Origin of the sequence: Bacillus cereus group sp. MYBK79-1, assembly GCF_051915365.1 — a bacterium.
Taxonomy (GTDB): Bacteria; Bacillota; Bacilli; order Bacillales; family Bacillaceae_G; genus Bacillus_A.
Window position 1 is genome coordinate 57,672 of sequence record NZ_JBQAEO010000007.1, and the last position, 115,343, is coordinate 173,014.

Below are 115,343 nucleotides of genomic sequence, written 5' to 3' on the forward strand. Positions count from 1 at the left end.
GATTTACCAATTACAGGGAACTCTCCGTTCTCTGGAATATAATCTCCCCAGTTTAATGCTTTCGTTTTTTCAAACAGCTCATCAAATGTTGTCGCTTTGAATTCGCCAACTTTAATTTTCACACGGTCCGCAGTACGTAACCATAAGTTCGTGCGACAAATCGCCTTTTCATCTGCTTCAAATGTTACTTTGCTGTTTTCCACTTGGCATTCATAACCAAGATCACGAACTTCTCGGGCAACTAACGATTCAATACCCATTGCCGCTGTTGCAATTAAAGTAACTTTTCCCATTTGCATTCACCTCTTATGTATAGTTAAACAATAATTAATAGCAATTTGTCCTATTAACCATTACATTTTACGAAGAATTTTCTCATTAACCATTTTAACTCATAATTTATAACTTCATACAAATAAAAAGCCCTCCTCTAACAAAGGAGAGCTGAGTTATTTCATAGTTGGTTCATAACGTTCTGTAAGCCATGTTCTGTTCCTTTGTACTGCAAACGGCCCACGCCTCGTACTCCGGTGGCAATCATCTATCTACAGGTTATACAACCTGTCCTTTCCCATCGTTCATTTCCTTGGAAAAGATTCCCCTACCATTATTTGGGTTTCTCGCTCGTGGGGTTTACCTCGTTCCACTCCTATCATTTCTTCAAGGACTTCGTCACTGTGGCACTTTAAAGGTAGTCAAACCATATCCGAAAGGACTTAGGTTTTTTCCCTGCCGTTAAACCAGCCTTACAGCCAGAATACCCTAGCTTATGAATTGGCTAGGCACGAACACTACAGCCATCTCAGGCCGTGCGAGCATGGACTTTCCTCTACAACGTTGGCGTTGCAGCGATTACCCAAACGTTATGACATCCATTAGTATAGTGGAAACAAAAAGATTTTGCAATGTTTTTTTCTATGTAAAATGCTTTAACCTTTTTACCACTAGAAATTATTCGTATAACTTACTTCCAAATACAGCTTTTTCTAAATTAGATAGACGTTTTAAAATGTCCGTATTCGTGTTGTTATATACAGGTTGTGCAACTGGTGTTTGTACAACTGGTTGTTGTGGCACTTGCGTTGCTACTAATTTTTGTTCCTCTAATTCACGCTTTAAACGAGCATTTTGTTGCTTTAATTGATCAAACTCCTTGTGGAAAGCTTCATAGTCTTTAATGATCATATCAAGAAACTTGTCTACTTCTTCTTGTTGATAGCCTCTCATGCCTGTTTTAAATTCTTTTTCTAAAATATCTTTCGCCGTTAATTTAATTTTATCCGAAATCATTTTCTTCACCTCAAATTTTTGCCAAAACTTTCATTACCTAAATTTTTTCAGAAACAATGACTTTTGTCAATCATATATACGAGTACTATATTACATATTACTCAGCATTATTCCACTGTTCCTCTTCTATTATATCTTGTAAATCAGAAAAAAGAATGAAATAACTGTGATAATTTTCTATTTCTCCTTTTTTCTTTGCTGCTTCTACAATATATTTAGGACTCCCTGGTTTTTCTTCATCATATACAGCTAAAAGTGCATCACTTTTTTCAATAAAAAATTGATTTTTTAATTTAAATTGCTCTGGGCTTTCGTACTTCCGTTTCGTAATACTATCAATATGGTCTGCTTGAGAGAGAATAAATTCGTAATATTCACGGTTATCTTCCTTCCAGCTTTCTTCTTGTTCTAAAAACGGAGTAAATACCGCTAATTTTAAATCTGGATATTCTACTTGAATTTCAAAAACAACTTCAGCAGCCCATAATTCGACCCCTAACTGCCCACTTATTATCACCCATTCCAAACCTTCTTCTACAAAAGTAATTAATTTTCGGTGCAATGCCTTTTTTATACATTCCACCCCTGGATGATCATTTTTAAATATTCCAAGTTCAAATGGCTTATATCCCGTTACAGCAATAACTTTCATATCAACACTCCAATTACAAAAAAAGAACTAGCATTTCGCTAGTTCTAACATATCATTTACTTTTTAAATATTCCACCAACGTTAGGTCCAATATTCGGACCTACTGGTGATACATTGTTTGGTAAAAATGGTGATACATTTGGTCCTGGCCCAAATGGTGACACGTTTGGTCCTGGTCCAAATGGAGATACTTGATGACCGTGGTGATGATGGTGGCCATGACCACATGGTCCACAGCCGCCGCCAAATCCACCAACAGATCCTGGATCACCCGGGTCTACAACATTTACGTTCGAGTTTGTTTGTGGGAAGAAGTTTTGGTTTTTAATTTGTTGATGGTGTACATGTGTTGTATGGGTTGGGAAAATGTGTGGCACCACCGTTGTTGAAAAAGAATGTGTTACACACTGTTTCGTCGGATGAATGACAGGAGCAGTTGTACAAATAGGTCCTACAGGCTTATGCCCTCCAAAACAAGGATGACAATGATGCATAGTTTTTTCTCTCCTCTCTCGTTAAAAAAATCTGACTACACTTTACAATATGAGAAAAGAGGGAAAGCCGTTTGTTATATATACCCATTTATTACAAGGAAATTTGTCTAGTCTTCTGCTTTATGCGTAATGCTTTTATAGACAACCCCCTACGATTACTTACCAAAAAAACCTCCAACTTGCTTTACAATACCTGTCACTTGGTTCATCGCATTCATCATTTGTCCAGCTGTATTCATCATTTTATTTACATCATAGTTACCATCTGAGTTTTTAAATTGGGAAACAAAACTAGAAAATTGACTCGGTTGCTGTTGTTGTTTTTGTTTATTCTGCGTCGGGTACGGTTGTTTTGGTGGATAAAACATCGCTTGTTGATTTCCATAGGGAGATGGTGGTGGCATATAGTATTGTGAATTCATATAAGGTTGCTGTTGTTGATTTATATAGGGTTGTTGCTGTTGCTGTTGTTGATTTATATAAGGTTGCTGTTGCTGTTGATTCATAAACGACACTTCAAATGGCTGGTAATAATTTTGATTTCCATAATGAGGCTCGAAAGGATACATATTATACCGTAAATATGTATCCGTATTATATTGGTACATATTTTGCTGTGTATATGGATTAGCTTGCTGATATACGTTAGATTGTTGAAACATGCATTCTCTCCTCCTTCACATAAGTTTCTACATATATAATATGTACTTGTAAAATAATTTGTGTGACGGAGTATCTGTCTATTTTTGTCGGAAGTTTAAATTTTTAAAAAATTAAAAAAGAAAACCCTTCCATGCTATGATAATAAAGAAGAAGATTCTCATGGGGGAGGAATCAACATGGTATTAGGGGATTTAAAACAAGCGTTTTCTCAAAAAAAGGGGTATTACACAGAGAATGTAAATGAATTGTTAGACTTTGCGAGACATTGGTATCTCGAAGGAAAAATCTGCATTTCAGATTACCGAACATTAATAAAAGAATTAGAAATAAACGGTGCAACAAAGCCTACAACAATGACAGAAGCATAAAAAAACAAGAGGGTTTCCCCTCTTGTTACTTACATTGCTCAATTATATTTTGCAAAGTATACGAAATGGCTTGATGTGTTTCAAAGAATCGCTTACCTTTACCTTTATTTACAAAACATTGCAACACATTTGTCTGTAAATTATCGTACACTTGATCAATTTGCTGCACATGTATATACTTCGGTTTTTCTTCCTTAATCCATTTATAAGCTAATTCTTTCCACACTTTTAATTCCTCATCTACCATATCTACAAATGGTTTCATATCCTTATAAAAATCGTACTCAATCATTTCTCTTTTTTTCACATTCGCTTCATTATTATACTGCATGAGTTTTTCTGAAGATTGTATTAATGCTTCATACTTCATTTTATTCCCACCTTATTATGCACTCACTACGACGTTTTGAAATGCCTTCACCCAATTCCCTTTTTCTTCGTGATGCACTAATTTATTTTCCATATGCTCAATATGCATTTCTGTTATTTCTATCTTATTACATATTTTTTCACTCGTATCCTTCAATGCATGATTCATTCTAATCCCTATATTCATTTCCAGCAAATCGAGAGAACTTAACATTTGATCCATTGTTTTCATTACATCTTCTTTCTGAACCATCGCCATATACAAAACGCCCCCTTCTTTGCTTTTCCTTTGTCATGTAATTTCGCCGAATGACTCTTCACTCCTGCTCACATGACAAAACTAGTTGTTATTCGTCAAAGAAATCATTTTGTATGTCATTTATAGAAATGGTAACAATACAAAAAGGAGGTGTATGAAAATGGCAAAGAACAAAAACGAAAAAAAGAAAAAACAAAACAAACAAAATAAACCCGAAACTGGTAATCCAAAGTTAGATGGTCCAAACTTCCCTGCTACATAAAGTGAAACTTTAATCAGCGGGGATTTTGTTCATCCCCACTGATTATTAACCTTCACCAATCGGGCTTTTACGGGCAGTTGATCCCCACCTAAATTCTTTGCTTTCACTGAATTTTGAGACGTGGGTCTTACTACCCGGCAAATAGCGGGATAAAGTAAGACTTTAGCGCTTTTACAAAACGCTAATTTCTGAAGCATCCTTAATCTCTTATCTTCATTAAGTTTTGAGATTAAATTCTTAGCATACACGGCAGGATTACTTCACATTAAGAAGTCCCGTCTTCATTTATGAAGATGGGACTTCTTTTTTATTATATCACGAACTCATCCATCCTTTTAACAAAACGATTTACGATAGAAGCAACATAGATTTGCTCCCTCTTTCTTTTATACCATTCTGTTATATCAACTTCCCCCTTATACTCTTCCAGTAAAAACAGCTCATTTATTTCCGTATCTCTACAAAACCAATCTCTCATACTTATTTCCTTATGTGCAACGACAGGATAAACCTCTCTAAGGGCTGGCGTACAAGATTTTCTAGCTTCTCTTACATAACATTCATAATCTGTTCTTGATCCTGTGTGTATAGTTTGTAATGCAAACCTATGGAATAAACTTTTGTAATTCGGATGAAATAGTAACTCCGCTAATTTCTTTCCTAATTCTATACGCTTTTGTAATGTTTCAAATTGATAAACTGAAAAACCATACATACTCCCTTCAATGGTTGGAAAAATAACCGCGCTAACATGAAGTATTTCTTGCAATTTAAAAAGCGCTGTATGAAATACATGTTTTTTAAAATATGCATTCTCAATAATTGGTTTTTGAATTTTATTTTGTTCATTTATAATAAGCGCTGTCATGAGCCTATTTATATCTTTTTTCTCCCAAAAATATATCCATTCTTTTTCCATAAAAATTGACACGTTGAAATATTGTAACAAATAGAATAGTGGTACCTGCCTCCTCTTACTTTCTTCGTATAACAATAGCTGCGGAAAAGCATCTAAAAAAATAATCCAATTCGCTTGTTCATACGTCAAAAACAAATGTTTTTTTACTGTTTGAGGCAAAACAGGAGCATAATACCTCCCTTTTAAATCAGTCATATTCCATCCCGCATTTCTCGAGACCATACTCGCTAAAAAGGCCCACCTAACTTCACTATTTCTTTCATAGTAGTCTTGATAAGACTGTGTTCGAGAAATATTGTCCCTATTCGCTATTTTTATTTCCCTCTTCATGTTGTAGACGATTGTTTTTTCTTCGTCTGTACATTCCATATTTTTACGATATTGCTTAATTTCTCTATAATCATTCCATGTAAACATGTACAAGTCATCATACCTTTCTTCAAAAAGGTCACATCTTTTTTCATTTTTTTGTTATAATCACCTTTGTAAGTAATTCTTAGCAAGTTGGGAGTGGACAAAATATGACCATTCGTTACCCAAATGGAAAACGGTACAATCAAGCTTCACAACCTCATAAAACACCAATTAAAAAACATACTTATAGTAATAGAGGTATGTCCCTTGAAGAGGAATTAAATGAAACGAATGAATATTACTTAACCCATAATATTGCATGCGTACATAAAAAACCTACACCTCTTCAAATTGTAAAAGTAGATTACCCCGCTCGAAGTGCTGCAGTGGTAAAAGAAGCGTATTTTAAACAACCTTCTACAACAGATTACAACGGTGTATATAAAGGGAAATACATCGATTTTGAAGCGAAAGAGACAAAAAATAAAACCAGCTTTCCACTTCAAAACTTCCACCTTCATCAAATTGAACATATGAAGCAAGTAATCGCTCATAATGGAATTGCATTTGTTATTATTAAATTTACACTTTTTGATGAACTTTATTTATTAGATGCAAAACATATTATTGCATTTTGGAAGCGTCAAAATACTGGTGGACGAAAATCGATTACGAAAGAAGAAATAGAAGAGCATGGATCTTTATTATCATGCGGTTATCACCCTCGGATTGATTATATCCGTGTACTAGACACGGTTTATTTTTCGTGATAGAGTCATCACTAAGGCTCTTTTTTCGACTTTTGGGGAGAGAATGAAAGGTAGGAGAAAGTATAATGTCAGATAATTATCGTTCTCGTACAGAACGAAATCATGTAAAAAATCAAAAGCAAGAAACAAATACAGAGAAAAAACCAAAGAAAAAAGGCTCCTTTTTTAAAAAATTCCTTATAGGTTGTCTACTTCTTGGTATCGTTGGTCTTGTAGCTAGCGTTTCCGCTTTCTTTGTTATGGTAAAGGATGCTCCAAAATTAGACAAATCAAAACTTGTCAATCCTTTATCAACAAAGTTTCTTGATAAGAATGGGAACTTTTTCTATGAATACGGTGCTGAAAAACGAACCCACGTTACGTATGATCAAATTCCAAAAGTAGTTGAAAGTGCATTCCTTGCAACTGAGGATTCACGTTTCTATGATCATAATGGAATTGATTTTAAACGAACTACAAAAGCAGTTATGGAAAATGTCACTGGAGGTTTCGGATCTCAAGGTGGTAGTACGATTACACAACAAGTAGTCAAAAACTATTTTCTAACGATGGACAAAACTGCAAAGAGAAAAGTGCAAGAATGGTACCTATCTTACAAATTAGAGCAACAATATTCTAAACATGAGATTTTAGAAATGTACTTAAATAAGATTAACTTAGGTAACCGTTCGTACGGTATCGCAACAGCAGCCAAAAAATATTATGACAAAGATTTAAAAGACTTACAGTTACATGAAGCTGCAATGCTTGCAGGCTTACCCCAAGGTCCTAATATTTATGATCCAACAAAACAAGACAACGTTGAACGAGCTACACAACGTCGTAACGTCGTATTATCATTAATGAATCGACATGGTTATATAACAAAAGATGAAATGAATAACGCAATGAAAATCTCTGTAACTGAGGGCCTTCAGCCATCTTCAGAAGTAACAGAGATGAAGTATCAAGCATTTTTAGATGCGGTTGTAAAAGAAGTAGAAAAAGAATATCCTGATGTAAATATCGGTTCTGACGGTTTAACGATTCATACAACACTAGATCAAGATGCTCAAGATTATGCTGAAAAAATTATGGATGGCAATCTTATTAAGTATCCAAACGATCAATTCCAAGGATCATTCGTATTTATGGATACACAATCTGGAGAAGTTCGAGCAATTGGAGCTGGGCGTAAAGAAAGTAAGTCTACTTTCAAAGGTCATAATATGGCCACTGATTTAAAACGCCAAGTTGGTTCCACAATGAAACCAATTTTCGACTATGGTCCGGCAATTGAGAATTTACAATGGTCTACATACCATCAATTAAATGACTCAGAGTATACGTATTCCAATGGTAAGAAAATACGAAATGCAACAAATAGTTATAAAGGTGACGTTTCACTACGTGAAGCACTGAAAAAATCATTAAACATTCCAGCTTTAAAAACAGCTCAAGCGGTTGGTCTTCCTAAGTCACAAGCGTTTGCTGAAGGCTTGGGCATGACATTTAAAGACGGCAAAACATTTGAATCAACAGCAATTGGTAGTAACGATAGTTCTCCATTACAAGTAGCTGGGGCATATGCCGCATTTGGCAATGACGGTGTGTATAATAAGCCTCACTTCGTAAAAGAAGTCATCTTCCCAGATGGGAAAAAGAAAAACTTTAAACCGAAAGAACAACGTGCAATGCACGACTACACAGCTTACATGGTGACTGACGTTCTTCGTGACGTAGTAAAACCAGGTTCTGGTGGTACTGGTCCAACAGCATACGTTTCAGGTGTGGATGTTGCCGGTAAAACAGGAACACAAAACTTTGACGAAGACGTTATAAAAAAATATGGTATTCCAGCTGATGCAAACAGAGATAGCTGGTTCGCTGGATATACACCGCAATATACAATGGCAGTATGGAATGGTTACGAAAAAAATGGCCCAGAAAACTACATTAGTGATCGTTATACTAGAATTGCACAGCAAATGTTCCAAATAATGATGAGCAAATTCGCTACAGATAAATCTCGTTTCGAACGCCCTTCTTCTGTACAAGAACTAAATGGTGAATTGTACGTAAAAGGTGCTAAGAAAGATGCAATTAAACAAATTAAAGTAGATGCACCTAGTGGTCTTAATGTCACTTTCGATGGCGCTAGCACAGTTACACTAAACTGGTCTGGACCAGCAGCAGTTGATGCGTATGCAGCAAGCTATAAAGCGACTGACGGTTCAAGTGGTAGTTTATCAATAAAAGGTACAACAGCTACTCTTGGTGGTATTAAACCAGGCGTTACTTATAGTTTCTCCGTAGTAGCGAAAAAAGGTACTGGAACAAGCCCAGCAATTGGAGCATCCTTCACTGCACCAGGCGGAACTCCAGATGCGAAGAAAGCTGAAGAAGAGGCTGCCAAAAAGAAAGCCGAAGAAGAAGCTGCTAAAAAGAAAGCTGATGAGGACGCTCAGAAAAAAGCTAATGAAGATAAATTAAAACAAGAAGAAGCTCAGAAAAAGGCTGCTGAAGAACAACGTAAACAACAAGAGCAGCAACAAGAACAACAACGTAAACAACAAGAAGAAGCTCAGAAAAAGGCTGCTGAAGAAGAAGCTGCTAGAAAGAAAGCCGAAGAAGAAGCTGCTAGAAAGAAAGCTGAAGAAGAGGCTGCCAAAAAGAAAGCTGAAGAAGAACAACAAAAACAAGAGCAAGAGCAACAACAAAATACCGGAGGAGATACACCTCACGCAGATGGAAATGTTGTTACAACAGAATCTTAATACAAAAAAGAAGTCCTTTTCTCTTAACGAGAAAAGGACTTCTTTTTTGTTATCATTTTCTTTACATATAACTTTTCTATTTCAATATACAACTGTGCTAACTGAATATAAGAATGATAATTATTTGGTTTCTTTATAATGAACGAATATCGCTCCATAAAATTAACTGGTTGTACTTCCAATTTGCTCGTGTAATCTTCCATTTCATTCAAACTATGAACAGGTTGCTCATTTAGCCAATATACAATTGAAAGCAAATGTGCTGCAAAAAGAATCATTGGGCCTTCAGCTGCTTGCTTATTTCTGTTTCGAAATAGTGTAGCAATGTTTTCATGCTTACTTTTCCATACATTCAACAGTACTGGAATACTATTTTCAATTTCATTCCACGGCTCATATTGTCTTTCCATATCATATATAAAGTAAGTATTTTGTATGATTTCTTCAAAAGGCTGTTCTGTATAATATGCAACCGAATGTATACTTTCTTTAAAAAATGGTAAGCACCGAAATTCTTTCGGTATTTCTATAACTCGCTCCATCCTTTATTTCCCCTTCATTCGCTTCTTTCCTTCACGACATACTTCTAGTAGGCGACACTCTTCACATTGTGGTCGCTGTGCTTTACAGTGATAACGTCCAAAGAAAATCATACGGTGATGTGTAACGCTCCATTCATCCATCGGAATTTTCTTCATTAAAGTCTTTTCCACTTCTAACACCGAATCTTTCCATCTACAAATCGCTAACCGTTTACTCACTCTCTCTACATGTGTATCAACAGCAATTGCCGGAATACCATACGCTACCGAAACAACTACATTTGCTGTTTTTCTCCCTACTCCTGGTAATTTCGTCAGCTCGTCACGGTCTTCTGGAACTTTTCCGTTATAATCATCCAGCAACATCTGGCACAATTTTTGAATGTTTTTTGCTTTATTTCTATACAACCCAATAGAACGTATATCTTGTTGTAACTCTTCTAGGGAAACACTTAAATAATCTTCTGGTGTTTTATATTTTTGAAATAAATTTTTCGTCACTTTATTTACAAGTACATCTGTACATTGTGCAGATAATGCTACCGCGATTACTAGTTCAAACGGATTATCATGAATTAATTCACAATGTGCTTCTGGATACATATCCGCCATTGTGTCTAAACAATAGCGAATTTGCGTTTTATTTAACATATACTTCCTCCTACATTACTGCTCCAACCAATTATAAAAAGGCACTTTCCCGGTAAATTTCGTCTCTTGTTTTGTCGTTTGTTGCGTTCGTTGTTGATTTGCTCTAAATTTCCGTCCTTGGTTTTGGGCTTGATCTACTGTTTTAATACCATTCTTTTTCCACTCAAATAAAATACGGTCGATATATCGGAAATTAAGCTTACCACTCATTACAGCTTCCCTGAGGGCCGCTTGAATTAAATTCGGATGATGTTGATCTTGATCTTCCCACATTCCTAACGTCTCACATTCAAATGGAGAAAGTGGTCTTCCAAATTCTTTTTCAAATACTGTATATAAATTTACTTGCAGTTGTTTTATTTCTTTTTGTTCTTCCTCTATTGATTCATTCATTAAGAAATGCAATATTTTTTCCCAAAGCGGTTGTAAAGAATAACTTTCACACATCATCGCTTCTGATCTTTGTCCACCTTCTAGTGATAAAAAACCTTTTTGAATCAATGTCTGAATGACTTCCATACATTTCATTTCACTAATCGTCATCCGTTCTGAAATCTCTGACGGAGTCGGAAACGAATTGCCCGATTCTAAAAATGTGTGTACATGAAGTACAACCATAAATTCCGTTTCATTTAACCCTAATTTTTTATAATGCATCATAAGTAATTTTGGAATTGCAATGCTTCCCTGCTCAAACCACTGTAACATCATTTTCTTTTTCATCACCAAACACCTCGCTCTCTAGTATAACACACCTTTCGCTATTTCTTTTTGCCACAATTCGTCAAAAAAACCTCCCTATTATGTAGGAAGGTTTTTTGTATTGCGTTAATAAAATATACAATTAAGCTTGCACTTTACTTTTCATAAACGTATGAATGCGTTCTAACGCTTTCTCTACTTGTTCAAGAGATGTCGCATATGATAAGCGAACGTTATTCGGAGCACCAAATCCTGTACCTGGTACAAGAGCCACTTTTTCCTCTTCTAATAGAGCTTTTGCCCAATCATCAACGTTTTCGTATCCAGATAAAGCTACAGCTTCTTTTACATTAGGGAATAAGTAAAATGCACCTTGTGGTTTAATGCAAGTAAAGCCAGGGATTTGAATTAATTTATCATAAATAATGTTTAATCTCTCTTCAAATGCTTGACGCATTGTTTCTACAGGTTCTTGTGAGCCTGCATATGCCGCAATTGCGCCGTATTGAGCGATTGAAGTAGGGTTTGACGTACTATGACTCGCTAAGTTCGTCATCGCTTTAATAAGCTGCTTATTTCCTGCTGCATATCCAATACGCCATCCTGTCATAGAATGAGATTTAGATACACCATTAATAATAAGTGTTTGTTCTTTTAATGCATTAGAAAGCTGGGCAACCGAAGTATATTCTGCTCCACCATAAATTAACTTTTCATAAATTTCATCTGAAACGATTAAAATATCGTGTTCTAAACATACTTCTCCAAGCTGTTGTAATTCTTCTTTGCTGTAAATCATTCCTGTTGGATTGCTCGGTGAATTAATAATAACTGCTTTCGTTTTCTCAGTAATTGCCTCACGCAGCTGCTTCGCTGTAATTTTGTATTCATTGTCTTCAAGGCCTTCTACATAAATTGGCTTACCACCAGCAAGCTTTACTTGTTCCGGATAACTTACCCAGTAAGGCGTAGGGATGATAACTTCATCTCCTTCATCAAGTAACACTTGAAATAATGTATATAATGCATGCTTTGCACCGTTACATACAATAATTTCAGACGGATCATACGCAATTCCTTGATCGCGAGTAAATTTCTTCACAATTTCTTGTTTTAACGATTGTAATCCACCTGTTGGTGTATACTTCGTATGTCCTTCTAACATCGCTTTATGTGCAGCATTCATAATATGTTCTGGCGTATTAAAGTCAGGTTCTCCTGCTCCTAATCCAATTACATCATGACCTTCAGCTTTTAATGCTTGTGCCTTTGCTGTAATTTCTAAAGTTGCAGATGGTGTTAAAGCAGCTACTCGCTTTGCTAATTTCATTTGTAGTTCCCCCTACATCTATTTTTCAATGCTATATCGTTTTAAAAACTGACCATCTTGAAATGCAAGATTGTAGTAACTATAACGATTGTCATCATCAATATATGTAACTTCCCATAGTGGTATATTATTTTCAACGCCTAATTTTACTTTTAAAATTTCTTTAGGCTTACTTTTGGGCTCTTTACTGTCATCTCCGACTTGTTCAATCGTTCTTTGTAAAGCATCTTTTTCAGAAATACCTTCGCTCTTTTTCCTTACTATAGTTTCCCCTTTTTTCTCAGGCACCCAAACGATAAGTTGTTCTCCTTTTGCATCTGTACCTTGTACGACTGTATATGAAGATTCTCCGTTATAATAATCAACAGATTTTATCTTTGTAAGCTTTGCCTTTTCTTTCGCAATTTCTACAGATTTTGCCTCTTTAGGGATTTTCTTTTCCATTGCTTTATTGTAAACATACGCCCCATATATTCCGCTAGCAACGATTACGATAACGATTGCAAAGATCCACTTTTTCATTGTATCACTACGTTCTGTAAATCGTAAATACAGCTGTTTCTTTATCTTTTTCGTCTAATGCTAATCCGAACATGAGGTCCTGCTCTTTTAACGTACGATTCAAACTATCAACGACTTTATACAAGTCAGACGAATATTTAAGACGCGTCGTTGATAGGACTTCGATTTTCTTATCCATGAAAAAACTCCTCCGTTACACAAAAATTTCTAATTATAGAAGAACGCAATGCGGTTACAATAAGAGTACATTCTTTACAACCCCTGCTTCATCACCCATCTATTATAGCAGGACATGTACTGCAAAAAAAGGTTTCAAGTCGAAAACCAATACATTTTGTATACAAGAAGTAAGAAAAATAAAATTCCTCCTACCCACATTTTTTACGCCTGAAGTTTAAACGTACTTCAGGCGTATTTTTCCTTCCAATTTTATTCAGTTTGCTGTTCCTTTAATTGTTCTAACAATTCTTCTAGAGGGCCTTCATAGAGCGGGACAGTTGGGATTGATTGTAAAAATCGTTTTCCATAGGAAGCGCTCGTCAAACGACGATCTAATACAAATACTGTTCCGGTATCTGTACTTGTCCTAATAAGACGACCAAATCCTTGCTTGAAACGCAGTATTGCTTGCGGAAGTGCTAACTTAGCGAATACGTCCTCTCCTTGATTTTTTAACCACTCTCCTTTCGCTTCCATCATCGGTTGGTGAGGAGACGTAAAGGGCAGCCGGACGATAACAAGACAACTAAGCGCATCTCCAGGTATATCTATCCCTTCCCAAAAACTACTTGTTCCTAATAAAATTGATTTGTCGAACTCTTGAAATTTACGAATGAGACGACTTCGGCTCTTATTATTCACACTTTGCGTTAATAATAAATATCCTTCCAATTCATCATCGTTTTTCAAATTCGTATACGCTTCTTTCAACATTTCATATGAAGTGAATAAAACGAGCATTCTACCTTTTGTAGCTTTCGCTATTTTTGCAATATGTGCCGACACAGATTCAATATATTCTTCATTACTTGCTGCCTTAATAAAAGGCACATCCGTTGAAACCATTAATTTCATCTGTTCTTCAAAACGAAATGGTGACTGAACTTGTAATGTATTTGGAGCAAAATCATATAAACCTAGCTCTTCTTTTATATAGTCAAACGAATCATTTACTGTTAACGTTGCTGATGTGAAAATAACACTCTTTTTTTGTGTTAAAAATTCATCCGCAAATCTTTCACCAATATGAACAGGCTGCCCATATAAAACGGTTGAATGAATGGTTCCCTTCGTTTCAGTTTCCATCCATGTCACATATGAATTTTTTTCTAAAATGAGTAATTGTAAAGATTGTTCCATCTTTCTCAATAACTCAATTAAATGCATAAATTCACCTGTAACAACATGCATCTCCCATTCTAATTTACTTTGCAATATATCAACCTGCTTCTCAAGTGTCGTCAATAATTTTCTTACATCATATACAAAACGATTTGTTAACTCGGTAATGCTATCCCATAACTTACCTTTTTCCACTTCCGTGTTATATCGATAAATGAGTGGCATATTACTTATCCCTTGTTCCTGCTTTGTTTGTTTAAATATGAAAGCACGTAACATTTGGAATAGCTCATCTGCATCAAATTTCAATTCCTTCAAACTATGACTCACCATACGGAATGTCGAACGGGAGGCTTGCTCTGATTTTTTCATCATTTTATATACTTTAGAAAGTACATCATCGGTTTCTAGCGTACCAAGACGAGATAAAACTAGCTGGAAATACATACAGGAGAACTGTTCACCTAACGTTCTACTCGCCGCTTCCTCAATATGATGAGCCTCATCAAAAATAATATGTTCACATGAAGCAAATAGCGGTTCTTCACTTGAAAAATCTTGAAATAATAACGCATGATTTGTAATAACGATATCTGCAAATAACGCTTTATTCTTTGCTCGTTGATAAAAACAACGGCTATACCAATTGCTTTGCATCCCGCCCGGACTATGTACATCACTACAAATACGGTTCCAAAGTAACTTTCCGCCCTCGGGAATATTCAATTCATCCCGATCGCCCGTTTCCGTTTGCAATAACCACACTAAAATTTTTGCCTTTGTGAGCGCCATATCATAATTTTTCTCTTCCTCTTGCAAAGCATATTCAAATTTATGTAGACAAAGATAATGCTTTCTTCCTTTCAAAAGAGCTACTTCAAATGAAAATGGCATTATTTTCTGTAATAATGGAATTTCTTTTTCTAGTATTTGTTGTTGCAGTTGTACAGTTTGGGTACTAATGATGACAGGTTCTTCTTTTTTCTTTGCAAAATAAATACTGGGAAGTAAATATGCAAGAGTCTTCCCTGTTCCTGTTCCTGCTTCAATTAATGAAAATCTAGAATCTCTTAGCGCTGTATATATTTCCTTCATCATAATGTGTTGGCTTTCTCTTTTTTCAAACTTTGGCATATTCAATTCAAGTTTCTCAACTGTCTTATGCAAGAAAGCATCAAATTTTAATGAACAAGTTTCACTGAGGTTTAAAGAATAATTCCGTTTTCGAAGCGCAATGTTTCGATACACTTCATACCCCTCTGTCTCTTTTTTACCATGCATCATTTTCTTTAAAATATTTTCAGAAAGTACATCCGCTATATCACTTTGAAAAACATCGCTCAATTCATAAAGCGATTGCAAGGTGACAAGTGGTAACGTTTCAATTTCATTTAAAAATTGTAAAAACAATTCCGCTGTTGCAAGAGCATCGCTATCCGCACGATGCGGTTGATCATGCTCTAGTTCATGTTGTTTAGCTAAATCACGTAATTTATAACTATCAGCCGTCGGCAAAAGAATTTGCGCCAACTCGACTGTATCAACTTTCGGACAATGTACTTCTGTATATCCAGCCTGCCTTAATTCTTCCGTTAAAAAATTCCAATCAAAGTGAACATTATGTGCAACGAAAGCTGCACCTTGTAATAGCTCAACAACCATCGGGGCTACATCTTGAAATAACGGGGCTTGCTTCACCATACTCTCATCAATCCCTGTTAGTTCTGTAATAAATGGCGGAATCTCTCTCTTCGGATTAATAAAAGATGAAAAAATCTCTAATATCTCTCCATCTTCCACTACAACAGCTGCAATTTGGGTAATTTTATCCTTCCCATCCTTCCAGGAGTTCCCTGTCGTCTCTAAATCCACAACGACATAACGCTTACTCATATATGTAACACCTCAATTTCTTACCTATCAAACACAAAATTATATAATGTTACTATACCACGTTTTATCTCATCTTAATGAAAAGATGCACAAAAAAGCTATCTCCGTAATAGAGATAGCCTTCTTACTTATAATATCGTACCCGCTTTTTCAGCACCTAACATTTCAATAATTTGATTATCATCGTCTAATACTGCAATTTTCGGCTCTTGTTTATGAATATTTTCTTCTGCCACTAAACCGTAGCAAATAATAATAACTTTATCTCCTGGCTGTACAAGCCTTGCAGCTGCACCATTTAAACAAACAACACCGCTACCGCGTTCTCCCTTAATAACATATGTCTCTAAGCGAGCACCATTATTGTTATTTACAATTTGTACTTTTTCATTTTCTACAATATTTACTGCATCCATTAAATCTTCATCAATTGTAATACTACCTACATAATTTAAATTTGCCTCTGTTACTGTTGCGCGGTGTAACTTCGCTCTCATCATTGTGCGAAACATAGATGCTCCCCCTTATTCAACCGTTAATGTTATATTGTCAATTAATCGTACATTCTCAAATTTAACTGCGATTGCTAAAATAATTCGTCCTTCAATTTCATCTATTTCTTGTAGTGAAGGATAAGCATATAAATCAGCATAATCTACAGTGCCTTTCGTATACGTCTCAATATACTCTTTCACAAGAGTTGTAACGATTTCTGCATTACGTTCGCCTGCCTCAATTCTCTCTTTCGCTACACATAGACTGCGGTATAATTGAGGGGCCTCTTCACGCTCTTCTTGTGATAAATACACGTTACGAGAACTTTTCGCTAATCCATCTTCTTCCCTTACAATATCCACCGGTACGATCGTAACCGGAATATTAAAATCAGCGACAAATCCTTCAATGACAGCAACTTGCTGTGCATCTTTCATACCGAAATAAGCACGCGTTGGCAATGTAATATTAAACAGTTTCATTAGTACAGTCGCAACTCCAGCGAAATGACCAGGTCTTTGTTTGCCACATAATACATCGGTACGCTTCACAACTTCTACTGTTGTCGTTTGTTCTGCTGGATACATTTCTTCTACACTCGGATAAAATAAATAATCTACACCGTTTTCTTTTGCTACATTCTCATCTCGATCAATATCACGAGGGTATCGATCTAAATCTTCATTCGGTCCAAACTGTAGCGGATTAACAAACACGCTTAACACTACGATTTCATTTTCTTTTCTTGCCTGACGTAATAAAGTCGCATGCCCTTCATGTAAATAACCCATCGTTGGGACAAAACCAATACTTTTTCCACTTGTACGCAGTTCGTTTGTAATTTGCTGCATCTCTTGCACTGTTGTTACGATTTTCATTATTGTTTTCCTCCGTATAACGCTAAGCACTCTTCCTCTTTCATTGTGAATGAATGTTTTTCTTCTGGAAATTGCCCTGTCTTTACTTCAGTAACGTATTGTGAAATCCCTCGCACAATCTCCTCTTGAACAGACGTATATTGCTTCACGAATTTCGGAACACGATTTACGCCGTATGAGATAAGATCATGATAAACAAGTACTTGCCCATCTACTTTTTTCCCTGCTCCAATTCCAATCGTTGGAATTGTTAGTTGCTTCGAAATTAATTCCGCTAACTGCATTGGTACACATTCTAACACAAGCGCTATCGCACCAGCTTCCTCACATCTTTTCGCATCTTCTATTAATTTTTTTGCACTTTTAGCATCTTTCCCTTGTACTTTATACCCACCTAGTACTCCTACAGATTGAGGAGTTAAGCCTAAGTGCGCCACGACAGGAATTCCCGCATTCGTCAAGTAGTGAATGGTCGATATCACTTCTCCAGCACCTTCTACCTTCAGTGCATGAGCACCACTCTCTTGAACGATGCGACGTGCATTCACCATCGTATCTTGAGGCGACACATGATACGACATAAATGGCATATCAGTTACAATAAACGTCTCTTTCGCTCCTCGGCGTACAGCTTTCGTATGATGAATCATATCCTCTACTGTTACAGGTACTGTTGAATCGTAGCCGAGCACAACCATCCCAAGGGAATCTCCAACTAGAATCATATCAACTTCAGCTTCTTCTGCTAACTTAGCAGATGGATAATCATACGCCGTTAGCATTGTAATCGGCTCACCTTTCTCTTTCATCTTCAAAAAATCTGTTTTTGTTTTCAAAAACTACTCCTCCTTTATGCAGGAGAGAGGAGATGGCCGAAATCATATAAAAAACCCCTCTGGCCATAAAAGGGCAGAAGGGTTGTGTGTTAGTCGGCATTATTCATCCCTCTGTCCCAGTCCGTTATTGGATCAAGGCAGAATCCAAGTTATTATTTTTTCGTATTGCTTCGAATGATGGTGCAGTTCGCTCTGATACTGCCCATATTCGAACTAATTATAGCAAACTCCAAAAAGGAATTACTACATTTTTTTGAAAAAATAATTTTTTATTCTCATTACGGTATGTGAAATTTTCAAATCACTCCATTATAGAAAGATAAATAGCTTTGTTTGCAAGTATAACTCATTCTATAATGATGCAGGTTAATGGAGGAAACATAATTACAAAAGGAGAATGACGAATGTCTATGAACAAATGGTTATTTCGATTCACCAGTTTTCTTGTGATGATTGTAGGGGTGATAACTTTTAGCTCCCTCCATACATTTGCCTCAGTTAACGTCGGAACACAACCTGCCGATTCAACAAAAATAATTGAGGTCGAACTGAATGATGATTACTTTAACCCCAATATCATTACGATTCCAATTGAAGAATCAACAACATTACTATTGAAAAATAGAGGTAAAAACGAGCATACCTTTACAGTAAAAAAACTCGGAATTGATGTCGTAATTGAACCAGGAAAAGAAAAAAGTATTGCCGTGAACCCTAAAAATACTGGTACATATGAATTAATATGCCGGTACCATCTTCTTAAAGGGATGGAAGGAAAAGTAATCGTCAAATAAAAAGAAGTTCCAAAAAGGAACTTCTTTTACTTAATTTCAATATCCGCAGAATGAATGTGATGTACTTTACCTTCATGGTCCTCCAGAAGCAATACACCATCCTCTGTAATTCCTTTTGCTACCCCTGTAATTGTCTCTCTCATCGTTCGAGCGGTAATTTCTTTCCCGATGCTCACAGCGTAACTTTCCCAAAGAATTTTAATGACAGAGAAACCATTTTGTAAATACTCTTCATATAATTTTTCTAGTTGTAAAAAGATTTGTTGCATAAGCTCTGCACGAACAATTGGCTCACCAGATTCAATCGCTAAAGAAGTAGCAATATGCTGAATTTCCTCATCAAAATGTTCTTGCTTTTGATTCGCATTAATACCAATACCCATAATGACAGCATTAATTTTATCAGGATCTGCCTGCATTTCTGTTAATATACCTACAGCCTTTTTACCTTGAATTAAAATATCATTTGGCCATTTTATTCCTACGTTTACACCCGTGCACTTTTCAATTGCTTGTGCAACGCTAACAGCTGCTAATAAAGTAAGTTGTGGTGCATGGTGAACCGGGATTGAAGGACGTAAAATAATACTCATCCAAATTCCTGTTCCTTTTGGTGAATGCCATTTCCTGCTTAAACGACCTCTGCCGGCTGTTTGTTCTTCTGCCACAACAATCGTTCCTTCTTCCGCACCTTCATAAGCAAGTTTTGCTGCAATATGCTGCGTGGATTCAACAGTTTCTTCAAAATATACCGTTCTACCAATATGTTTCGTTTGTAACCCTAACTGAATTTCATTAGCAGTCACTTTGTCTGGCTTACTCGCAATTCGATAACCTAATCGACGCACAGCTTCAAGTTCATATCCCTCATTCCGAAGGTCCTCCATATGTTTCCACACAGCGGTTCTTGAACAACCAAGTTTATCACTAATCGTTTGGCCAGATACAAACGCGCCATCCGCTTCTGAAAAAACTTGTAATAACTGCTTTCTTATAGTAGATTGCATTCTTGCAGCCACTCCCTTATACACTCTTTCTCATTACCTACGTTTCCTTGTACGATTGCTTCTTCAATTTTTTGAATCATTTCAGCAACCCACGGACCGGGCTTTTTATTTGCCCAGTTTAATAAATCATTCCCAGTCACATTCATTTCTTGGCGACTCTTTATTGGCAATCCTTCAAACAACATTTGTACCCGTTTAACAGATGTATTATCATAGCTTTCAATCATCGCTTCATATACTCTTTCTGCCATTTCAGCGATATAAATTCCCGTTTTATAAAGAAGGACTGTATCCCAATCCTTCTCCTTTCTCGTACGGATTGTTAATAAAACTGCGACGATATCTTTTATTTTTTTATTCGAAAACTTCCATTGACGTAAAAAGACAGATGGATGCTCTTCCCCGATACAATATAAGAAAAATGCCCATGCCTCAATATCCGTTTCAAAAGAATCCCAGTTATACTGCGTAGCTTTTAATAATCTATCCTCTGACATTTGTAAATATGGCAGATGAGAAAATAGCTTCGTTTCTACTAATTCTTGCAAGCCATTCACGCAATATGTACCAGTTAACAGTTTCTCAAATTCCACTGTAATTCGCTCAATTGCAATATGTTCCAGTAAATGTCCATATGTTTCAATTGCTTGTTTCGTTTTCATTTCTAAAGAAAAACCTAACGTACTTACGAAACGAATACCACGCATCATTCGCAAGGCGTCTTCTTGAAAACGATCCGCAGCATTTCCAACTGTCACAATTTCTCTCTTTTGAATCGCTTCCTGTCCAGCAAATAAATCAACCATTTCGCCTTCTTCTGTCATCGCAATTGCATTCATTGTGAAATCACGACGTTTTAAATCTTCTTCTAGCGAACGAACAAATTGAACACTACTAGGTCTTCGAAAATCTTCATATTCGCTCTCTGTTCGAAAAGTGGTTACCTCATAAGGTTCACCATTTTCTACCACAATTACAGTTCCATGCTCAAGACCAACAGGAACATGTCTTGGAAATATAGCCATCACTTCTTCTGGTAAAGCAGATGTCGCAATATCAATATCTCCAATCGGCCTATCTATAATAAGATCTCGTACGCTTCCACCGACAAAGTAGGCCTCATGTCCTTGTTGCTTTAAAGTCTCGATAATAGAACTAGCTTTTTTAAATATTTCCATTTTTGTCATCCCTTAGTACATCATAGTAAATCGTTTCATATTGTGAGACGATTTTTTCAGAGCGGAACTGCTCGTAAACACTTGCTCTTGCTCGCTCTCCCATATTACGGTGAAGTTCTTCATCCTTTAATAGCTGAATGGCTTGATTTGCCACTCCTGTTGGATCACCAACTTCACATAAATATCCTGTTTCACCATGTTGAATGACTTCTGGAATACCCCCAACCCTTGTTCCGATACAAGGTACACCACACGCCATCGCTTCTAATAAAACAAGACCAAAACTCTCCTTCTCTGATAGAAGCAACATTAAATCACTCATCGCAAGTAGCTCTGCAACATTATCTTGCTTCCCTAAGAATAAGACGCGATCTTCAATATGTAGATTTTTCACTAACTGTAAAATCGTGCAAAATTCTGGTCCATCTCCTACAAGAAGCAACTTCGCATCTACTTCTGTAACAATTTTAGCAAATGCCTGAACAACATCTTGCACGCGTTTCACTTTACGGAAATTTGAAATGTGAATGAGTATCTTTTCACTCTCACTTATACCGTATTCTTTCTTTAATTGAGACATATCACGCTTGAAATATACACGTTCGTCTATAAAGTTATATACCGTTTGAATGTCTTTATTTGGTTTTACTAGCTCATGCGTTTCGTTAATTAATGAATGCGAGACAGCCGTCACAACATCAGATTGCTCAATACCAAAACGAATTAAATTATTTAACGAAGGGTCGGAACCTAACACAGTAATATCTGTTCCATGCAAGGTTGTAACAATTTTAATACGCTCTCCAATCATTTGCTTTGCTAAATAAGCACAAATTGCATGCGGTATTGCGTAATGCACATGTAAAATGTCTAGGTTTTCTCTTTGTGCAACCTCAGCCATTTTACTCGCTAGCGCTAAATCGTATGGTGGATATTGAAATACAGAGTATTGATTTACCGTCACTTCATGAAAATAAATGTTTGGATACACTTTATTTAACCGGAATGGTAAACCCGATGTAATAAAATGAATTTCATGCCCACGTTCCGCTAATTGCTTTCCTAATTCTGTTCCAACAACTCCAGAACCACCTACAGAAGGATAACATGTAATACCTATTTTTAATTTCATTTACATCCCCCTATTAAATCAGCATGTAATAAAACCGGTTTCTTACTCATAAATCCCTCGGCATATAAAACTCCAACTTCTTTTCCAAACATTTTCTCACGAGCAACCACAGTTTCAACGTAACCTTCTGTTAACGGCGTTTTCACACCATCACTTCCTGTTGAAAACTGACTTTCATACGCTTCTAACGCTTCCACTTTTATAGAAAGGCACTCACTTATATCTATACAAAAATTCGGTTTATGAAAACCATTAATCATATAATGATAAAAAGACTCCACACGATGTGGTGGAACCTCTGGCATATATTTACGAATTCCCGCTGAAAAAATAGCTTCTTCCACAAGTTTCGCACAATTTGCATGATCTGGATGACGATCTTCATAATACGGTGCAAAAACTAGTTTTGGTTTATATGTACGAATCACCTTTACAATTTCACGTATATACTCTTCTTTCATATACAAACCACGGTCTGGCATCGCTAAATTCAGTCTCGTTTTTACTCCCATTATACGAGCTGCCGCCTTTGCTTCTTCTTTTCTCAACTCTATCGTTCCATTAGAAGAAAGATCAGCTTCTGTTAAATCACAAATACCTACTTCATACCCTTGCTTCGTATATTTAGCAATGGTACCAGCCATGCCGATTTCAACATCATCGGCATGAGCACCAAACGCTAATATATGTAATCCACTCATAATTGTTCCCCTCATTTTCTAAACTTGCGGTAATCTAAATCTCCTCGCTCTAATGCGTGCATTAACATTTCAGCACTTGCCATATTCGTTGCAAGTGGAATCGCATACACATCACATAAACGAAGTAATGCATTTACATCTGGTTCATGCGGCTGAGCAGTTAGTGGATCCCGGAAAAAAATCACCATATCCATATCGTTTTTTGCAATCATGGCACCAATTTCTTGATCGCCACCAAGAGGACCCGATTGATATCTTGTTACAACTAAACCAGTTGCCTCCATAATACGAAGTCCTGTCGTTCCTGTTGCAAATAATTCATGTTGTTCAAAAATTGGTTTATATGCGTATGCAAACGAAACCATGTCATTTTTCTTTTTGTCATGTGCGATTAAGGCAATTTTCATCCGTTGTCTCCCCTTTAGTCGATAATGTTTTCTAAACCGTACACAAGATGATCTAGATTCATTACTGTCTCAATTGATAGTTTTACACCAGACATAAATGATGCACGATTGAATGAATCATGGCGAACCGTTAACATTTGTCCATCTCCACCAAACATTACTTCTTGGTGTGCGATAAGTCCTGGTAAACGTACACTATGAATGTGAATGCCGTCTACATTTGCACCACGAGCACCTTCTAGTTGCTCTACTTCATTTGGATGACCTTGCTGCTTTGATTCACGATTTTGACGAATTAATTCTACTGTTTTTACTGCTGTACCAGATGGTGCATCTAACTTTTGATCATGATGCAATTCAATTACTTCAACATCTTGGAAGTACTTCGCTGCCATTTGTGAGAATTTCATCATAAGAACTGCACCAATTGCAAAGTTTGGAGCGATAATAGTTCCTACTGCTTTTTCTTTTGCAGTCTCTGTTAATTGTTTTAGTTCTTCTTCTGTAAATCCAGTTGTACCAATAACAGAACGAAGTCCACGCTCAACTGCTAGTGTAACGTGTTGTTTCCCAACTTCTGGCGTTGTTAAATCTAACAACACATCAGCCTCTACTTCTTCTAAACAAGTATGTAAATCTGCGTAAACAGGTGCATTTAGCGCTGGCATACCTGGTAAATCAGAAATTTTCTCTCCGCCATGCTTATAGTCTACTGCTGCTACTAAATTAAAATGTTCCGTTCTTTCCATAAGAAGGACTGCTTCATGCCCCATACGTCCTCTTGGTCCAGCGATAATTACTTTAATTTCTTTCATTATTCTTTCTCTCCCTCATCAATACGTGTCCAGCGATCTTTATCGCGAGTATTAAATTTATTCATTACAATGTTATGTGCTGTTTCTAAATCAATATTTAAACTATTTGCCATACAAATCATAACAAATAATACATCTCCAAGCTCTTCTTCAATACTACGTTCTGTTTCAGTTGTTTTCTTCGGTTTCTCACCATAATAATGATTAACCTCTCTTGCAAGCTCCCCCATTTCTTCCGTTAAACGAGCCATCATTGCAAGTGGACTGAAATAACCTTCTTTAAACTGACCAATATATGCATCTACTTCTTTCTGCATATCCTTCATCGTTTTTGCTTCCATACAATTCACCTCTAATCCTTCCTCTTTCATGTTAGCCAATTCATCGCGATTTGACAAATATTATTCCCCGCCAAACACCTATTTGCGACCCTTTTTTGGATAGACTATAATAAAGTGAAACTTTCTTTTGCGTTTTTTGCAAAAGATTAGTTGAACCAATCGGGTTCTTACGGCTGGTTTGTCCTGCTTCAGAGCTTTATCTCCTACCAGCCGTTGGAACGGGGTAAAGTGAAACTTTCTTTTGCGTTTTTTGCAAAAGATTAGTTGAACCAATCAGTTTTTTACAGCCTGCACTATTTTTACTAACAACTAGAAATTACTTATCATTATGTTTTACCGTATCAGCGGAGCAATGCCATTTACATAATTAGGGGGATTTCTATATGACATCAAATTTGAAGATTCGAAATATCATTTTCATTTTAATCGGTTCCGCTATTTTTTCTTTCGGTATTGTGAATATCAATATTGAAAATCACCTTGCAGAAGGTGGATTTACCGGTATTACACTATTATTGTATTTTCTATTTAAGTTTGATCCCTCTTATTCAAACTTAATTTTAAATATCCCTATATTTTTTATTGGTTGGAAATTACTTGGAAGAACGACGTTTATCTATACGCTAATCGGCACATTTAGCGTATCTTTATTTCTATGGATTTTTCAACGTTACGAAGTTCTTAACTTACATTTAAACTTACAAAATGATATGACACTCGCAGCTTTATTCGCTGGGGCATTTATCGGTATTGGCCTTGGGATAATATTTAAATATGGCGGGACTACTGGCGGTGTAGATATTATCGCGAGACTCGCTCATAAATATGTTGGCTGGAGTATGGGGAAAACGATGTTTATGTTCGATGCTATCGTCATTATCGTCTCTATTCTTACCTATTTATCATATCGCGAGGGCATGTATACATTAGTTGCTGTTTTTATCGGGGCAAAAGTCATTGATTTTATGCAAGAAGGAGCCTATGCGGCAAAAGGAGCAACTATTATCTCAGATAAGAACGATGAAATTGCTGCCAAAATTTTATCTGAGATGGAGCGCGGAGCAACCTTTTTAAAAGCGGTTGGATCATATACAAAAGTGGAACGGAACGTATTGTATTGCGTTGTTGCTAAAAATGAAATCGTGAAATTAAAAAATATTATTACTTCTGTAGATCCTCATGCCTTTGTTGCTGTAAGCGATGTACATGATGTAGTTGGTGAAGGCTTTACATTAGATGAAAATAAAAATCCGTTACATACATAAACGCAACTAGAAAAGCCCTCTAGCTTTTCTAGTTTTTTATTACATATTTTTTAAGTTTCTCTAAATCCTCATAAATAAGCTCCAATAAACTCCGATTATAAAAAATGGAAGCAGGATGAAAGGTCGGGAAAATATGATATTCTTTCTCTGACGATGTAAACGCTGCACTTTGCATATTCTTTAACTTTTGAATGGGCTGTTTTAATAATTGTCCGTGTACATCTGTGATTTTTTTATTTTTTCCTGTTAAACGCTGAAGACCAATATTTCCTAGCGTGACGATAAGCTTCGGGTTTATTTTCTCTAATTCATAATCTAACAAAGGCGCATGAGCGAGTATTTCTCCTTGATTTGGCGTTCTATTATACTTTTTCTGTATGATTTCACCATTTCTTTCTTTTTTCTCTCGCCACTTATACGGTCTACTCCGAACAGCGCTCGTAATATATACTTCTTCCCTCGTAACATCAATCCGTTCTAAAAAACCCATTAATTGTTTTCCCGCTCTCCCGCTAAACGGAATTCCATTATGAATTTCTGTTTCACCAGGTGCTTCTCCTAGCAACATAAATTTTGGATTTTCAGGACCTTGTCCACTTAAAAAGCCTTCTAGCTGATAAGGAGCACTACGTTCTTTCACTTGTTTTACTAAATGGCTTGGATATTTCATTTCCCCCCACCGCCTTTCCGCATTACTTCTATTCTTTCTATTTGTAATACATTATATAATTCAATCCATAAAACAAAAAAGACTATCAAAATTGATAGTCTTTAGTCGTCGCTACGCTGCATACCAGTATACATTAATACGAGACGTAATAATTCAAATACCGCTACAGCTGCAGCTGCTACATATGTTAATGCTGCCGCATTTAATACTTTACGAGCTTGGCCATATTCATCTGTTGATACGATACCTAACGCTTCAATTTGTTGCATTGCACGCTTTGATGCATCAAACTCAACCGGTAATGTAACGAGTTGGAACACAACACCTGCTGCCATTAAGATGATACCTAATAACAATAAACCAGACATTTGTGCAAATACACCAATTAGGACAAAAACCCATGACATGTTGGAACCAAAATTGGCAACTGGCACTAACGAATGACGTACACGCATGAAGTTATAATCTTTTGCATCTTGAATTGCGTGTCCTACTTCGTGTGCTGCAACTGCTGTACCAGCAACTGAATGACCGTAATAGTTATCTGTTGATAATCGAACTGTTTTGGCAGTTGGATCATAATGGTCTGATAAATGACCTGGTGTTTCTTCTACAGCTACGTTGTATAATCCATTTTCATCTAAAATTTTTCGAGCCACTTCCGCTCCTGTCATACCTGATGTTGAATAAACTTGTGAATACTTGCTATAAGCACTACGTACTCTTGACTGTGCATACAACGGTATGATCATTATGATCGCGAAGTAAATTAAATAAAACATCATGAACCTCCATTGAAGTTTTAATTATAGTACTTCTCATTTTATTTTCTTCTACCACCATTGTCAATGAATAAACCTTACAATCCGTATCTTTATTTATTGCATTACCTATTCTTAGAGTGTACATTACCTTTTCTTTTTTCTCTCTCTCCTTTATACTTTCTCCATCCAACATAAGTTAATGTGAATAGAATAAGACCTCCAGTAATTGTCATAAACCAAATGAGTGAGGGTGCAATTTCATCTTTTTTTACTGTGTGAAATATTTTTTGCAAATCGCCTTTAATGATTCCTACTTGCATTTGTCCGCCTTTTGTTTTTAACATAACGTTACGAAATTCATCCAAATAAGATAAATGGGCGTTTACACGTTGCACTTCATTTTCTGGCAGGGCGATCATTAAGCTTGGATAAATAATGTTAAATTCATGTAAAAATGTGTTTAACGTTTGTTGAAACTGTCCCGTATCTTCTTTTGACATCGCTTTTTCCATTTGAGAAAAGGCATCCATTACTTTTCCTTCTCTTTCCATCCAAAGCGGTTGATACTTTGATACTTGTGCATCAACAGCGAGCTGCAGGGCTAACACATTATCAATTTTAACTTGTTTACTTGCAGATTCTTCCGCGAGAGATTGTTTCGCCCTGTCGTAAGCTAACGAGATAACTCTAACTTGGTCTGGCGTTACTTCTTGCTTCTTTTCATTCCCCTTTATGACAAACTGATCCGAGAAATGTTGTAATACTTGTACTGCTTTTTCATCTTCATTACGCTTCACTAATTGTAATGAGTCATCTAACAACCCTGTTAGTTCACTCCACTCTTCAGCATATATACGTAACGGAAACATTATAATTAGAAATGCTATCAATCCAATTAATGTTCTCTTCATCACGGTCCCCCCTATAACTACTAGTACAAAATATGTTAATTTGGACAAGAATAGAACAGAACTGGACTGAAAAATATATTATCGTTTTATAAACAAAAAAATTCTCTTTAAACAGAGAATTTTTCCTTTGAAATCCTTTTCTTTTTTACGAAATATCTATACAAGCTGTAACAAAGTATGCTGCCGCATAAAATAAATAATAAAATAGCACATGCAGCATGCATAAAGAATTCTTCTGGTAACATTAATATAATCGGATCCGTTTCAATATCAAACATCCAATAATCATTACTGAATAAAAGCTTATGGAATAATACAAAACTCTTTTCAAAATTAATAGCGATCGGTAACATAAGCGCTATCGGAAAGATAATTGTTAAAATTGATCCGTGTAGTAAAAACTTTTCATTTTTCTGTTTTAATAAATAAATGCCACCTACTATTGCAACCATAATGGTCGCATACATCACATATTGAATCTTTACTATAATATTTTTAACATCTACAAAATGAATACGTCCATTTGTAGACATATCTAATGTTGGCAACTGTAATGCTCCGTCATAAAACGGCGATAAATATGTGATAAGCACATCGTAATTTCTTTTAATATCAGCCTTCGTCATATCCGCTAAGTCTGGAATGTTTAAAAAATCAATTTCAAAATAATATAGCCATTTTCCGTATACAACCGCTGTTGTTGCGAGTGCAAATATAGAAAATGCTATGCTATATGAAACAACTATCGTAATCAATCGATCCAATATTTTTGTACCACTCTTATTCTTCTTCATTTTCTCCCCCTAAATGTTCATAAAGAAAACTGTTTTCGGTTCTCACGTAAGCAATAATAATATGTAACACAAAGCACTGCAATACTTAGCCAGAACGTAAAATAACCAATTTCTCCTACAAACAAATGCATAATTCCATATCTCGGCATTTGCCAAAATAAATAATCAATTGCATCATTATGTAATGTCCATATAGCCGCTACCGCAAAGTGCCATTTTTTTATACGGTAAAACGGCGCATATAGCACTGCTTGTACTGCCATGGCAAAATGCGAAAGCATTAACATATACCCGATAAGACCAATAGGACCTTTGACATAGATCATAATTGCATTTACAACAACAGCCCATATACCATATTTTATTAACGTAACAATCGCTAGCGCCTCTATTAATCCCCAATTTCTCTTTATAAAAAAAGCAATTAAAACAAAGACAAAAAAGAGACTCGCCATCGGGCTATCGGGTACAAACGGCCAAAATATAGGTGAAGTTTCTTTTAATTGATTTCCATACCATATAAATCCGTATATCGTACCTAATATGTTAACAACTAATAAAAATAATAATACAGAGCGTTGTCTTAACATTGCATACAAGTAAACCAAGCTGTCTGTCCAACACCTTTCAAACAAAGTCATTCTTTTCTCAAACTCTACTCTATTATATAGTAAACTTTCTTTCATCAAAATAAAAAGCTGACTACAATTTTCTTTGTAGTCAGCTTTTTATTATTTTTTATTATACTTTGCAACAAATTCCGAAAGCTTCTTCAGTTCCTCATCTGTACCTTTAAATATTCCTTTAGGCATTGAACCTTTTCCGTCTTTCGCAATTTTAGCAATTTCTTCTGGCTTTAAAGTTAAGTTTTGCAGTGCCGGTGCTGCTGCCCCGCCTTGTAAATTGTCACCATGACATGTTAAACAAGTATTTTTTTGCATTAATTTATAGCCATCATCATTTTTATCAACTGGTGCTGTTTTTACAATTGCTCCTTGTTTTTTTGCAGCTTCCCAGTCGTGGTGTGCTACAGATTCCCAAGTTAAAAAGATAATCGATGCAATTGCTAAAAGCATAAATCCAGTTGCTACAGGACGCTTCAATGGACGTCTTTCTGGGCCTCGATCAAGAAATGGAGCTAACAGTAATGCGCCAAACGCAATCCCTGGCATAATAAACGCTCCAATTACGGTAAATGAGCCAGAAGCATAAGAATACTTTAATAACTGATACAAGAATAAGAAATACCAATCTGGAAGTGGTATATACCCGGCATCAGTTGGATCCGCCATTCTCTCAAGCGGTGACGGATGCGCCACTGTTAAACATAAATAACCGATTAAAAAAACTGCACCAACCATCCATTCTTTTAACAAGAAGTTTGGCCAAAATGCTTCTGTTTTCCCTGGGTATTCAGAATAGTCTTTTGGAATATTTGGTTTCCGAGCTACCGGTACCCGAGAATCTCCTACAAACTTCATCCCTTTGCCGCGATGCATAATCTCCCTCCTTTAGTTCTTTCCCCTTTAATTTAGCAATCTCTTATAGCGGACCGGAAATACCTTGTTTGCGAATCATGATGAAGTGGAAGGCCATTAAACCTAGAAGTGCTGCTGGTAAGAAGAAGACGTGAATAGCAAAGAAGCGAGTTAATGTTTGAGCGCCAACAATTTCGGAATGACCAGCGAGTAATGTTTTAATATAAGGACCAATAAGCGGCGTTTGCTCTGCAATTTGAATCCCTACTTTCGTAGCAAATAACGCTTTCATATCCCACGGTAATAAATATCCGGTAAAACCAAGACCTAACATAACAAAGAAAATAAGAACACCAACAATCCAGTTTAGCTCACGAGGCTTTTTATATGCACCCTGGAAGAAAACTCTAAGTGTATGTAAAAACATCATTACAATGACGAGACTAGCACCCCAGTGGTGCATACCACGAACGATTTGTCCGTACGCAACTTCATTTTGTAAATAATAAACCGATTCCCAAGCATTTTTAATATCAGGCACATAATACATCGTTAAAAACATTCCAGACAAAATTTGAATTACAGTAACGAAAAAGGTAAGTCCGCCAAAGCAGTAGACGAATGCAGAAAAGTGATGCGCCGGGTTAACATGCTCAGGTACTTCATGATCGGCGATATCACGCCATATTGGTGTAATATCTAACCTTTCATCTACCCAATCATAAATTTTATTTAACATCTACTTTGCACCCCCTTTTGGCTTCGCTTTTCCTAGATACAGTGTTCCATCTTTCACTTTAGATTCATAAATATCAAGCGGAGCAAGGGGCGGCGTGCCTTTAACGTTCATCCCGTCTTTTGTGTAACGGCCCCCGTGACATGGACAAAAGAATTGATTTGGATGTGCTTTGTCCGAATTCCAGTTAACTGTACACCCTAAATGTTTACATACTGGAGAGAACGCAACAATGTCTCCGCTTTCATCTTTATGAACCCAAGCTGATTTTGGCTCTTCGGACTTGTACCAACCATCAACCTGTTTCACCTTAAAGTCGAAACGTTTCGGCTCTGTTGTAATGTCTTTTACTTGTGCAACAGCAACCATATCCGTTCCCGCTTCTTTTCTTAACACCGGATCAAGCGCAAATCGCGTCATCGGCATTAAAATACCCGCTGCCATAAAGCCTCCTACCCCTGTAAGGGTGTAATTTAAAAACTGTCTTCTTGATACACGATGTTCTTTCTCGCTCACGAAAATTTCCCCCCTCTATCAGAAATTGTCCCCTCGTGATAAATTATATAAAAAATAAAAACTAGGACACTATCATGATATAATACGCTCATGCACAGGTCAATATCATACTACTCATAATAATAAGAACTTTCTGTTTATTATTATTTTCCCCATTTTTCTTCTAACATCACCATTATATTTTTTATATGCGCATGAATAACTTCTCTTTTCGCTTGATCACTAAATTGTTCTAACGCTAATGAAGGAAACCAAAATAAATCTCCCTGCAATTCTTGCATATCTTCTTTCCATGAAAAATCACTTGTAACATAAGCAATATGCTTAAAACCTTGCTCTTGTAAATGATTTGTCCATTCTTGCAAACGACCTTTTTCATTTTTTTGACTTTCTACTAAATACGTAAATGCAGGTAATAAAAGTACTCTTCCTTTATATTCTCTTTCCAGCTCCATACTCAATAATTCGATAAATTCCCCTTGTTCTACTACCATTTTCATTTCTTTTGCTGCCGAAATTGATAAAAGCGGTATAACACCTGTATCTACATACTCTCTTGCTTTCTCAAACTGTTCCACATCTTTTACAATCCATTTCAAATTTCTTCCCTCCCCTCACCTACAAATGACAGAACTTTCACTTTATATATATTAAACCATACTAAAAGAGGTAAAAAAAGAAAAACTACCTATATTAAGGTAGTTTTTCTTAAAAAGTCTGAAATTTGTAGAATTTTATGAATCCAAATGAATTCTATAACATCTTTAACTCAGCTGTTAACCTATGAAACGCTTCCTGATCTTGCTTATCCAGCGCTTCATCAATTTGTTTCAAAAGGCGTTCTCTTCTAAAAGAAAATACACTTTCTTCTAAAAATCTTTCTGCAAGTAAACGATCTTTTTCATTTACTTCAATATGCTTCGGTAAATACGGGTTTTCTTCTAATACAGCTACATAATTGGCATTTTGAAACGATGATTTAAAATTGAGTTGAATATAAATATCCTCATCTCGATTTAAACGAATATCATGAAACGATTTTTCAGCATCCGTTGTCATAACATTTTGTTTAAAAAAGTGAAACGGTGTATCTTTTACACAATTCGCGGACATCACTAAGCCACGCGGACAATATTTTGCATGCTCTACGAAGTGGACTTTATGCATTAATTGGTCGTGACTCATTAAATAATTCAAAATCCATACACATTCACGCTGTTTCAGTTGGTAATTATTCAAAAACCATTTTACAAAATCCTTCTTCTCGTTTACAGAAACAGGGGTATTCATAGCAATTAAGTCCCTCCTCTGTCTTTCTCTTTTCTTTTTAGATTCAAGAAGCGGCATTCAGTTTCCTTCCAACTTATGAAAAATCCTCTAAATTATATAACAATTCTTCAATATGAATTTGTGTCGGGTCTAGTTGTATTAACTGAGTAAATACTTCTTTCGCCTCTTTTCGCATACCTTCTTCCAATAAGAAATAACCGTACTCTTCCAAGAAGTCTGGATGATTCTTAAAAGAAGTATATGCACTTTCATAGTGTTTTAATGCATCCGAATACATTTCTAATTGTTTTTTTGCAAACGCAAGGTCCCAAAGTAGTTGTGTATCTGGTTCTCCGCTGTCAATCGCACGCTCTACAACAGCAATTAGCTCTTCATATTTTTCTTGTTCCTTTAAAATATACGCATATTTTAATGTTGCACCTAAATGTCCTGGATCTAATTCAAGCGCTTTTTGAAGCACTTCCTCTGCTTCCGCTATTTTTCCTAATTTCGCCGCAATGTTCGCTAATTCTACATAAAATGGTACAGAAAGCTCATCTACTTTAATTCCTTCATGAAGTGTTTCATAGCTCTCTTGAAGCATTCCTTCTTTTTCATAGCTTTTCGCTAAATACATGTAAAGAGATGCATACTCAGGATCTAATTCTTTTAGCTCTTGCCAAGCACCAATTGCTCGTTGATATTCTTCACCTTGATATAACGTAAAGGCATATCCAAATAATGAGTGAATATCTTTTTGTTCCTCTAAACCTGCTTCGTAATAAGAAATCGCTTCTTCCCAATTTCCAATCGCACTTAACGTTTCTCCGAGGCGAAGTGCAATGACAACACCACCCATTACTTTATGTTCCGCTAATAGCGACTCATAATGAGTGATTGCCTTTTGTTCTTCCCCTTTACTACTATATAACTCTGCTAATCCAAACGTAATAACAGGCTCGTCAGGCATCATTTCTTTCGCCTTTAATAGTTTTTGTTCTGCTACATCATCGAATCCTTGCATTTGGAATAAATCCGCAACAAGTAATAACGATTGAACATATAAATCATCATTTTCCGGAATGTCATGAAGTACTTCAATCGCTTCATCTTCTTTATCTAGATCAATATATAATTCTGCTAAAAATACAGTGAATTCACTTTCTTCCGGATACAATAAACGTAAATCTTCTGTAATAGCTAACGCTTCATCTGTAAATCCAAGTGTATGATAATAGCGAGCGATATCATACTTCTCTTCATCATTCGCAATTTTTAATTGTTCTTTTAATAATTGTAATCCTTTTTCCGCTTCACCATTTTCAATATATGAAACAGCTTGTTCAAACTTTTGCATAAACGTCTCCTTTAATTATAAAGAATATTCTTTTCTGTTCATTTCACCCGCTATTTGCAGGCAGCCCGATTGGTGCAGGCTAATAATCAATGAGGGATGAATAGCCCCCATTGATTAAAGTTTCACTTTATCATAAGCAACTAGGTGTAACAACGCTACCTTTAGAAAGAGCATACTTCTTCTTGTACTTTCACTCATAACGATTCGAATATGACACCGATACCGCATTACTACTTTCTATTGTACCGTTTTCTTTCATTACCGTGCAAATAACTTCCCTTATTAATTATTGGCCCGCACGAACTCTTTGCAGTCCTTCTTCTTTATTTAAATAAAAAAGACTCCTATATTAGGAGCCTTCACAAACTCTTAAGAGTATGTTTCTTCTTTCTTTACTTGCTCGTTTACAATCTCTTTCAATAGTTCTATAATTTCATCATTTTCTTCTTTCAAACCGACAGTAATACGAATACCATCATGTATACCAAACGCAGCACCAGAACGAACAATATAGCCTTTCTTCATTAATCGTTCGAAAGCTTCATTACCAGGAATACCCAGCTTTAAGAAAATGAAATTTGTTTGGGATGGATAATAGAATACGTTATATTCCTTACAAAATGCGTAATATTGATTTAATCCTTCTTCATTCTTTTTTACACATTCTTGTAAAAATGCTTGATCTTCTAATGCAGCTAGTGCTACAGATTGCGCTACAGTCGATGTATTAAATGGTAGCCTTGCTACTTCTAGCTGCCCGATTAACTTCTCATTACCAACCGCATATCCAATACGGAAAGCAGCTAAACCATATGCTTTTGAAAACGTCCGTAAAACCATAAGATTTTCATACTTTTCAAGAAGTGATAATGTTTGCGGATAGTCTTCTGCCCCCGCATATTCATAATATGCTTCGTCCATAATAACGAGCGCTGACTTAGGAACCGATTCTAAAAATGAAAGTAATTTTTGTTTCTCTACATATGTACCTGTCGGATTATTCGGGTTACAAATCCATACAACCTTCGTTTTATCGTCTACTTGCTGTAACATTGCATCTAAATCGTGAATGCCATCTTTAAGTGGTACTTCGCGAACTTCTGCTCCTTCAATAACAGCATGGTGATGGTATTGCGAGAATGTTGGATTCGCCATTACAACATTTGTCCCTTCATGTAGTAATGCACGGCTAATCATTTGAATGACTTCATCTAATCCACTACCAAATAACAGTTGTTCCGCTTTAACACCTAAATGTTTTGCTACTTTTGTTCGAAGTTCAAAGGCATATCCATCTGGATAAAGAGCGTATTGACTCGCTAAAGAAGTTAATGCTTCTGTTACACGCGCTGAGCAACCGAATGGATTTTCGTTCGATGCTAATTTCACAATTTTTGATAATCCATATTCCCTTTTTACTTCTTCAATATTTTTTCCAGGTACATATGCTCTCAAAGTTAACAATTGCTCTTTCACTCTCATTTTTCTTCCCCCAGTCGTTTTATTCAATTCAATTATAATACGGCTATACTCCCATACTATAATCGTTTATCATAACCGTCATTACTGCGAAAACACTTCTAAATAAGCACTTCATAGCTGTTACCTATTTTTATACCATATCCTTTTGAAATGCCTCTAACGCAATATGAACAGTCTCATCTGAAATAGATACGACATTTACTACCCCATATTCCTGCATTAATACCATATGAATTGCTCCAGCATTTGCTTTCTTATCTTGTTTCATCAGTTGAACGAGGCGTTCTATATTTAAATCACTTGGCATTTTTGGATAGCCGTATTGTAAGAACCACTGCTTCATCTCTTCGTAAGCAAGATCAACCTTGTACACTTGCTCACTTAAGAATATAGCAAATAACATTCCAACCGCTACTCCGTCACCGTGAGTAATATTTCCATATCCTAGTTCTTTTTCAAGAGCGTGGCCTAGCGTATGTCCAAAGTTCAAATGAGCACGTACACCTTTTTCTGTTTCATCTTGCGATACAATATTTGCCTTTACAGGAATCGCCTTCGTTAATATATGAATTAACTTCTCATCACGAAGATCTGCTAATGTTTGCACTTCTTCTTTTAGCCAATGATACAGCTTTACATCACCAATAAGAGCATGCTTTATCACTTCTGCATAACCTGAACGCCATTCTTTTTCAGGAAGAGACTGTAAAAAGGGCGTATGATATACAACTGCTTCTGGTTGATGGAATGCCCCTATCATATTTTTACCTAACGGATGATTAATCGCTACTTTCCCACCTACTGCGCTATCGTGAGCTAATAAAGTTGTTGGAACTTGAATGAAGCGGATTCCACGCATAAACGACGCAGCAACAAAGCCAGCTAAATCTCCAATCATCCCGCCTCCAAGTGCAATAATTAAAGAATTTCTATCTAATTTGTTTTCAAGAGCTGACGTATGAGCCGCATAGAAGTTTTCAAAAGACTTCTCTTTTTCACCACTCGGTACAACGAATGAAAATACGTTTTGCTCTATTTGCAATGCATCTACAACTTCCTGTAAATGGAAAGATGCAACAGCTTCATCTGAAATGATCATAATGTTTGATACAGATGGCTGCATATTTTGAACGATTGTTGTCAAATGTGACAACGATTCTTTTCCTACATGTACATCATATTCTTTTGATTTCGTTTGAATATGTATGTTTCCCATTAAAATCCCCTCGCATATTCATTATGTTTCTCAATATTTTCACGAATAAGGTCCATACGATCTAATCCGAATTGTTCTATTAAAGCTGTCGCTAACTCCCAAGCTACAACCGCTTCTGCAACGACACTAGCTGCTGGAACAGCGCAACTGTCTGAACGTTCAATGCTCGCTGTAAAAGGCTCTTTCGTATCAATATCTACACTTTGAAGAGGTTTATATAGTGTAGGTATCGGTTTCATCACACCGCGCACAACAATTGGCATTCCAGTTGTCATACCGCCTTCTAATCCACCTGCATTATTTGTTCTTCGTGTATATCCATGCTCTTCATTCCACAGAATTTCATCATGAACTTCACTTCCCGGTCTATGCGCTGCTTCAAAACCAATTCCAATCTCGACACCTTTGAAGGCATTAATACTCATAATTGCAGCTGCTAATTTTGCATCCAGTTTTCGATCATAATGTACATAGCTACCAACCCCAATTGGCATTCCTTCCACAATTACTTCAACGATACCACCGATTGAATCACCATTTGCTTTCGCATCATCAATTGCTTTTATCATTTGGTTACCTGCTTCTTCATCTAAGCAACGTACAGGTGATGCTTCTGTAATACTTTTTAGTTCTTCAATTGAACTATACGAAATTTCCTTAGCCGCAACACCACCAATTTCAATTACATGGCCCGCCACTGTAATACCAAGTTCTGCTAACACTTTTTTCGCAACCGCACCAGCAGCAACACGCACTGTCGTTTCGCGTGCTGAAGAACGTTCCAGTACATTTCTCATATCTCTATGACCATATTTAATCGCACCATTTAAATCAGCATGTCCAGGTCTTGGTTTTGTTACTTTCCTTTTCATTTCTTTTTCTTCTTGTTCCGTTAAAGGCTCTGCGCCCATAATTTTTGTCCAATGTGTAAAATCACGATTTTCAACAACAAGTGCAATTGGAGAGCCTAATGTCTCTCCATGTCTAACACCACTTACAATTTGCGCTTGATCTGTTTCGATTTGCATGCGTCTACCACGCCCATATCCCTTTTGCCTTCTAGCTAACTCTTCATTTATATCAGCCGCAACTATTGGTAGACCTGCTGGTACACCTTCTATAATCGTTGTAAGTTGTGGACCATGAGATTCACCAGCTGTAATATATCGCATACGTTATTCCTCTTTTCGTATATGTATTTATCTCGCTATATTAAGCAATAATATTATCCTTCCTTACTCTAAAAATATGAAAGAAATTATATAATACATCAGCCATTCGCTTATTCTCCGATAGGCCTTTTACTTTACATATCAATATATCATAACAGCTCTAACTTCGTAACTAATTGAAATAAAAAAAGTGCAAGAAGAATACCCCTATTCTCCTTGCACTTTCTACTATTATCACAGTGATTAAAGCGTTTACAAATTATTTCAAAATAATTAGTAAATCCATTCATTCATTAATTTTGAGTAGTCAACTAATTCTTCTTCTTTAAAGAAAATAGCAATCTCGCGCTCTGCACTTTCTAACGAATCAGAACCATGGATAATGTTTTTCGCAACAGTTACACCGAAATCTCCACGAATTGTTCCAGGAGCTGCTTCATGTGGTCTTGTTTTACCCATCATGTTACGAGCTGTATCTACTACACCTTCACCTTGCCATACCATTGCGAATACAGGGCCAGATGTAATAAAGTCAACTAATTCACCAAAGAAAGGTTTTTCTGTGTGCTCAGCATAGTGTTGTCCAGCAATTTCCGGAGTGACTTGCATTAATTTTGCACCAACTAATTGAAAGCCTTTTTTCTCAAAACGAGCTACGATTTCCCCAATGAAGGCACGTTGTACACCGTCTGGTTTTACCATTAGAAATGTTTTTTCCATAAAAAATCTCTCCACTTCTGAATTATGTATGTAATTGTATATCCCCACACACATATTAACACCCTTATCACAATTGTGCAATAGTTTTGAAATAGAGAGATTATTTTATTTTTTAGAAAAAACACTAAAATTTTCGTTTTCCAATATACTTTGCTACATTTTGTAATGCATACTTCGCTTGTCCACGTGGGAGTGGTTTTATGATTTCTAATGCTTTATGTAAATAACGTTCACTAAACGCAAATGCTTGATCAATAGCGGCACTATTTTTTACAGCCTCAATAATTTCTTTCATTTCGTCCGCTGTTGTATTTTCATGTACAGATATGATTTTCTTACGAAGGATCGGATCTTCCATAGCGTATAGGGCAGGAAGCGTAATATTCCCTTGTAGTAAATCTCCGCCAGCAGGTTTTCCAAGCTTCTCTTCTGTGGAAACGAAGTCTAAAATATCATCAATAATTTGATACGACATTCCTACAAAATACCCATACCAAAATAGTCGATTTACCGTATCACGATTAGCACCAGCAGCAATTGCTCCTAATTGGCAACTCGCAGCAATTAATAATGCTGTTTTTCGCTTTATTCTTCTTAAATACGTTCTTAAATTTTGATCATAGTTATACTTATCTTTAATTTGTTCAATTTCACCTTTACACACTTCTAAAATGGTATGCGATAGCGCCTGATGCGCCTCCGGAATTTCGATATTTGTTATACATTCAAGAGACTTAGCGAATAGATAGTCCCCTGTATACATTGCAATACGATCTCCCCATTTCGCATTCACAGTTGCACTACCACGTCGTAAAAATGCAGCATCAATAACATCATCGTGAACAAGAGAAGCCATATGAATAAGTTCTAACGCAACAGCTACATGTTTAATTGCATCTAACTTATAATCTCCAAATTTTCCCGCAAGCAACACAAATACAGGACGAATTCGCTTCCCACCAGCTTCAATAAGTTGTAATGCCGCCTCTTCTACTAATGGCTGTTCAGAAGCAACTGTCTTTTTTAATTCTTTTTCTATCACATTAATATCCGATCGTAAAAAAGAGTACATAAGTTGTAACTTCATATTGTTCACCTTAACCTAAAACTTCTTTTTTCTTTTTTCTATTTTGATTCTGGTTTCATACCTAAATGCATCGCTGCTACCCCAAAAGTAAACGGCTTCACTTGTACATGTTCAAGTCCAGCTTTTTCAAACATATGAGCCAATTCTTTCATACCTGGGAATGTACTAGCAGATTCTTGCAGCCATGAATATTCTTTAAAACTTTTCGCAAATAACTTTCCAAATAACGGCATGATATATTTAAAGTATAAAAAATATCCTTGTCGAAAACCAATCATTGTTGGTTGAGATGTTTCTAAACAAATTACTTTTCCACCTGGTTTTACTACACGCGTCATTTCTTTTAATACGTGCATATAATCCGGTACGTTACGTAAACCAAATCCAATCGTTACATAATCAAATGTGTTATCTTCAAATGGAAGTTCCATTGCATTCCCGTGTAGAAGTTCTACTTGTTTTAATTGTAACGCCTCTACCTTTTGCTTACCGACAGATAACATATTTTCACTGAAGTCTAAACCAACAACCTTGCCCTGTTCACCTACCGCTCCAGCTAGCGCAATTGTCCAGTCCGCTGTCCCGCAGCATACATCAAGAGCCTTGTTACCTGGTTTTACATCCATAATGCGCATCGTCTCTTTACGCCAAGCTTTATGTCTTTGAAAACTAATGACAGAATTCATCACATCGTATTTATCAGAGATTTTCTCAAATACATCATGTACTCTTTCTTCTTTTGATTGTTGCATGCTCGTACCTTCTTCCAATGTAAAATTGCTTATGTCTTCGATTTATCTCTTAACACCGAGTTTATTTCTCTTATATCTGTGTGGTTTTCCAAATATTGATTTTCTTTCTTTCTGAGTTCCATCATCCATCCATAAATAACTGTTTCTGCCTCCGCTTGATCCTTCGCAATCCCTTGAACTGCTTGAAAAACTGGTGAATGTTGTTTATCAGCATGCAGTTCACATTCTTTTTGAAGACGGTTTTTTCCTAGTACATACGTTATAAACGGCTTCCAATGCGATAAATGAAAATGATCACATGTTTTTTGCAAGAGTGCAGACTCAATCGTTACTACACTTTCCATTATGTCATCCATCGTTTCATGCGCTTTTTGATATAACATTATTTTATGTTCATTAATTTCTTTAATTCCTTCAGCAAGCGCACGAATTAAAATAATATCACGATTCATAGACAATAAGTAATAATATAACCCGCTATAATAATCGCCTGCAAGTACTGTTAACTGGCGACGTTTATGCGATTCAACCGCTTCTTCCCCTGCTTTATTTGATACTCTTTCATGTGTATCAAGCGCAATTTGCACAAGCATAATCGTTACTACATAATGCTCGATTTGTTCTATATGTAAATTTTCACTTTTTAAAGCACCATATAACAATGCTATTTTTTCTTCATCAATAAATGGTTCTTCAATATAGTTTATAAAATAAGGATGGCATAATTTCTCCATCAATTTCTCTCTTATACCCGCATACCCTCCGTAGATGTCACACACAAAAATCACCCTTGTTTTCTAATTCATAAAACTTATTATAACACATACATTCTATTTTCTATAACCAAAACTTGGCTACTCTTTCCAAACTTCCACCGAATGAAATAACATCTTCCATTCTTTTTAGTAGTCTCTCTATTCTCACTCTGCCTTGCTAAAACTATATCATTTATTTACATAAAAAAAAAAAGAAAAGCAGTTTCCCACTCTTCTTTACTTCGTTTTAATAAAAGATAAAATTTCACTACGTGCTGCAGCATCATTTTCTAACACACCACGTACTGCTGTTGTTACTGTTTTCGCACCTGGCTTTTTCACACCGCGCATCGTCATGCACATATGTTCCGCTTCTACTACTACCATTACACCATGCGGCTCTAGTACTTCCATAATAGAGTTCGCTACTGTTGATGTAATACGTTCTTGCAGTTGTGGACGACGTGCAATTGTATCTACAGTACGAGCTAATTTACTTAACCCTGTCACTTTTCCGCCTTGCGGAATATATGCAACGTGAGCAACTCCATAGAATGGAACTAAATGATGCTCACACATAGAATAAAACGGTATATCTTTTACTAGTACAAGCTCCTCGTGATCTTCTCCGAACACTTTATGTAAATGTTCTTTCGGATCTTCATGCATACCTGAGAACACTTCTGCGTACATTTTTGCAACACGCTTTGGTGTATCAAGTACTCCCTCACGATTTGGGTCATCTCCGATTGCCTCTAAAATAAGGCGTACTGCATGCTCAATTTGTTCTAAATTAACTTTTGCCATCCGCTAGCCCTCCCGAAAACCTAAAAGTGATACGAACACATTCTAGCATATTTATGTTTTTAAAAGCAAAAAGAAGAGTTTCCAAAAAGGAAACTCTTCTTCCCTGTTAATATGTAAGGATTATTTAACCGCATCTTTTAACGCTTTACCAGGTTTGAATGCAGGTACTTTACTTGCAGCGATTTCAATCTCCTCACCTGTTTGTGGGTTACGACCTTTACGAGCCGCACGCTCACGAACTTCGAAGTTACCGAATCCGATCAGTTGTACTTTATCACCTTGTTTTAAAGCTTCTAAGATAGAATCAAAAACAGCGTCTACTGCTTTTGTTGCGTCCTTTTTAGAAAGGGAACTTGCTTCTGCAACAGCATTGATTAAATCTGTCTTGTTCATGCCATTCACCTCCTCCCAAAGATAAGACTGTATAATGATCATAAAATGAGTCTTACTTTCATTTGTAGGCAATTTTTGCAAATTCTATACTACAAAGATGTAGATAAATCATTATCAACGCCTATATTATACGATTCTCCTTTATAATTCAATATTTTTAAGGAAATTCTTACTCTTAAAATGTGAAAATCTGATGAAACTTGACAATTTACAACAATATATTAGATAATGACTGTTTATTTTTCTATTTCATACGCGAAAATCAAAAAAATCCCTCTACGATGAGAGGGATTTTTTCTTATAATATAATCGCAATTAATCCGCCAGATCCTTCATTAATAATTCTTTCTAGCGTTTCTTTTAATTTATATCTCGCATTTTCTGGCATTAAAGATAGTTTCGCCTGAATGCCTTCTCGAACAATAGAGCTAAGCGAACGTCCAAATATGTCAGAATTCCAAATTGATAATGGATCATCTTCAAAATCTTGCATTAAATAACGAACTAATTCTTCACTTTGCTTTTCAGTACCAATGATTGGCTCAAACGTAGACTCCACATCTACTTTAATCATATGAATAGACGGAGCTACAGCTTTTAATTTCACACCAAACCTTGAACCGTGACGAATAATTTCTGGCTCATCTAAGCTCATATCAGCTAAAGCAGGCGCCGCTACACCATATCCTGTTTGCTTTACCATACGCAGGGCATCCGCCACTTGATCGTATTCTATTTTCGCATGAGATAAATCGAGCATAAGCTTCAATAAATGATCTTTCCCTCGAATTTCCACTCCTACTACTTCTTTTAAAATTTGATCATATAATTCATCTGGTGCATATAAATCAATTTCCGCTACGCCTTGCCCCATATCAATGCCAGCTAGGCTCGCTCGATCAATAAATTCATACTGGCTAAACTGCCATACGACACGGTCCACATCACGAAGACGTTTTATATCCTTAACAGTCTCTTGAACAGCTTCTTGATAACTTTGGCGTAACCAATGCCCTTCATTTAACACCATTACCCAGCTCGGAAGGTTCACATTCACTTCTAAAACAGGGAACTCAAATAACGCCTCTCGAAGTACATTGTACACATCTGTTTCTCTTAAACTTTCGACACTCATCGCAATGACTGGGATATCATATTCTTCAGATAAACTTTGGCGCAATTGCTCTGTATCTGGATGATACGGCTGTACAGTGTTGATGATCATAATGAAAGGTTTTCCGACTTCTTTTAACTCATTTACGACGCGTTCTTCTGCCTCTATATAATCTCTTCTTGGAATTTCACCAATCGTTCCATCTGTTGTAATTACAACACCAATCGTTGAATGTTCTTGAATTACTTTACGTGTGCCGATTTCTGCAGCTTCATGGAATGGAATAGGTTCTTCATACCAAGGAGTATTAATCATGCGCGGGCCATTCTCATCTTCATAGCCTTTTGCTCCTGGAACTGTATATCCAACGCAATCTACCAATCGAATATTCACTTCAAGACCTTCATCTACTTCGATAGAAACCGCTTGGTTTGGAACAAACTTCGGTTCCGTCGTCATAATTGTACGACCAGCAGCACTTTGAGGCAGTTCATCCTGCGCCCTTTGACGGTCAGACTCATTCTCAATATTAGGAATAACTACAAGTTCCATAAATTTTTTAATGAATGTTGATTTCCCTGTTCGAACAGCTCCTACAACTCCAAAATAAATATCACCGCCTGTGCGTTCCGCAATATCTTTAAAAATATCTACCTTTTCCAAGTGATTCCCTCCCTCAATATTTTTGGGAATAATTCCACGTTTATAGTCAACTAATACCTTCTCTAACGTTGTCTATAATATCTGATATAATATAATGGTATTCTAGAAGTTCGGACAATATATCATATAATTTTGTCCAATTTCATATGACTATTAAAAAATACCTTTTGTTTGCATCGTAAGTTGTGTAACATAAAAAACCTTTCTTCTAGAACTTATTCACTAAAAGAAAGGTTCATGACTTATGATTTTAAAAAAATTGGTTCTCCATTCTTTACCGTATACGGTAAAGAATACGCAGGTACAAATGGAGAATCTTTCGAAAGTATATTCCGAATATCTTCTCCCTCCTTAAATTGCCCTTCATTTTTTTTCAACGCTTCATATAAATCGATTCTATAATCAACAAAAACTTCTCCCTTTTCATTGATTACAAATGGAAGCCCTTTACCAGAATACGGACTTGTCACTTGCGGTACATCTTTATATCCTAGTTTTTTGAAATCTAATTCATACACTCCATCTGAAATTATCTTTTTAAAAGGTGGATATTGATGTTCATCCCGATACATCCGAAGCTTTAATGATAACTGCTGAATTTGTTCAGCCATCCTAACATCAATTAACTTTACTGTCGGGTTTGTTTCAACGTCTATTAATACGTATTGATATACTCCTCCGCTTTCATACGCGTTCCCTGGCGCTTCTTGTATGTAACGCGGAGCAATCTTTTGAAAATCGATTGGATACTTTTGATAAATAGGCGTATTCATATCCCGCGTCTTAATTGGCAATATCCCACCATTTTGCTCCTTAAATGTCGCAACAGCTTTTTGAACGACCTGTAGCTGATCTTCATAAGGAACAGCATTTTGTTTCATATTTTCTTTCGGATACAGACATCCTGTTAAAAGGCTCATACAACAAAATATTAAAATAATATGGACTTTTTTCACTAGCAATCACCTTTCATACTAATATAACTTACTCCGTATGTAGCATTTTCGAGACCATTCCCTTTACTGCTGTACAGGTCCACTAAATACAACAAGAAAAATAACAATTCCTGACACAACCATAAGGGTGTAGGCTACCAAAGCTGTAATCCCTTTCAAAATTTTATTCTTTATTTTATATCTGCTTAGCAAAATAAAACTTACTGCAAAAAACATAAATCCAATTGCCCCTAAAGCAAACCACATTTTTATAAGCCCTTCCGACATATACACACCCCTTTTTATTAATCTATTTTTATACTATTTTAACAAATTAAAATCTTTAAACAAATACAAAAAGAACATTTTACTGCAAATTGCGAATATGTAACTGTAATCAATAGGTTTTTCAGTATTTTCCACTAGTCTCCATAAACATAAAAACCGAAGCGAGTGTATCCTCTCGCTTCGGTTGACCAAATATGCCCAAAACAGCTCTATTCCAATACTTTCATGGCTATCATATGCAATCTACAAACTCTTTGTTTCTCATATTTTATTTTTTAAACATTTTGCTTAACGAGCCAAAATCTGCCGGCATATTATTGTTAATAATCGCTTTTACAATTTGATCCTCTTGTTCTTTTGGCACTTCACGTCCTGCCATAAGAGCCACTTGATGAATCAATTGACGAAGCACAGTCTCATCACGTAAATTCGCATTTTGTACAGATGATGCTAATTTAAAAATATCTTCTTTATTCACTTTCGCTTCTTTTTCAATGTTATTAAAAATGTTATTATCCATTCTTTTCACCCTCTCCTCAAGTTACTCTTCATCCTATGCAAAAATAAAAAAATGGTGAAAAGACCCAAACAAATAAAAAGCGACAGAAGTACAATTGTACTTCTGTCGCTTTTCTTTAAAGTAAGTCAGGTATAGCTTCTACTTCGTGTTTTCGAACACGCCCCATTAATGAGCCTACTGCATCTTTTACATTATTCCCATTAAATAGCACGTCATATAAAGCAGCTGTAATCGGCATTTCCACTTCCATTTTCTCTGCCAATTCATGAGCAGCTTTCGTTGTTCTTACACCTTCCACAACCATACCCATGCTTTCTAACACTTCTTCTAAAGAGTGCCCTTTTCCAAGTAAATTACCCGCGCGCCAATTTCGGCTATGAACACTTGTACAAGTTACAATTAAGTCTCCCATACCAGTTAGACCAGCAAACGTTAACGGATTTCCGCCCATTTTTCTTCCTAAGCGAGCGATCTCTGTTAAACCACGTGTCATTAGTGCCGCTTTCGCATTATCACCTAATCCAAGACCATCAGTTATCCCAGCAGCTAACGCGATAATATTTTTTAACGCACCACCAAGTTCAACTCCAACGATATCTGGATTTGTGTATACACGGAAGTAACTATTCATAAACAAATCTTGTACTTCCTCAGCCGCTTCCATACGCTTTGCTGCAGACGTAACAGTTGTCGCTTGACGTAAACCAACTTCTTCAGCATGACTCGGTCCAGACAGTACAACAACATCTTTAATTAAGTCCTCTGGAATTTCTTCCTCAATCACTTCCGAAATACGTTTTGACGTACCAGGTTCAATTCCTTTACTTGCATGAATCCAAGTAGTCGGACCCGCTACATATCTCTTCATATCTTGTAATACTTCTCTATACGCTTTCGTTGGTACTACAAGAAGTACTACATTTACATCTACTAATGCTTCTTCTAAAGAAGAGTAGGCTACGATTGTGCTTGGCAATGTAATTCCTGGAAGGTATCGACTATTCTCATGTTTGGTATTAATCTCATCCATAAGTTCAGAACGATTTCCCCAAATACGTACATCATGTCCATTGTCAGCTAATACCATCGCTAACGCTGTTCCCCAGCTACCTGCTCCTATTACTGTGATTTTTGTCATAAAATCACATCCTCTCCATTAGTCTCTTGCTCTAGCGATAATGTGAATCGGCGTTCCTACAAAACCGAACGCTTCACGTAAACGATTCTTTAAGAAGCGCTCATATGAAAAGTGCATTAATTCTGTATCGTTTACAAATATAACAAATGTTGGTGGTTTTACCGCAACCTGTGTCGCATAGAAGATTTTCAGACGGCTACCATTATGAGTTGGTGTTGGATTCATCGCTACCGCATCCATAATTACATCATTTAATACGTTCGTTTGAATACGGATACTATGGCTTTCATTTACTTCATTAATAACTGGTAATAATGTTTGTGTACGTTTTTTCGTTTTCGCAGATAAGAATACAATCGGTGCGTACTCTAAAAATTGGAAATGAGCACGGATGTTTTCTTCAAATGCTTTCATTGTTTTTTCATCTTTTTTCACTGCATCCCATTTGTTTACGACGATAATAACAGCACGTCCTGAATCATGAGCATATCCAGCGATTTTTTTATCCTGTTCAATAATACCTTCTTCTCCGTCTAAAACAACTAAAACAACGTCAGAACGTTCAATCGCTCTAAGTGCACGAAGTACACTATACTTTTCTGTGCTTTCGTATACTTTCCCTTTTTTACGCATACCAGCTGTATCGATGATTACATAATCTTGACCATCTTTACTATATGGTGTATCAACAGCATCACGTGTCGTTCCCGCTATATTACTTACAATTACACGTTCTTGCCCAAGAAGTGCATTTACAAGTGATGATTTCCCTACATTTGGACGTCCAATTAAAGAGAAACGGATTGTTTCATCGTCATACGCTTCTTCTTCAATCTTTGGAAAATGATTTGCAGCTTCATCTAACAAATCACCAAGTCCTAAACCGTGTGTACCTGAAATCGGGAATGGCTCACCAAATCCTAATGCATAAAAATCATAAATATCACTACGCATTTCTGGATTATCAACCTTATTTACCGCAAGTACAATTGGTTTTTTAGAACGATATAAAATTTTAGCAACTTCTTCATCTGCTGCAGTTACACCATCGCGACCATTCGTCATAAAAATGATAACATCCGCTTCATCAATCGCTACTTCCGCTTGTTGACGAATTTGTGTCAAGAACGGCTCGTCTCCAATATCAATTCCACCTGTATCAATAATGTTAAACTCATGATTTAACCATTCTCCCGCACTATAAATACGGTCTCGCGTTATACCTGGTATATCTTCTACGATTGAAACTCTTTCTCCAACAATTCTATTGAAAATAGTAGATTTTCCTACGTTCGGGCGGCCTACTATTGCTATTACTGGTTTCGGCATATACTTTCATCCTTTCAACTTGCTTCTGTTTATTATGTAAAAAACCCTTCTTTGTGCAAGAAGGGATTTGCATTCCAGAATATTTCTCAGCGTATCAAAACACCTCACATTATACCACACGTTACTAATGTTTCACAATAATATATACATTCTCTTGTAAGCGATGCGCAATACCATCTAAAATTGCCTCTAAATTATTTGCAACAAATTCTAATTCATCTGTCGATTCACAAGTAAACAAAGGGGCACCACCAGCAAATTTATCCGGTGTTGTTGTAATAACCGCGAGAATTACACTTTCTAACATCATCTTTTATCTCCCCTTCCTTTCGGGGCTTCCGATGACATATGAACAGCACTTTCTAACGTCGGCACATTCCCTATGACACCTATCGCTTTTTCTGCATCTTGATCTTGTGGCAAGACAAAAATCCCAACCCTACCATCTTCTAAATCACGCTTTGCTAACGGCACAAGCGCTGGCGTACCAGAATCTCTATAAATCCCTAAAGCAACAGAAACATCATGTAAAATAGCTTGTCGTTGTCCTAAGTTTGAGATTGTCACCATCGCATCAATTGTTTTCGGCCTTAAAATAAAGCCCATTCCATATTTCATAATTTCCTCTTGCCTTGCTGGCAATCCAATATTCATAATGTAAATATTATCAATATACAGCCCCGCTCCTTCAAAACGAAGTGGAACATGCTCGATATCAACAAGATCATGTAACCTTTTGCCAGACATTAATTTTTTCGCGATAATAAATGCGATGATAGCCATAATTACTCCAGCAATCCATGAACGGAACCCTATATACGCAAACGTCGTTGCAAACGACGTTAACATCGCCAAATAGTTGCGACTTTCAAAAACTAATGCAATCCCTTCAATATATGTATTTCCACGCGGTACGAGCTCATATCCATCTAATTGTTGAAGGGTATTTCTTTCCATATTACGCACATCACGAAACTGTGTTGCTGCTAATGTAAGAAATGTAATAGCAGAAAAATCTTTTTTCAAAATCGACGGAATCGCAATCGCTCCTAAAGCCGCTGCAATTAACCCCATCGCAACGTGAATAATTTTCCCGTGGAGCCTCGTCGGATATTGACGCGTATCTGTCCGGAGCATTAGCACTCTCGTTACTGTACCCGCTATTACTCCGCATAAAATGGCCGGTGTATATTCAGTCATGTATTACCCTCGCCTTTCTTTTACGTGCTTTCCTCTTAAACTGTTCCATGTATACTGATGCTTTTGCAATCCAAAATAAAATTGCCATGAAAAATGTAGCAACGGCGACGATATCAAAAAACGCTAAACTTCCGTAATCATAAGGGAAATGTAGTTTTCGAAAAATAAGTGTCACTAACAATTCCCCCTGTAACATCCCTATATAAAGAGAACATAATCGTAATATGCGATCCTCATGCAATAAAACCGATGCATACAAAAGAGCAACACTTAACAAAAACAACCTGTCCACCACAATCCAAATCGGATCATATACTTCTAACAAATGAAAACTTGTATATAACATTGCAATAATAAGTGCCGAAAGTAAGCTATATAATTTTTTCCAAATGGAATAGAGCGTGGTTCCTATAAAAGCAACAATACAAAGCAACAGTGCATTTACTGATACCGTGAATGAAGCAATCGTTACATGTAACGGAGAGCAAATAATAAAAATCAATATACAAGCGCTTATCTTCCACCGAATAGAGTCCTTTTTCATAAAAAAAGTTACAATAATCCACCCTATCCAAGCTACAAAATAAAAAGTACTCCCTTCCATCATTTCACCTCCTATGTTTTCCATTATGGGAACTTTTTATGAAAGTTAATCCACTTTCTTCGCGCATAGTTTTTTCATATAACAGCAACACTTTTAATAAGGAGGTGCTATTCATTATGGGTAAAGATCGTCAAGAACGAAAACTAAGAGAATCACGACGCGTTGAATCTGACCGTGACCAATCACTACAATATCCGGGGGCTACTGGACTAGATACACCAGAGCAAGCTCGCAAGCAGAATCAGCACTAATGAATACAAAAAGACGGTTTCGATATTGTACGAAACCGTCTTTTACTTTTTTATTTATATCGAAATAATATTTCATGTATAAATCTTTCTAGGATTTATTTTTACCTCCACCTATTTTCTTTGACAAAATTAAACCCTTTCCAATAATTCATCAGTACAATATCTATATTTTTCAACCTCTATTTCAGTCGCAATTTTCACAAACTAATGTTTATATACATAATAATAATTTTATTTTTTACTTTGATAGAATATTAATTCATTCCTCCCTTTATATTACTAAAAAAGAACAGAAAACAAAAAAATCAACCCCACGGTTGATTTTTTATCTTCTACTATAATGCGTCGTATCAATACCACGCTGCGTTAACCAATGATACGTTTCGCCCTTTACAACAAGAGGTACAGCCTGTAACTCTTCTATCGTCTTTGCACCAAGAGCTGTCATAATAAATTTCAAATCTGTATGCAAAAGATCAATCTCATCCACTAACTTCTCGATACCATCTTGCATTAAAATACGTAAAAAGTATCCAGCAAACGCAGTTGTATTCGCCCCTAACGCGATTGCTTTCGCTACGTCAAGTGCTGTTTGTATACCCCCAGATGCAATAAAAGAGAGGTTATTATTTGTAGAGGTTGCTTCAATAATCGAGGTAGCTGTTTGTATGCCCCAGTTATTAAAATAAGAAAGCATTCGCTGTCTTCTTTCATTTTCAACAGCAGCAAAATTCGTACCGCCTTGTCCACCAATATCAATTGCCGTTACACCTACACTCGCTAACTGTTGCATTGTTTCCTTACTCATCCCAAATCCAACTTCTTTCACAATGACAGGAACTTTACTATTTAAAACAATTTTCTCAATGCGCTGAAGTACACCAGTAAAGTCACGGTCTCCTTCTGGCATCGTTAACTCTTGTATGACATTTAAATGGATTTGCAATGCATTTGCTTCAATCATATCAACAGCACGCTCTGCCTGTTCGATAGTTGCCTCACTACCTAAATTAGCAAAGAAAATACCATTCGGATTTACCTTTCTGATAATCTTATAAGAAGCAGCCTCACTTTCATCTTTTAACGCCGCCATTTGCGAACCTACAGCCATAGCAAGATTATGATGTTTCGCTACATATGCTAATTGCTCATTAATATGTAACGTTTTCTCTCCTCCACCACCAGTCATCGCATTGATAAAAATCGGCGAACTTAGTGAAAGTTCGCCGATTTTTGTTTCACATGTTATTGTGTCATAACTTGAATTTGGCAAACCTTGATGCACAAAATCAATATCATGAAAGCCATGCGTACGAGACTGACCAGTAGAAAGAGCGTATTCAATATGATCTAATTTACGTTTTGCCCTTACCACTTGTACCCCTCTTTATTTCTTTAATTTTTTCAGTTGTTCACCAATAATATCACTTAATTGGAAAGTAGCAGAATCAGCATTTGGCTCATACTGACTGTAATCTTCAATTACATTATTTTCCTCAAGCGCTTCTTTTATACTTAAAGAAATACGTTTCTCTGCTACATGGACTTCAAGTACTTTCACTTTTACTTCTTGTCCCATTTCCAATACTTCATTTGGATTTTTCACGTGACGATTTGCAATTTGAGATACGTGCACAAGACCTTCAACGCCAGGTAAAACTTCAACGAATGCACCGAATGTAACAAGACGTTTTACGACTCCTTCACGAATATCTCCAGCTTTTAGTTCGCCATCCACATTTTCCCAAGGTCCTGGTTGAGCTGCTTTAATTGATAAAGAAATACGTTGTGTATCAGCATCAACAGATAACACCTTAACCTTTACCTTTTGACCTTGCTCTAATACTTCAGAAGGTTGCTCTACTCGTTCGTGTGAAATTTGTGAAATATGAACTAAACCGTCCACACCACCAACGTTAACGAAAGCACCAAAATCCGTTAATCGTTGCACTGTTCCTTCAACAACGTCTCCTTCTTTTAATGAAGAAATCGCTTCTTTTTTCTTAGAATCTAGTTCTAATTCTACTACTGCTTTATGCGAAAGGATTACACGATTTTTTTCGCGGTCTAATTCAACAATTTTCACGGCTAATGTTTTGCCTTTATAGTCAGTAAAATCTTCTACATAATGTACTTCTACAAGTGAAGCCGGGATAAAACCACGAACACCAAGGTCCACAACTAATCCACCATTCACAATATCTTTTACAGTAACATCAAACACATGACCAGAAGTGAATTTCTCTTGTAATTCTACCCATGCTTTTTCTGCATCAACAGCACGTTTAGATAAGACAAGATCTTCTTCTTCTAATTTAATAACCTTTAATTCTAGCGTTTGATCTAATTCTACAACATCGCTTGCTTTTTCAATATGAACGTTAGCTAATTCACTAATTGGAATTACGCCATCTGTTTTGTATCCAACATTTACAAGCACTTGTTTCTCTTCAACTTTCGTTACAGAACCTGTAACAACGTCACCAACTTGTAATTCTTTTGAATCCATAACTTCTTCATTCATTTTCTCTACCATGGAAATACCTCCCTACAGAATTGACAAAGCATTTTTTATGTATATACGAAATGAAAACAATTGTTTTCATTTGCATGTTTAAGAATTTATCATCACATACTTGATTTTCATACATTTCACTAGAAAATATATTAAACCTATATAAATAGTATACAGCAAAATCATCTTGAAGAAAGTATGTTTTGAAATATAATAGCGAATATATTCTGAAAGTTTTATCTCTCTTTTACTAACTTCTTACAAATCTGATCATTTGTCAAGGAAAGAGACCCACAATTCACGTATCCTTTACATTTCTATACAAACAAAAAAAGAAAGAGGCTATCCCCTTTCTTTATTTCGCAAACACTCCTGAAACGATACTCATAATTTTTTGGACAACTTCTTCAATTGATAAAGAAGTTGTATCTAATTCCAATGCATCATCAGCCTTTTTGAGAGGAGAAACTTCGCGTTCTGAATCTAATTTATCACGCTGAGCAATTTCTTTTTTCAACTGCTCTAAATTAGAATCGAAACCTTTATTCATATTTTCTAAATGTCTTCTTTCTGCTCTTTCTTCAACAGAAGCAAGCATAAAGATCTTCACTTCAGCATCTGGTAACACGTGTGTACCAATATCACGGCCATCCATTACAACGCCGCCTTTTTCCGCTAACTCTTGTTGACGACGTACCATTTCTTCACGAACAAGGCGATGTTTCGCCACAATAGATACTCGATTCGTCACCTCAGGTGTACGAATTACTTCAGAAACATCTTGTCCATTTAAAAATACAAGTTGTGTATTTTCCCCTTGCTGAAAGTCAATATTTACATTCTTTACAACTTCCATTAACTTCTCTTCATTCTCAATGTCCACTTTTTGTTCAAGGGCTGCATATGTAATCGTGCGGTACATTGCGCCTGTATCAATATAAACGTATGAAAGTTTCTTTGCCACAACTTTTGCAACCGTACTTTTTCCAGCAGCTGCTGGACCATCTATAGCAATTGAAATTCGTTTATCCATTGTAACACCTCATTTTTTCACTTATAAAACAAAACGAAAAGCAGGTATTCTCCTGCTTCTTCTCATTTGCTTCACGTCATTAAATCCTCAATTATTGTAGCATACTCCTTCATAGAAGAAAATGAAAACTACCTATTCACCTGTAAGATTTCTGTTTTGTTTTTTACCACGACACCTTCATAATAAACAATTTTAGATAAATATTTCACTGATGACTTATGTATAAATAACAATTGCACAATACAAAGACAAATGAATTGTATTACTAATATACGAATAAAAATTTTCTCCATCTTTTTCAACGTAATTGATTCCTCCTATCCTATATTTACACATCGTACATATAGCAGTTAATTTTATTGTCATTTTCGAGGCATACTTTTATACATTTCCATTGTCGAATTTACTCAAAACATGTTATGTTCTAAATGTATTTTTCAACTTGAAAGGGGTATAAGCATTGAAAAGAATCCTAGTTTTACACACAGGTGGAACAATTGCAATGGAGGAAGATAAAGAAACTGGGGTCGTACAACCAGGTGAAAAAAATCCTCTTTTAAAATTTATTCCTGATTTAGAAGGCGATGTTGATTTAATCGTTGAAGATGTGTTCCATCTACCATCTCCTCATATGACACCGAGCGAAATGTTACAATTACAAGTCATCATTGATGAAAGAGTAAAACAAGACAACATTCATGGCGTAGTCATTACGCATGGTACGGATACATTAGAAGAAACAGCCTATTACTTAGATTTAACAGTGCAAGCAACTATTCCAATCGTTGTAACAGGCGCAATGCGTTCTAGTAATGAATTAGGTGCCGATGGTCTATATAACTTCTTATCGGCTGTAAAAGTCGCTAGCTGTAGTGAAGCTGCTGAAAAAGGTGTTTTAGTCGTATTAAACGACGAAATTCATTGCGCTACAAATGTAACGAAAACACATACAAGTAACGTGGCAACATTCCAGAGTCCACAGTATGGACCAATCGGTATGGTAACAAAGCGCGGCGTTGTATTCCATCATGCTTTAGTACATCACGAAACATATTCAGTAAATAAAGTTTCTAAAAACGTAGTCGTTCTAAAAGCATACGCTGGTATGGATGATACATTGTTAGCAGCAATTGAAAATCTTCCAGTAGACGGGATTGTTATTGAAGCACTTGGACAAGGTAATTTACCTCCAAGAACACTTCCTAGTCTAGAACGATTAATAAACAAAGGAATTCCTGTCGTATTAGTTTCTCGCTGTTTCAACGGCATCGTTCAAGATGTATATTCATATGAAGGTGGCGGCAAACAATTAAAAGATATGGGTATTGTATTCACATACGGCTTAAATGCTCAAAAAGCACGTATTAAATTATTAGTTGCATTAGAGAATACAACTTCTCATGAAACAATCCAAAATATGTTTATGCACAATTAAAAAAGAAGCTGTCGAAGTTTATTTCGACAGCTTCTTTTTATACTTCCCTTGACGCAATGATTTGCGCAATCGCATCCCCATGAAATCTACCGTTCTCGATAAATATTTCATTCGCATTATTTCCAGCAGCAATTACACCTGCAATGAAAATATTTTCAGCGTTCGTTTCCATCGTTTCCTCTGCATAAATCGGACGTCCTGTTTTGTCATCAATCCGAACACCCATCTTCGTTAAGAAACTATGATCAGGATGGTAACCAGTCATCGCAAATACAAAATCATTTTGGATTGTATATGCCTCATCATCAACTGTAAACGTTAATGTATGTTCAGTAATTTCTTTCACGTGAGCCCCAAAATGCATTTGAATTGTGCCGCTTCGTACTAACGCCTCAAACTCCGGCAAAATCCACGGCTTAATGCTTGGTGAATACTCACTTCCGCGATATAGCACCGTTACACGAGCACCGGCTTTAACAAGTTCTAACGCGGCATCTACACTCGAGTTTTTTCCACCTATAACTACTACATCTCGATCAAAATAAGGATGTCCCTCTTTAAAATAGTGAGCTACTTTCTTCAGTTCCTCACCTGGAACGTTCATATAATTTGGATTGTCATAATATCCAGTTGCTACAACAATATATTTCGCTATATATATTTCTATACTTCCGTCACGCTTTGTCGTCTCAACCTGAAAAACTTCTCCATCCTTTTGAACGTTCTCCACTCGTTCAAAAGCATTTACACGTACAGATTTACGCTTTACTACTTCACGATAATACGCAAGTGCTTGATTTCGAACTGGCTTACGATTTTCTGTAATAAAAGCTACATCACCAATTTCTAATTTTTCACTAGAAGAGAAAAATGTTTGATGAGTTGGATAATTATAAATCGCATTTACAATGTTTCCTTTTTCAATTACTAACGGATTTATTCCTACCTTTTGCAACGAAATTGCTGCTGCTAATCCGCACGGACCGCCTCCAATTATGATAGCTATTTCTTTCTGCATACTCAGCTCACTCCTAGTCTTCTACCAATACGCTATTTATAAAAACAAGAAAAAACCTACTTACAGCAGTAGGCACCTATCTTTATTGTATTCATTTTTCATATATTTGTCATCTAAACGAAACGTACATCCGATAGACATCTGCTAAAAACTGCTGAAATTTAATACCTTGTTTCCCTAATACATTTTCAGGATCAATCTTTCTAGCTGGATCAAGTGTTTTATGTGATACGATATCTTTCTTCGGATTCAAGCCGAAGTTTTGACATAAATACGCATGATACCACGTAAAACGAGTATATGCTTCCCAAAAGTTAACATCACCACCATAACAAAGTTCCACTCCAATAGCAGCCTTATTGGCATCATAACCATATAAGTCATTATCTGTCGGCACACCATATCGAACATGATAGGCGACTTCATTTATAGGAACAATTTCCAATATTGTTTTATCATCTATAAATGTATGTGCCGAGGCTTTCGGTTGTATCTCATTAAAATAATCCCGATTGCCTATCGCATTGCTACCAGGGTTCCCCGTATCATGACTTACAATAAACCTGACTTTAGAAAGAGGAATTCCCGGTCGTGAACTTCCATATCCAATATAGTTACGCTCTATAGGAAACATCACCATTACTACCAACTCCCGCTTCAGAAGATTACTTTACTTCCTTATATATGTATTCGGTAGCAATGTCCTTATAGCATATTTCTTACGCGAAGAGAAAATCGAAAATATTTGATGTGAATACCATAAATAGTAAAATACTTACAGCAACTCCATAAAAACCGTAAAACCAAACGCAATCTTCTTTCGTATCTAAACCGAAAAATGTATTTACTGATTGCAATAATGTGCCGCGCTTACTTTGTTTGTTTCTTAATACTTCCACTCGTTCTACAACATCTGCTGGCATCATAAATCTTTGGTCTACTGTCATTTTCATTATTTATCTCTCCTTAAAATCATTTCCGTTTTGTTTATCTAAGGAGAGTATAGCACGTTTGTTCGTGTAGAACAAGCGTTCTTTTTATTTTTTATTTTATTTTTCAGCAAACGAAGTAAGAATCGTGATTACAAAGGCGATAATCGGCCCTACTACAACTGCACCAAATATTAAAAACAGCAGTCCTTCCCCGAACACCCGAACGATACTTGTTTTTTCAGATTTCGTCGTTCTCGCGAGTTCCCCCTCTAACCTCTTAACTTTTTCTTCTAATTGTTCTACGCGTTCCATCATTTCATTGTTCATATACACCACCTCACTCTTATACTTCAACAAAAAAACGTGATTCCCTCGAAAGGAATCACGTTTTCTCACGCTATAATATTATACCCAACCTCTGAAGCGACTTGCTTCAGCCATTTTACGAACACCGACCATATACGCAGCTAAGCGCATGTTCACTTTACGAACTTGTGCTGTTTCATAAATAGAATCAAATGATCTTACCATTACTTTTTCTAAACGTTGTTCTACTTCTTCTTCAGTCCAGTAGTAACCTTGGTTATTTTGCACCCACTCAAAGTAAGATACTGTTACACCACCAGCACTTGCTAATACGTCTGGAACAAGTAAAATTCCGCGATCTGTTAAAATTTTAGTTGCTTCTAATGTTGTTGGACCATTTGCAGCTTCAACAACGATTTTTGCTTTAATATTATTAGCATTTTCTTCTGTAATTTGGTTCTCAATTGCAGCTGGAACTAAAATGTCGCAATCAAGTTCTAACAATTCTTTGTTTGAAATTGTATTATTAAATAGTTTTGTTACTGTACCGAAGCTATCACGACGGTCTAATAAATAATCAATATCTAATCCGTTTGGATCATGCAATGCACCGTAAGCATCCGAAATTGCAATAACTTTCGCGCCTGCATCATGCATAAATTTAGCTAAGAAGCTACCAGCATTACCGAATCCTTGAACAACAACACGTGCACCTTTAATATCAATGTCGCGTTTTTTTGCAGCTTCGCGAATACAAATTGTTACACCTTTCGCCGTTGCTGTTTCACGTCCATGTGATCCACCTAATACAAGTGGCTTACCTGTAATAAATCCTGGTGAATTAAATTCATCAATACGGCTATATTCATCCATCATCCATGCCATAATTTGAGAGTTTGTGAATACATCTGGAGCTGGAATATCTTTCGTCGGTCCTACGATTTGGCTAATTGCTCGTACATAACCGCGGCTTAATCTTTCTAACTCACGGAATGACATTTCACGTGGGTCACAGATAATTCCACCTTTACCTCCACCGTATGGTAAATCAACAATACCACATTTTAAACTCATCCAAATCGAAAGTGCTTTCACTTCATTTTCTGTTACATTCGGATGGAAGCGAATTCCACCTTTCGTTGGACCAACAGCATCATTATGTTGCGCACGATATCCTGTAAATATTTTAACAGTCCCGTCATCCATACGAACTGGTATTTTCACTGTCATCATACGAATTGGTTCTTTTAATAATTCATATACTTCGTTTGGATAACCCAATTTTTCTAATGCTTCACTAATAACAATTTGTGTCGAATTCAATAGTTCAAAATGTTGTTCCCTTTGTTGTTGTGTTTTTGTTTGAGTTCCCTTTTCGGCTACCATAGTAAGTAAACCCCCTGTAATTTCACTTGTTTAGTAAACCTTCATTGCCTAGTATACACCGTTAAATTTGGAATGCAATAGAAAACGCTAACAAATATATACAAACTATTTCCTGTTGCAAGCGTTTTCACTATCATTATAGTCCTTTTATTACTTTTAGAAAAGTAAAATACTTAAATATTTAAATATTTTTTATTTTACTTACATACAGCACCCGGAAAAGATATATGTAAGTATAATAAAGAATGCTCCAATATTTATGATTCCCGCTATATCATTAATCGTTTTGAAATTTTCAGACCGACATTTTAGGTTTTTCCAAATAAAAAACAAAACCTTAGCTATGTTATATTAGCTAAGGTTTTGTTTTTTCACAAAGTAATTGTGTATTTGTTCAATTGCTTGAGAAGCCATTAATTCTTTACCATACTCCATTAGACGATAAATAGTTGCTGTAGACGGATTACCATATTCCGCTAAAATCGCTATAAAATCTGCCTTCAGTAATTGAACTTGCTCCTCTTCTTCCATCCAAAGATAGAAACGACCATCCCACGTATATAGTTTTCCGCCAGTTACATCAAGGTTATATAAACGATTCGACAGGTTAATTACGTCGTCTAGTGTAGCAAACTCATAAAGTATATGCTCGCTTTCATCTAGAGTCACTTGCATTTCAATAAACTCGTCACGGAACTCATCATCTGTATCCACATCTTGATGTTCTTTCGTTACAATTACGACCATTCCTTGCGCTTGTAGAGAAAATACTTCAACCGCAATCGGACCATCCGCTTCAAATCCTAGTTCCTTATTTGCTTCTTGCATCATATCACGAAATAATTGCTGTACTTTTGGTGCATTTCTCCACAAATCTTCTTTCGTTAATCCTCGTTCAGATAAATCATCAAATGTTAAGAAAATTTTTATCTTATTGTAATTTAATCGTTCCAGCCTCATCTCATACCCTCCCTACGTAACCAATGAATATAATTCTTATTATATGAAATAGAAAATAGATGGTTCTTTTCGAACAACTATTCTAACATTTTTAACCAATCATCCCATTCTTCTTTCGTATCACCAATTAGGCATGTTTGAATGTTCAACTGATCTCGAGAACCTATTTCTCCTATAAACCCAACAGAAAGGCTCTCACTTTTTTCTTGCAACAAATTCATGTCGTTCATCGCGTTCTTAAGTTCTCGTCCGTCATCAAAAGAGACTACTACATATGTAGGTTGTATTTGCTCAACAGCTAACAAAATACCATCTTCCGCTAAGCTTGACCTAATATATATCACCTCATATCCTTTTAAGCGTAAATACGTTGAGAAAACAAACCCTTTCAACATATTATTTTCTAACACGACAACTTTGTGTATAGAAGAAAATGATGATGCATTATGATACACCATTCCTAGACGAGTTTGTAAAAATGATACGACATATTGGAATTGCACCAATGTAATTTCATTATTATTTTTTAACGTTAACAATTTATTTGACACTTGAAGAACAATACTTGCTATAACTTTTTCTGTTGCATAAATACTGAAAGCCTCGTTTAACAATGCAGAAATTGTAATTTCATCAAATTTTAACAAAGCTTGTAGTAAATCGTCCACTAAAACAACTTCTCTATCGTAATGTATTTCTTTTTGAACATTACGCTGCAAACGATTCCCTTCTAATAATTGAACCGCTTGTCCAATCATCATGCCGGAAGAAACCTTGTCCATTAACCATTTCAAAGTTTGAATATGCTCTTCTGTATATAATCGATGCCCCGCATGATTCCGCTTTGGGGCAATAATTTGATATCGTCTTTCCCATGCACGAAGCGTACTCGGCTGAATTCCAATTATATTCGAAACAGCTTTTATGTTATATTTTCCGTTTAGAGTTGGCATCATTTCCCTCCGCATAACGTAATAATATGTGTTTGAGCAGGTGCTCGGAAGCGAAGTGGAATCAACGTTGTTCCATACCCATTACTAACAAAAAGAGTCATATTTGAATGCTTATATACGCCACCTTTTAAATGTTTTTTAGATGGGAATAATCGAATCTGCCCTCCATGTGTATGTCCACTTAACACAAGTGAAATTTGTTCTTTTCCAGATATTTTATTTATTATATCAGGGTTGTGGCTAATTAATATGCGAAAACCATCTTCTTTGCAATCAGCCAACGCTAAATCTAAACGATCACGCTTCAAACCAACATCATCTACACCGAGTAAACAAATTTTTTCTCCTAGTTCAGACTCAAATACAACTCTTGTATTATCTAAAACTTTCACATTATTTTCTAATAACAAAGCATCTAATTCATGATATTCAATCTCATAATCATTATTTCCCCATACAAAATATACAGGAGCTATCGCTCTTAACTTTTGTATATTTGCAGAGATTTTCGATAAAGGGACGCCTCTTTCCGCTAAATCACCGCCAATAATTACAAGGTCTACTTTTCCTTTTACTTGTTCAATTAATGAACTTGAAATGACTCTTCTATGAATATCAGAAATAAAAAACACCTTTACTTTTTGAAAACTTTTCGGAAATTCTTCAAAAAGTAAAGTATGTTCTAACACAGTATTACGCATCGCTTCTGTATACATTACAAGAAGAAATATAATACCAATACATATGAGAGCACTTAATAAGATAATCCATATCATATATTTTTTACTCCCTTCCTCATAAAGATAATCCTCAGTTTTTATAGTAGGTATGTTACTAGCTATCCTGCTTTGCGGACTTTTCTTTTATCGGAATTTTTATTTCTTGACCTACATTCACTTCATCTTCTTGTAAATCATTATACTTTTTAATTACTTCAATTCCAGTTTCATCTGAAAAATATTGCTTCGCTATACTTTCTAAAGTTTCTCCCTCTTTCACCGTATGCGTTACTACTTTCTCAGATGTTGCCTCAGACTCAGATTTAGCTGAATCAAAGAAAATGACCTCAAACGCACTTTTCCCAGCGTTATTACCATCACTTGTCACCTGAATATATTTATCTGTATACCATAAAATACTAATTGGTAGTAATATGAATAGAAATGTTAAAACCCGGACGAAAATATGATTCATTTTAAACTTTTCTTTTTTCTCTTTATTTCTATGAATTTCACTACGCGGCGGTAAACCTTCTTTTTCTTCCACTCGCTCAACTTCTAATTCCTCTTCAAAATCAGGAATTCGTTTTCTCATGTTGTTCACCACCACCTTCCATTTATTTTCTTAATTGGAGTCCCATTATAAAATCAACAAGAAAGTGTGCAAAGATTGTTATAAACAAATTTCCTGTCCATTCAAATACGTAACCAAAGACAAAACTAATGAAACAGACGAAACAAAACAAAAATGGCTTTGTTATATACCGAATATGTAACACTGCAAATACTAAACTCGCTATCACAATTCCAAAGTGAGTCTGCACTACACCTCTAAATAAAAATTCTTCTGCAAAGCCGATAATGAACGTAATAACAAGTAGATGCATAACTGACATTCCTTGAAACATCCTATCGTTAATACCACCATCATCAAACCAAGACTCTGGAAATACTCGCATTGCAACATAATCTAATAACACAATACCAATCGCCAAAAAGCCACCTATTATAAGTATAGACACCGGTTCCCATTTCCACAGACTATACACCGATTTTATATCTCGGAATAATATATATGCTAGTAAACAACCGATACCGATAATAATGAACTGTGTGATATACAGATTCAGTCTTATTTCTTTCGGACTCATATCTTCAATATTATGCCTTTGAATGTCCATCATTCCCCCATCTTTTCTAGACCGAAAAGCTTTTGTAACTCTGTTTCCCAATTATAGTCGAAATCCGATTGTTGCGCTTGTCTTTTTTTATAATCTGTTTTTGTAATACCACAATAGTCACAGCAATTTTTTAACTCGTTCTCTTTTCTATAACTGAACTGTTGCAACAAATATTCACGTCTACATCCTTTCACTTGTATCCATGATTTCATGTTTTCTAGCTCACTATACTTATTACGTAGCCTTATTTCTACTTCAGCTATTAATCTGTTCATAATTTCATCTGACAAGCTCTCTAATTTTAATTTTCGCTGTTGTATGATTCCAAGCTGTTCGAGATGATAGCGGATGAAACGCCAATATTGTTCATTAAATCTTGCTGCATTATAACAAATTTCTTCTACCTCTTCTATTGGTAATTCTTTCGTTTGAAACATTCTTTCTTGTAGTAAAGAGAATAAAAATTGTATTTGCGACTGACTTGGCAATTCATCTTCAATTATTGAAATTGGTAAATCGTGATCTAACGGACTACATAGTAAGATAGCTATACTCGGTTCACCATTTCTTCCAGCTCTTCCGATTTCTTGTAAATAGGAAGCTATATTAGTCGGATAATGAAAATGAATAATATAGCTCGTATTCGACTTATTTACTCCCATACCAAAAGCACTTGTACATATTACAAGCTGCAACTGGTCATTCATAAACTGCTGTTGAATTAACATACGCTCTTCATGTTCCATACCCCCATGATAAAAAGCGACACCAGTCACGCCTTTTCCTCTTAAATATTCCGTTAAACGTTCTGTCCACGCTCTACTTGAACAATATACAATCCCTGGTCCTTGCAAATACATCACCTGGTCCAAAAGCGCCTCTTTCTTCTCTTCTATCGTCTCCACAAATTGTACTTCCATTGCAATATTCGGACGATCAATAGAGTATACATGCTGGGCGACATTCTTTAAACTCAAACTCTCTGCTATATCCCGGAGTACATCTTTCGTCGCTGTCGCCGTTAATGCTAGCACCGCAGGAGACCCGATATTCTCAATGACTACATTTAGTTTTTTATAGTCTGGTCTAAAATCATAACCCCATTGTGAAATACAATGAGCCTCATCCACAACAAATAATGAAATATGAACTTTCTTCAATTCTCTTATTAACACTTCCGACTGCAACATCTCTGGTGAAACAAAAATAAATTTATATGAAGCTAATTTTTTCATCGCTTCTCTTTTTTCGTGTAATGTCCGAAAACTATTAAATGCTATTACTCGGTTTTTCACTACATACTTTAATTGTGTAACCTGATCTTCCATCAAAGATAATAATGGTGATACAACAAGTACTGTTCCTTCTTGCATTAGCCCTGGAAGTTGATAGCACATAGACTTCCCTCTTCCAGTCGGGAGCATCGCTATAACATCTTTTCCTTCTAATAAATCTGTAATTACCCCTTTTTGCCCTGGACGAAATTCAGAATATCCAAACCATCTATATAAATATTCCTCAAGCTTCATTTATACCCTCCATCCGCGCCAATACAAGACGAACTTCAAAATAAGAGATACCCTCTCCAACCGCTTGTTTCAACTCACGCAACTTACGTGTTTGTAATGCCTCAATTACTTTTGTTACTCTATCTATTTTGTCTTTTTCCATAAACATCTCGATTGAAAACTCTTTTTCCCTCAAAGCAATTTCAACAAAATGATCTTCTATCGTTGCAACCTTTAAATTTCTAATTATCGCTATTTCATCTAAAGAGCGTCCTTGTCTCCAAAAATTATATGTTTTTTTCGTTGATAAACTAAATAATTCAGCTCTCTCATTTGGATAAGAGATAATCTCAGCTAATAGCGGAAATTCATTTTCTTTATCGCGAACTTCTTGTATAAAGAAGTGAATTGTACCCCAAAATAAAAAATACACCTGGAATATATCTTGTTTCGTAATTTCCGCTAATTGCTGCAATGTACAACCGATACGTTCATATCCTGTTAATCGATATGTTACAATCGTCGCTTCTACCACATCACCTTTTCCTAAAAGATTATGTATTTCTTTCCATAATCTTTTCGCCAATTCACTTCGCCTATATGGTACACCTGTTAAAAAGCGTTTTACCCACACCATTATTTCTGTATCTTGTTGAATAGGAATAAACTTCGTATTATTCTGTTGTAAATTAGATATAGTTTGAATAATTAATGATAATCGTTTCCAAAATGTTTCACCTAATTCACCATAGTGCAAACCATGTAAATGCGCGGGAAAAGCATACACTTCCTCCCATGTATGCAACTGCATTTTACCTTTAGATGTTAACAAATATGTATTTTCATGTATTTCTTGAATCAAATCTGCTTGCAACAACTTTGTAACTTCACGATCATAGTCTGTTCTATTTAACGATTTATATATTCCAAACAAAAATGAAATTCGGAACATATTCCCATCTTGTAACGTTTGCGAAGATCGTTTTCCTTTTAATAAATAATAAATAGAAGAAACGGTCCTTTCACCATTCAATTGTTTTAAACAATACAATAAAGTATATTGTAGTTGCATTACCGCTTCCACCTTTCAATCTAACTTAATTACTTTTTAGTATGATTGCACCATTCTACGTTACTCATTAAACTTATCATATCGGCACTATGTACTTGTATATAGTATATTGTACCAAACGAAATAACATTTACGTATTTTGAAAATCTTATGACATAATGCAAAAATTAGTTGACACTCTAATTGATAAGGATTATCATTATAATTTTATGTTGAAAAGTTTTAAAAACCGTTTTACAATAAGGTTATAATTTTTATGGCGAGCTTTTCACATACATATTATCAGGAGGGAAAAAAGATGGCAAAATATACAATCGTTGATAAAGATACTTGTATCGCATGTGGTGCTTGCGGCGCTGCTGCACCAGACATTTATGATTATGATGATGAAGGTATTGCGTTTGTAACATTAGACGATAACCAAGGTATCGTTGAAATTCCAGATGTATTAATTGAAGATATGATGGATGCATTCGAAGGTTGTCCAACTGACTCAATTAAAGTTGCTGATGAATCATTTGATGGCGACTCTTTAAAATTCGAATAGTCTTTTATTAACTTCAAAAAATATCCCTCATTAATATGAGGGATATTTTTTGTTTTCTATTTTCATTCTACTTAATAAAAAACCATTAGTAGTTCCATACTACTAATGGTTTTATTTTACATTTATGCATTTTTCATTTTTGCAAACACCCATACTTTCAGGCGTGAGAATAACGCTACAAATACAATTGTCACAACAATTCCTTTAATCAAATTAAATGGTAAGATTGCAGTTACAACCGTCGTTCTTATAGCTTCGCTAGACATAGCTGGTGAATTTAAAAACCAAGTGTAAGCTGGGAATATGATGATGTAATTTAATACACTCATAATGAGCGCCATTGTAATTGTCCCTAGCATTAATCCTGTCGTTAAACTTTTAACAGTACGATACTTCCTAAATAAGAAAGCTGCTGGTCCAATAAATAAACATCCTGCAATAAAGTTAGCTATTTCTCCAACTGGTACTCCCGTTAAACTCCCTTGAATCCCGTAATGTAAAATGTTCTTTATCGCCTCTACAATTATCCCTGCAACTGGCCCGAAAATAATCGCAGCAATTAAAGCTGGTACATCACTAAAATCAATCTTTAAAAATGGCGGAAGTCCAGGGAACGGGAAGTCCAACATCATCAGTAAATATGCAATACTACTTAGCATCGCTACACTCACCATCTGCAATACACTGTTTTTTTGTTTCATCTTTCTCTCTCCTTTTCCATCGATCTTCTCATGGAAAGTGGAAAGGTTCTGCTATGCCTACTTTTTCATAGAACGAAAAAACCCTTTGTGTTTTACACAAAGGGAGAATTTAAGGCACATCAAACAGACGTTCAAATCCATATCTTTTTTGAACGCTTGAACCTCCATCTTCTCCCATCCAGACTGTACTGTCGGCTTTGGAATCACACCAAATCCTGCCTTAACGGCTCGCGGGCTTAGAACAAAATCACATATAGTTCATCACCGCCGGTCGGGATTTTCACCCTGCCCCGAAGATAGACCGATATTCTATTTTCCATTTCATTATACAACAACATGATCGTATTGTGAACAAAAAAAGCGTAACTTATTAAAAATAAGTTATTAATTTTATATAACCAAAACTAGTCATTTTATTTTACAATACACCCCATATTTTTTAGTATTCGGCATTTCTCCTATGAATCCCCTAGTCATATATAATTAAAAGTGATAAGATGTTGAATTGTTAAGATAAGAACATTTTCTGGATTACGGAGGAAATGTCATGGAGAAAGAAAAGAGACACTCTATTCGAGAAGCAATGAAAAAAAACTTACGAAAAGAATACTTTTACTTAAAAAAAGAATTACTTTTCTACTGCCCAATTGATTTAGGCACATTCTCAAGCGAGACATACTATGCTGCTTTCGACGAGGATGGCATCAGTATTTATCAGTATGATAAAAAAACAGAAAGTAAATTAAAATTATGTGAGCGTCATCCGTGGAAGAGTTGGAATAAAGTGAAGGTGGATCATTATTTAACAACCTCTCAATTTATTTTCCAAGGGGAGCGAAACTGGATATTATCCATTTTCCAAAAAGGAAAAGAAGCTCAAAAAATAATTGAAGAGCATACATCTTTACAAACTGAAGTTGTGTCCCGCTCTTTCTTGAAAAAACTTCCAGGTTTTCGTTCTAATGCACCATTGAATAAGTACATCGGCAGCATTTGCTACACTGCACTTATTGCATTTTTATTAAAATGGATGATTCCATTTCAAGCACCACAAATCGCCCTGTACTCCATTTCAATCGGTTTTATGCTTCTTGGTTTACTTTGTTTAACAATCGGTTTAATTGAACCGACTATTGTACTGTTTCGAACAAATGAAAAAACAAGAACGAAAGTATTTTACTTATATAGCTACTTAGCTATTTCTGGATTTATATGTGTCTTTATTTTTTGGTAAAAAAAGAGCTAGTTAAACTAGCTCTTTTTTACTTTACGTATAATTGTTGATTTGGATAAATAAGCTCTTGCTGCAAGCCATTTTTTTCTTTTATTTCCTTAACTGACATACTAAATTTCCGTGCAATACTAACTAAAGTGTCCCCTTTTTGGACGACATATAATGATGAAGAAACGGCTTCATTTCTTTGTTCATGTAAAACAAGCAACGGATTCATCGCATTCTTTTTCGCCATCGTCCATCTTCCTTGATGAACTTCTAAATGCAAGTGCGCACCTCGCGATTCTCCTGTATTTCCTACTTCTCCAATTATTTTTCCTTTTGAAATATAATCCCCTTGAACTACATATCTCTTATTTAAATGTGCATATACAGCCTCATATTCTCCATGTTTAATAAATACAACGTTTCCGTAACTACTGGAATAATAAGACTTTGTTACCTTACCTTCTTGAATTGCTGCCACAGGCGCGCCGATCGGTGCCGCTATATCTATACCGTAGTGTTTTCCGTGCCTTGTCCCAAAATAATCACTTATCTGTCCTTCAACAGGCCATGTCCATTGATTTCCCTCAGCGTACACATGTAATTGAGATAAAAACAATACTGTCAATAACATGACGCCACATTTTAACACTTTCATATACATCCTCCGTTTTCTAATTACCACCATACCTTCTCTATTTTGGTATATTACAGAAAAAAGTATACAAAAAAAGAAAGTGGATCACTCCACTTCCTTCTCATTTTTATCCCGAAAAACGATTGCACTACGATTATACTCTACATCTTTTACTTGTAATCGAGCATTTATTACTCTAGCTACTGCAAACAAATAATCAGATAATCTATTTACATACTTTAGAATAACTTCATTGATTTCTCCTTCTTTTTGTAAAGACACTATACATCGTTCTGCTCGCCTTACAACTGTACGTGCCATATGAATAGCAGCAGCCGGTTCGCTTCCACCTGGTAAAATAAAGCGCTCTAGCGGCGGTGCTTCTTCTATATACAAATCAATCCTTCTTTCTAAGCTTTCGACCATTTCAATCGTCACTTTATAAGGGATTTTCCCTGCTACTATCGCCAAGTCTCCTCCACAATCAAATAATTCATGTTGAATATTTTCAAGTTCATTGTAAATATCTCCGAAAGACCCGCCTTGTAGCTTCTTCATCGCATACCCAATATGAGAATTCGCCTCATCTATTGTGCCATATGCTTCAACTCGGATATCATCTTTATCCACTCTGCCACCTATTACACTTGTTTTCCCTTTATCTCCTGTTTTTGTGTATAGTTTCATCGCTTTACGACACCCCTCTTATTATTCTTCATTCGACTAAGATAGAAAAAAGTTCTACTATTATTTATTTAATTGATTTACAAAAAAATAAAAACAGTAGAACTTTATTCATTATCAACTTTAAAAACGCATATCTAAATTATACGATTCGGTAAATATACAGAGAATGTAGTTCCCTCTCCAACAACACTTGAAACAGCAATTTTCCCCTCATGGCCTTGCACAATATTTTTTGCAATCGCAAGTCCGAGTCCTGTTCCACCTTTTTTCCCACGTGTTCTTGCTTTATCAGCTTTATAGAAACGATCAAATAAAAATGGAATATCTTCTTCGGGAATACCAGCGCCCGAATCTTGCACTTCAAAAATAAGTCCATTATTTTTCGTATCAATTACAAGCGTTACATGCCCGCCTGCATTCGTATGACGAATTGCGTTATCAATTAAATTCGTCAATACTTGTTCCATACGATCTGCATCAAACGGGTATTGCTCAATTGGATTTTGGAAATCAACCGTTAATTCGACTTCTTTATCCTTTGCAATCCCTTGGAATTTACGACCTATTTTTTCAACGAAAGGATGAATATCTACTTCACCGATATGTAACTCTACATTACCACTTTCCATACGCGCTAAATCTAACAATTCATTTACAAGTTTACCTAAACGAACGGATTCATCATAAATGATTTGAACAAACTCATTAATTTCTTCTTTCGTTTGCACAATATCATCTAAAATTGCTTCACTGTATCCTTGAAGCATTACCATCGGTGTACGAAGTTCATGTGATACGTTCGCAATAAAGTCTTGGCGCATCTTCTCAAGACGGCGTTCTTCCGTCATATCACGCAATACTGCTACAGCACCACGAATTTTTGTTTGATTGTAAAGCGGCGTCATAAGAACTACGTAGTTACCTTTTTGTAAATTAATTCCAACTACTTGTTGTTGTTCGCTTTCTACAACGAGATGGAATAGTTCAACAAGTTCAGAAGGTAGCTTTTTACTTAATTCTACTTCTTTTTCTTCTTGCCAAACTTGTAAGAAATGTTCAGCCGGCGGATTGATTACAACAACTTCGCCTTCCTGATTTAACGTAATAACCCCATCTGCCATACTACTTAAAATACTAGCTAACTGTTCTTTTTCTTGCTGCAGGGCATTCATATTAAACTTTAACTGTTTCCCCATTTGATTTAAGGCCGTTGCAAGCTCACCAATCTCGTCCTGAGAAACCATAGGTGCTTTCGCATCAAACTTCCCACGCGCAACCTCAAAAGCAACCTCACGCATTTTACGGAGTGGTGCTGTAATTCGAGTAGATAAGAAAAATGCAAAGAACGTTGTTAATATAATCGCAATCCCTGCTGATAAGAATATAAAATCAGTCGTTCTCTCCATACCTTGTATCGGTACTTGTAACGATTCGTATACGAACACTGCACTTTGATTTTTTGAATGCACTGGTTTTCCGACAATCATAATATCATTTTCAGTGTTTTTATTCTTTCTACTATTAGAGGCTTTTCTAATGTTATTCTTAATTTCTTTTTTGTCTGTAAAAACAGCCGATAATTCTTTATCTTCTTTCAAATCATCCATTGTAAGAGTGACTAACCCTTCTTGTTTAGGCGAAGAAGATATTTCTTTACCATCTTCTACAATAATGATTCTTGAAAGTTTATCAGAAAATTTGTACGCGATATTCTCAATCGTTTTTACATCGGCACCTTCTTCAAGTAACTCCGAAACACTTGTTGCAACTTTTTGAAGCCTATCTTGACTCATATCTACATAATATGTTCTAAAAAACTGCGAAAGTAAAATCGCAACAAATCCAAGCACAAACGAAACGAGAAGTAATATGGTCATCCATAACTTCCCTACTACACTTCTCCAAAGCATCAGTCGTTCACAACCTCAAACTTGTAACCTACGCCCCAAACGGTAACAATCATCTTCGCAGCATCTGGTGATTTTTTGCTTAACTTCTCACGTAAACGCTTTACATGCGTATCAACTGTACGTAAATCTCCGAAGAATTCATATTGCCATACTTCTTTTAACAATTGCTCACGATCAAACACTTTATCAGGCGCTTTCGCTAAGAATAATAGTAATTCGTACTCTTTCGGTGTTAGGTTCACCTCATTACCATCTGCTGTAACACGGTGTGCATCATTATCAATTGTTAAATGAGGGAACACAGTAACATCTTTTGTCGTTGTATCTTGTGTAAAGAATGTTGTTGGTACAGAACGGCGTAAGACCGCTTTCACACGAAGCACTACTTCACGTGGGCTAAATGGTTTCACAATATAATCATCTGTGCCTACCTCAAACCCTTGTACTCGGTTTACTTCTTCACCCTTTGCTGTCAACATAATAATTGGTGTCGCTTTCTTCTCACGAACCCCTTTACACACTTCAATACCATCTTTACCGGGCATCATAAGATCTAATAGGATTAAATCGTAATCATTTTGTAACGCCATTTCTAAAGCTGTATCACCATTGTCCGCTTCTTCAATTGTGTATTGTTCTCTTTCTAAATACATTTTCAACAAACGACGAATACGATCCTCATCATCTACAATTAAAATTCTTGATTCATTTTCCATTTCTACCCGTTGCGTACTTTACCACAACGGTTTACACCTACCCTTCTACACTAGTATGTTGCGCTATTCTCGTTTATTTAAGCAATCTTCTAAATGTTTCACTTCCCATATTATGCTTCACAAGAATAATAAAGTTTGTTCAATTTTTTTCCAAAACTATGTATTTTTTTTGAACAGTATATAATGTCCTCGACATCATTTTACAAAATCAACCGCTACTTTGTCATGTTTTTCTCAAAAAAGAAGAAAAGTTGACAAAAATAAAATAGGAAAGTGACATTCACTCTCCTATTTTATTTCTCTATGCGTATGAATGTAAACCCGCGATAATTAAGTTTACTACAATAAAGTTAAACATAATGATTGCAAAACCAATTACCGCTAACCACGCTGACTTCTCTCCGTGCCACCCTTTTGATAAGCGTAAATGTAATACCGCCGCATAAAAGAGCCAAGTAATAAGCGCCCAAACCTCTTTTGGATCCCAGCCCCAAAAACGCGTCCACGCTATTTGTGCCCAAATCATCGCAAAGACTAAAGCTCCTAATGTAAACACTGGGAATCCAATTGCAATAGATCGATATCCGATTTCATCTAGTAAATCACTATTTGTATTCTTTACTAACGGCTGAAGTGCTGCCGATACTCGTTTCCGTAAAACAAGTCTTAATACGATATATAGTAACGTTCCAACTAACACTGACCAAATTACAGTATTTAATTTTTTTGCATTTACAATCGCTGGAACTTCAACTGTCGGCTCTAATTTATTTTCTGTCAATAACTTTCCTTCGTGCGGTCCCACTAAAGCCGGAAGGTTGTACTTCATTTCCACTTGTTGTTCATTTTTATCAATCCATTGAAACTTCGCTTCATATTTCATACTAGAAAATACCGTTGTCACTCCAATAAAACCAACTGTACAAACAAGTGTGAACACGACCGTTTCTAGCCAAAATGTACGTTTGCTTCTCGTTGATTGATCTACATTTTTCAATAAATACATAACGCCCGTAATAAAACTAATTGCTAAAATTGCTTGTCCTGCTGCTGCAGTCGTCACGTGAATATGTAGCCAATTACTTTTTAAAGAAGGAATAAGCGGAGATATCTCCCTCGGAAACATACTTGCATAGGCAATTAATAAAAGCGCAACTGGTAATGCAAAGAGTCCAATTATACTTACGCGATACATAAAATACATGACAATAAATGCCCCGACAAGCATCATGCCGAAAAATGTACCGAATTCAAAAAAGTTACTAACTGGTGCATGTCCTGATGCAATCCATCTTGTAACAAAATATACTGTTTGTGCAATAAATCCTAAAATTGTAATCGTTATTCCTACATTTGCCCATTTATGACCCTTTTCTTTAATTGCTCCCCCGAAAAATAGAGTGGCAATTAAATATAAAATAAATGCGGTAAAGAGAAAGTTACTACTTATTTGCACCATATCGTTTCCCCACCTTAACTAATTTTTTTATCCACTATTTTATCGCTTGGTTGCGGAATTGCTGTACCTTCTAGTACTCTTTCAATATCTTTCTTTAAACCGAACCAATTTTTATTCGTATGTCCTGCAATCCACCATTCATCATTAACGCGTTGTATCCAAATACGGCGATGATTCCAATACATCCCTTGAATGACACCAACCATAAATATAAATCCTCCAATACCAAGAATCCAAAGCGTTAAATCTTTCCTTATAGTAAGTGCTGTTGCATTTTGCATTTCCACACCTGCAAATGACATTTTATATTTGTTATTCCCGTCTGGTTCTATATTTTGCTGAATACCAACAAAACTCACTTCACCGTCTGGTGTTTCAGGCGTAAACATTTTAAACACAAATGCAGGGTTGTTTGGCAATTTCGTTTTCGTATTTGGTCTTCCATTCTCGTCAAAATAAAAATCAGGGAAATAGCTTAATAGTTCTAAAGAATAACCATTTCCTAAATCGAATTTTTCTGTAGGATTCGTTAAATCAACTTTGATTGGTCCCCACTTTTGGTTATTTTCTTTATTTTGCAAATGGAATGACATACTTTTAAATTCACTTTCTTTGTAATCCACTTGATATACAGCAAATTGATCAAATTTCAGCGGTTCATTTACTCGAATTTCCGCTTCTTTTACTTTTTCTAATTTCGGCTTTTGTCCTGCTATATTTTCGCCGACCGCTTTATACAATACAGCATTGGTTTGGAAGTTTTTCGCAATCATTTTATCACCTACACGGTCAATTGCTTCATCAAAAACTTCCTTGTCCTTACTTTTATCATAAACTTCCTTTATAAATTTCTCGTTTTTTAAATAGTATTGACCATCCGTTCCTGGTATTTCTTTCGTTTCTCCATCACGTAACCAAAGTGCTTCGTCTACGTACATACTCGGTAAAAAACGGAGCATTGCACCGAATAAAAAGATAATGAGACCAATATGATTCACATATGGACCCCAGCGTGAAAACCGTCCCTTTTCAGCTAAAATGTTACCGTCTTCCACTTTCACATTATAGTTCGTTTTCTTTAAATTCATTTGGACTCTTTCCAAATCACCATCTTGCGGTGTACCAGTGCCGTATAACCTTTGTCTCTTTAAAAAGCTAGGGTGTCTTTTCACACCTTGCTTCTTTAAAGCTTTATAAAGCGGAATGACACGGTCTAAGCTACATATCACAAGTGAAATACCAATTGAAGCAATTAAAATCATATACCACCATGAACCATATAAATTATTAAATCCTAATTGATAGTATAATTGCCCTAAAAATCCGTATTCTTGCTTATAATATTCAGCGGGTGCAACCCCTGGAGTTATGTACATTTCTTGCGGAAAAATAGTTCCAATCGCCGATGCAGCTAAAGTAATTACAATGAGCCATACACCCACTTTTACAGAAGAGAAAAAGCTCCAAATTTTATCGACTATCGTTTTTGTTTGCGTGAGAGATCTTCGAGCACTCCCCTCATAGCGCATATCCAATAGTTTTATATTTTCATTGCTTTCAAACGGTTTCCCGCAAGCTTCACAAAAAACAGTTCCTATTGGATTCACATGTCCACATTCACACTTAATTTCTTTCAACACTCTCACCGCCTTGTATCTATGTGTACTATTGTATATTCTAACCTTAAGTTACCATAATACTCAGAATTTTTAAACCGAAGGTACTATAGGTAAGCACCTCCTATGTAAAGGCTTTCTTTATTAGGGAGTAATTTTCTTTAAATATCCTTCTAACTGTTCTTTCGTTTGTTCACCTATAATTTGTTCCACTACTATTCCATTTTTATCAATCAAGAAGCTTGTCGGTAATGGCCCTACCCCATATGTGCTTATGATTTTTGTTCCTTTATCAATGGCAACCGGGAATTTCAAATCATATTGTTTCACAAAGTTCTTAACAGCAATATCTGTTTCATCTGCATCTAACGCAATGATTTCTACGCCTTTTTCTTTATACTTTGGATATAATTCGTTCATATAAGGCATTTCTTTCTCACAAGGTTTACACCAAGTGCCCCAAAAGTTTAAAAATACACCTTTTCCCTTTAAATCTTTTAGTTCAATTTTCTTTCCTTCTAAATCTGTCACAACAAAGTTAGGTGCTTCTTTTCCAATTTGCATTTTCTCTTTATCAGCAAAGAATCCTTGATAAAGTGTAAATCCTACAGCACCGCTTAAAATGAGCAGAATAATAACGCGAAATAATAAGCGATTTTTTTTCATATTGTCTCCCCTCTCTTCGACGAGTGATAAATATATGTATTTTTAATAAATCACCAGCGGAGCATTCCACTGGTGAAAGTTTCACACTATCGATTAGCGCGGCTTTGTAGAAGCCAATGCACGTAATTGTTTCACCTCATGTGGTGACAATTCTCTCGCATCACCAGGTCGCAAGCTACCCACTTCTAAAAAGGCGTAGCGTTCACGCTTTAGTTTCACTACTTTACAATCTAACGCTTCAAACATGCGGCGTACTTGACGATTACGTCCTTCATGAATCGTTAATTGTACAATCGCCGTTTCTTTACGCTTGTCCCAAGAAATAATTTTCACTTGTGCTGGTGCTGTTTTCCCATCTTCTAATGCAACACCTCGTTCTAACATGCGAATTTTCTCACCTGTTAATGGCCCTTTAATTTTTGCAACATATGTTTTTTCAACTTTATATCTCGGATGCATTAATACATTTGCAAATTCCCCATCATTTGTCATCAATAATACGCCAGACGTATCATAATCTAAGCGTCCGATTGGGAATAAACGTTGTCTAATTTCAGGGAAAAAGTCTGTTACAACACTTCTTCCTTTATCATCTGATACACTTGAAATTACGCCAGTTGGTTTATATAGTAAAAAATAAACAGGTTCTTCTTTTTCAAGAGGGATGTTATTTACTTCTACTTTATCTTGAGGAGTTACTTTCGTTCCTAACTCCTTTACTATTTTTCCATTCACTTTTACTTTTCCTTGCTGAATTAATTCCTCAGCCTTTCTTCTCGATGCAATACCTGCTTGCGCAATCACTTTTTGTAATCGTTCCATTTCTTTTTTTCACCTCGAATTTATCTTACCTTACATTAGAAAGACTTGGCAACCGCATACACTTGACGGCTTTTCGCTTCATCTCACTTAAACAACATAGCGATGATAATAAACATATAAAGGTCAAATCATGTTTTTACCTTTTATTATTGTCCACCTTTTTCATATTTCTCACAATAAAAGTTCATCATTTTGTCAAAATTACCGCATAAAAAAACCACTATTAAGCAACAACTTAATAGTGGTCGTATACGTATTATAAGCAAAATAGCATAAAAAATGAATAGCATTACTGAAACAATAAAGAAACAAACACAATTGAACAAATAATTCCGATTAAATCGGCAAAAAGTCCTACTTTTAATGCATCTCCCATTTTTCTAATTCCAACGGCTCCGAAGTATACTGTTAAAATATAAAAAGTTGTATCTGTACTTCCTTGCATCGTAGAAGCTAGCCTTCCAATAAACGAGTCTGGCCCATATGTGGCAATTAAATCGGTCGTAATACTTAAACCAGCAGAGCCTGAGATAGGGCGTATAAGTGCTAGCGGAACAATTTCTGCTGGGACATGAATTAAATCTAACATCGGCTTCATTACTGATATCATTGCATCTAATGCACCTGAAGCTCGAAATATAGAAATAGATACGAGCATCCCAACCATAAACGGTAAAATGGAGATCGCAATTTGAATTCCTTCTTTTCCTCCCTCAACAAACGATTCATAGGTTGGCACTTTCTTGATCGTTCCATATAAAAGGATAAAACCAATTACACAAGGGATTACCCATAATGAAATTGTATTTACAATGCTCATTTTTTCCGCCCCTTCCTACTCCTTCTTCGGTAAAAATAGCGGTCAATCCAAATCGCTCCGATCATAGAGAGTACTTGTGCAATGAATGTTACCCCAACAATTTCAGTAGGATTTGCTGATTCATACGTCATTCGAATCGAAATCACGGTTGTAGGAATTAAAGTAATTGCTGATGTATTTAACGCGAGAAACGTCACCATAGAACGGCTTGCCGAATCCTTCCCTCCATTTAACTCTTTCAATTGTTCCATCGCTTTAATACCAAGAGGAGTCGCTGCATTACCTAATCCAAAAAAGTTCGCCATCATATTCGATAAAATAAATCCCATTGACGGATGATCTTTCGGTATTTCTGGAAACAACCTTTTTACTATTGGCATAAAAAATGACACTAACTTTTTTAACAACCCTGCTTCCTCTGCAATTTTCATTAAACCGAGCCAAAATACTAAAACACTAATGAGTCCTATACAAATTGTTACTGCATCTTTTGCCCCGTCAAATACAGCTTTATTTATTTCTTCCATCGTTCCGTTTATCATGGCATAAACAATCCCTATGACCGCCATCGCTACCCATACGAGATTAACCATCGCTCCCAACACCTATCATATGAGAAAAGATTTCTTTCACATTATTCCAATACATTCCCGTCGTAGCTACTAACTTTCGTTTACTATAAAATAAATTCCGTTCTCCAACTCTCTCATTGCCAACATAAATTTCTGTCTTCCCAACCTTTACCCCATCTTTAAGTTTTGCACTTTTATTGAGTTCAACTTTTAATACGACATCCTTTCTTTCCTGCTCAGTTAACGGCACCGCAAAACTATTTTTCGTATATACATGATTGGCATATTTCTTTTCAGTTATTTCAGCAAGAGCTCCTTGTCCTATAACGTTCGTTTGCTTGAAACGTTCAAAACCTTTATCAAATAAATTCATATGATCATCCCAATCACTAGAAGCGCTCAAAGTTACAACGATTAGATCTAGTCCATCTTTTGATGCTGTGGTAACAAGCGTCCGTCCTGCTTTCTTCGTAAAACCTGTTTTTCCTCCTGTTGCAAATTCATAATACGACGTCACGAGTTTATGTTTGTTTTTCCACGGATAATCCCACGAATCTGATTTATAAGTTTTTGTCCCAAAAATCTTCTTAAAGGTTTCGTTCCCCATTGCATACTTCGTTAAAAGTGCCATATCATAAGCAGACGAATAATGAGATCCATCTCCATCCAAGCCATGTGGGTTTGAAAAGTGCGTATCTTTCATTCCAATTTGTTTCGCCTTTTCATTCATTAAATATACGAACCCTTCTATACTCCCTCCTACATTTTCAGCAATTACTTGGGCTGCATCATTACCAGATCTAAGCATGAGTCCGTATACTAAATCCTCTAACTTCACTTTCTGTCCAGGCTTTAAATAAATTGCTGAACCTTCTACTCTTACTGCTTCATTACTAACCGATACCATTTCTTTCATTTTGCCTGATTCAGCAGCTAACAAGGCAGTCATAATTTTTGTTATACTAGCAATCTTTTGTGGCTCATGTTCTGCTTTTCCGTATAATACACGACCTGACTGTTGCTCCATTAATACAGCATTTCGAGCACTGACATTACTGTTCATCTTTGCATATGTAGGAATTGGCATAACACTTGCGTACATAATAAGAAGCGTGATTATTACACAAATTCGTCTCATATTTCCCCCCACGTCCTTTTGGCACTTTTTGTACAAGTGTATGCTTGGCCTTTTAAAATATGAACGAAATATCCCTCACATTCCAATAAAAAAGACGCAGAGAGCCTGCGTCTAATACGGTGTCCATTCAATTTGTTTCGCACTTTCAAATCTTTTTTCCACATCAGGCCAATTGACAACATTCCACCAGTTTTTAATATATTCATCTTTTCGATTTTGATATTGTAAATAATACGCATGTTCCCACACGTCTAGTACGAGGAGCGGTATCGTATCCCATTGTGTAAATAATTGATGAAGTGTACTCTGCAAAATTTCTAACCTTCCAGATCGTGGCACCCAAACGAGAATCGCCCATCCTGATCCTTCCACTTTAGAAGCTGCTTCTGTGAAATGTTTTTGAAAACGTAAAAAACTCCCAAAATCTTGTTCAATTTGTTGTGAAAGAGCCCCTCTTGGACTTCCGCCACCATCTTTTTTCATGTTATTCCAAAATATCGTGTGTAAGTAATGACCTGATCCATGAAACGCCGCTTCTCTTTCCCAATGCTTAATTAAATCAAATTGATTCGTTTTTCTCGCTTCTTCCATCATCTTTTCTGCTTTATTTAATCCTTCCACGTAACTACGATGATGTTTATCATGGTGTAACATCATAATTTCTCTAGAAATATACGGTTCTAACGCATTATACGGATAAGATAATGGTGGAAGTGTGTGTCCTCCAATTGGAACAGCTCGTTCACTATCCCCTCTTTCATATAGTTCATATTCCTCTTCTCCCTGCACGAACACTTCCTGCAAATGATGTTGAATATGCTCTACATCATCACTTATTTCATACATAAACTCTGCATCTGTATCATACTCATGCTCTTTCATACGGTCTAATAACGTTTGAATTTTATAAGCAAGCATATGGACATCATACACTTCCATTGCACGACTATCTAATACATGAAGAACACTTTCACACCAGCTTTCTACTTCATGAAAGTAATCTGTAAATACACCTTGCTGACTCATGTTACACCTCCTTAATGCTATCCCCTTAAATATATTCAAAGGAAATCCCTTATATAACTGTACAAAAGGAAAAGAAGCTAATTCCCCTTAGCTCCTTTTTCGCCATTAATATTTGTGTAACATCTTTGTTTGATAATCCGTCTCATAATATTCTAGTTCTTCACGCATCAATTGAAATTTACCTTCTAAACTCTTCATCACTTGCTCTATAGATGCAGGTGGCGTTTGTTGAAAAACGATGGAGTTTTTCCCTGTATAAGCAGATCGACTATTTTCGTACCAATGATCATTCTTTGGTGAAAAAAACTCAGCTATTACTTGATGATAAATTTTATATAGAATCTTTTCAGCTGCTGTTTTTCGAAATGGATGGCTATTTAACAAAACAAAACATGCATCATGTCCTTCTTCACAAAAAACGAGAAGACGTCTTATTGACGCTAATAACCCTTTATAATATTGTTCATTCCCTGCTGGTGTCTCTTCTAATAAAGAAGGCAACGTATGATAATTTACATAATTGGTTATCAAAGTAATAACATCTTCTAAAAACATAGAAACTTGTTCTGTTTGATTTTCAACCATTAGATTAGACATTTTTCCCTCTCCTTTGCCATTTCACGCTATTTCTACTCTTTTATTTTTATGTAATTCAGCCAATATTTCTTGTACTTTCACCACTGTTCCCGCATCAAAATATTGTTGGAATTCTTCTATATTATTTAAATACAAACGTTTTTGCATGCGAAGCTTATTCTCTTTCAGTAAACAACATATCGCTACAATATCCCGCAAATATATGTCTTGTTCTTCTACTTTACATACTGGATTTCCTTCAAAAGGAGTAATTTCTTGTAAAACTTCTTCAAAATACCGAACGTATAAAACGGAAAAGATTCTTTCTTTATCATTTAATATATATTTCACTTCAGATCTATTAAAAAAATCTTCTGATGTATTAGGTTTTGCTTTCTCTAGCTCATACCCCGCATAACCTATTATAATCATCTACTTCCCCTCTCTTCCTTCTTCCAATTCATTTTAACTTAATTTTCTGACAAACGAAATACTCTTTTAAATATAACCATCATAAAAAATAGCTTCCTTATACAGGAATTTACCTTTTTATTTTTCTTGAAGTTTGTCATAATAATATTATTGTCTCAGTTTTCTTATACAAGGAGAGTTGTATTTATGTCGTTTTCATGGAAACGTTTCTTACAAATCGGGAAAATTATCTTCCCATTTGTTGTATTAACAATTGTATTCTTTCAAGCAAAAAAAGAATTAGCAGGCATTTCTTTTTTAGAAGCAATCAATACAATTAAAAACATTCCAACCGGAGGAGTCTTTTTAGCAATTACACTTGGTGCATTTGCCGTATCAACAATGTTCTTTTATGACTATGTTATGCTTCGTTATTTAAAAGCTGATATACCCGTCCAAAAGATTTTCCGCATCTCATGGATTGCTAATACTTTAAATGGATTTATCGGATTTGGTGGTCTCGTTGGAGCTGGTGTACGCACAATGCTTTATCGTCCATACATAAAAGAAAATGGAAAACTTATTAAAAGTATCGCTTGGATGACAACCGCTTTTATTAACGGATTAGCTATTCTTTCATTCCTCGGACTTATCGGAATATTAGACACAAGTTTTATTTTGCATGAAAAACCGTGGCTATGGCCTGTTCTTATCTTTTTCGCTCTTTTCGTCCCTATATATATCGGCTTTTCTAAACTAAAAAATAGAAAAACAAAGCAAACCGAAGGACTAGAAGAAGGAGAAGAAGAGAAAAACCCAACTGTATTATACTCATTAGTTTCATTAGTCGAGTGGATATCTGCTGGTATTGTTATGTACGTCATATTAATATTATTTGGCATCGATATCGAATTTCAAAAGTTTTTAGGTGTGTATGTAATTGCTGCTTTAGCTGGTGTTGTTAGTCTTGTGCCTGGTGGACTTGGTTCATTTGATCTCGTCTTTTTAACTGGGCTCGGACAGTATGGCATTGATACAGGCGTATTACTACCTGCTATGTTACTATATCGCCTCGTCTATTACATTTTACCTTTCTGCCTTGGTCTTATTTTTGCAGCTTTTGAAATGACAGGCGTGGCCATTAAAAAGTTTGAAGATAAACCTTTTATTGCGCCTGCATTAGAAACGACTGGTGTTATATGGACTTTGCAGCGTGACTTTCTAGGAAAATTAGGTTCTTGGGCATCTGCTGCTTTAACAGTATTTGCTGGCTTAATGGTTATTTTATCGACCATTCTACCGACAAGTATAAACCGAGCACACGCCTTACATATTCTAGCTCCAAAACATCTTATTCAATTTTCTTTTAGCTTATCACTAACATTCGGTATTCTCCTCCTGATCCTTTCACGAGGCATATATTATGGAACAAAGCGTTCTTACTATATGACGATTATTTCTTTAATAGGAGCAGCCATCTTTAATACGCTAAAAGGGATTGATATTGAAGAGACGTTTATTTTATTAATCGTACTCGCTGTATTATATATGCTTCGTAAAAGATTTGTACGCGAGAAAATGGAAGTCTCCCTTTCTGATATGGTAAAAGTTTTTATATTCTTACTCATAACTTTATATTTATATAAAAACTTAGGTATTTTATTTGCAGGTGCAAAAGAAGCTTTTAAACCTGATTTTGTCGTTCGTAATATTACGCAAGTGAAACGAAGTGCATTAGCAGCTGCCTTTTTCGTTCCTACATTTTTACTGATTGGTTCACTCATTGCTAATCGTTATCGAAATGAATTTCCCGGGCAACCAGCTAATGATAAAAGATTGCAAAACTTTTTAGATGAACATGATGGAAATGTACTTAGTCATTTAGGATTTTTAGGAGATAAACAATTCTTCTTCAGTAGTGATGGGAAAGCGCTCCTTCTCTTCTCTATAACTGGAAAACGTCTCGTTGTACTAGGTGATCCAATTGGGGATCCTTCCTCCTATCGTACTGTGTTACAAGAATTTTTAGCTGAGGCTGATCGATTTGGCTACATTTGTGTATTCTACCAAATAGAAAGTAAATGGATGAGTTTATATCATGATTTTGGTTACAACTTCTTTAAGCTTGGCGAAGAAGCTGTCGTTGATTTGAATACATTTACAATAACGGGGAAAAAACGGGCCGGTATGCGAGCGACTTTCAACCGTTTTGAAAGAGAAGGCTATACATTCTCTATTCACCAGCCACCGTTCTCAAACGAGTTATTTGAAGAGTTAAGAAAAGTTTCAGATGCGTGGCTCGGCGGAAAAAAAGAGAAAGGTTTTTCACTCGGATACTTTGACCGTGAATATATTAGCCGCGCACCTATTGCTACATTATCTGATGCGGATGGAAAAATCATCGCATTTACAACTTTTATGCCCGTATATCAAGACGGATCGTTGTCTGTTGATTTAATGCGATATTATCCAGATGCACCTAGCGGCATTATGGATGCAATTTTCATCCACCTATTCCAGTGGGCAAAAGAAAATGAATACCATTCCTTTAATATTGGTATGGCACCACTTTCAAATGTAGGTTTATCGACACAGTCTTTCTGGTCTGAACGAGTTGCTGCTGCCATCTTTAATAATGTTCGTTATACGTATAGTTTCAGCGGGTTACGACATTTTAAAGAAAAATACAAACCAGCATGGAGCGGTAAATATTTAGCATTTAGAAAGAATCATTCTTTACCAATTACAATGCTCTCTGTAACAAAATTAATAGGAAAAAGAAAAAACGGCTAAACATTTAGCTGTTTTTTCTTTTTTGAACTTGTACAATAAATTCTTTTTCATATTTCTTACCATTTATATAGAAATCTCCCCATATTTTATACGTTCCTTCAGCAGGGAATGTAATGCGATATTGTAATTGCTCATCTGTATCAACAGGTATTGCGTATAAAAAATTTTCTCTCGTTTCGTCCACGATATAGAGCGCCTCCACTTCTCCTCTCTCTGAATGTAATTTCAATTTCTCACCCTTTTTCGCTTGGAATTGAAATGTTAACGTCGCTGGTTCATTCGGATGTAATGCACCAAATAAAAGAGAAACTTCATACTCCCCTATTTTTTTTGTAAGTACACTATCGATTGGAAATTTGACTTTCTTCTTATTTTTCTCCTCTACTTCTCTCCCAAAATCTTTCTTCGAAAATGATTTCACCGACTTGTTTTTGTCTTCATATAAAAACATTGTATATCTTTCATCTTTCGCTATTTTGGAAGATACTTTATATGATCCATTCCCTGCAAATGTAGGTTTCATTTGTTGTACATGCTTTAATTGTCCGTCCACAATAACTGCCCGAATTTGATCATTTACACCACGAACTTCGTTATTTTTATTATTTAGTAATTGAAACGAAATATCTACTTTCTCATTTCCTTTTCCATTTGACACATCCCATTTTACTTCCTGAACATCACCTACAGTCTCTGTAGTTTCTTGATACTTTTTTATGTAAAATCCACCTACTACAATAAATAACAAAGCAACAAGTCCAATGACGAGATTTTTCAAAACATCACCTACCATTTTTATTGTCTCTGTTCATACAAAACTTCTTACATATATATTCTAGATTGTGATTTATGAAATCCTCCTGTTTTGCACATATTACAAATAGTCAACTACCCCCACTGAGATAAAACATTTCAGTGGGGGCTTGAGTTAGAACACTAGGTCTTTTCATCTATCGCTAGACAGTTGACGCTCTAGCATCCATGCTACCTTATGGTAACACCCCAAGTATGTTTTTGGTTGGTACTGGCAACGAACTATCGTTTTCCCACTTGCACCACCCTTTCGAAAAAGAGCAGTTCTTCCTTATGAAAGAAGCCACCACTCAGATGAATCTGGCGTGTACTACAAGCCCCGACAAGTCGGGTACACATGGATGGTTGACACACCCACTAAGCTATGCGCGAAGCAACAGCCTTACGTTTTTGCACTTCTAATAGAATCGGCGTTTTTACTTTGAGATTGCCATCCAATTCTACAACTTGTGATTTTTGCAATGTATTCAGCGCACCATTAATATCCGCATGAATACATGTTCCTGCTTTACTTTGATACAGACCACGAGTGATTCGTTTGCCGCTAAAATAATATTGGGCTCTATTATCCTTAGACCAAACTGGAACCGGATCTTTGTCTAGGAAACTGGCTTTTGAAGTATAGCTTTCTTCTTGTTTGAAAAATCGGATACCTTCTTTTATACATTTATTCTCAATTGCTGCAATCAGTTTATGGAACGGGATTTGAACAAACTTTTGATTATTCTTTTTCCCCATATGAGAGTTTTGTTTCCAACCAACGTTATACCCTACAACAATCGTATCTATATCGAATTCTTTCACTTTTTTGAACAATAGGCCTACCGTTTGTGCAATGTAACCGTTTATTTGTCTTTCTCGTTTATGCCAAAGTGCGGCCATTCTATTCGTTACAATACGTTTTGAAATTCCATTGTCCATATTTTTCTGTTGGAGGTTACATATCATTTTGTTGAAGTATTGATTTATGGATTTTAGTTTTTTTCCATCAATTAAGAAGGCATCACCTGTATTGGTTACGCAACTTACTAATCTATCTACACCTAAATCGCAACTCAAAGCGTTACTCGTAGTCGTGGATTGTTGCTTCATTTGAGAAACGTGCATTTCATATGTATAATGCACCTCAAAGAACCGACCTTTTTGCTTCGGTACAATCTCAATGTAGGAGATTTTTTTATTTCTTACGTTTTTCGGCATACGTATTTTAATGGAACCGAATTTTTTTCTAAATGCGACATTCATCGGTATCGTCCAATACCCGTTCTCGTCCACTTTTGGAACTTGATAGATTTCAATGATTCGTTTGTCAGTGGAACGAGAATAATTCGGAAACTTAGGACGCCCTGTGAACTTCTCAGGATTTTTCTTCCACTGTTCCATTGCTTTAAAAAAGCTCTTCACTTCTGCATATAAGGCTCTACGAATCGCTTGAACAGAGTTGGATTGCATGCCCCAGTAATTCATATCGGTTTGCATGGCAGTGTCCACTTCTTTTACAGTAGCTATTTTATTATGGTTCAAGTAACTTTGTTTAATGGTATACAACCCAACATTTCGCAACGCTTTTGAACTATGTGACATGCGCTGAAGTAAACGAAATTCTTGTGCAGTCAGGCAAGCTCGTCCGATATTTTGCTTCTGCGTGAAACGTCGCAGCGTTTCTCTTTTCTTTTGTTTCCGTAATACTTTCACTGCTTTCTTTTTAGCCATTGTTTTCACCACCTTTCTTAAAGAATTAACTTATTCATTCCTTTTGGTGCAAGTAACAAAACGATTATAATTATCCAATTTCGTTATCTTAAGATATATTCCCTCCTTATTTCCGACATATTGTAAGACAAAAAGAAACAAACATTCCCCCTGGGAAAATTGTTATAAGCGAAACAAAAAAGTTCAGCCTTATTGACTGACGGCAATTCATCTCCACCTGAATTGTTGGGTTTCACCCGTAACACAAATCAGATGGAGTCTTCTTGCCGAAAAGGATAAAAAGATTTTAATTAAAAGGATTCGTAGTGTATAATGCAAATGATATTGATTTCTATCAATACATTATAAGGAGGACTTTTCATGAGTGTACATATTGAAGCAAAACAAGGCGAAATTGCTGAATCTATCCTATTACCTGGTGATCCATTACGTGCAAAATATATTGCGGAAACATTTCTAGAGGACGTTACGTGCTATAATAACGTGCGTGGTATGTTAGGTTTCACTGGAACTTATAAAGGAAAACGTGTATCTGTTCAAGGTACAGGTATGGGTGTTCCTTCTATTTCTATTTATGTAAACGAATTAATCCAAAGCTACGGAGTTAAAAATTTAATTCGCGTTGGAACTTGCGGTGCGATTCAAAAAGACGTAAAAGTACGTGACGTTATTATTGCAATGACAGCTTGTACAGATTCTAATATGAACCGTTTAACATTCCCAGGTTTCGATTTTGCACCAGCTGCAAACTTTGACCTTTTAAAGAAAGCTTACGATGCTGGAACTGAAAAAGGCTTACACGTTCGTGTTGGTAATGTTTTAACAGCAGATGTATTTTACCGCGAAAGCATGGACATGGTTAAAAAACTTGGAGAGTACGGTGTACTAGCAGTAGAAATGGAAACAACTGCTCTTTACACATTAGCAGCGAAATACGGTGTAAATGCGTTATCTGTATTAACAGTAAGCGATCACATCTTCACTGGTGAAGAAACAACATCTGAAGAGCGTCAAACTACATTTAACGAAATGATTGAAATCGCTTTAGATGCAGCAATTCAACAATAATACATTAAAGAACTCGTCATACGTCTGTCGAGTTCTTTTTATGTGACTTTTTATTAAAAACTACTTTCAGAAGAGACAGATTTTCCCCTCTACTTTTTTGTATCGTTTGTTATAATAAAGAAATCATTTACAGTATTTCTCACAAGAGGTGACGCAGTGAAAAACAGAAGTATCGTCTTTAAACTATTTTTATTAACATCGACATTATTTACAATCATATTCCTCCTTTTTTTCTTAGGACAATCTCTATTTTTAGAGAAATTTTATATTAATAAAAAAGTAAAAACAGTTCAAACTGCTTTTGAAAAATTCGTAGCTAATTATGAAAAAAGCGAAAAAGATCCTGAGGAAGTTAGAAAACTAAAACAAGAATTTCATGATAAAACAAATGCTGACATGCAATTTTTAAATACGAATGGCATTATTAAAAGCGACAACAATTACTACATTGATGTATTTAATCCTAAAAATCATGAAACATATTCCATTCCGCTTAATAATCTTTTAACACCCGAAGAATATAAGAAATTCGAAAACTTAGGATTGAAAAAAGACGATGTGATAAACGTCGTCGGTTTGCTACAAAACAAAACAATAACACCAATAAAATTGACAACAAATTATAATCGTTGGCAAAACGAATATACCAATTCAGATTTTTCATCTATTAATGGTAACCCTTCTAAAAATAGACTTACAAACCGATACAAAACTGTTACTCAAATTGAGTTTACTGGTACTATATCTAAGCTACAGCTTCCATCGAAAGCCGAGGTTCGTCTTGCAAATGATATTGAAACATTACAAGCCGTTCAATATTTTGCAGAGCTTATTAGAAATGGCACTGCTAACTCGCAGCAATTAAACACTTATATAATAGATAGCGGGGAGAATATAAAGAATAGTATCTTTGTAAAACCTATTATAAAAAATGGAGAGATTACAGAATATGCTTTTGCGATAGCATCCTTGCAACCTGTTAATGAAGCGATGCTCGTTTTGAAAGATTATTATGTTTATGCCTTAATCATCGTATTTCTCGTAATTATTTTGTTATCCTTCTACTACTCAAAAATCATTGTGAAACCATTAATTAAAATTAATCGCGTTACAAAGAAAATGGCCAATTTTGATTTTAGCGAGAAATTACCTGTAACAGCAGACGATGAAATTGGCGGACTTTCCGGTAGTATCAATACGTTATCTGTAAACTTAAAAGACCGAATCGATCGGTTAAATGTTGCAAACACAAAACTACAACAAGATATTGAACGTGAACGTCAATTAGAGAAAACGCGAAAAGAATTCATTTCTGGTGTATCACACGAATTAAAAACACCACTCAGTGTAATTAGAAGTTTCGCAGAAGGAATTAAAGATGGTGTTAGTAAAGATACGACGTATTACACAGATGTTATTTTAGAAGAAACAGAAAATATGAACAGACTTATTGTTGAAATGTTAGAATTAGCAAAATTAGAATCAGGTACGTACAAACTAGATATGACGACATTCTCCATCGGTGAATTAATTCAACAAGTCTATACAAAGTTATTATTTAGCATGGAAGAAAAGCATTTACAAGTGAACATAGATGTAGACTCGTCTATATTTGTAAAAGCGAATCGTAGTCGTATTGAGCAAGTGGTTGTGAACTTACTTAGCAATGCCATTCGCTATACGCCAGAAGGAGAAAAAATACAAGTTTCCGTTATAACAATGGAAGATACAGTAAAAATACAAATCGAAAACACAGGAAACCCTATCCCAGAAGAAAGTCTTGAAAAAATTTGGGATCGTTTCTACCGTTTAGATGCATCCCGTAGCCGTCATACTGGTGGTACTGGTCTCGGATTATCAATTGTAAAAAACATTTTAGACCTTCACCATGCGGAGTACGGTGTATATAACACAACTAATAGTGTTGTATTCTACTTTAATTTACAAAAAGTAAAAGAAGTCAAATAATTTGTCTTAATTTCACTAGGAGTTCACATGAAATTCACACTCTCCCTTTATAGTAAGAAACAAGTTAATCCTTTCCTTTACACATATAAAAGAGGAGAGTGCGTGAAATGAAACAAGCAGGACAACCTATTCAAAATGAAAAACAATTAGAAACTATCAAAAATATACTTTTACAATCTTCGAAACGTGATGGCTTATTATTCGTATTAGCTGTAAATTCTGGCTTAAAAGTAAGTGAAATCTTACAATTAAAAGTTAGTGATGTAATCGATGAAAATGAAAATGTTCGCCATTCCATTTTATTTTACAATGAAAAAGTAAAGAAACATAAATGGTTTGCTGTTAATGAAGACTTACAGCACGCAATCGAAGACTACATGAAAGAACGTAAAACTTGGAAACGTAATGAACCATTATTAAAGTCTCAAAAAGGAACAAAATCTATTACGAGACAACATGCATGGTACATTTTAAACAAAGCTGCAAAAGAAGTTGGATTAGAAGGGATTAGCTCACATACACTTCGAAAAACTTGGGGATATTGTGCATACAAATCAGGTGTTGACATCGCATTTTTACAACACTTCTTTGATCATAGTACTCCATCAAAAACTTTAAAGTATATCGGTATTGCTTAATAACTCTTATACATAAAAAAGGTTACCATTTTATAAATGGTAACCTTTTTTATGTTTCACATTCTCTTCCCTTGTCTCTCCTATATTGTAGTGGTACTCTAATAGTAAGGGGGAGAAATTATGAACACATTAACAATTGAATTACCGAAAGAAACGGCTGAAAAACTTGATTTATTAAAACAAGCTTATGAAAAGAAAACAGGTGCTTCTATTTCTGAGAGTACTCTAGTTCAAACACTTATCTCAAAAGAGTTTATCCAAGCGATAACTCCTTTTGATTTACAACAATTCGTCACTGGAAAAGAACAGCATTAATTGCTGTTCTTTTTTTGTACTTTATCAAAAGATCTCTGATAAAAACTTCCTCGCTTCATCCAAACCTTTTATTTCGAATCTCCCTACCGTTAATGTCTCATAAAAAGTTTTTTATTTATTTTCCGAAAAACCATTGACAATGATAATGATAACCATTATCATTTATTACGAAGCCAACAATTGATGAATCAACCAAACGCTCAGTAACATTGTTACCCCTCTTTTTCATATAGAAAGGCACTGTACATTCCCCCTGTTTGTACAGTGCCTTTCTTATTTATTATCATTCAAACAAATTTAATTGCTCAGGCTTCGGCTCACCATATGTAATGTTCATCATTTTCATAAGCTGTTTCGCATTATCCGCTGCATCTCCGCCTGAATTGTTGTTAAATAGTACATATATGTTCTTTGTCTTCTTTTTTAATTGCTCTAATCTTTCTACCCATTCTTCTAATTCTTTATTGTTGTAGCGATATAAGCAACGAACCGCTCTCCAATTTTCTCCTTTATCAAGCCAACCATGAACATTTCGGCCATGAAAACGTATTAACACCATATCTGCATTCGTTACTTCTAATACGAGCGGTACTGAACCTATTCCGGCCTGCGGCTCATCACAAATGGTATGAATCCATTTCTCTTGTTCCAAAAACTGTAGCGTCTTATCTCTCATTTCCGGATAAAACCATGTTTGGTTCCGAAATTCTATGGCACATGGCAAACCTTCCATTTTTTCTTTCGTATATCGAAGAAAATCTACATTTTTCTTTTTACAATCAAACCATGGTGGATATTGAAATAAAATCGTTTTTAATTTACTAGCTTCTATTAAAGGAAGAATGGATTGTTTATACACATCAAACATTTCATCAAACGTAGAAAAAGGAATTTCACCTTTCATATGTCCCGTCATCCCTTGATACGCTTTTACAACAAAAGAAAAATCATTCGGTGTCTCCATTGCCCATTTTGTATAATTTCGTGCAGGTTGCATCGCATAAAATGAACTATCCACTTCTACAATAGGAAAATGCTCACTATATGTTCGTAATTTATTTCTATTTTCATAGGGATCTATATATAAAGAATCATGATCTCCCCATCCTGTTACTCCAATGAAAAGCAAATATATCCCTCCCTTTTTCACTTCATCTTCTATTCATTCTACTCACTTCCTGAACACTTCGACTAATCAATTTCATTAAGTAGTCCCTTCTTTCAGAGTATCCGTATAAAAATATGATATACTATATGGAAGAATTTTTAAATTGAGGGGTTATTTATTTATGCTTCCAAACGATGATATTGTATCTCATGAAAAACGAATAGAAGAACTAGAAAATAAAGTACGTTTTTATGAAGAACTTGTAAAACAATTACCACATCATTTCACATACAAAAATCCACATATTGGTTTACAAATAAAGAAAACGAGAACGACTCATTCCATTCAAAACATACGAAAAGAAAATAAAGAGGATGATTTTCAACTTACTTGCGATTCATTATTTTTATTTGAACAACTTGAAACATACTTTGTTCATATTTTTGATGCTTTTTCACATCATGTAACCTTTGTTGATAGTAAAGGAAATATAACTTTATGTAATCAAGTTGCAGCAGATGATTTTGGTGTAGTACGAAATGATATAATTGGAAAACCAATTCAACAATTGCTACAATTACCAGAAGAAAAAATTAAAGCTCTTGAAACATTAAGAACGGGCATAGAAATATATAATGAAGAAGTTTTAGACAAAAACTATGGCATTATAAATAACCGCATTATTCGTGATTATAACGGAGAGATTTTTAGAGTTATTAGTGTCTTTCATTATTTAAACACAGAACGTGATGCAGAAAAATTTTCATTAGCAGGACGAATCGCAGCTGGTATTGCACATGAAGTACGTAATCCTCTTACAACCGTACGGGGTTATTTACAATTTTTACAAGAAAGTGTTTCTCCATCTAATAAAGAATTATTTAAAAACTTACTTATCCCTGAATTAGATCGTGCAAATAGTATTATTACAAAATTTTTATCTATTTCAAAAACACGTGAATTTACAAGGGAACCGTTTCCTATTAATACATTTTTACGGGAGTATATTCAACAGTTACTAGCTAGTGAAGTCTTTTTACACAACATTTCAATTGATTATAATTTTTCTACCGAATTAGATGATATATTAGTCCATATCGATCGTCACGAACTTGTGCAAGTTTTTTTAAACTTATTTCAGAACGCTGTCGATGCGCAAGGCGAAAAAAAACTTTCTATCCAAATCAGTAGTTATCGCCTAGATAATTTTGTCCGTATTACTTTCACTGATAATGGAATTGGTATTCCCACAGCCATTCAAGAATATATCTTTGATCCATTCTTCTCTACAAAAGATTCAGGCACAGGGCTGGGCTTGTCAGTAACGAAGAAAATCATGCAAAATCATAACGGGACATTAAAAATGACTAGTAATGAAAACGGGACAACTTTCACTATTTCAATTCCAATCTTACCTAAAACAGCCCTTGAAAAATTAAATCCATGCGAATAAAGGAATAACCCACGAACTGCATGCCAATTGTTCAACATTCTCAACAATTGGCATGCAGTTTTTTATGTTGCACTTTTTTTCTTTACATTATATAAAACCTTCTCTATATCTTACTTAGTTTTTTGCTAGGTGGGCCCATTTCTTATTTTTTTAGAAATGGTAGTTTGTCCATCACGAATTTAGTATAAATTTCATTTTAATATATAGTAATGACTATTGATTCTATGAAATAAAGGAAAAGTATTTTATGGGAATGATTGTTGTGAAGTCAGAGCTTGTAGTCATATTAACATTTCTAAGTCCGAACTTACAGAATTCATTAGACTTCTTCAAACTCTTGGCCAAGCTATTCAAGCTGTCTTTCAAAACCCTTCTCAAAATAATATCGATAACTTAATCACGGCCCTAAATAACTTACAAAAATTCCTCAATTGTTTAGATTTATCTCCAGCACAAAAACAAATTGGAAATTCTATTATTGCTAATCTATTAACTATTTTAAGAACAATACCCTTCTCATGCGGAGCATTGTACGTTGAGCTACAAAGCCTGCTCAATTATTTATTGTATATCGCTAAGTTATTCAAAGTAGATTGTTGTACAATCGACAAACTAGTTAAACTCATAACAGAAATCCAAACTATCCTAGTTCAATACGGATCAGGATGCCTTGGAGGAGGCGCAACAGAGGGGCTGCCTCAAGGTCCAGCGGATGCCCAAGGTGCTTACTGGACCTCAAGGACCAGCTGGCGCTCAAGGGGCTACGGGGGCTCAAGGTGCTACTGGCGCAACTGGACCAGCGGGTACTCCAATTCCTGTAACGATCGCTGCAATCGGAAACTCAAATCCACAAACTATATCCCCTGGAACAAACATCCAATTTAATCAAGTTTTTGAATTAACTAATATCTCTTTTAACGACACTTCAGATACTTTAACAATTTTAGAAACAGGCGTATATGATATTAGTTTCTCAGCTTCTACAACTTTCCCTGGATCTTCACCGTTTGGATTCGGAATTTCATTCAACGGTCAACCACCTACTCGTAATTTCTCAACTAAGGTTATCGGTAGTGCTGTTTCTTTCTCTACAATCGTTACTTTACAAGCTGGTACAACAATTTCTGTACAACCTACAGCAAATACTATTTCTATTCCTAACACAGGTGATACAACTGCAACACTATCAGTATTCCGAATTTACTAATTTCCACTCAATAAGCATATTTACAATAATATGTATCGTTTAACCGTGCATTAAATCTCTCTTTATATAGAAAGGAGCACTTATTTGGGAGGATAAGTGCTCCTTCTTTACGTTTCTTTACCTCAAATTTACTCTATCTTAATCCTCATTTTGTATGATAAATAGTGAAGTCAAAGATATGAAAGAGGGATGAAAATGAGAGTTATGTCACTAATACGCATTTGGTTTGCTCTTATGATATGCATTATTTTATGTGTAGGATTTTTTTTAACTCTAAAATATTCCACTATATCAAAAGCAGAGAGAAAAACCGTTCCATACAACCTTTTGTATACGAAACAAAATAACATCCCTTATTCCAATGCCACAAATAATGAAAAAAAAGTTATAAAAGGAATGCTCATTACGAAAGCTTCTAATTCCGAAGCATTACTTCAAATCGCTGAAACGATTAAAGATCAGTATACAAATAAAGAAATTGATGAAATTATACTCACTATCCACAATGAAAATAATGGTAATTACGAAGAAGAATTACCTTACGAACCTATTAGTAAAGGAAAGATAATCGTCACATATGATTCAAAATCCTTTGGCAGTACGAACATTATACTTAACGAGTAATAACTAGTAAGAGTAGAGGAAAATCTCCACCATTTAAAGTTTCATATTGTTTTTCATACGAAAAAGAGGCGAATTTCGTTATCCGCCTCTTTCTTTTACCAAAATGAAGGAATCCATTCTTTCACTTTATCAATCCACTCTTGTTGCTCTTGTTTTCGCTGTTGTTCCTCCTCTTTCCTTCTCTTCTCTTCTTCTTTTCTTCGTTTTTCCTCTTCTATTGTAGTCAATTGTTTTTTATAATCAGCCTCAGATATGAGCGATAACTGGAATGCTTTTTGAGCTGGATTGGCATTCGCTTTTTTCATAATATCCCGGAACATTGTCGTCGTAATTTGACTTCCCCCCGGAACATAATGATCACTATCTGTTTTATCATATCCTACCCAAATCGCACCTACTAAATCTGGTGTGTATCCAACAAACCATGAATCCTTTGCACCAGTGCTCGGTCCATTTACAATTTGAGTAGTTCCTGTCTTACCTGCCGTATCAACATTATAAACTTTCGCCTTTTCGCCCGTTCCCTTTTCAACAACACCTTTTAATAAATATGTCATCTTTTGAGCAATTTTCTCGCTCGTCACCCGTGTCTCTTTCTTATACCACTTTCCAATTGTTTCACCTTCAGCATTTTGTATCTCCCTAATCGCATGAGCTTCCACTTGAACACCGTCATTTGCAAATGTACTATACGCTTGAGCCATTACAAACGGAGAGGTTCCCACATGCATCCCGCCTAAAGCAATCGGATACGTACGATCTTCTGGCACTAATGGAATACCAAATCGCTCTAAAGATTTCAATCCTTTATCTAATCCGATTTGCTCCAATAGCCAAACTGCTGACACATTGTACGACTTTGCCACAGCTTCATACATTGTCACATCACCGTGAAAAGTATGATCACTATTTTGTGGTTTATATTCTTTAATATTAAATGGTTCATCTTTTAATATATCGTATACTTCATACCCTTCCTCTAACGCTGGTACATATACAGCCAGAGGCTTTAACGTTGAGCCCGGTTGTCTTTTTAATTGGGTTGCATGGTTAAACTGTAAAAACTGATACGGACCTCTACCTCCAACTAAAGCTGGTACACCACCTGTTTTTGGATTCATAAGAACTACACCCGTTTGCATAAGCTGTTCCGATCCATTATCTTTGAAATAGCTCTCATTATTCACAACGTCTTCCACAGCCTGTTGTTTTTTCGGATCAAGCTCTGTATAAATACGATAACCACCCGCTAAAATTTCATTTTGTGTTAATTCGTACTTGTCCATCGCTTCCCTAACAATATAGTCTACATATTGAGAGTATTTCCCCTTGTATTTATCATCCACACCACGTTTTAATACAAGGCCGCTCTCTTTTTCTTTATTATACTGTTCGTCAGAAATATATCCTTGCTCTTTCATTAAACTTAATACGACATTACGTCGTTCGATTGACTTATTAAAGTTTTTATAAGGCGAATACGCAGACGGCGCTTTAATCAAGCCTGCAATCGTTGCAGCTTCTGAAACTGTTAAATCTTTTACATCTTTATCAAAATAAGATTTAGCTGCCCTTTTTATCCCCCAAGCACCTTCACCAAAATAAATTTGATTCATATACATTTCAATAATTTCATCTTTCGTATACGTACGCTCTATTTTTTTTGTTAAAAAATATTCCTTTATTTTTCGAGAGTATGTGCGATCTTGTGTCAGAAATACATTTTTCGCAAGTTGTTGTGTAATTGTACTTCCCCCTGCTACAACTTCTCCTGCTGTAATATTTTTAAAAACTGCACTTATAATTCCACTATAGTAAATACCGTGATGGTTAAAAAATTCCTTATCTTCTACTGCAACAATTGCCTGTACCATAATATCAGGAATATCTTTCCTTTTAACACCTTCTGTTTTAGAAGAAGCTAATTTAGTCGCAACTTCATTATTTGCATCATAAATTAAGGTTGGTTGCGGAACAGCTTGTTTTAATTCAGATATGTCTTGAATAGAAATTATTATATTTATAGCAATAAATAGAGTAGCAAGTAAACTTCCTAATACAATTAATGAATTACGAAGTTTCTTCCTCTTGTTGAACCACTCCCGCATGTTTTTTAAGTGAGTGTTCTTCAATTTCATTCGTTCACTTCCTTCGTTTGTTTACACTCTTCTTTTCAAAAGGAAGAATATACCTCCTTTTAAATTTATTATAATAACGTAGTCTTTCCTGTAGTGTAAAGCTTTTCTTTCACATTCATACTTTTTGCAAGAAAAGGACATTCTACAAGTAAGATATTCAATATTGATTATTAATATTATTAATACAACAATAAGAGTTATGTTAAGTTTTTGTAAACTTTTCGATAAAATGTTTTAAAAAACGACAGTTTTTTGTTAGAATTGACTAGCCAATATATTTTACATATATTACTTTTGTGGGGGTAACTAATAATGGTCTTTAAATCAAAAAAAGATAAATTTTCTGAAATGTTAATGAACGTTTCTGAAAATTTAAAAGAAGGCGCGCAGTTTTTCGTGGAGTATAAAATTAAAAATGCTAGCGATTTAAAAGAGTTTTCTATGCGCATGAAAGAGTATGAGTCAAAAGGTGACTCATTTATTCACGAAATCATTATGGAGCTAAACAAAGCGTTTATTACTCCTATTGAACGTGAGGACATCCTACAACTTGCAATGAGTATGGATGATGTATTAGACGGATTAGATCATAGTGCTGGTCTATTCGAAATGTATTCTATTACAGAAGCTGATGAATACATGATTAAATTCGTTGAAGCAATTAATCAATGTGCGATTGAGATTGCAAATTCTGTTGAACTACTGTCTAAAAAGAAGTTAGTCGACATTCGTACGAACGCGATTAAAATTAAGGATTACGAATCACAATGTGATGATATTCGCCGTCATGCGATTAAGCACTTATTCTCTCGTGAGAAAGATCCGATTAAGATTATTCAATACAAAGAGATTTACGAAGAGCTTGAAGAAGTAGCGGATAGCTGCCAAAGCGTTGCAAACGTATTAGAAACAATTATTATGAAGAACGCGTAAGGAGTTTGATCATGGATACACTCTTGATACTGACCGTTTTAGTAGTCATTTGCGCCTTAGCTTTTGACTTTATCAATGGATTTCACGATACAGCAAACGCTATTGCAACGGCTGTTTCAACGAAAGCTCTAAAGCCTAGACATGCAATTATTATGGCAGCTATTATGAACTTTTTAGGTGCGATGACATTTACAGGTGTAGCAAAAACGATTACAAAAGATATCGTTGATCCATTTGCCTTGCAAAATGGTTCTCTTGTAATTTTAGCTGCTTTACTTGCGGCAATAGCTTGGAATTTAATTACTTGGTACTACGGTATTCCAAGTAGTTCTTCGCATGCAATCATTGGCTCAATCGCAGGTGCAGCTATCGCTGCTGCTGGTATTAGCTCTTTAAATCTTAAAGGGTTCATAAAAATTCTTGAAGCTTTAATCATTTCACCGATTATCGCTTTTGTTATTGGTTATATCGTATACAGTATTTTTAAAGTGGTCTTTAAAAACTTTAACTTAACGAAAACGAACAAAAACTTCCGTATATTCCAGATCTTCACTGCAGCATTACAAGCTTATACACATGGTACAAATGATGCACAAAAAGCAATGGGAATCATTACGATGGCTCTTATGGCCAATAACTATCATACTTCTGACGACATCCCGTTCTGGGTACAATTATCTTGTGCAATCGCAATGGGTCTTGGTACTTCTGTCGGCGGATGGAAAATTATTAAAACTGTCGGTGGACAAATTATGAAAATTCGTCCTGTAAATGGGGTAGCTGCTGATTTATCATCATCACTGGTTATTTTCGGCGCAACATTCATTCACTTACCAGTTAGTACAACGCACGTTATCTCTTCTTCTATTTTAGGGGTTGGTGCTTCACATCGTGTGAAAGGTGTAAAATGGGGAACTGCAAAACGCATGTTAATTACATGGGTTATTACACTTCCTATTTCAGCTTCGTTAGCTGCATTATTTTACTCTTTATTACACTTAATCTTTTAATTAAAAGTCGTCTTCCTTATTTTTCTAGGAAGACGACTTTTTTGTGAACAAACCTTTTTCTTATTAAAAAGCGTGTATAATAATTGGTGGATAAGTTATATAGAGGAGTTGGCAATTTTGGAATACATCATGTTACTTTTCATCGGGCTAATCGCCGGGACAGTCGGGAGTCTAGTCGGGCTTGGTGGCGGAATTATTATTGTTCCGTTATTAATCGGATTACACAGCCTATCACCACAACTTGCAGTAGGAACTTCAATGGTAACAGTCGTTTTTACAGGACTATCTTCCACCCTTACTTATATGAAACATAAACGAGTAGATTACAAAAGTGGACTTATTTTATTTATAGGGAGTGGCCCTGGTGGTATCATCGGCTCGTGGGCAAACAAATTTTTAAACCAAGATACATTTTCTTTATATTTTGGGATTTTCCTTATTTTCGTCTCCATTCTTCTTATGTTACGAGACAAATTAAACCCTCTTTCTTTATCAAATATGACAGTAATTAAGCGTTCTTTTACAGATAACGAAGGAAACACTGTACACTATCAATTCCCACCGCTTCTCGCTATATTTATCGCCTTTATAGTTGGTTTTATATCTGGGTTATTTGGAATTGGCGGCGGTGCCTTACTTGTTCCAGCAATGATGCTACTTTTTGCATTCCCAGCACATATTGCTGTAGCAACTTCGATGTTTATCGTATTTCTATCAGCCATTGTAAGTTCTGCAACTCACATCTCTCTTGGAAATGTCAGCTGGATTTATGCATTAATTCTTATTCCTGGTGCATGGATTGGCGGAAAAATCGGGGCTTATATTAATACAAAATTAAGTGGTAAGGCCGTAATTAATTTATTACGTATCACATTAATTATTCTCGGAACTAGATTAATCATTACTTCTTTTTTATAACGCGTTCTTTTTAGAATGCGTTTTTTCTTATACACATGAATATAAAAATCCTCCTAAGAGAACAAATAAAATTAAACAAACACTTAATAACATATAATTGGAAATATGTACTTTCTTCAAGTTGACCACTCCTATAACTGCGACTGTTATCTTTATGATAGCGAAAAAATAATTTACTTGCAGTTACAAAGTGCTAACAATGCAAAATCATTTATTACAAATTTTATCCTTATATTTCATTTCTTTGTATATTCTATCGGTTTAATAAAAAAGATGTCATATTGACATCTTTTTTAATGAAGAAGTGACCATCCCATAAAATCCTCATGTACTTGGCACGCCCTCTTATCGTTTCGATCATATAATTCAGCATAACTATCTGTTTCTTCATCATAAGCCATCGTATAAATAATTTGGCCGTCTACTTCAACGGATAACACGACTCCACCTTTCATCTCTTCTACATGAATGATAGCATTCGCCGGAATTCTCATATCCGTCATTTTTATCGCATCTAACAATATACTAAACCCCCTACAGCGTATTCATTGCTAGTACTATTACACACTAAATAGTATACTACTGTAATAGCATATATTTCGTCAATGAAATTGCTGTTTAAAAGCATATTGTCTTTATACATATACGCTAAAATAAAAGAAATAGAAATGTTTAAATGGGGGGCTAACATTGATTCTACACAAAGGAGATGTACTATTCCGTCAAGGCGAGGACGGTCCTTTATATTTTATAAAAACAGGTTTATTAAAAGTAGTACGGATAGAAGAAGATGGAACACCATTTCTATTCAACATTATCGTTCCAGGTGAAACGATACCTCATCATTCTTTAATTTCACCGAAGGAATATCACGGTACAGCAATCGCTTTAATGAAAACAGAAGTTGAACCTATAATTAGTAATGAATGGTACGATCAACTTCAGGCAAACCCTGCATCATATGCAAATATTGCTATGCAACTACAATCAAAATTAAGAATGATGCAACAGCGTATCGATCAATTGACAACCGTCTCTCCGAAAGAACGTCTACATCGTTTACAAGAGTGGTTCACACTATATTTAGGTGACATTCCTATATATGAAATATTAACACAAACTGAAATCGGTCAACTCATAGGTATACGCCGTGAAACAGTAAATCGGCTATTACGAGAACAAATAAAAAACGAGGTAAAATAATACCTCGTTTTTTGCTTATTTCAAACCTCATCTATTGTAAGCTTGCTGCTGGACCGAAAAACTCATAGTGAATATGCTCTTGTTTCACACCTAAATCAGTTAGTGCAGCATTTATATGCTTCATAAATGGTACAGGACCACAGAAATAAAATGCTGCTTCAGTTGTCGGAATAATCGTTTGTAACCATTCAGCTTCAATGAAACCTTCTTTATCAAAGTTCTTCATTTCCAAATCTTTTTCAGTTGGTGCAGAATAGCAAGTATACGCTTTAACTTGTTCGTATTCATTATCTACTGCCTCAACGTGTTCTTTCATTGCATGTGTATTACTATTTATCGCTGCATGGACAAAACATACATTACGTTTTGAATCTTGTTCAATTAAAGTATTTAGCATACTCATCATTGGTGTAATACCTACTCCACCACTAATTAATACAACTGGTAATGTTGAATCCATATTTAATATGAAATCTCCTGCTGGTGCACTTACTGGTAACATATCCCCTTCTTCCACATGATCATGTAAGTAATTAGATACTTTACCGTCCGGTGTATCTACACCTTTTTCTTTCTTTACACTAATACGATAATAGTCTTTTCCTGGAGCATCTGATAAGCTATATTGACGATTATGTGTATATGTTTCACCTTCTATATTTATTTGAATCGTTACATATTGTCCTGGGATGAATGAAGAAACTTTCCCGCCATCTTCAGGTTTTAAATAAAATGATGTAATAACGTCGCTTTCCTTCACTTTTTTAACAACCACAAAGTTACGGAAATCTTTCCATCCACCTTCTTTATGTGCTGCTTCTTCATACATCTCTGCTTCAATGCTAATGAATGCATCAGCAATGACACCATATGCTTCTCCCCATGCATTTAAAACTTCATCAGGTGCACCTGCGACCTCTTTAATTGCACGTAGTAAACATGTACCTACAATTGGGTAATGCTCCGCTTTAATACCTAAACTTCTATGCTTATGACCAATTTGTTTTACAACTGGAATAATAGCTTCTAAATTATCAATATACGTTGCCGCTGCATAAACAGCATTCGCTAACGCTTGTTGTTGTCTTCCCTTTTTCTGATTTGTATGGTTGAAAATATTCAATAACTCCGGATGTTCCGAAAATAAAATTTCATAAAATCTCGTTGTAATTTCAACGCCTTTTTCTTGTAATAATGGTACTGTTGACTTTACAATTTCAATTGTTTTTTCACTTAACATTGTATCCCACTCCTCTATTTCCTTAACTGTTTTTAGTTTAACTGAATTGTATAATACAGATTGTGATTTTAATCACTATTAACACGGTGTTTTTGTGAAAAATATATGAACATTGTACTTACAAAAGAAAATAAGCCAACTAGAATTCTAGCTAGCTTATTATTTGGACTGTATAGCTTGTTCAATTACCCTTATATCTTTCCCATCTCCAAATTCTGTATACCCCCAGATGTTCGTTTCACCTCTATATTTATTTACTATAATATCTAAGTCATGGTATACACGATGTGCATAAACTACATACTCAATATTTTGAAGTTCCACACCTTTTTTTACAATTTCATAGCTTCTATTTACATCACGTTTTATTTTTTCATTCTTTATTTCTTTATGTATATTTTTTAAAGACGATTCTTGTTGTTGAAACCATTGTTTCAATTGGTTCCAGTCCCCTTCTGTATAATTCTCTGCTTTACCATAATTTAAGAAATTATTATAACTTTCATGTGTCGTACGAATAAAATCAAGCACTTTTGTCTCTTCTTGTACATCTTCTACTTGAGCTATTGTATTTACCTCAGCAGGCTTATTCGCATAATGTAACAGTACTTTCATAAGGCTATAGCTCGCAATGATCATTACGATAATAATCCCGAATACCCTTAACAATTTCTTCATATACAGAACTCCTTCTCTACTAAAGATATTACAAAATATGACTATACTTGTAACATTCTCTCGTAAAAATATAATTCCTGTATAAACCATTCCTATCATTTCGACAATATTTTTCTATACATTTCTCCTTGGCAAATGTTCTTGTAAAACAATATATCCTTCATAAGCTGTGTAACCGAGTATAGCCATTAATCCGATATAACAAGCAAATACTGTCCATTTCGTTTTCGTATCCACTTTGTAATAGTTTTCCTGTTGTCTCTTTTCTGCATCCCATTCCTGTAATTTTTTTTCTGACATTTCAAATGCTTCTCTTATATGAATTGTATATGTTTCTTTTTCATCTTCATATGGGACGTAATCAAGTGGCTCAAACTTTGGTAAAAGATACTCTAACACTTCAATCCTTTGAAGTTCTCCTGTTTTTAATTCTTTCTCTCGTTCTTTTTGTCTTAATATATTTATTTCATGTTGCATCATATAAATATTCCGATGCACTGCACCTGTTTCTTTTAACTCCTCTTCAAGCCTTGCAACATATTCTTTCATTCCATCAATTCTATATCCTAATTCCTTAATTGGCTCATCTCTCTTTATTACTCTATATAATTCCATACAGCCGATAATAAAAATAAATCCTCCCAAAATACTTTTAAAGTAAATGGAATAACCGAGCAATACAATAAGGCCCGCTCCCCAAATCTTTGTACTTACAACTGAGATAATTCGTCCACCATCTAATGGAGAAACCGGAATCAAGTTAAAGAAGTTAATCATACTTCCAAGTAAAATAATTAATGCCCAAAATGGCTCTTTCGTTATTATATAAAGTGGAATCGCAGGTAAAAATGACAACAATCCGAAAAGAGGTCCCATGAAGGCGATGTAAGCCTCATCTTTTGCATTTTTCGGCATCTCTTTCATCCCAATAAGAGCGCCCATAAATGGAATAAATATTGCTGGCGATGTTGGTATCCCCTTTCTTTTCGCAGCCCATAAATGGCCCATTTCATGAATAAACAATAAATAAATGAGCGCTACCCCAAATTTCCAACCATATATAACTGCGTATGCACCAAGCGATAGAAACATACTAAATACCGTTGAAAACTTTGCTAATTTAAAAATTGCAAAGACCCACTTTAACTTAGAAAGTAAAAATAACCCTATTGCAACAATAATTCCCCATAACCCTTTTCTATTATTTTTCATATTCCTCTCCTTTATCTCTCATTAATGATTCATATTCATGAAAGCTTGTTCTTTTCTCTATTATGACATATTTTTTTCTATCGTTAGAAATAATGTTTATTTAATCCATTTTTAGCCAAAAATATAAATACAAGGAGGTGTATACAGATGAATTTGCAATCTCTCATAATAGGCGCTCTATCGTTTTTAGCTTCAACTCTTATTTTTTATACCGTTAGCTACGTATTATTATTAGATTTGTTGCCCAATCACGTATTTATTGCTCTTATCATCCTTTCCGCTCTTATGATTTCTTTTCTTATTACACGCAAATCAATGAATGAGCCATCTGCAAAAGCAAAGTAATAGAGAGGGGTGTTTTCCCCCTCTCTATTATCATTTCCTAGGAAAGGCCATATAGACTTTACAAATTATCTTCACTCCGATCCGTAAGGGCTGATTATAGTTTCACTTTATCTTTGTAAATTCATTTTTTCACCATACTCTTTAACAATTTGAATGATATTTTGAAAAACACCTATTTTTTCTTTTTTACTATTCAATATTTTCAAATCATAATTTTCATAATATGTTTCTAATGACTTTAGTTGTGATTCTGAAGCATCTTTTACCTGCACAGTAGCATGCAATTCATACTGTTTATACCCTTCCTTTACCTTTTCACCTGAAATTTTTTCACTCTCTTTTGTTCCAATTAATTTTTGAACTTTTTCCGGATAAATGACTTGCAAATAATATTCTCGTTCCTTCTCTAACTTGTTGTATAGTGATTGTGAAATCGTATACCGTACCGTATAATTCACTTTTTGATCGCCTGCTTTAATATGAAACGCGGTAATTTGCAAATCTTTTTTTGTTACTTCCGTTAAAGGGCCTACCTGCATCTCATCTTCTTTTTGTTCTGAAGCATTTGGAAATATAGCCAACAGCTTTTCCGTATCTTTTTTATCCAACATATACATATCTGTCTTATGTTGTACCCAACCTCGTCTGTCTTCTCCTCTTAGCCATGCATAATATGTTTCTTTTTTTCCATCTCTACTAATTTGTATTTCATATTCCGGTTCACCAAAACTACCTGTTACTTCTTGTTTTTCCGCTTTATCTATAATGTCTATTACTAACTTCGCGTCTAATTCCTGTAACTTTTTCTCTTTATGTTTTTTTTGTATAACGGTTACCCCTATTGTTTCTTTCACTTCATTCACCGTCTCTTCTACTTTTTCTGTTTCTTTTTTTGGCTCTGTTTGACTACAAGATGCTAGTAACATAGCAAATAACAACAATACATATTTCCTTTTCAACTTAATCCTCCCTTTACAATAAGAAATCCTTATAATCTTCATACAAAAAACAAAAACGTGACACACTATAAAATACGCTATACTAAGCATTGAAAGGAGGTCTTTTTCATGTCCATTAATTTTTATGATGCAAATAATAAATACACATACGCACAGAGAAACGCCCATATTTCTTGGGGAGAAATGATAAAAAGTATTACAAATATACAAAACAAACAAATAATTGATATCGGCTGTGGTGGCGGAATTTATACGAAAGAACTTGCTCTTATGGGAGCAAAAAGTGTTGTTGGACTGGATTTTTCCAAAGAAATATTACAAGCTGCAAAAGAAAATTGTAACGGCTTTTCAAACATTTCATTCATTAACGGCGATGCGCATAGCGTCCCATCTCCTAATGATACATTCGACATTGTTATTTCGCGCGCAGTGATTCATCATTTACACGACATTCCTACATTTCTACGTGAAGCTTCTCGTATATTAAAGAAAAACGGTGTACTTATTGTACAAGACCGAACCATCGAAGATTGCACAATTCCTGGAAGCCCCGAACACATCCGTGGATATTTTTTCTCTATCTTTCCAAAACTCATTGAAATTGAATCAAAAAGACGTCCAAAAACCGACACGATACAACAAGAATTACAAAAATATTTTCTTCACGTGTTCCCCACTCAAACACAATGGGAAGTACGAAAAATACATGATTCTGTAGAAGCATTGCTACAAGATTTATCACCTCGAACAGGTCGATCCATTCTATACGAATTAACAGATTATGAACTTTCTCAACTTCTACAACAAGTACAGACTGCCTTGCAAAACGTCTCTCCTATTATCGAAAGAGATCGGTGGACAATTTGGAGCGCTATGAAATTGTAAGGAAGGAAGCCTCACAAAATAATGTGAGGCTTCCTTCTTTCATAATCTAATTTTGCAACACTCTTGATATCCTCCACTTCTGGCCTGTGCACTTCCACACTTCGGACATACTAAATATCTAGACTGATTTGTCAACAAACTACCTTTTTGAAAGAGTAAAACTTCTGCTTGTTTAAACGAACGCGAATAATATAACCACATAAAACCAATTATAGCAATAATGCCAAATAATACTCCCATCGCAAGCATTTCAGTCACCTCTTTTGGTTTGTTCTTTCCAGCAAGTGGATTGTTGTATTATTCTCTGTAAATTCAAACAATACCTTCTTTACTCCTATAAATATCAACTTTCTCCACAAATTTTACAATTCTCTACAAAATTTTACTCCCATTTTACAATTCACCATTCCCTTTACCGCAACAAATATCTCATTCGATATTTCTGGATATAAATATATCTTTCAAAAAAATATTGACTTTCAAAAAAAAACATGCAACAATACTGTCAGAATACTTGAATAAAAATTCATTGACGAGAACGAGTACGTTATAGGACTGTCCCCCAGAGAGTTGGCGATTTGCTGAAAGCCAACGTTCAGTGCGTAGCCGAAAATCATCTCCGAGAAGTAGAACCGAATGTTACAGTAAGTTCTTACCGGCTGTCCCCCGTTACAAGGAACACGTATCATGTTGTACGTTGTAAAGCCGTATACATATAGACTAATTTCTACATGTATAAATTAGGGTGGTATCGCGGGTAAATATAACTCGTCCCTTTCTTTAGGGACGAGTTTTTTGTGTTCTTACAAATGAATTTAAAAAAGGAGGAAAAACAATGAACACTGTATCAAAAAAACATATTTTTTCCACAGGTCTTATGCTATTTTCTTTATTTTTTGGGGCAGGTAATTTAATTTTCCCTCCCATGCTTGGACAAAATGCAGGTGAAAACTTTTGGCCGGCAATGATTGGATTTTTACTAACAGGAGTCGGTTTACCATTATTAACTGTTATTGCAATTTCTTTATCAGGAAACGGCATGCAACAACTCGCAAGTCATGTTCACCCATTATTCGGAATTTTCTTTACTGTAGTTGTGTACATCGCAATCGGTCCTTCTATGGGAATTCCACGCGTTGCAAATGTCGCTTATGAAATGGGCGTGAGTTCTTTCTTACCCGAAACAATTCGCTCTAGTAACCTAGCACTATTTGTATACACGGTCATCTTCTTCACTATCGTATTTTGGCTTAGTTTAAATCCATCTAAACTTGTCGATCGCATCGGAAATATTTTAACACCTATTTTATTACTCTCTATTTTCTTATTATTTGTTAAAAGTGTATTTACACCGCTCGGGCAATCAGGACCAGCAATGCAAGAGTATCAAACTTCTCCAATCTTCAAAGGCTTTATGGAAGGATACTTAACGATGGATACCATTTCTGCGCTTGCATTTGGAATTATCGTTGTAAATGCCATTCGTTCTAAAGGTGTGAAGGATCGTAAATCCATTGCCATCGCGACAGCGAAAGCAGGACTTATTGCCGCTACCGGTCTCGTACTTGTATATGGTGCACTTGGCTGGCTCGGTGCAACTAGCGTCTCTCTCGGATATGCAAAAAATGGCGGACAATTACTTACTGTTATCGTACAGCAATTATTCGGTCCATATGGTCTACTTCTATTATCTCTAATCGTTACACTCGCTTGCTTAACAACATGTGTTGGACTTGTATCTGCATGTAGTCAATACTTCTCAACATTATTGACTAAATTTTCATATAAAACGTTCGCTAGCATCATTTGCGCATTAGGATTATTAGTTGCCAACTTAGGTTTAACAAAAATTATTGCTATCTCAGTTCCAATTCTACTTGTTGTATATCCAGTTGCAATTGTACTCGTTCTACTATCGTTACTTCATAAATATTTCGGTGGATATCGCTCTGTTTATGTAGGTGCTTTAATTGGAGCAGCAATCGTAAGCGTATTTGATGGATTAAAACAAGGTGGTATTTCAGTTTCATTTATCACACCATATTTTGAATTTATCCCTTTATATAAGGAAGGAATAGGCTGGTTAATACCAGCCTTAGCCGGAGCTCTCATCGGCCTTACAATCGCTAAACTAAGCGGTGCGAAAAAAGTGCCCTTACTAACCGAACCTCGTGAAGTAAAAGCATCCTAAAAAAACTCCCGCAAGGGAGTTTTTTTACATTTGATAAGCAGTATGATTAAAACTACTTATTTTATACGCTTTCGTATAATAGTCGATATTTGTATCCACTGTTTCTACTTTGACAACATCATAGCAATCTTCTTGCTTTACTAAAAATAAATAGTACTCTTCTGTCGCCTCAACAATTGCAATTTTATCTGTTTCAACATTATATTGTTCACAAAGCGCTTGTAATGCGTTCACATAATCCCCTAATTTTTTAGACTTATCCATACCAAATATAGTTTGAACTAACATATACATTCTCCCCTTTGTATGTACTGTTAACAACTTAATGATAACGCTTACATTTATTGACGTCAATAAAAAGATTTGGTGTGAACTAATAATCAGCAAGGGCGCTCTATCCCCTTGCTGATTTACGTTTTACTTTATTATTTTGTCAATTGGTGTCTAAATGCATAAATAACCGCCTGTGTCCGGTCACTTACATTTAGCTTATTTAATATATTACTCACATGTGTCTTTACTGTTTTGAGGGCAATAAACAATTCATCTGCAATCTCTTGATTACTTTTCCCCTCTGCAATTAATAACAAAATTTCAGACTCTCTTTCTGTTAACTCCTCATGCAAAGGTTGTTCTTTCTTCTGACGCATACGAGACATCATTTTACCAGTAACTTTTGGCTCTAATACCGTTTCTCCATCATAAGTAGCTCGTACAGCGTCTGCTATATCACTTGCTCTTGATGTTTTTAATAAATAACTTGTCGCTCCAGCCTCAATAACAGGGTACAATTTCTCATCATCTAAAAAGCTCGTTACAACTACAATTTTCGCTTCTGGCCATTCCTGAATAATAGCACGTGTTGCTTCAACCCCATCCATCTCGTCCATGACAAGATCCATCAAAATAATATCTGGTCTTAATTGCAGTGCTAACTCTGAACCTTTTCTTCCATTTTCAGCTTCTCCAACTACTTCTATATCTGGCTGCGTTGATAAATATGCTGATACACCCATTCGAACCATTTCATGATCATCGACAAGTAACACTTTTATCATGATTCTCCCCCTCTCTCAATCATAATCGGTACTTTTACTTCTATTTGCGTCCCTTTAGCCGGGAAACTAAGTACTTTTAATGTCCCACCAATCTCATGAACACGCTCTTGCATTGATCTTAAACCATATGAACCAGCCTTATTCACTCCGACTTCAAATCCAACGCCATCATCAATAATTTTTAGAATTGCATATTGATCAATTTTCCGAAGACGTACTTCCGTTTTCTTAGCTTTCGCATGTCGTAAAGTATTGGATAAAGCTTCTTGCACAATACGAAATAAATGATCTTCTACACCTTTTTTCAATTCTATTGGCTCGATTAGCCATTCAATTTTCATATGTTGCTTTCGCGATAATTCCGTTAATAATTCCTCTATACCTTGTGTCAGTTTCTTACCTTCTAATTGTACAGGCCGTAAATGAAGAAGCAATGCTCTCATTTCTGACTGCGCATTTACAACCATATTTTCAACGAGCTGCAACTGCTTTTTCGTCATTTCTGGAATTTCAGCTACTTGTTCATTAATAGCCGACATCATCATCGACATTGCAAAAAGCTGCTGACTTACAGAATCATGCAGCTCTCTCGCCAATCGATGCCTTTCCTGAGATATCGCTTCTTGTCTCATCTCTTCATTCCAATGAGCTCGTTCATTCGTTACTTTTTGAAAGAGTCCAGCTTGCTCCTCTAATCGACGAGCAAGACCGATTACTTTTCGTTCCACTTCATGAAATTCATCATCTGCAGTAAACGAAACATCACTCGGAAAATTCCCTCGCTCTACTTCAAATAGAAAAGTATTTAATCCTTGTATACGCTGCTCTATATAGTAACCGATTGCATACCCTACAATTCCCCCGATAAGTAAACTTGTAGTCATAATAAACAAGCCAATTGGAACAGAAGCGATGGATTCTTTCCATAATAAATCATAAACTTGTTGCTCACTTTTCCATACATATACAATTGTACAAATAAGCGCGATACTAACTGAGGACAACATAGAGTAACGAATATACATCCACGAAATATTTTTTTGTTTCTTCATTATACTTTCCTCACTTCCGTATCGCCTACGACAAGCGAAGAAATAATTTTTATACGACGAGGAGCTTCTTTATACTGCTCTGTTCTAAATGTAACATTGCGATTAAACCCCGTTTCCTCATGTCCTGGCAGGAGCACACGTCCGACAATAACAGAATGATTTAATGACAGTTCAATATCATACGGCACATATAAACGAATATTCCCTACTACACCTCTAATAACAATTACCGTTTCTCCTTCTGGAATCATGGCAGTTGTTAAATCTATTTCAACATCACAAGCACCATATTGAACATTAATATCCTCAAGTTCATAAATATGATCCATCATTCGTACATTACCTACAAACATATTTTTCAAGTATGGTTCTGTACGATATATTTGCTTCTCTTCATCTATAATCCCTTTTTCTTTAATTTCAACCTTCATTGCTTTTTGCTGGTGCCCTTGCTGAATCAATTGATAACCAATTAAAGCTAAACAAGCAAATACGACAAGAACAAATGCTGCTGATGAAAATAAGAAGAATAAAAATACGATACCACCAACAAATAAAAATACATTTCCCCGTACGTAACGATTCTTTTTACGATAATACCTTCCAAACATAAGCATAATAAATGCAAAAATGAGACCACCTGGTTCAAAATGTCCAAGTATCATATCAAGAAAAAGACCGAATCCAAATATGATGAGGAGCATCCCCATTAATTGTGTTTTTGAAAATTGTTTCTTCATTTCAGCTCCCCCCTTCTTGTTACATATACATAGAAGAAAAGGCATTGCTTTCCAACACCTTTTCTCCTATCACTATATCATAAGCCTGTTTTATAATATACTACTATTATTTTGTTAACTCTTTCGTTAACAATACATCATTCTTTTCTTTCATTTCACGCTCAAGCTTTGCAATCTTCATATCAAATGTATCACGTTCATGCTCCTCATTTATACGAGTTTCTAAGTCACGAATATGATCATCAATTTCTTCAAAACGTAAGAATGGATTGTTTTCATCCATTTTATGCATCGCTGTATTCATACGACGATTTGCATGTGCCATATTTTCACGTGCCATTAGTTCCATGCGCTTTGCGTGCATTTCTTTTAATTTGTTTTTCATTTCAGAAAGACGACGCTCTAATTCATCGATTTGCTCTACAACACCTGCATACATTTCTTCTAATCGAGTTACTTGCCCTTCATAATAAGCTACTTCTTCTAATGCACGTTCGTGTAACTGTAATTCGCCTGCTTCTTGAGCGATGATAGCTTGCTTTGATCTTTTATTAACGAAATAACGTGCTTGCTCAAGCTCACGAGCGAAATTAGATTTTAATGTTTTATGACGCTGAATTAACTTCTCAATTTTTGTTGTTTCACGCTCACTATCGCGTAAATATTGGTTTAACATAGCGATTGGATTTTTTCTTTCTTTCTCATCTAACACATTATGAAAATCTGCTAAAATTGCATCGCGTACACGTCCGAATAAAGATTGTTTCATTATAATCTTCCTCTCTTCTACTTTATAAATTTGATTTGGTTTTTATTAGTTTTTCATTAACTTGTTCCACTCATCTTCAAAGTTGCTATATGATTTAGAACTTTCTGGAGCAGAATCAACAACTACATCTTTTTCTTTTTTCCACTCACGGTATCCGTAGTATAAAACTACTAATGCTGCGATACCGATTAGTGCTGGGGAATGAGAAAGTGCAATGGATAAACCGATTAAACCAACAATACCCCAAGCTAACTTTCCAAAAAATGATTGTGCTCGCACAAATGATTTATAGCTCCAGTACACAACTCCTGCTCCGATTGCGAATCCTACAATACCAGCAAGACTACCAAGAGCAATTAAAGCCAAAATACCGGCCGCGATAAACGCTAGAAATTGTTTCATCTTGTGCTTGCCTCCCTTCGATTTGATACTCTTATCTTAACTATTTTTTCATCTTTCCATAACGAGCTTAAGAACCGTTTTCGACTCAGACTTAAGACCGAGTTGCATTCAGCCTTTTGTAAAAACATATGGTAGGAGTAGGAACATTCGCCCTTTTATCGCATATAAAAAGCCGTACAGAGAATATTCTCTGTACGGCTTTCGTTACGATTCATAAACTTCATTTTAATTACGCTGTTTTATGATACTCTTTCTTTCCCGCCACTTTAGAAAACCTCGGGAAACCAATTAATATAGAAATGATTCCACATACTCCAACTAAGATCGGATAAAACGCATATGGTAACAATTCAATCGGAGATAACGCCGCAAATCCTGCTGCTGTTAACATTTGCGCGCCGTACGGTATTAATCCTTGCACACAACATGAGAAAAGATCTAATACACTCGCTGATTTACGTGGATCAATTTCATACTGATCTGCAATGTTTTTCGCAAGTGGACCTGTAAAGATAATAGAAATCGTATTATTGGCTGTACACATATTCGTCATACCTACTAAACCAGCAATACCAAACTCTGCTCCTTTTTTAGAACGAATATTACGTGTTAAAATATTCATTAAATATTGGATGCCACCATTATATTGAATCAGTTCGACCATACCGCCAATTAAAATAGCCAGTAATACTAACTCCATCATACCGCCCATTCCAGTCGTTACACTTTTAAAGAAACTCTCTAACGTGTAACTGCCATCTAAAAGACCGATAACGCCAGATAGTACCGTTCCACCAGTTAATACAATAAGTACATTCCAGCCAAGTAACGCTGTAATCAGTACTCCTGCATACGGTAAAATCTTTATCCAGTCAAAGCTATGCGCTTTAACTTGCGTATCGCTTCCTAAAGTAAGTATTACTAACAGTACAATTGTAATAATAGCTGCTGGTAATACAATTAAAAAGTTCGTTTTAAACTTATCTTTCATTTCTGTTCCTTGTGAGCGTACTGCTGCGATTGTTGTATCTGAAATAAATGATAAATTATCACCAAACATCGCCCCGCCAACAACAGTAGCCATCGTAAGTGCAATGGAGATATCAGTTTGCCCACTAATCCCTACAGCAATTGGTGCTAATGCAGCTATTGTTCCCATTGAAGTTCCCATCGCTAATGAAATAAATGCACCTATAACAAAAATTCCAGCCACGATAAACCCTTGCGGTAAAATGGATAACGCTAAGTTAACTGTAGAATCAACGCCGCCCATCCCTTTTGCTGTTTCAGAAAACGCTCCTGCCAGTACAAAAATCAGAACCATAATCATAATATCTGGGTTCCCTGCACCTTTAGCAAATCGTTCTACTTTTACATTAAAGCTTTCTTTACGATTCATTGCTAAAGCGACTCCTACAGCAATTGAAATTGCTACAAGTATCGGCAATTTATAGAAATCACCTGTAATAATTCCAGAACCAATAAATAGCGCCAAAAATATCCCAAGTGGTAATAAAGCCAAACCATTTCCTCTCGTTTCTTTCAAAGTACCATCTCTCCCTAGTTTCAACCTTTTTCTAATAAATAACAAAAGACCTCTTCCAATGAGAAGAGGTCTTATACATGTATAAGAAACGCTCTTCTCATCTTTCAAGCACATGCTTGCTGGATTTGGCACAGCACTCTGAAATCGAGTCCGCTGCCGAGGCATCGTAGGGCCAGTCCCTCCGCCTCTCTTTATAAGAAGGTTTCATATTTATTTTTTAATAGTAATTTCTTCCCTAACTTTACTCGCTTACAAAACAAAAGTCAATTATTTTTTGTATAGATTTTTTTGGTAATTATGCAAAAATTTGAATACAACAATCATTTTAACTTTTTGATTTCTTCTTCCAATATTGAAATCCAATAAAATTCACTATTTTTTATTGCATCTATTATCCATTTCGTGGTGTACCAAGCTAACTCATACTCTTCTTTTGTAACATTGCCACTTTTATAAGCATCCTCTAGCTCATCTTCATCTAGTACATACACCTTACCGTTCGGTAATAATACTACATCTAAATATAAATCATCAAAATACGGTAAACCACGGTCGTCAATTTTATATTCTTTTGCCACATCGATGTAATATTGCACTAATTTTTTCTGATCATCTAACATAGCTGTAATCGCAAAGTTTTTCCCTTTTATGAAATATTGAATCCACGTATATTGATTCCCTGCAATACAAAGTTCTTTACCATCATATTCTTTACAACTAGGCTCTCTAACTTTTTTTATTTCCAGTATTCCTAGCATTCCTTCTTCTACTCGCTTAACCGTATAATCCTTCTCTAGTAGTCGCTTCCACGAAGAACCGTCACCATATTTACGTTTCATTACGTCCGCTCCCCTTCTATATAGAAAAGCCCCCACATATTATGTGAGAGCTTGTTCAAATTATAATTAAGCTGCTT

General features: G+C 35.6%; 128 protein-coding genes, 1 other RNA gene, 1 pseudogene, 2 riboswitches and 1 other annotated feature (2 of these 133 cut by a window edge). Of the genes and pseudogenes, 25 read left to right on the forward strand and 105 right to left on the reverse strand.

Going from position 1 to position 115,343, the window contains the following annotated elements; translation table 11 throughout:
• From ACTFOB_RS13590 to ACTFOB_RS13615, 6 genes are all read right to left on the reverse strand, one after another.
• A protein-coding gene (locus tag ACTFOB_RS13590; protein WP_000521238.1) for a THUMP domain-containing class I SAM-dependent RNA methyltransferase crosses the window boundary here: on the reverse strand, window positions 1-293 show its 5' end (the start). Its footprint begins 847 nt before the window's first position; only the first 293 of its 1,140 coding nucleotides appear in the window; its start codon is at window positions 291-293; its stop codon lies beyond the left edge, outside the window.
• 180 nt (window positions 294-473) lie between these two features.
• An RNA gene (gene rnpB / locus ACTFOB_RS13595) (RNase P RNA component class B) lies at window positions 474-864 on the reverse strand.
• A gap of 87 nt (window positions 865-951) precedes the next feature.
• Window positions 952-1,290, reverse strand: a complete 339-nt coding sequence (gpsB, locus tag ACTFOB_RS13600) for a cell division regulator GpsB (RefSeq protein WP_000622425.1) — start codon at window positions 1,288-1,290, stop codon at window positions 952-954.
• Between the two features lie 97 nt (window positions 1,291-1,387).
• Complete coding sequence (locus ACTFOB_RS13605) at window positions 1,388-1,942, reverse strand: DUF1273 domain-containing protein (protein WP_212956590.1); 555 nt, start codon at window positions 1,940-1,942, stop codon at window positions 1,388-1,390.
• A gap of 56 nt (window positions 1,943-1,998) precedes the next feature.
• Window positions 1,999-2,436 (reverse strand): CotD family spore coat protein, encoded by a 438-nt coding sequence (locus tag ACTFOB_RS13610; RefSeq protein ID WP_151631047.1) that lies wholly within the window; start codon window positions 2,434-2,436, stop codon window positions 1,999-2,001.
• A gap of 155 nt (window positions 2,437-2,591) precedes the next feature.
• Entirely contained in the window at window positions 2,592-3,098 is a 507-nt protein-coding gene (locus tag ACTFOB_RS13615; protein WP_440025151.1) for a YppG family protein, read from the reverse strand.
• Window positions 3,099-3,275: 177 nt separating this feature from the next.
• Here ACTFOB_RS13615 and ACTFOB_RS13620 point away from each other — a divergent pair, with 177 nt between their 5' ends.
• Window positions 3,276-3,467 carry a YppF family protein gene (locus ACTFOB_RS13620; protein ID WP_000242661.1) on the forward strand — a complete coding sequence of 64 codons (192 nt, stop codon included), beginning with the start codon at window positions 3,276-3,278 and terminating at the stop codon, window positions 3,465-3,467.
• A 25-nt stretch (window positions 3,468-3,492) separates the two neighbouring features.
• Here the strand turns inward: ACTFOB_RS13620 and ACTFOB_RS13625 are convergent, their stop codons facing one another.
• Both ACTFOB_RS13625 and ACTFOB_RS13630 read right to left on the reverse strand, forming a co-directional pair.
• Window positions 3,493-3,837 carry a YppE family protein gene (locus ACTFOB_RS13625; RefSeq protein WP_000872967.1) on the reverse strand — a complete coding sequence of 115 codons (345 nt, stop codon included), beginning with the start codon at window positions 3,835-3,837 and terminating at the stop codon, window positions 3,493-3,495.
• A gap of 15 nt (window positions 3,838-3,852) precedes the next feature.
• The gene (locus ACTFOB_RS13630) at window positions 3,853-4,095 is read right to left on the reverse strand and encodes a hypothetical protein (RefSeq protein ID WP_001252042.1); all 243 of its coding nucleotides are present in this window, start codon (window positions 4,093-4,095) and stop codon (window positions 3,853-3,855) included.
• 85 nt (window positions 4,096-4,180) lie between these two features.
• Between ACTFOB_RS13630 and ACTFOB_RS13635 the strand changes: the two genes are divergently transcribed.
• On the forward strand, window positions 4,181-4,357 hold the full coding sequence (locus ACTFOB_RS13635) for a hypothetical protein (protein ID WP_001982922.1): 177 nt from the start codon (window positions 4,181-4,183) through the stop codon (window positions 4,355-4,357).
• A 310-nt stretch (window positions 4,358-4,667) separates the two neighbouring features.
• On the opposite strand, the gene ACTFOB_RS13640 is transcribed toward ACTFOB_RS13635, so the two are convergent.
• Entirely contained in the window at window positions 4,668-5,693 is a 1,026-nt protein-coding gene (locus ACTFOB_RS13640; protein WP_440025152.1) for a DUF2515 domain-containing protein, read from the reverse strand.
• Window positions 5,694-5,797: 104 nt separating this feature from the next.
• Between ACTFOB_RS13640 and recU the strand changes: the two genes are divergently transcribed.
• Both recU and ACTFOB_RS13650 read left to right on the forward strand, forming a co-directional pair.
• Entirely contained in the window at window positions 5,798-6,400 is a 603-nt protein-coding gene (recU, locus tag ACTFOB_RS13645; protein WP_270606207.1) for a Holliday junction resolvase RecU, read from the forward strand.
• A gap of 65 nt (window positions 6,401-6,465) precedes the next feature.
• Window positions 6,466-9,156, forward strand: a complete 2,691-nt coding sequence (locus ACTFOB_RS13650; protein ID WP_440025154.1) for a PBP1A family penicillin-binding protein — start codon at window positions 6,466-6,468, stop codon at window positions 9,154-9,156.
• Window positions 9,157-9,179: 23 nt separating this feature from the next.
• Here ACTFOB_RS13650 and ACTFOB_RS13655 read toward each other — a convergent pair whose 3' ends face one another.
• The 10 genes from ACTFOB_RS13655 to panB form a co-directional block, all read right to left on the reverse strand.
• A complete protein-coding gene (locus ACTFOB_RS13655) occupies window positions 9,180-9,698 on the reverse strand; it encodes a YpoC family protein (RefSeq protein WP_440025155.1) in 519 nt (172 codons plus the stop codon).
• A 3-nt stretch (window positions 9,699-9,701) separates the two neighbouring features.
• Window positions 9,702-10,349, reverse strand: coding sequence for an endonuclease III (gene nth, locus ACTFOB_RS13660; RefSeq protein WP_151631052.1), 648 nt, complete (start codon window positions 10,347-10,349; stop codon window positions 9,702-9,704).
• A gap of 15 nt (window positions 10,350-10,364) precedes the next feature.
• Window positions 10,365-11,072, reverse strand: a complete 708-nt coding sequence (dnaD, locus tag ACTFOB_RS13665) for a DNA replication protein DnaD (protein WP_071757493.1) — start codon at window positions 11,070-11,072, stop codon at window positions 10,365-10,367.
• Between the two features lie 121 nt (window positions 11,073-11,193).
• Complete coding sequence (gene aspB, locus ACTFOB_RS13670) at window positions 11,194-12,381, reverse strand: aspartate transaminase AspB (protein ID WP_440025157.1); 1,188 nt, start codon at window positions 12,379-12,381, stop codon at window positions 11,194-11,196.
• Between the two features lie 18 nt (window positions 12,382-12,399).
• On the reverse strand, window positions 12,400-12,903 hold the full coding sequence (locus tag ACTFOB_RS13675) for a cell wall elongation regulator TseB-like domain-containing protein (protein ID WP_440025158.1): 504 nt from the start codon (window positions 12,901-12,903) through the stop codon (window positions 12,400-12,402).
• A 7-nt stretch (window positions 12,904-12,910) separates the two neighbouring features.
• Window positions 12,911-13,081: a YpmA family protein gene (locus ACTFOB_RS13680; protein ID WP_061679511.1), complete on the reverse strand. Its 171-nt coding sequence runs from the start codon at window positions 13,079-13,081 to the stop codon at window positions 12,911-12,913.
• Window positions 13,082-13,332: 251 nt separating this feature from the next.
• Entirely contained in the window at window positions 13,333-16,137 is a 2,805-nt protein-coding gene (dinG, locus tag ACTFOB_RS13685; RefSeq protein WP_440025159.1) for an ATP-dependent DNA helicase DinG, read from the reverse strand.
• A gap of 128 nt (window positions 16,138-16,265) precedes the next feature.
• Window positions 16,266-16,649 carry an aspartate 1-decarboxylase gene (gene panD, locus ACTFOB_RS13690; protein WP_000490176.1) on the reverse strand — a complete coding sequence of 128 codons (384 nt, stop codon included), beginning with the start codon at window positions 16,647-16,649 and terminating at the stop codon, window positions 16,266-16,268.
• Window positions 16,650-16,661: 12 nt separating this feature from the next.
• On the reverse strand, window positions 16,662-17,510 hold the full coding sequence (panC, locus tag ACTFOB_RS13695) for a pantoate--beta-alanine ligase (protein ID WP_440025161.1): 849 nt from the start codon (window positions 17,508-17,510) through the stop codon (window positions 16,662-16,664).
• Complete coding sequence (gene panB, locus ACTFOB_RS13700; RefSeq protein ID WP_440025163.1) at window positions 17,510-18,346, reverse strand: 3-methyl-2-oxobutanoate hydroxymethyltransferase; 837 nt, start codon at window positions 18,344-18,346, stop codon at window positions 17,510-17,512. Before panB ends, panC begins: the two co-directional genes overlap by 1 nt.
• A gap of 404 nt (window positions 18,347-18,750) precedes the next feature.
• On the opposite strand from panB, the gene ACTFOB_RS13705 reads away from it, so the two are divergent.
• Window positions 18,751-19,140 (forward strand): cupredoxin domain-containing protein, encoded by a 390-nt coding sequence (locus tag ACTFOB_RS13705; protein ID WP_440025164.1) that lies wholly within the window; start codon window positions 18,751-18,753, stop codon window positions 19,138-19,140.
• A gap of 26 nt (window positions 19,141-19,166) precedes the next feature.
• Here the strand turns inward: ACTFOB_RS13705 and ACTFOB_RS13710 are convergent, their stop codons facing one another.
• From ACTFOB_RS13710 to ACTFOB_RS13740, 7 genes are read right to left on the reverse strand one after another with little or no spacing between them, the layout of a single operon-like run.
• Window positions 19,167-20,147: a biotin--[acetyl-CoA-carboxylase] ligase gene (locus ACTFOB_RS13710; protein WP_151631058.1), complete on the reverse strand. Its 981-nt coding sequence runs from the start codon at window positions 20,145-20,147 to the stop codon at window positions 19,167-19,169.
• Window positions 20,132-21,325 carry a CCA tRNA nucleotidyltransferase gene (locus ACTFOB_RS13715; RefSeq protein ID WP_440025166.1) on the reverse strand — a complete coding sequence of 398 codons (1,194 nt, stop codon included), beginning with the start codon at window positions 21,323-21,325 and terminating at the stop codon, window positions 20,132-20,134. The genes ACTFOB_RS13710 and ACTFOB_RS13715 overlap by 16 nt, the downstream gene beginning before the upstream one ends.
• The gene (gene bshA / locus ACTFOB_RS13720) at window positions 21,312-22,457 is read right to left on the reverse strand and encodes an N-acetyl-alpha-D-glucosaminyl L-malate synthase BshA (RefSeq protein ID WP_440025167.1); all 1,146 of its coding nucleotides are present in this window, start codon (window positions 22,455-22,457) and stop codon (window positions 21,312-21,314) included. The genes ACTFOB_RS13715 and bshA overlap by 14 nt, the downstream gene beginning before the upstream one ends.
• Window positions 22,454-23,158, reverse strand: a complete 705-nt coding sequence (gene bshB1, locus ACTFOB_RS13725; RefSeq protein ID WP_144610605.1) for a bacillithiol biosynthesis deacetylase BshB1 — start codon at window positions 23,156-23,158, stop codon at window positions 22,454-22,456. Before bshB1 ends, bshA begins: the two co-directional genes overlap by 4 nt.
• An 11-nt stretch (window positions 23,159-23,169) precedes the next feature.
• Window positions 23,170-23,565, reverse strand: a complete 396-nt coding sequence (gene mgsA, locus ACTFOB_RS13730) for a methylglyoxal synthase (protein WP_000684766.1) — start codon at window positions 23,563-23,565, stop codon at window positions 23,170-23,172.
• Window positions 23,566-23,579: 14 nt separating this feature from the next.
• Window positions 23,580-24,380, reverse strand: a complete 801-nt coding sequence (gene dapB, locus ACTFOB_RS13735; protein ID WP_098345136.1) for a dihydrodipicolinate reductase — start codon at window positions 24,378-24,380, stop codon at window positions 23,580-23,582.
• Entirely contained in the window at window positions 24,380-24,721 is a 342-nt protein-coding gene (locus ACTFOB_RS13740) for a nucleotide pyrophosphohydrolase (RefSeq protein WP_001992677.1), read from the reverse strand. The genes dapB and ACTFOB_RS13740 overlap by 1 nt, the downstream gene beginning before the upstream one ends.
• Window positions 24,722-25,104: 383 nt before the next feature.
• On the opposite strand from ACTFOB_RS13740, the gene ACTFOB_RS13745 reads away from it, so the two are divergent.
• Window positions 25,105-25,986: a YitT family protein gene (locus ACTFOB_RS13745; RefSeq protein ID WP_000203305.1), complete on the forward strand. Its 882-nt coding sequence runs from the start codon at window positions 25,105-25,107 to the stop codon at window positions 25,984-25,986.
• A 28-nt stretch (window positions 25,987-26,014) separates the two neighbouring features.
• Here the strand turns inward: ACTFOB_RS13745 and ACTFOB_RS13750 are convergent, their stop codons facing one another.
• The 29 genes from ACTFOB_RS13750 to ACTFOB_RS13890 form a co-directional block, all read right to left on the reverse strand.
• Window positions 26,015-26,656, reverse strand: a complete 642-nt coding sequence (locus ACTFOB_RS13750) for a uracil-DNA glycosylase (protein ID WP_440025169.1) — start codon at window positions 26,654-26,656, stop codon at window positions 26,015-26,017.
• A gap of 101 nt (window positions 26,657-26,757) precedes the next feature.
• Window positions 26,758-27,441, reverse strand: coding sequence for a zinc metallopeptidase (locus tag ACTFOB_RS13755; RefSeq protein ID WP_440025170.1), 684 nt, complete (start codon window positions 27,439-27,441; stop codon window positions 26,758-26,760).
• A gap of 101 nt (window positions 27,442-27,542) precedes the next feature.
• The gene (gene ypjB / locus ACTFOB_RS13760) at window positions 27,543-28,331 is read right to left on the reverse strand and encodes a sporulation protein YpjB (protein WP_440025171.1); all 789 of its coding nucleotides are present in this window, start codon (window positions 28,329-28,331) and stop codon (window positions 27,543-27,545) included.
• A gap of 107 nt (window positions 28,332-28,438) precedes the next feature.
• Window positions 28,439-29,125: a lipoprotein intramolecular transacylase Lit gene (gene lit, locus ACTFOB_RS13765; RefSeq protein WP_440025172.1), complete on the reverse strand. Its 687-nt coding sequence runs from the start codon at window positions 29,123-29,125 to the stop codon at window positions 28,439-28,441.
• A gap of 17 nt (window positions 29,126-29,142) precedes the next feature.
• A complete protein-coding gene (locus tag ACTFOB_RS13770) occupies window positions 29,143-29,733 on the reverse strand; it encodes a DUF1405 domain-containing protein (protein WP_440025173.1) in 591 nt (196 codons plus the stop codon).
• 123 nt (window positions 29,734-29,856) lie between these two features.
• The gene (qcrC, locus tag ACTFOB_RS13775; RefSeq protein ID WP_098345131.1) at window positions 29,857-30,624 is read right to left on the reverse strand and encodes a menaquinol-cytochrome c reductase cytochrome b/c subunit; all 768 of its coding nucleotides are present in this window, start codon (window positions 30,622-30,624) and stop codon (window positions 29,857-29,859) included.
• Window positions 30,625-30,667: 43 nt separating this feature from the next.
• Window positions 30,668-31,342, reverse strand: a complete 675-nt coding sequence (gene qcrB / locus ACTFOB_RS13780) for a menaquinol-cytochrome c reductase cytochrome b subunit (protein WP_000932700.1) — start codon at window positions 31,340-31,342, stop codon at window positions 30,668-30,670.
• The gene (gene qcrA, locus ACTFOB_RS13785; RefSeq protein ID WP_048527045.1) at window positions 31,343-31,855 is read right to left on the reverse strand and encodes a menaquinol-cytochrome c reductase iron-sulfur subunit; all 513 of its coding nucleotides are present in this window, start codon (window positions 31,853-31,855) and stop codon (window positions 31,343-31,345) included.
• A gap of 143 nt (window positions 31,856-31,998) precedes the next feature.
• Window positions 31,999-32,454, reverse strand: coding sequence for a YpiF family protein (locus ACTFOB_RS13790; protein WP_440025174.1), 456 nt, complete (start codon window positions 32,452-32,454; stop codon window positions 31,999-32,001).
• A 154-nt stretch (window positions 32,455-32,608) separates the two neighbouring features.
• Window positions 32,609-33,145: a ReoY family proteolytic degradation factor gene (locus ACTFOB_RS13795; RefSeq protein WP_001095929.1), complete on the reverse strand. Its 537-nt coding sequence runs from the start codon at window positions 33,143-33,145 to the stop codon at window positions 32,609-32,611.
• 73 nt (window positions 33,146-33,218) lie between these two features.
• Window positions 33,219-34,481, reverse strand: coding sequence for a tetratricopeptide repeat protein (locus ACTFOB_RS13800; RefSeq protein ID WP_071723338.1), 1,263 nt, complete (start codon window positions 34,479-34,481; stop codon window positions 33,219-33,221).
• A gap of 369 nt (window positions 34,482-34,850) precedes the next feature.
• The gene (hisC, locus tag ACTFOB_RS13805) at window positions 34,851-35,963 is read right to left on the reverse strand and encodes a histidinol-phosphate transaminase (protein ID WP_440025175.1); all 1,113 of its coding nucleotides are present in this window, start codon (window positions 35,961-35,963) and stop codon (window positions 34,851-34,853) included.
• Between the two features lie 130 nt (window positions 35,964-36,093).
• On the reverse strand, window positions 36,094-37,179 hold the full coding sequence (gene aroB / locus ACTFOB_RS13810) for a 3-dehydroquinate synthase (RefSeq protein ID WP_440025176.1): 1,086 nt from the start codon (window positions 37,177-37,179) through the stop codon (window positions 36,094-36,096).
• Window positions 37,179-38,351 carry a chorismate synthase gene (aroC, locus tag ACTFOB_RS13815; RefSeq protein ID WP_440025178.1) on the reverse strand — a complete coding sequence of 391 codons (1,173 nt, stop codon included), beginning with the start codon at window positions 38,349-38,351 and terminating at the stop codon, window positions 37,179-37,181. Before aroC ends, aroB begins: the two co-directional genes overlap by 1 nt.
• 273 nt (window positions 38,352-38,624) lie before the next feature.
• On the reverse strand, window positions 38,625-39,071 hold the full coding sequence (gene ndk, locus ACTFOB_RS13820) for a nucleoside-diphosphate kinase (protein ID WP_000415885.1): 447 nt from the start codon (window positions 39,069-39,071) through the stop codon (window positions 38,625-38,627).
• 124 nt (window positions 39,072-39,195) lie between these two features.
• The gene (hepT, locus tag ACTFOB_RS13825) at window positions 39,196-40,158 is read right to left on the reverse strand and encodes a heptaprenyl diphosphate synthase component II (RefSeq protein ID WP_098273458.1); all 963 of its coding nucleotides are present in this window, start codon (window positions 40,156-40,158) and stop codon (window positions 39,196-39,198) included.
• 38 nt (window positions 40,159-40,196) lie between these two features.
• On the reverse strand, window positions 40,197-40,910 hold the full coding sequence (menG, locus tag ACTFOB_RS13830; RefSeq protein WP_076536331.1) for a 2-heptaprenyl-1,4-naphthoquinone methyltransferase: 714 nt from the start codon (window positions 40,908-40,910) through the stop codon (window positions 40,197-40,199).
• 29 nt (window positions 40,911-40,939) lie between these two features.
• Window positions 40,940-41,689, reverse strand: coding sequence for a heptaprenyl diphosphate synthase component 1 (locus tag ACTFOB_RS13835; RefSeq protein WP_440025180.1), 750 nt, complete (start codon window positions 41,687-41,689; stop codon window positions 40,940-40,942).
• 213 nt (window positions 41,690-41,902) lie between these two features.
• Entirely contained in the window at window positions 41,903-42,472 is a 570-nt protein-coding gene (folE, locus tag ACTFOB_RS13840; protein WP_001151482.1) for a GTP cyclohydrolase I FolE, read from the reverse strand.
• 120 nt (window positions 42,473-42,592) lie between these two features.
• A complete protein-coding gene (locus ACTFOB_RS13845; protein ID WP_001043860.1) occupies window positions 42,593-42,865 on the reverse strand; it encodes an HU family DNA-binding protein in 273 nt (90 codons plus the stop codon).
• 298 nt (window positions 42,866-43,163) lie between these two features.
• Entirely contained in the window at window positions 43,164-44,642 is a 1,479-nt protein-coding gene (gene spoIVA, locus ACTFOB_RS13850) for a stage IV sporulation protein A (RefSeq protein ID WP_000416519.1), read from the reverse strand.
• 242 nt (window positions 44,643-44,884) lie between these two features.
• Window positions 44,885-45,598, reverse strand: coding sequence for a hypothetical protein (locus tag ACTFOB_RS13855; RefSeq protein ID WP_151631074.1), 714 nt, complete (start codon window positions 45,596-45,598; stop codon window positions 44,885-44,887).
• A gap of 63 nt (window positions 45,599-45,661) precedes the next feature.
• Window positions 45,662-45,865, reverse strand: a complete 204-nt coding sequence (locus tag ACTFOB_RS13860) for a DUF2768 domain-containing protein (RefSeq protein ID WP_001288997.1) — start codon at window positions 45,863-45,865, stop codon at window positions 45,662-45,664.
• A gap of 268 nt (window positions 45,866-46,133) precedes the next feature.
• Window positions 46,134-46,385 carry a stage VI sporulation protein F gene (locus tag ACTFOB_RS13865; RefSeq protein ID WP_000369753.1) on the reverse strand — a complete coding sequence of 84 codons (252 nt, stop codon included), beginning with the start codon at window positions 46,383-46,385 and terminating at the stop codon, window positions 46,134-46,136.
• Window positions 46,386-46,500: 115 nt separating this feature from the next.
• Window positions 46,501-47,523: an NAD(P)H-dependent glycerol-3-phosphate dehydrogenase gene (locus tag ACTFOB_RS13870; RefSeq protein WP_440025181.1), complete on the reverse strand. Its 1,023-nt coding sequence runs from the start codon at window positions 47,521-47,523 to the stop codon at window positions 46,501-46,503.
• A gap of 18 nt (window positions 47,524-47,541) precedes the next feature.
• A complete protein-coding gene (gene der / locus ACTFOB_RS13875; RefSeq protein ID WP_001125888.1) occupies window positions 47,542-48,852 on the reverse strand; it encodes a ribosome biogenesis GTPase Der in 1,311 nt (436 codons plus the stop codon).
• A gap of 124 nt (window positions 48,853-48,976) precedes the next feature.
• Window positions 48,977-49,162 (reverse strand): capping complex subunit for YIEGIA, encoded by a 186-nt coding sequence (locus ACTFOB_RS13880; RefSeq protein WP_151631076.1) that lies wholly within the window; start codon window positions 49,160-49,162, stop codon window positions 48,977-48,979.
• Window positions 49,159-50,052, reverse strand: coding sequence for a YIEGIA family protein (locus ACTFOB_RS13885; protein ID WP_151631077.1), 894 nt, complete (start codon window positions 50,050-50,052; stop codon window positions 49,159-49,161). The genes ACTFOB_RS13880 and ACTFOB_RS13885 overlap by 4 nt, the downstream gene beginning before the upstream one ends.
• The gene (locus tag ACTFOB_RS13890; protein ID WP_440025182.1) at window positions 50,045-50,656 is read right to left on the reverse strand and encodes a YphA family membrane protein; all 612 of its coding nucleotides are present in this window, start codon (window positions 50,654-50,656) and stop codon (window positions 50,045-50,047) included. The genes ACTFOB_RS13885 and ACTFOB_RS13890 overlap by 8 nt, the downstream gene beginning before the upstream one ends.
• 116 nt (window positions 50,657-50,772) lie before the next feature.
• Between ACTFOB_RS13890 and ACTFOB_RS13895 the strand changes: the two genes are divergently transcribed.
• Window positions 50,773-50,907 carry a YpzI family protein gene (locus ACTFOB_RS13895; RefSeq protein WP_000513900.1) on the forward strand — a complete coding sequence of 45 codons (135 nt, stop codon included), beginning with the start codon at window positions 50,773-50,775 and terminating at the stop codon, window positions 50,905-50,907.
• A gap of 325 nt (window positions 50,908-51,232) precedes the next feature.
• Here the strand turns inward: ACTFOB_RS13895 and ACTFOB_RS13900 are convergent, their stop codons facing one another.
• The 4 genes from ACTFOB_RS13900 to ACTFOB_RS13915 form a co-directional block, all read right to left on the reverse strand.
• Window positions 51,233-52,282: a type 2 isopentenyl-diphosphate Delta-isomerase gene (locus tag ACTFOB_RS13900; RefSeq protein WP_440025184.1), complete on the reverse strand. Its 1,050-nt coding sequence runs from the start codon at window positions 52,280-52,282 to the stop codon at window positions 51,233-51,235.
• A gap of 12 nt (window positions 52,283-52,294) precedes the next feature.
• Complete coding sequence (gene rpsA, locus ACTFOB_RS13905) at window positions 52,295-53,443, reverse strand: 30S ribosomal protein S1 (RefSeq protein WP_440025185.1); 1,149 nt, start codon at window positions 53,441-53,443, stop codon at window positions 52,295-52,297.
• 334 nt (window positions 53,444-53,777) lie between these two features.
• Window positions 53,778-54,455: a (d)CMP kinase gene (gene cmk, locus ACTFOB_RS13910; protein WP_151631080.1), complete on the reverse strand. Its 678-nt coding sequence runs from the start codon at window positions 54,453-54,455 to the stop codon at window positions 53,778-53,780.
• Between the two features lie 128 nt (window positions 54,456-54,583).
• Window positions 54,584-54,757 (reverse strand): YpfB family protein, encoded by a 174-nt coding sequence (locus ACTFOB_RS13915; RefSeq protein ID WP_192797639.1) that lies wholly within the window; start codon window positions 54,755-54,757, stop codon window positions 54,584-54,586.
• Between the two features lie 158 nt (window positions 54,758-54,915).
• On the opposite strand from ACTFOB_RS13915, the gene ansA reads away from it, so the two are divergent.
• Entirely contained in the window at window positions 54,916-55,890 is a 975-nt protein-coding gene (gene ansA, locus ACTFOB_RS13920) for an asparaginase (protein WP_440025186.1), read from the forward strand.
• Between the two features lie 37 nt (window positions 55,891-55,927).
• On the opposite strand, the gene ACTFOB_RS13925 is transcribed toward ansA, so the two are convergent.
• From ACTFOB_RS13925 to ACTFOB_RS13980, 12 genes are all read right to left on the reverse strand, one after another.
• Window positions 55,928-56,908, reverse strand: coding sequence for a YpdA family putative bacillithiol disulfide reductase (locus ACTFOB_RS13925; protein WP_440025187.1), 981 nt, complete (start codon window positions 56,906-56,908; stop codon window positions 55,928-55,930).
• A 109-nt stretch (window positions 56,909-57,017) separates the two neighbouring features.
• The gene (locus ACTFOB_RS13930; RefSeq protein ID WP_098585663.1) at window positions 57,018-57,548 is read right to left on the reverse strand and encodes a peptidoglycan recognition protein family protein; all 531 of its coding nucleotides are present in this window, start codon (window positions 57,546-57,548) and stop codon (window positions 57,018-57,020) included.
• Between the two features lie 79 nt (window positions 57,549-57,627).
• A complete protein-coding gene (locus tag ACTFOB_RS13935) occupies window positions 57,628-57,864 on the reverse strand; it encodes a DUF3961 domain-containing protein (RefSeq protein ID WP_098385274.1) in 237 nt (78 codons plus the stop codon).
• Window positions 57,865-57,957: 93 nt separating this feature from the next.
• A complete protein-coding gene (locus tag ACTFOB_RS13940) occupies window positions 57,958-58,167 on the reverse strand; it encodes a hypothetical protein (RefSeq protein WP_440025188.1) in 210 nt (69 codons plus the stop codon).
• Between the two features lie 78 nt (window positions 58,168-58,245).
• Window positions 58,246-59,532 carry an NAD-specific glutamate dehydrogenase gene (gudB, locus tag ACTFOB_RS13945; RefSeq protein ID WP_000225171.1) on the reverse strand — a complete coding sequence of 429 codons (1,287 nt, stop codon included), beginning with the start codon at window positions 59,530-59,532 and terminating at the stop codon, window positions 58,246-58,248.
• 351 nt (window positions 59,533-59,883) lie between these two features.
• Window positions 59,884-60,492: a genetic competence negative regulator gene (locus ACTFOB_RS13950; RefSeq protein WP_001235391.1), complete on the reverse strand. Its 609-nt coding sequence runs from the start codon at window positions 60,490-60,492 to the stop codon at window positions 59,884-59,886.
• Between the two features lie 77 nt (window positions 60,493-60,569).
• Complete coding sequence (locus ACTFOB_RS13955) at window positions 60,570-61,445, reverse strand: MerR family transcriptional regulator (protein ID WP_440025190.1); 876 nt, start codon at window positions 61,443-61,445, stop codon at window positions 60,570-60,572.
• A complete protein-coding gene (locus tag ACTFOB_RS13960; RefSeq protein ID WP_440025191.1) occupies window positions 61,445-62,221 on the reverse strand; it encodes a metallophosphoesterase in 777 nt (258 codons plus the stop codon). Before ACTFOB_RS13960 ends, ACTFOB_RS13955 begins: the two co-directional genes overlap by 1 nt.
• A gap of 58 nt (window positions 62,222-62,279) precedes the next feature.
• The gene (locus tag ACTFOB_RS13965) at window positions 62,280-62,759 is read right to left on the reverse strand and encodes a LysM peptidoglycan-binding domain-containing protein (RefSeq protein WP_440025192.1); all 480 of its coding nucleotides are present in this window, start codon (window positions 62,757-62,759) and stop codon (window positions 62,280-62,282) included.
• A gap of 22 nt (window positions 62,760-62,781) precedes the next feature.
• Entirely contained in the window at window positions 62,782-63,345 is a 564-nt protein-coding gene (locus ACTFOB_RS13970) for a lysostaphin resistance A-like protein (RefSeq protein WP_440025194.1), read from the reverse strand.
• Entirely contained in the window at window positions 63,345-64,874 is a 1,530-nt protein-coding gene (locus ACTFOB_RS13975; protein ID WP_440025195.1) for a RecQ family ATP-dependent DNA helicase, read from the reverse strand. The genes ACTFOB_RS13970 and ACTFOB_RS13975 overlap by 1 nt, the downstream gene beginning before the upstream one ends.
• A complete protein-coding gene (locus ACTFOB_RS13980; protein WP_440025196.1) occupies window positions 64,864-65,925 on the reverse strand; it encodes a helix-turn-helix domain-containing protein in 1,062 nt (353 codons plus the stop codon). The genes ACTFOB_RS13975 and ACTFOB_RS13980 overlap by 11 nt, the downstream gene beginning before the upstream one ends.
• A gap of 298 nt (window positions 65,926-66,223) precedes the next feature.
• Here ACTFOB_RS13980 and ACTFOB_RS13985 point away from each other — a divergent pair, with 298 nt between their 5' ends.
• Window positions 66,224-66,472: a ferredoxin gene (locus ACTFOB_RS13985; protein ID WP_001151994.1), complete on the forward strand. Its 249-nt coding sequence runs from the start codon at window positions 66,224-66,226 to the stop codon at window positions 66,470-66,472.
• 122 nt (window positions 66,473-66,594) lie between these two features.
• Here ACTFOB_RS13985 and ACTFOB_RS13990 read toward each other — a convergent pair whose 3' ends face one another.
• Entirely contained in the window at window positions 66,595-67,173 is a 579-nt protein-coding gene (locus ACTFOB_RS13990) for an ECF transporter S component (protein WP_151631089.1), read from the reverse strand.
• 162 nt (window positions 67,174-67,335) lie between these two features.
• A riboswitch (FMN riboswitch) is annotated at window positions 67,336-67,475 on the reverse strand.
• A gap of 245 nt (window positions 67,476-67,720) precedes the next feature.
• On the opposite strand from ACTFOB_RS13990, the gene ACTFOB_RS13995 reads away from it, so the two are divergent.
• Entirely contained in the window at window positions 67,721-68,407 is a 687-nt protein-coding gene (locus tag ACTFOB_RS13995; RefSeq protein ID WP_151631090.1) for a hypothetical protein, read from the forward strand.
• A gap of 28 nt (window positions 68,408-68,435) precedes the next feature.
• On the opposite strand, the gene ACTFOB_RS14000 is transcribed toward ACTFOB_RS13995, so the two are convergent.
• From ACTFOB_RS14000 to ACTFOB_RS14065, 14 genes are all read right to left on the reverse strand, one after another.
• Window positions 68,436-69,050 carry a peptidoglycan DD-metalloendopeptidase family protein gene (locus tag ACTFOB_RS14000; RefSeq protein WP_440025198.1) on the reverse strand — a complete coding sequence of 205 codons (615 nt, stop codon included), beginning with the start codon at window positions 69,048-69,050 and terminating at the stop codon, window positions 68,436-68,438.
• Between the two features lie 84 nt (window positions 69,051-69,134).
• Window positions 69,135-69,716: a cob(I)yrinic acid a,c-diamide adenosyltransferase gene (locus ACTFOB_RS14005; protein WP_440025199.1), complete on the reverse strand. Its 582-nt coding sequence runs from the start codon at window positions 69,714-69,716 to the stop codon at window positions 69,135-69,137.
• 134 nt (window positions 69,717-69,850) lie between these two features.
• The gene (gene resE / locus ACTFOB_RS14010) at window positions 69,851-71,626 is read right to left on the reverse strand and encodes a sensor histidine kinase ResE (protein ID WP_440025201.1); all 1,776 of its coding nucleotides are present in this window, start codon (window positions 71,624-71,626) and stop codon (window positions 69,851-69,853) included.
• Complete coding sequence (gene resD / locus ACTFOB_RS14015) at window positions 71,626-72,342, reverse strand: DNA-binding response regulator ResD (protein ID WP_000426862.1); 717 nt, start codon at window positions 72,340-72,342, stop codon at window positions 71,626-71,628. The genes resE and resD overlap by 1 nt, the downstream gene beginning before the upstream one ends.
• Window positions 72,343-72,643: 301 nt before the next feature.
• Window positions 72,644-73,801, reverse strand: a complete 1,158-nt coding sequence (gene resC / locus ACTFOB_RS14020; protein ID WP_151631094.1) for a cytochrome c biogenesis protein ResC — start codon at window positions 73,799-73,801, stop codon at window positions 72,644-72,646.
• Between the two features lie 14 nt (window positions 73,802-73,815).
• Window positions 73,816-75,441: a cytochrome c biogenesis protein ResB gene (gene resB, locus ACTFOB_RS14025; protein ID WP_440025202.1), complete on the reverse strand. Its 1,626-nt coding sequence runs from the start codon at window positions 75,439-75,441 to the stop codon at window positions 73,816-73,818.
• Between the two features lie 120 nt (window positions 75,442-75,561).
• Window positions 75,562-76,083 carry a thiol-disulfide oxidoreductase ResA gene (gene resA / locus ACTFOB_RS14030; RefSeq protein WP_151631096.1) on the reverse strand — a complete coding sequence of 174 codons (522 nt, stop codon included), beginning with the start codon at window positions 76,081-76,083 and terminating at the stop codon, window positions 75,562-75,564.
• Window positions 76,084-76,176: 93 nt separating this feature from the next.
• Complete coding sequence (rluB, locus tag ACTFOB_RS14035; RefSeq protein WP_000440552.1) at window positions 76,177-76,905, reverse strand: 23S rRNA pseudouridine(2605) synthase RluB; 729 nt, start codon at window positions 76,903-76,905, stop codon at window positions 76,177-76,179.
• A 289-nt stretch (window positions 76,906-77,194) separates the two neighbouring features.
• Window positions 77,195-77,725 carry a spore maturation protein SpmB gene (gene spmB / locus ACTFOB_RS14040; RefSeq protein WP_000029510.1) on the reverse strand — a complete coding sequence of 177 codons (531 nt, stop codon included), beginning with the start codon at window positions 77,723-77,725 and terminating at the stop codon, window positions 77,195-77,197.
• Window positions 77,722-78,318 carry a spore maturation protein SpmA gene (gene spmA, locus ACTFOB_RS14045; RefSeq protein WP_151631097.1) on the reverse strand — a complete coding sequence of 199 codons (597 nt, stop codon included), beginning with the start codon at window positions 78,316-78,318 and terminating at the stop codon, window positions 77,722-77,724. The genes spmB and spmA overlap by 4 nt, the downstream gene beginning before the upstream one ends.
• Window positions 78,311-79,435 carry a D-alanyl-D-alanine carboxypeptidase DacB gene (dacB, locus tag ACTFOB_RS14050; protein ID WP_440025204.1) on the reverse strand — a complete coding sequence of 375 codons (1,125 nt, stop codon included), beginning with the start codon at window positions 79,433-79,435 and terminating at the stop codon, window positions 78,311-78,313. Before dacB ends, spmA begins: the two co-directional genes overlap by 8 nt.
• Before the next feature lie 111 nt (window positions 79,436-79,546).
• Window positions 79,547-80,461, reverse strand: coding sequence for a superoxide dismutase (locus ACTFOB_RS14055; RefSeq protein WP_151631099.1), 915 nt, complete (start codon window positions 80,459-80,461; stop codon window positions 79,547-79,549).
• Between the two features lie 105 nt (window positions 80,462-80,566).
• A complete protein-coding gene (locus ACTFOB_RS14060; protein ID WP_440025206.1) occupies window positions 80,567-81,058 on the reverse strand; it encodes a YpuI family protein in 492 nt (163 codons plus the stop codon).
• Between the two features lie 21 nt (window positions 81,059-81,079).
• Window positions 81,080-81,469, reverse strand: a complete 390-nt coding sequence (locus tag ACTFOB_RS14065) for a hypothetical protein (protein WP_440025207.1) — start codon at window positions 81,467-81,469, stop codon at window positions 81,080-81,082.
• Window positions 81,470-81,655: 186 nt separating this feature from the next.
• Here ACTFOB_RS14065 and mprF point away from each other — a divergent pair, with 186 nt between their 5' ends.
• A complete protein-coding gene (mprF, locus tag ACTFOB_RS14070) occupies window positions 81,656-84,241 on the forward strand; it encodes a bifunctional lysylphosphatidylglycerol flippase/synthetase MprF (RefSeq protein WP_440025208.1) in 2,586 nt (861 codons plus the stop codon).
• Between the two features lie 4 nt (window positions 84,242-84,245).
• Here mprF and ACTFOB_RS14075 read toward each other — a convergent pair whose 3' ends face one another.
• Both ACTFOB_RS14075 and ACTFOB_RS14080 read right to left on the reverse strand, forming a co-directional pair.
• Window positions 84,246-85,034 (reverse strand): hypothetical protein, encoded by a 789-nt coding sequence (locus ACTFOB_RS14075; RefSeq protein ID WP_440025210.1) that lies wholly within the window; start codon window positions 85,032-85,034, stop codon window positions 84,246-84,248.
• Between the two features lie 377 nt (window positions 85,035-85,411).
• Window positions 85,412-86,767, reverse strand: a complete 1,356-nt coding sequence (locus ACTFOB_RS14080) for an RNA-guided endonuclease TnpB family protein (RefSeq protein ID WP_440025212.1) — start codon at window positions 86,765-86,767, stop codon at window positions 85,412-85,414.
• Window positions 86,768-87,127: 360 nt separating this feature from the next.
• Here ACTFOB_RS14080 and deoD point away from each other — a divergent pair, with 360 nt between their 5' ends.
• From deoD to ACTFOB_RS14100, 4 genes are all read left to right on the forward strand, one after another.
• Window positions 87,128-87,835 carry a purine-nucleoside phosphorylase gene (gene deoD, locus ACTFOB_RS14085; protein ID WP_000110708.1) on the forward strand — a complete coding sequence of 236 codons (708 nt, stop codon included), beginning with the start codon at window positions 87,128-87,130 and terminating at the stop codon, window positions 87,833-87,835.
• Between the two features lie 156 nt (window positions 87,836-87,991).
• The gene (locus tag ACTFOB_RS14090) at window positions 87,992-89,803 is read left to right on the forward strand and encodes an ATP-binding protein (protein WP_440025213.1); all 1,812 of its coding nucleotides are present in this window, start codon (window positions 87,992-87,994) and stop codon (window positions 89,801-89,803) included.
• Window positions 89,804-89,910: 107 nt separating this feature from the next.
• Window positions 89,911-90,441, forward strand: a complete 531-nt coding sequence (locus tag ACTFOB_RS14095; protein ID WP_000806236.1) for a tyrosine-type recombinase/integrase — start codon at window positions 89,911-89,913, stop codon at window positions 90,439-90,441.
• A gap of 120 nt (window positions 90,442-90,561) precedes the next feature.
• A complete protein-coding gene (locus ACTFOB_RS14100) occupies window positions 90,562-90,756 on the forward strand; it encodes a DUF3924 domain-containing protein (RefSeq protein WP_001094861.1) in 195 nt (64 codons plus the stop codon).
• Window positions 90,757-91,039: 283 nt separating this feature from the next.
• Here the strand turns inward: ACTFOB_RS14100 and ACTFOB_RS14105 are convergent, their stop codons facing one another.
• On the reverse strand, window positions 91,040-91,885 hold the full coding sequence (locus tag ACTFOB_RS14105) for a DUF72 domain-containing protein (RefSeq protein ID WP_440025215.1): 846 nt from the start codon (window positions 91,883-91,885) through the stop codon (window positions 91,040-91,042).
• A gap of 160 nt (window positions 91,886-92,045) precedes the next feature.
• On the opposite strand from ACTFOB_RS14105, the gene ACTFOB_RS14110 reads away from it, so the two are divergent.
• From ACTFOB_RS14110 to ACTFOB_RS14120, 3 genes and pseudogenes are all read left to right on the forward strand, one after another.
• Window positions 92,046-93,317: an ATP-binding protein gene (locus tag ACTFOB_RS14110; RefSeq protein ID WP_440025216.1), complete on the forward strand. Its 1,272-nt coding sequence runs from the start codon at window positions 92,046-92,048 to the stop codon at window positions 93,315-93,317.
• A gap of 228 nt (window positions 93,318-93,545) precedes the next feature.
• Window positions 93,546-94,524: pseudogene (locus ACTFOB_RS14115) on the forward strand (Gly-Xaa-Xaa repeat protein); the annotation flags it as partial.
• Window positions 94,525-94,719: 195 nt separating this feature from the next.
• Window positions 94,720-95,148, forward strand: coding sequence for a hypothetical protein (locus ACTFOB_RS14120; protein ID WP_440025217.1), 429 nt, complete (start codon window positions 94,720-94,722; stop codon window positions 95,146-95,148).
• Window positions 95,149-95,243: 95 nt separating this feature from the next.
• Here ACTFOB_RS14120 and ACTFOB_RS14125 read toward each other — a convergent pair whose 3' ends face one another.
• Window positions 95,244-97,286, reverse strand: coding sequence for a transglycosylase domain-containing protein (locus ACTFOB_RS14125; RefSeq protein WP_440025218.1), 2,043 nt, complete (start codon window positions 97,284-97,286; stop codon window positions 95,244-95,246).
• A gap of 312 nt (window positions 97,287-97,598) precedes the next feature.
• Here ACTFOB_RS14125 and ACTFOB_RS14130 point away from each other — a divergent pair, with 312 nt between their 5' ends.
• The 3 genes from ACTFOB_RS14130 (at window position 97,599) to ACTFOB_RS14140 (ending at window position 100,147) form a co-directional block, all read left to right on the forward strand.
• Window positions 97,599-98,219: a DUF47 domain-containing protein gene (locus tag ACTFOB_RS14130; RefSeq protein WP_000231446.1), complete on the forward strand. Its 621-nt coding sequence runs from the start codon at window positions 97,599-97,601 to the stop codon at window positions 98,217-98,219.
• An 11-nt stretch (window positions 98,220-98,230) separates the two neighbouring features.
• A complete protein-coding gene (locus tag ACTFOB_RS14135) occupies window positions 98,231-99,229 on the forward strand; it encodes an inorganic phosphate transporter (RefSeq protein WP_151631111.1) in 999 nt (332 codons plus the stop codon).
• Window positions 99,230-99,346: 117 nt separating this feature from the next.
• Window positions 99,347-100,147, forward strand: coding sequence for a sulfite exporter TauE/SafE family protein (locus tag ACTFOB_RS14140; RefSeq protein ID WP_000455763.1), 801 nt, complete (start codon window positions 99,347-99,349; stop codon window positions 100,145-100,147).
• Between the two features lie 293 nt (window positions 100,148-100,440).
• Here the strand turns inward: ACTFOB_RS14140 and ACTFOB_RS14145 are convergent, their stop codons facing one another.
• On the reverse strand, window positions 100,441-100,668 hold the full coding sequence (locus ACTFOB_RS14145) for a hypothetical protein (protein ID WP_000882907.1): 228 nt from the start codon (window positions 100,666-100,668) through the stop codon (window positions 100,441-100,443).
• A gap of 169 nt (window positions 100,669-100,837) precedes the next feature.
• Here ACTFOB_RS14145 and ACTFOB_RS14150 point away from each other — a divergent pair, with 169 nt between their 5' ends.
• Entirely contained in the window at window positions 100,838-101,350 is a 513-nt protein-coding gene (locus ACTFOB_RS14150) for a Crp/Fnr family transcriptional regulator (RefSeq protein WP_000600574.1), read from the forward strand.
• A 31-nt stretch (window positions 101,351-101,381) separates the two neighbouring features.
• Here ACTFOB_RS14150 and hmpA read toward each other — a convergent pair whose 3' ends face one another.
• The 3 genes from hmpA to ACTFOB_RS14165 form a co-directional block, all read right to left on the reverse strand.
• Entirely contained in the window at window positions 101,382-102,590 is a 1,209-nt protein-coding gene (gene hmpA, locus ACTFOB_RS14155) for an NO-inducible flavohemoprotein (protein WP_440025220.1), read from the reverse strand.
• A 159-nt stretch (window positions 102,591-102,749) separates the two neighbouring features.
• Window positions 102,750-103,268, reverse strand: a complete 519-nt coding sequence (locus ACTFOB_RS14160) for a hypothetical protein (protein ID WP_440025221.1) — start codon at window positions 103,266-103,268, stop codon at window positions 102,750-102,752.
• 114 nt (window positions 103,269-103,382) lie between these two features.
• Window positions 103,383-104,480 (reverse strand): site-2 protease family protein, encoded by a 1,098-nt coding sequence (locus ACTFOB_RS14165; RefSeq protein WP_440025222.1) that lies wholly within the window; start codon window positions 104,478-104,480, stop codon window positions 103,383-103,385.
• A 147-nt stretch (window positions 104,481-104,627) separates the two neighbouring features.
• Between ACTFOB_RS14165 and ACTFOB_RS14170 the strand changes: the two genes are divergently transcribed.
• A complete protein-coding gene (locus ACTFOB_RS14170) occupies window positions 104,628-104,825 on the forward strand; it encodes a hypothetical protein (protein WP_001053353.1) in 198 nt (65 codons plus the stop codon).
• 107 nt (window positions 104,826-104,932) lie between these two features.
• Here the strand turns inward: ACTFOB_RS14170 and ACTFOB_RS14175 are convergent, their stop codons facing one another.
• Window positions 104,933-105,784 (reverse strand): hypothetical protein, encoded by an 852-nt coding sequence (locus ACTFOB_RS14175; protein WP_440025223.1) that lies wholly within the window; start codon window positions 105,782-105,784, stop codon window positions 104,933-104,935.
• Between the two features lie 108 nt (window positions 105,785-105,892).
• Here ACTFOB_RS14175 and ACTFOB_RS14180 point away from each other — a divergent pair, with 108 nt between their 5' ends.
• Entirely contained in the window at window positions 105,893-106,669 is a 777-nt protein-coding gene (locus ACTFOB_RS14180; protein ID WP_440025224.1) for a class I SAM-dependent methyltransferase, read from the forward strand.
• A gap of 39 nt (window positions 106,670-106,708) precedes the next feature.
• Here ACTFOB_RS14180 and ACTFOB_RS14185 read toward each other — a convergent pair whose 3' ends face one another.
• The gene (locus ACTFOB_RS14185; RefSeq protein ID WP_000880630.1) at window positions 106,709-106,918 is read right to left on the reverse strand and encodes a hypothetical protein; all 210 of its coding nucleotides are present in this window, start codon (window positions 106,916-106,918) and stop codon (window positions 106,709-106,711) included.
• A gap of 271 nt (window positions 106,919-107,189) precedes the next feature.
• Window positions 107,190-107,448, forward strand: a binding site (T-box leader).
• A 56-nt stretch (window positions 107,449-107,504) separates the two neighbouring features.
• Here ACTFOB_RS14185 and brnQ3 point away from each other — a divergent pair.
• Complete coding sequence (gene brnQ3 / locus ACTFOB_RS14190; protein WP_440025225.1) at window positions 107,505-108,860, forward strand: branched-chain amino acid transport system II carrier protein BrnQ3; 1,356 nt, start codon at window positions 107,505-107,507, stop codon at window positions 108,858-108,860.
• Between the two features lie 24 nt (window positions 108,861-108,884).
• Here the strand turns inward: brnQ3 and ACTFOB_RS14195 are convergent, their stop codons facing one another.
• The 9 genes from ACTFOB_RS14195 to gltP all read right to left on the reverse strand — a co-directional run.
• A complete protein-coding gene (locus ACTFOB_RS14195) occupies window positions 108,885-109,223 on the reverse strand; it encodes a DUF3922 domain-containing protein (protein WP_151631118.1) in 339 nt (112 codons plus the stop codon).
• 62 nt (window positions 109,224-109,285) lie between these two features.
• The gene (locus ACTFOB_RS14200; protein ID WP_000598709.1) at window positions 109,286-109,918 is read right to left on the reverse strand and encodes a response regulator; all 633 of its coding nucleotides are present in this window, start codon (window positions 109,916-109,918) and stop codon (window positions 109,286-109,288) included.
• Window positions 109,915-110,970, reverse strand: coding sequence for a histidine kinase (locus tag ACTFOB_RS14205; RefSeq protein WP_440025226.1), 1,056 nt, complete (start codon window positions 110,968-110,970; stop codon window positions 109,915-109,917). Before ACTFOB_RS14205 ends, ACTFOB_RS14200 begins: the two co-directional genes overlap by 4 nt.
• Window positions 110,970-111,710 carry a cell wall-active antibiotics response protein LiaF gene (gene liaF / locus ACTFOB_RS14210; RefSeq protein WP_440025227.1) on the reverse strand — a complete coding sequence of 247 codons (741 nt, stop codon included), beginning with the start codon at window positions 111,708-111,710 and terminating at the stop codon, window positions 110,970-110,972. Before liaF ends, ACTFOB_RS14205 begins: the two co-directional genes overlap by 1 nt.
• A 106-nt stretch (window positions 111,711-111,816) precedes the next feature.
• On the reverse strand, window positions 111,817-112,479 hold the full coding sequence (locus ACTFOB_RS14215; protein ID WP_440025228.1) for a PspA/IM30 family protein: 663 nt from the start codon (window positions 112,477-112,479) through the stop codon (window positions 111,817-111,819).
• 45 nt (window positions 112,480-112,524) lie between these two features.
• Window positions 112,525-112,881 (reverse strand): lmo0954 family membrane protein, encoded by a 357-nt coding sequence (locus tag ACTFOB_RS14220; RefSeq protein ID WP_440025230.1) that lies wholly within the window; start codon window positions 112,879-112,881, stop codon window positions 112,525-112,527.
• A 229-nt stretch (window positions 112,882-113,110) separates the two neighbouring features.
• Window positions 113,111-114,427, reverse strand: coding sequence for a Na+/H+ antiporter NhaC family protein (locus tag ACTFOB_RS14225; protein WP_440025231.1), 1,317 nt, complete (start codon window positions 114,425-114,427; stop codon window positions 113,111-113,113).
• Window positions 114,428-114,521: 94 nt separating this feature from the next.
• A riboswitch (SAM riboswitch) is annotated at window positions 114,522-114,627 on the reverse strand.
• 120 nt (window positions 114,628-114,747) lie between these two features.
• Window positions 114,748-115,266: a DUF402 domain-containing protein gene (locus tag ACTFOB_RS14230; RefSeq protein WP_440025232.1), complete on the reverse strand. Its 519-nt coding sequence runs from the start codon at window positions 115,264-115,266 to the stop codon at window positions 114,748-114,750.
• A 66-nt stretch (window positions 115,267-115,332) separates the two neighbouring features.
• On the reverse strand, window positions 115,333-115,343 hold the final stretch of the coding sequence (gene gltP / locus ACTFOB_RS14235; RefSeq protein WP_440025234.1) for a glutamate/aspartate:proton symporter GltP. It continues 1,261 nt past the right edge of the window; 11 of the gene's 1,272 nt are visible here — the last part of the coding sequence; its start codon lies off the right edge, out of view — the gene reads right to left on this strand; its stop codon occupies window positions 115,333-115,335.

What these genes read in the sequence shown, in the direction of transcription:
- ACTFOB_RS13950 (WP_001235391.1), bottom strand. Translation starts at nt 60,492, where the DNA reads ATGAGGCTGGAACGATTAAATTACAATAAGATAAAAATTTTCTTAACA.
- lit (WP_440025172.1), bottom strand. Translation starts at nt 29,125, where the DNA reads ATGAAGAAGAATAAGAGTGGTACAAAAATATTGGATCGATTGATTACG.
- cmk (WP_151631080.1), bottom strand. Translation starts at nt 54,455, where the DNA reads ATGGATAAACGAATTTCAATTGCTATAGATGGTCCAGCAGCTGCTGGA.
- ACTFOB_RS14060 (WP_440025206.1), bottom strand. Translation starts at nt 81,058, where the DNA reads ATGTCTAATCTAATGGTTGAAAATCAAACAGAACAAGTTTCTATGTTT.
- ACTFOB_RS13870 (WP_440025181.1), bottom strand. Translation starts at nt 47,523, where the DNA reads ATGACAAAAATCACAGTAATAGGAGCAGGTAGCTGGGGAACAGCGTTA.
- bshB1 (WP_144610605.1), bottom strand. Translation starts at nt 23,158, where the DNA reads ATGAGTGGATTACATATATTAGCGTTTGGTGCTCATGCCGATGATGTT.
- ACTFOB_RS13845 (WP_001043860.1), bottom strand. Translation starts at nt 42,865, where the DNA reads ATGAACAAGACAGATTTAATCAATGCTGTTGCAGAAGCAAGTTCCCTT.
- ACTFOB_RS14120 (WP_440025217.1), top strand. Translation starts at nt 94,720, where the DNA reads ATGAGAGTTATGTCACTAATACGCATTTGGTTTGCTCTTATGATATGC.
- ACTFOB_RS13970 (WP_440025194.1), bottom strand. Translation starts at nt 63,345, where the DNA reads ATGGACATTCAAAGGCATAATATTGAAGATATGAGTCCGAAAGAAATA.
- ACTFOB_RS13650 (WP_440025154.1), top strand. Translation starts at nt 6,466, where the DNA reads ATGTCAGATAATTATCGTTCTCGTACAGAACGAAATCATGTAAAAAAT.
- qcrC (WP_098345131.1), bottom strand. Translation starts at nt 30,624, where the DNA reads ATGCATCGCGGCAAAGGGATGAAGTTTGTAGGAGATTCTCGGGTACCG.
- hepT (WP_098273458.1), bottom strand. Translation starts at nt 40,158, where the DNA reads ATGAAGTTACAACTTATGTACTCTTTTTTACGATCGGATATTAATGTG.
- panD (WP_000490176.1), bottom strand. Translation starts at nt 16,649, where the DNA reads ATGTTTCGCACAATGATGAGAGCGAAGTTACACCGCGCAACAGTAACA.
- ACTFOB_RS14080 (WP_440025212.1), bottom strand. Translation starts at nt 86,767, where the DNA reads ATGGCTAAAAAGAAAGCAGTGAAAGTATTACGGAAACAAAAGAAAAGA.
- ACTFOB_RS13740 (WP_001992677.1), bottom strand. Translation starts at nt 24,721, where the DNA reads ATGGAAGCAAAAACGATGAAGGATATGCAGAAAGAAGTAGATGCATAT.
- dnaD (WP_071757493.1), bottom strand. Translation starts at nt 11,072, where the DNA reads ATGAAAAAGAAAATGATGTTACAGTGGTTTGAGCAGGGAAGCATTGCA.
- spmB (WP_000029510.1), bottom strand. Translation starts at nt 77,725, where the DNA reads ATGAGCATTGTAAATACAATTTCATTATGGGTAATCCCTTGTGTAATT.
- hisC (WP_440025175.1), bottom strand. Translation starts at nt 35,963, where the DNA reads ATGAGAGTGAAAGAGCAATTGTTAACTTTGAGAGCATATGTACCTGGA.
- ACTFOB_RS14000 (WP_440025198.1), bottom strand. Translation starts at nt 69,050, where the DNA reads ATGAAAGTGTTAAAATGTGGCGTCATGTTATTGACAGTATTGTTTTTA.
- resC (WP_151631094.1), bottom strand. Translation starts at nt 73,801, where the DNA reads ATGGTGCAAATAAGTAGTAACTTTCTCTTTACCGCATTTATTTTATAT.
- ACTFOB_RS13980 (WP_440025196.1), bottom strand. Translation starts at nt 65,925, where the DNA reads ATGCAACTACAATATACTTTATTGTATTGTTTAAAACAATTGAATGGT.
- brnQ3 (WP_440025225.1), top strand. Translation starts at nt 107,505, where the DNA reads ATGAACACTGTATCAAAAAAACATATTTTTTCCACAGGTCTTATGCTA.
- ACTFOB_RS13985 (WP_001151994.1), top strand. Translation starts at nt 66,224, where the DNA reads ATGGCAAAATATACAATCGTTGATAAAGATACTTGTATCGCATGTGGT.
- ACTFOB_RS13965 (WP_440025192.1), bottom strand. Translation starts at nt 62,759, where the DNA reads ATGAGAAAACGAATTCCTGATTTTGAAGAGGAATTAGAAGTTGAGCGA.
- ACTFOB_RS14075 (WP_440025210.1), bottom strand. Translation starts at nt 85,034, where the DNA reads ATGGTAGGTGATGTTTTGAAAAATCTCGTCATTGGACTTGTTGCTTTG.
- dacB (WP_440025204.1), bottom strand. Translation starts at nt 79,435, where the DNA reads ATGAGACGAATTTGTGTAATAATCACGCTTCTTATTATGTACGCAAGT.
- ACTFOB_RS13885 (WP_151631077.1), bottom strand. Translation starts at nt 50,052, where the DNA reads ATGACTGAATATACACCGGCCATTTTATGCGGAGTAATAGCGGGTACA.
- ACTFOB_RS13675 (WP_440025158.1), bottom strand. Translation starts at nt 12,903, where the DNA reads ATGAAAAAGTGGATCTTTGCAATCGTTATCGTAATCGTTGCTAGCGGA.
- ACTFOB_RS13925 (WP_440025187.1), bottom strand. Translation starts at nt 56,908, where the DNA reads ATGCAGAAAGAAATAGCTATCATAATTGGAGGCGGTCCGTGCGGATTA.
- ACTFOB_RS14110 (WP_440025216.1), top strand. Translation starts at nt 92,046, where the DNA reads ATGCTTCCAAACGATGATATTGTATCTCATGAAAAACGAATAGAAGAA.
- ACTFOB_RS14205 (WP_440025226.1), bottom strand. Translation starts at nt 110,970, where the DNA reads ATGAAGAAACAAAAAAATATTTCGTGGATGTATATTCGTTACTCTATG.
- dapB (WP_098345136.1), bottom strand. Translation starts at nt 24,380, where the DNA reads ATGAAAGAAATTAAAGTAATTATCGCTGGACCAAGAGGACGTATGGGG.
- ACTFOB_RS13605 (WP_212956590.1), bottom strand. Translation starts at nt 1,942, where the DNA reads ATGAAAGTTATTGCTGTAACGGGATATAAGCCATTTGAACTTGGAATA.
- resA (WP_151631096.1), bottom strand. Translation starts at nt 76,083, where the DNA reads ATGAAAAAAAATCGCTTATTATTTCGCGTTATTATTCTGCTCATTTTA.
- ACTFOB_RS14100 (WP_001094861.1), top strand. Translation starts at nt 90,562, where the DNA reads ATGAACACATTAACAATTGAATTACCGAAAGAAACGGCTGAAAAACTT.
- liaF (WP_440025227.1), bottom strand. Translation starts at nt 111,710, where the DNA reads ATGAAGAAACAATTTTCAAAAACACAATTAATGGGGATGCTCCTCATC.
- ACTFOB_RS13865 (WP_000369753.1), bottom strand. Translation starts at nt 46,385, where the DNA reads ATGGATAATAACATTTTTAATAACATTGAAAAAGAAGCGAAAGTGAAT.
- ACTFOB_RS14170 (WP_001053353.1), top strand. Translation starts at nt 104,628, where the DNA reads ATGAATTTGCAATCTCTCATAATAGGCGCTCTATCGTTTTTAGCTTCA.
- recU (WP_270606207.1), top strand. Translation starts at nt 5,798, where the DNA reads ATGACCATTCGTTACCCAAATGGAAAACGGTACAATCAAGCTTCACAA.
- ACTFOB_RS14160 (WP_440025221.1), bottom strand. Translation starts at nt 103,268, where the DNA reads ATGAAGAAATTGTTAAGGGTATTCGGGATTATTATCGTAATGATCATT.
- resD (WP_000426862.1), bottom strand. Translation starts at nt 72,342, where the DNA reads ATGGAAAATGAATCAAGAATTTTAATTGTAGATGATGAGGATCGTATT.
- ACTFOB_RS14130 (WP_000231446.1), top strand. Translation starts at nt 97,599, where the DNA reads ATGGTCTTTAAATCAAAAAAAGATAAATTTTCTGAAATGTTAATGAAC.
- aroC (WP_440025178.1), bottom strand. Translation starts at nt 38,351, where the DNA reads ATGCGATATATTACAGCTGGTGAATCTCATGGTCCACAACTTACAACG.
- der (WP_001125888.1), bottom strand. Translation starts at nt 48,852, where the DNA reads ATGCCGAAACCAGTAATAGCAATAGTAGGCCGCCCGAACGTAGGAAAA.
- rluB (WP_000440552.1), bottom strand. Translation starts at nt 76,905, where the DNA reads ATGGAACGATTACAAAAAGTGATTGCGCAAGCAGGTATTGCATCGAGA.
- menG (WP_076536331.1), bottom strand. Translation starts at nt 40,910, where the DNA reads ATGCAACAATCAAAAGAAGAAAGAGTACATGATGTATTTGAGAAAATC.
- ACTFOB_RS13745 (WP_000203305.1), top strand. Translation starts at nt 25,105, where the DNA reads ATGACATCAAATTTGAAGATTCGAAATATCATTTTCATTTTAATCGGT.
- ACTFOB_RS13800 (WP_071723338.1), bottom strand. Translation starts at nt 34,481, where the DNA reads ATGCAAAAGTTTGAACAAGCTGTTTCATATATTGAAAATGGTGAAGCG.
- ACTFOB_RS14180 (WP_440025224.1), top strand. Translation starts at nt 105,893, where the DNA reads ATGTCCATTAATTTTTATGATGCAAATAATAAATACACATACGCACAG.
- ACTFOB_RS14095 (WP_000806236.1), top strand. Translation starts at nt 89,911, where the DNA reads ATGAAACAAGCAGGACAACCTATTCAAAATGAAAAACAATTAGAAACT.
- ACTFOB_RS14165 (WP_440025222.1), bottom strand. Translation starts at nt 104,480, where the DNA reads ATGAAAAATAATAGAAAAGGGTTATGGGGAATTATTGTTGCAATAGGG.
- ACTFOB_RS13750 (WP_440025169.1), bottom strand. Translation starts at nt 26,656, where the DNA reads ATGAAATATCCAAGCCATTTAGTAAAACAAGTGAAAGAACGTAGTGCT.
- ACTFOB_RS14125 (WP_440025218.1), bottom strand. Translation starts at nt 97,286, where the DNA reads ATGAAATTGAAGAACACTCACTTAAAAAACATGCGGGAGTGGTTCAAC.
- ACTFOB_RS13975 (WP_440025195.1), bottom strand. Translation starts at nt 64,874, where the DNA reads ATGAAGCTTGAGGAATATTTATATAGATGGTTTGGATATTCTGAATTT.
- ACTFOB_RS13715 (WP_440025166.1), bottom strand. Translation starts at nt 21,325, where the DNA reads ATGGAAATATTTAAAAAAGCTAGTTCTATTATCGAGACTTTAAAGCAA.
- ACTFOB_RS14055 (WP_151631099.1), bottom strand. Translation starts at nt 80,461, where the DNA reads ATGAGTCAGCAAGGTGTATTTACAGATTACTTTCATGAAGTAGAAAGC.
- mprF (WP_440025208.1), top strand. Translation starts at nt 81,656, where the DNA reads ATGTCGTTTTCATGGAAACGTTTCTTACAAATCGGGAAAATTATCTTC.
- ndk (WP_000415885.1), bottom strand. Translation starts at nt 39,071, where the DNA reads ATGGAAAAAACATTTCTAATGGTAAAACCAGACGGTGTACAACGTGCC.
- ACTFOB_RS14215 (WP_440025228.1), bottom strand. Translation starts at nt 112,479, where the DNA reads ATGAAACAATCTTTATTCGGACGTGTACGCGATGCAATTTTAGCAGAT.
- ACTFOB_RS13610 (WP_151631047.1), bottom strand. Translation starts at nt 2,436, where the DNA reads ATGCATCATTGTCATCCTTGTTTTGGAGGGCATAAGCCTGTAGGACCT.
- panC (WP_440025161.1), bottom strand. Translation starts at nt 17,510, where the DNA reads ATGAAAATCGTAACAACAGTGCAAGAGATGCAGCAAATTACAAACGAA.
- ACTFOB_RS14005 (WP_440025199.1), bottom strand. Translation starts at nt 69,716, where the DNA reads ATGAAACTATACACAAAAACAGGAGATAAAGGGAAAACAAGTGTAATA.
- ACTFOB_RS13990 (WP_151631089.1), bottom strand. Translation starts at nt 67,173, where the DNA reads ATGAAACAAAAAAACAGTGTATTGCAGATGGTGAGTGTAGCGATGCTA.
- mgsA (WP_000684766.1), bottom strand. Translation starts at nt 23,565, where the DNA reads ATGAAAATTGCCTTAATCGCACATGACAAAAAGAAAAATGACATGGTT.
- ACTFOB_RS14220 (WP_440025230.1), bottom strand. Translation starts at nt 112,881, where the DNA reads ATGAAACAATTTCTAGCGTTTATCGCGGCCGGTATTTTGGCTTTAATT.
- ACTFOB_RS13930 (WP_098585663.1), bottom strand. Translation starts at nt 57,548, where the DNA reads ATGGTGATGTTTCCTATAGAGCGTAACTATATTGGATATGGAAGTTCA.
- ACTFOB_RS13705 (WP_440025164.1), top strand. Translation starts at nt 18,751, where the DNA reads ATGTCTATGAACAAATGGTTATTTCGATTCACCAGTTTTCTTGTGATG.
- hmpA (WP_440025220.1), bottom strand. Translation starts at nt 102,590, where the DNA reads ATGTTAAGTGAAAAAACAATTGAAATTGTAAAGTCAACAGTACCATTA.
- ACTFOB_RS13710 (WP_151631058.1), bottom strand. Translation starts at nt 20,147, where the DNA reads ATGCAATCTACTATAAGAAAGCAGTTATTACAAGTTTTTTCAGAAGCG.
- ACTFOB_RS14135 (WP_151631111.1), top strand. Translation starts at nt 98,231, where the DNA reads ATGGATACACTCTTGATACTGACCGTTTTAGTAGTCATTTGCGCCTTA.
- qcrB (WP_000932700.1), bottom strand. Translation starts at nt 31,342, where the DNA reads ATGTTAAATAAAATTTATGATTGGGTAGATGAAAGGTTAGATATTACA.
- gpsB (WP_000622425.1), bottom strand. Translation starts at nt 1,290, where the DNA reads ATGATTTCGGATAAAATTAAATTAACGGCGAAAGATATTTTAGAAAAA.
- ACTFOB_RS13895 (WP_000513900.1), top strand. Translation starts at nt 50,773, where the DNA reads ATGGGTAAAGATCGTCAAGAACGAAAACTAAGAGAATCACGACGCGTT.
- ACTFOB_RS13640 (WP_440025152.1), bottom strand. Translation starts at nt 5,693, where the DNA reads ATGTTTACATGGAATGATTATAGAGAAATTAAGCAATATCGTAAAAAT.
- ACTFOB_RS14200 (WP_000598709.1), bottom strand. Translation starts at nt 109,918, where the DNA reads ATGATAAAAGTGTTACTTGTCGATGATCATGAAATGGTTCGAATGGGT.
- ACTFOB_RS13755 (WP_440025170.1), bottom strand. Translation starts at nt 27,441, where the DNA reads ATGATGTTTTATTTAATTTACTTCGCGATCATAATGATCATACCGTTG.
- ACTFOB_RS13995 (WP_151631090.1), top strand. Translation starts at nt 67,721, where the DNA reads ATGGAGAAAGAAAAGAGACACTCTATTCGAGAAGCAATGAAAAAAAAC.
- ACTFOB_RS13630 (WP_001252042.1), bottom strand. Translation starts at nt 4,095, where the DNA reads ATGGCGATGGTTCAGAAAGAAGATGTAATGAAAACAATGGATCAAATG.
- ACTFOB_RS13890 (WP_440025182.1), bottom strand. Translation starts at nt 50,656, where the DNA reads ATGGAAGGGAGTACTTTTTATTTTGTAGCTTGGATAGGGTGGATTATT.
- ACTFOB_RS13625 (WP_000872967.1), bottom strand. Translation starts at nt 3,837, where the DNA reads ATGAAGTATGAAGCATTAATACAATCTTCAGAAAAACTCATGCAGTAT.
- bshA (WP_440025167.1), bottom strand. Translation starts at nt 22,457, where the DNA reads ATGAAATTAAAAATAGGTATTACATGTTATCCTTCTGTAGGTGGTTCT.
- ACTFOB_RS13655 (WP_440025155.1), bottom strand. Translation starts at nt 9,698, where the DNA reads ATGGAGCGAGTTATAGAAATACCGAAAGAATTTCGGTGCTTACCATTT.
- ACTFOB_RS13680 (WP_061679511.1), bottom strand. Translation starts at nt 13,081, where the DNA reads ATGGATAAGAAAATCGAAGTCCTATCAACGACGCGTCTTAAATATTCG.
- aroB (WP_440025176.1), bottom strand. Translation starts at nt 37,179, where the DNA reads ATGGGAAACATACATATTCAAACGAAATCAAAAGAATATGATGTACAT.
- dinG (WP_440025159.1), bottom strand. Translation starts at nt 16,137, where the DNA reads ATGAGTAAGCGTTATGTCGTTGTGGATTTAGAGACGACAGGGAACTCC.
- ACTFOB_RS13960 (WP_440025191.1), bottom strand. Translation starts at nt 62,221, where the DNA reads ATGATATGGATTATCTTATTAAGTGCTCTCATATGTATTGGTATTATA.
- ACTFOB_RS13795 (WP_001095929.1), bottom strand. Translation starts at nt 33,145, where the DNA reads ATGAATACCCCTGTTTCTGTAAACGAGAAGAAGGATTTTGTAAAATGG.
- resE (WP_440025201.1), bottom strand. Translation starts at nt 71,626, where the DNA reads ATGCTTTGGAGAAGTGTAGTAGGGAAGTTATGGATGACCATATTACTT.
- ACTFOB_RS14065 (WP_440025207.1), bottom strand. Translation starts at nt 81,469, where the DNA reads ATGATTATAATAGGTTATGCGGGGTATGAGCTAGAGAAAGCAAAACCT.
- deoD (WP_000110708.1), top strand. Translation starts at nt 87,128, where the DNA reads ATGAGTGTACATATTGAAGCAAAACAAGGCGAAATTGCTGAATCTATC.
- ACTFOB_RS13620 (WP_000242661.1), top strand. Translation starts at nt 3,276, where the DNA reads ATGGTATTAGGGGATTTAAAACAAGCGTTTTCTCAAAAAAAGGGGTAT.
- ACTFOB_RS14230 (WP_440025232.1), bottom strand. Translation starts at nt 115,266, where the DNA reads ATGAAACGTAAATATGGTGACGGTTCTTCGTGGAAGCGACTACTAGAG.
- ypjB (WP_440025171.1), bottom strand. Translation starts at nt 28,331, where the DNA reads ATGAAGAGAACATTAATTGGATTGATAGCATTTCTAATTATAATGTTT.
- rpsA (WP_440025185.1), bottom strand. Translation starts at nt 53,443, where the DNA reads ATGGTAGAGAAAATGAATGAAGAAGTTATGGATTCAAAAGAATTACAA.
- aspB (WP_440025157.1), bottom strand. Translation starts at nt 12,381, where the DNA reads ATGAAATTAGCAAAGCGAGTAGCTGCTTTAACACCATCTGCAACTTTA.
- gudB (WP_000225171.1), bottom strand. Translation starts at nt 59,532, where the DNA reads ATGGTAGCCGAAAAGGGAACTCAAACAAAAACACAACAACAAAGGGAA.
- ACTFOB_RS13615 (WP_440025151.1), bottom strand. Translation starts at nt 3,098, where the DNA reads ATGTTTCAACAATCTAACGTATATCAGCAAGCTAATCCATATACACAG.
- ACTFOB_RS13880 (WP_151631076.1), bottom strand. Translation starts at nt 49,162, where the DNA reads ATGATGTTAGAAAGTGTAATTCTCGCGGTTATTACAACAACACCGGAT.
- ACTFOB_RS13860 (WP_001288997.1), bottom strand. Translation starts at nt 45,865, where the DNA reads ATGTCGGAAGGGCTTATAAAAATGTGGTTTGCTTTAGGGGCAATTGGA.
- ACTFOB_RS13940 (WP_440025188.1), bottom strand. Translation starts at nt 58,167, where the DNA reads ATGAACAATGAAATGATGGAACGCGTAGAACAATTAGAAGAAAAAGTT.
- nth (WP_151631052.1), bottom strand. Translation starts at nt 10,349, where the DNA reads ATGTTAAATAAAACGCAAATTCGCTATTGTTTAGACACAATGGCGGAT.
- spmA (WP_151631097.1), bottom strand. Translation starts at nt 78,318, where the DNA reads ATGGTTAATCTCGTATGGGTAGCGATGGCGGTCATAGGGATTGTTTAT.
- ACTFOB_RS14185 (WP_000880630.1), bottom strand. Translation starts at nt 106,918, where the DNA reads ATGCTTGCGATGGGAGTATTATTTGGCATTATTGCTATAATTGGTTTT.
- folE (WP_001151482.1), bottom strand. Translation starts at nt 42,472, where the DNA reads ATGGCAAAAGTTAATTTAGAACAAATTGAGCATGCAGTACGCCTTATT.
- ACTFOB_RS13955 (WP_440025190.1), bottom strand. Translation starts at nt 61,445, where the DNA reads ATGCCAACTCTAAACGGAAAATATAACATAAAAGCTGTTTCGAATATA.